Origin of the sequence: Paractinoplanes aksuensis, from assembly GCF_024137025.1 — a bacterium.
Lineage (GTDB): Bacteria > Actinomycetota > Actinomycetes > Mycobacteriales > Micromonosporaceae > Actinoplanes > Actinoplanes aksuensis.
The window spans coordinates 227,307-338,853 of record NZ_JAMYJR010000002.1 but is presented as its reverse complement, the minus strand read 5'-3'; the positions used below and the strand labels follow the sequence as shown (position 1 = coordinate 338,853).

Below are 111,547 nucleotides of genomic sequence, written 5' to 3'. Positions count from 1 at the left end.
CCCGGCGGCTCCCACATGGCCGTGGCGGCGCCACCCTGGATCGTCCAGACCGTGCGCCGATCGACGCGCTTGTCGAAGCAGGCGCCGAAGAACGCCTCCGCGTACCGCGGGTAGGTGTCGTCGTCGGGGAACACGTGACGCAACGCGGGATCTTTCACGAACGCCGCGACGAGAGCCTCGAGCACACCCCGGCGGTCGTCGGGCCCGGCAACAGTGATCACAGGGTGGCAGCCTATCGCGCGTAATCGCGTTGCGTGCCTGTCCCGGGCCGGGCTGACTGCACGCATGGCTCTCGACTTCGCCGCCGCGTACGACGAACTCAACCCGGCCGACCACGACTACCGCTTCTACACCGCGCTGGCCGTCGAGCTCGGCGCCACGAGCGCGCTGGATCTCGGCTGCGGCACCGGAACGCTCGCCCGGTTGCTGGCCGCCCGCGGTTTGCGCGTCGTCGGCATCGACCCCGATCCGGCCATGGTGCGGGAGGCCGGCCGCAGGTCCGGCGCCGTCGACTGGCGGCTCGGCTTCAGCGACTGCGCCGATCCCGGCTCGGCCGACTTCGCGGTGATGTCCGGGCATGTGGCCCAGGTGTTCCGCCACGATGCCGTCTGGTCGCGTACGCTGCGCGATCTGCACCGGGCGCTGGTTCCCGGCGGCACGCTGGCCTTCGAGTCGCGCAATCCGTCGGCCCGGTCCTGGGAGCGCTGGTCCCGGGAGGCGACGCTGCGCACCGTGGGCACCCCGGACGGCCCGGTCGAGTTCTGGCACGAGACGGCCGAGGTCACGCTGCCGCTGGTCGCCTACGACACGTTCACCCGCAACACGCGCACCGGCGAGCTGACCTCCACCCGCGACGTGCTCGCCTTCCGCGACGCCGAAACCCTGCGTCGGTCCGTCCAGGAGGCCGGGTTCCAGCTTTCTTTTTCGTACGGAGATTGGGACGGGAAGCCGGAGGCCGTCCTCGCGCACGAGGTCATCATCGGCGCGGTTTCACAAACATAGCTTTGCACAAGCGGTCGTTTGTATTATGGTCGTCCGCATGTTGGACGCCTCTTTCGCCGCCTTGGCCGACCCCGTGCGCCGGGCGCTGGTCAGCCGGCTCGCCCGGGGTGAGGCCACGGTGAGCGAGCTGGCCGAGCCCTTCGACCTGACCCAGCAGGCCATCTCGCACCATGTCGGCGTGCTGCGGCGCTGCGGCCTGGTCGAGCAGCGCCGCGACGGCACCCGCCGCCCGTGCCGCCTGCGCCCCGATCAGCTGGCGCTGGTCGGGGCCTGGGTCGACGAGCAGCGCCGCCTGTGGGACGACCGGCTCGACGCGCTCACCCAGCACCTCGAGGCCCGGTGACCGCCCGCCTGCGTGGCGACGAGCTCATCGCCGAGCGCCGTCTGCCGGCCCCGCCCGAGCGGGTCTGGGCCGCGTTCACCACGGCGGCCGGCATCGCCGCCTTCTGGGGTGGGTCGCACGCCACCGTCCCGGTCGACTCCGTGCGGGTCGACCTGCGCCCCGGGGGCACGTTCGCGCTCGACACGTACGCCCCCGGCAGCGCCGCCGCGGGCCGGCTGTCGTTCGTGTACGTGACCGTCGCGCCGCCGCGCGAGCTGGTCTTCGACGAGCCGCGCACCGGCCTGCGGACGACGGTGACCCTGCGCCCGGCCGTCGGCGGCACCGACCTCACCGTCCACCAGCACAGACTGCCGCCCGAACTGCGCACCGCCCAGGCCGCCGACGGCTTGAGCGGGATCCTCGACGCCCTGTCCACCTACCTTTTGGAGAGCACCCGATGACCGTTCAGCGCGACCTGGTCGCCCAGTACTTCGAGGGCTTCCGTACCAGCGACCACGCCCGCATCCTGGCCACCCTCACCGACGACGTCGAGTGGGTCATCCACGGCCACCGCATCACCCACGGCAAGCACGACTTCGACGGCGAGATCGAGAACCCGGCCTTCACCGGCAGTCCCGCGCTCGACGTGCAGCGCGTCTACGAGGACGGCGCCACCGTCGTCACGACCGGCGAGGGGCGGGGTGCGACCGTCGAGCACGGCCCGTTCCGCTTCGCCTTCAACGACCTGTTCACCTTCCGCGACGGCCTGATCGCCCGGGTCGACTCCTACGTGGTCCCGCTGCCCTGAACCCGGACGGCGGCCAGCTGGATCCCCTGCGCGACCAGGTTGTCGCCCGAGTCCCAGACGTCGACGGTCTCGTCCATGCGGCCCGAGGTGATCTCGCTGGCGTGCATGACCACCCGCACCGGCCCGGGCGCGGGCAGCCGCCGCACGTAAGCGGTCAGGGTCAGAGCCGGCGCCCAGCCCGTGATGCCCAGCGTCAGGGACACGGGCGGCGCCGGGTCGGTCGCGATCAGCAGGCTCAGCGGATCCCAGTCGGCCCCGTCGGCCAGCCGCAGCCACCCCGCGACCCGCCCCACCGGCGACGGCTCGCCGGCCGCGAACCCCAGGACCGCGGGGTCGAGCCGGTGTTCCACCAGATCGAGCAGCGGCACCGGGAACGGCTGGCCGGGCGCGGTGGCGGGCAGCCGGAAACAATCCTCCTCGGCGGGCAGGTCGGGCGCCTTGTCCCGCCGCCAGAACGGCTCGGCCGCGTCGAGCGCACCCTGCGTGACCAGCGCTTCCGCACACGGTTGCCCGTCCTGCACGAGCCGCGCCCGGTACTGCCCGGCCGTACGCCCGGCGCGCAGCGTCTCGACCTCGACCTGGGCCGGCCCCGGCGACGGCGGGCGCAGGAAGGTCGTGGTCATCGCCACCAGGTGGGGGAGCGGGGCGGTGGCGGCCACCGCGCGCCCGATCACGGCCATCAGGTAGCCGCCGTGCAGTTTGTCGCCGACCGCCCACTGCGCATCGAGCTCGGCCCGCAGGTTCTGATCGACGGCGGTCGCCTCGCGAAAGCTGGTCATCCCGCCACCTTACGATCTGCACCCACCCCACACGATCTTGCCGGATACTCCGTCCGCGCTGCCCTGTCGGCCGGCCGACGAAGCCGCCGCCTCGCTCGATGCTCATGCGTCGGGCGGCGCCACAACATTCCCAGCGGGCGCGCACTTGGCGGGCATCGGGACTGTGACGGTCGGGTTGGTGCGCCTGCCTCCACGACTACGGGCTGCGTCGACGAAACCCTAGTATCCTAGGATGCTTTAGGCGCAGAGACCGACACCACATCGGACGGTCGTCCCTTCGGGCCGCCCGCAACTCCGACCAAACCGCTCAGCCGGGGCTTTGACCGCAACGCGACGGAGAGCCTCGAACAACAGGGGCCACTCGGTCGTCATCGCTCAGACCGACGCGGTTCGTCTTGTTGAGTACACCGGGGTTTCGCCTGACGAGGGGAACTCTGGTCCGGCAAGCGTGCGGTACCACCACCCGTGAGACCGTCGCGACCCGCCCTCGTCGACGCGGCGTTTCTTGATCTGGCCGTTTGCGCGCTGGCTGGCCAGGAAGGATGGGCCTCATCAGGTTTCGGCCCGGCTGTGTCAGGGGGCGACCGTGAAGGTCCGTGTGTGGCGGGGTGGAATGAAGCAGTACGTCATCCCGCGGTTGCCCGGCGAATGGGAAGTCGCCAGCCGGTCGGGTGGGTTCCTCTGTCGTCGGCCGGTCGGCTGGCTGGCCTGCTGCGTAACGCTCGGAGGCAGCAACTTCTCGTCTGCTTTCGACGCCAAATACCTGGTGGTGTTCCTGGCCAAACCCGAGGACGGCGTCACTGGGCGCTGGCAGCACTTCCATCGTCAAGGCGAGATCGACCCCTACTGGCCGGCCCCGGCGCCCACGTCCGTGCCGGAGGCTGAGGGACCGATGCTGGAGATTCTCGACCTGATCCGGGACCAGGCCCTGCCGTACTTCGATCGTTCGGCACCCTGGCCACTTTTGCACCGCTGGTCGAAGCCGACGCTGCCGAGTGCCCGGAGAACGTCCATTTCCAGGAGGAACTCTTCTGTCTGCAGGTGATCCGGGGTGATCTTGAGGCGGCGATGAGGACTACTGACGTGGCCGAGAGCGCGGGTAGGGACGACGGCCGCGATTGGGCTGTCGCTGTCGGGCGGCGAGTGCGCGAGAACGCCGAGGCGATCCGGCGCGACCCGTCGTCCGGCCTCAAGATCATGCGGGTCCAGGCGGAGCTGACGCGGTCGAATCTCGGTATCGCTTCAGATTGATCCATCCTAGGACGGCTTACACGCGGAGATCAATAACACAAAGGACGGCCGACCCTACGGGCCGCCCGCACCTGGCGACCAAAACCATTTGGCTTGGGCTGTTCGTGGGCTGGACCATCGGGGGCATGCTGCGACCTGAGGTTCTGAACTACTACCTGCGCGGTGGTGAGCGGGATCGGCTGAGCTCCGGCGCGGGGCGGCTCGAGTTCCTGCGTACGTGGGATGTCTTGATCCGGACGTTGCCGGCGTCACCGGCCGTGGTGCTCGACGTCGGCGGTGCGACCGGTGTCTATGCGGCGCCGTTGGCGCAGGCGGGTTACGAGGTGACCGTCGTCGACCCGGTGCCTGAGCACGTGGCCGTGTCGCGTGGCCTGCCCGGCGTACGGGCAATGGTGGGGGACGCTCGCGAGTTGCCGGCCGGCGATGCGAGCGCGGATGCCGTACTGCTTCTGGGTCCTCTTTATCACCTGCAGGAGCGGTCGGATCGGCTGGCGGCGTGGCGTGAGGCGGGTCGGGTGGTGCGTCCGGGTGGGGTGGTGGTGGCGGCGACGATCAGCCGGTTCGCGTCGTTGTTCGACGGGTTCGTGAAGGGGTTCTTCGGTGATCCGGCGTTCGGGCCGTTGGTCGAGCGGGTGCTGGCCCAGGGTCGGCACGGTAATCCGGATGAGGTGCCGCGCTGGTTCACGAGCGCGTATTTCCACCGTCCGGAGGAGTTGGCGGGTGAGGTGGCTGACGCGGGTCTGGTGTTGCGGCGGGTGGTGTCGGTGGAGGGTCCGTTGTGGATGAGTCCGGCGGCGCTCGACGGTTTTCTCGGGGATCCGGCGTTGTTGCTGGACAGGCTTCGGGTCGTGGAGGAGGAGCCGAGTTTGCTGGGGGCGAGCAGTCATCTGCTGACGGTGGCGGTTCGGGAAAGTGTCGGGGGGTTGTGATTAACTGCCGCCCGTGGCTGACGACAAGGGTGGGCTGGAGGCTCGCGCGCTGACCGCTGCCGAGGGTGGCGGGTGGTCGGGTCTGCTGTTCGACAATCCGGTGGTCGGGTTGCCGCCGGCTCTGACGTGGACGTGTGCGGTTCCGTTGGCACCGGTCGAGGGTGAGCGGGCGGGTCTCGATCTGGATTGGTTGCCGTGGGCGGCGGCTGATTGGCGGGCGATGGCCGGGGTCGAGGTGTCGTGCGCGTCGTTCGCCGAGCCGGCCGAGGCGAGTGTCTATTTCCGGGGCCATCACCGGTACGACCGGGTGGTGGTGCGGGTGGCCGAGCAGGTCGGGGCGCGGATCCGGGTGGTGGCTTCGGTGTCGGGTGACATCGATCGTTTGGGGCCGGATGAGGTGGCGGTGGACACGTGGCTGGCTTTCCGGGGGTTCACGGTGCAGCTCAGTGGTGTGTCGTCGGCGTCGGCGGCGTTGGATCGGCTGGCCGGGTTCACCACGGTGGAGGGTCTGGTCGAGGTGGATGATCCGCGGGGCATCGCGTTCCGCTTTCAGCCCCGATAGCGTTTCGGCATGGCCGATGCGGTGGTGATTCCTGGAGCTAAGTTCGGGCCTGGTGCACCGCTTCCGATGTATGCGGGTGATGTGGCGTCTCATCGGGGGGCGGTGGTGCACCGGCATATGTGGTCTGAGGAGCCGCCGGGTCCGGGGCCCGAGCGGGAGTTGTGGGTGCAGGCGCAGGTGGCGCCGGTTCTCGACGGTTTGCCGGGTCAGCCGTTGCTGATCGGGAAATCGTTGGGGTGTTTCGCTGCGGGTCTGGCCGCGGATCGTAGTTTGCCGGCGGTGTGGCTGACTCCGGTGTTGACGGCGCCCTGGTTGACAGCTGCGTTGGAGCGGGCGACGGCGCCGTTTCTTCTGGTCGGGGGTTCGGCGGATCCGGTGTGGGACCGGGCGGCGGCGCGGCGGTTGTCCCCTTATGTCGTCGAGGTGCCGGCCGCGAATCACGGGATGTACGTGCCGGGGCCGTTGACGGACACGATCGCGGTGCTGGCGCGGATCGTGGTGGCGGTGGAGGAGTTCCTGGACGAGGTCGGGTGGCCGTAATCCGGTTTCGCGCCGGGGTGGTCTTTGGCAGGGTGGCGGCCATGGGTCGGACAGTGCGGGTGACGGTGCGGGGCAGCTTCGACGGTTTGAGCGAGGCGCAGGTGGCGGAGTTGCGGGCGGGTGCGGCGGCGCACGATTTCATGAACACGCAGTACACCGCCGAGGGTTATCTGGCCTATGACTTGGCGCGGCCGTTCTTCACGTTCCGGTTCGCCGAAGTGGTGGAGGGGCCGGACGAGGTGGCGGCGGCCGGTGTGCGGGCGCAGGTGAAGGCGGAGGCGTGGATGGCCGAGCACGGTTATCCGATCAAGGGTGTGTCGGTGCAGACGGTTGATATGGCCGAGGTGCCGTTGGGCAAGCGCGGTCGCCGCGAGGCCTCGCGTCAACCCTAGGTTGACGATTCGTCTGCCGTCAACCTAGGGTTGACGGCATGACTTTTCCTGTACGGTTGGATGATCTGATCTCCGCTATCACCGAGAACCGTCCGGACGGCGCGCTCGAGCGCTTGTCCGATGCCGTGCTGCTCAGCGACCGGCTGGGGGAGCTGGCCGACCATCTGATCGGTCACTTCGTCGACCAGGCGCGTCGTTCGGGCGCGTCGTGGACCGAGATCGGCCGCAGCATGGGCGTGTCGAAGCAGGCGGCCCAGAAACGTTTCGTGCCGGACGATCCGTCGAACGGTTTCAGCCGCTACTCGGCTCCGGCCCGCAGTGTCGTGGTCGCGTCGATGGCCGCGGCGAAAGAGACCGGCCACCACGAGATCCACCCCGGGCATCTGCTGCTCGGGCTGGTCGCGGCGACCGACACGATCGGCGTACGGGCCCTGGCCGCGTCGGGGGTGTCGGCCGACGCACTGCGGGCGGCTGTGATCACCGCGTTGCCGCCGGCAGCCGGCCCGGACGCCGAGGAGCCGGTGCTGTTGCCGTTCGACGCCCGCGCCCGCAAGGCGCTGGAGCTGACGTTCCGTGAGGCGCTTCGCCTCCAGCAGGATTCGGTGAGCACCGGGCACATCCTGCTCGCCCTGCTGGAGGAGGAGCCCACGGAGTCCGGCCTGCTGGCCCGCCTGGGCGTCACCAAGGCGGGCGTTGACGACTTCGTCCGCTCCGCGACACCCGAGAGCTGAACTCTGCTTGGTCCGGTGCCGGTGCGGGTCGAGAGGCGCTGCGTTCGGCCGGTTCCTCGGTCGCCTCCCATCGTGCGGCTACGGAACCCAAGGTGTGCTCGAGGGTTCCGCGGTCCAGCGCATCGTGGTTCCTTCCGTGAAGCTGCCCCGTCGTGGTGGGTGCCGTGGTCGACGGTTACGTCGTGGAACTCCGCGACGCCGTCGAGCCGTTGGCCCGGTTGCGGGCCCGTCACGGCACCTACTTCGTGACCGGCAACCACGAATACATCTCCGGCGCCGACCTGTGGATCGAGAAGGTTCGCCAGATGGGCCGGCGGCCGCTGGAGAACGCGCGGGCCCAGCTGCCGGGGTTCACGCTGGCCGGCGTCCGGCGGTCAGCTGTGGCCCCTCACCCATGTGGCCGAGGCGGCGAATCCCACCGTGGCCGGCCTGGAACGCTACGGCGACACCCAGCTGTATGTCAGCCGCGGCGCCGGCGCCTGGGGTCCGCCCACCCGGGTCGGCGCCCCGTCGGACGTCACGATCGTGGAACTGGCATCACGGCAAGCCTGAGGACAGGCGTCAGCGGTGCAGTGGGTGGTAGTCGAGGGAGAGGACGTCTTGGCGGCGCTGGCCGAGGTACCAGGTTCCGGTTTCGTCCAGGTCGATGGTGTGCCGCAGAATGCCGTCGCGGCCGGCGGGGAGTTCGCCGAGCACTTCGCCCCGCGGGGAGATCAGCATGCTGGGGCAGTGCTGGTGGGGGTGGGTGATGTTGGCGGAGGCCAGGAAGCGCTGGTTCTCGGCGGCCCGGCTGATCAGGTGGCTGCGCCAGACGCCTTCGGGTTCGCGGGTGTTGGCGGCGTTGGTGAGGTAGACGAACAGGTGGGCTCCGCTCGCGGCGAGGTGTTGCCACTGTTCCGGGAAGCGGATCTCGCGGCACAGCTGGACCCCGGCCGTGGCGGTTCCGTCCGGGTTCGGGACGTCGAAGGTCGGTAGGTGGTGGCCGGGGTGCAGCCGGTCGCGTTCGTTCATCGCGAGGTTGATCTTCCGGTAGACCTGGTGGCGGGGGCCGTCGGCGGGGAAGAACAGGGCGGCGTTGCACCATCCGCCCGGTTGCGGCAGGAGCGATCCGCAGAAGACGTGCACCTGCTTGCCGGTGGCCAGCCGCGCCACCTGCATGACGGCGTCGTCGATGGCGGCAGGATCCAGGGCGTCCAGCGGGGTCAGGTCCTCGTCGTAGCCGGACAGCATGCCTTCCGGCAGAACCACCACGTCGCCGGGGTGGGCCTGGTCGAGCACGTCCTTGACGGTGTTCAGGTTGGTGGTCACGTTCCAGACGGCGGGGACCTGGGCGATCATCACGGACATCCGCATCGGGTCATCCTGGTCGACAGGTGCGGGAAAATAATCTCGGGGTCGTGTCGATGGGGGCGGGTTCTGTTCGTCGTGGGGGTGTGCGGCGGGGTTGCCGCTCATGACAGAGGAGGAACTGCTGTGAAGTACATGCTGCTCATCAACGCGGGGTCGGTGGCCGAGGACGGGTCGGCGGACGGGTGTGACGTGCAGGACTGGGTGAACTTCGACAAGGCTGTGCAGGACGCGGGGATCTTCGTGTCCGGGGAGTCGCTGGCCGACCTGGTGACCGCGACCAGTGTGCGGGTGGCGGCCGACGGGACGCGGACCGTGGTGGACGGGCCGTTCGCGGAGACGCGGGAGGTGCTCGGGGGCTTCTACGTGATCGACGTGCCGGATCTGGATGTGGCACTGGAGTGGGCGGCCCGTTGTCCGGGGGCGCTGGGCGGTGGTTCCGTGGTGGTGCGGCCGGTTGCCGACTTCGCGTGAGTTCGTCTGAGACCGGCGCGGCCGTGGAGGCTGTGTTCCGGGAGGAGCACGGGCGGTTGCTGGCGGCGCTGGTGCGGCGGTTCGGGGACCTCGACCTGGCCGAGGAGGTGACCTCGGCCGCGTTGGAGGCGGCTCTGGTGCACTGGCCGGTCCAGGGGGTGCCTGCCAAGCCGGGGGCGTGGTTGATGGCGACCGCTCGGCGCAAGGCCGTGGATCGGCTGCGCCGGGATCAGGCGTACGCCGCGAAGTTGGCATTGATGCAGGTGGACGCGGTGACGGAGCCGGTCGAGGGGGCCGAGTTCCCGGACGACCGGTTGCTGTTGTTCTTCACGTGCGCGCATCCGGCGCTGCCGCCGGAGGTGCGGGGCGCGTTGACGTTGCGGTGCCTGGCCGGGTTGGGCACGCCGGAGGTGGCGCGGGCCTATCTGGTGCCGCCGGCGACGATGGCGCAGCGGATCGTGCGGGCCAAGAAGAAGATCCGGGAGGCGCGGATCCCGTTCCGGGTGCCGGGGGCCGACGAGTGGCCCGGGCGGTTGCCGGGTGTGCTGCAGGTGCTCTATTCGATCTTCACCGAGGGGTACGTGGCCAGTTCGGGGCCGAGCCTGCAGCGGGCCGATCTGGCGGCGGAGGCGATCCGGCTGGTCCGGATCCTGCGGTTGCTGCTGCCGGCCGAGCGGGAGGTGGCCGGGTTGCTGGCGTTGATGCTGCTCGTGCACGCCCGCCGGGACGCCCGGACAGCCGCCGACGGTTCGATCGTGCTGCTGCAGGAGCAGGATCGGGGGCGGTGGGACGGGCCGATGATCGCCGAGGGGCTCGCTCTGGTGCGGGTCGCGTTGACCGGTGGGCCGGCCGGGCCGTACGCGGTGCAGGCGGCGATCGCGGCCCTGCACGACGAGGCGGCGTCGGTCGCGACCACGGACTGGCCGCAGGTGGTGGCCCTGTACGACGTGTTGCTGGTGCTGACGCCGTCGCCGGTGGTGGCGGTGAACCGGGCGGCGGCGGTGGCCCTGCGCGACGGCCCGGCGGCCGGTCTGGTGCTGCTGGACGCGCTCCGCGATTCCGACAAGCTGCGCGATTACGGGCCGTTGCACGTCGCCCGCGGGGAGTTGCTCGAGCGGCTCGGCCGCCGCGGTGAGGCCGTCTCCGCGTACGGGAAAGCTCTGGACCTGGCCGGGACCGAGCCGGAACAGGCCCATCTGCGGCGGCGGCTCGCCGCGCTGAGCTCCTGATCGAACGGCGACAACACGTGCACGGCGGCCGGATCGGGTGCGGGCGGCACGGCGTCGTCGAGGCGTTGTGCCCGCAGCCAGATCCGTCGCGCTTGCTCGATCCCCAGGTCCACCCGGTGAGGATAGATCGTCATCTAGGATGGCCCGCTGTGGAAGCCCCCGTGATCTCGCGCCGCCGGCGCCGCGTCCTGATCGCCGTCATGACGGTGGTGTTCGTGGTGGCCGCGGTGTTCACCGCCTACCTGGCCGGCGTCTTCGACGACGAGGGCGACTTCCGCACCGAACCCGAGGCGTGCACGTCGCTGCAGTCGAGCATGCCCCGGCTGGGCGCCCCGTACGTCGCCAAGCCGGACGGCAAGAACAACTGTGACCTGTGGCTGCCGGACTCCGACGGCCCGAAGCTCACCGTCGCCTACGCGGTGATCTCGGCCAGCCGGGGTGACGCGCCGGACGCGGCCAGCACCAAGCTGCGGGAGTTCGCCCCGCTGGGCTTCGTGGAACTGCCGAACCTGGCCGACGAGGCCTACATCCGCGTCACCAGCCTGTACTTCCGGGTCAGCAACCTGCTGGTCGGCATCACGGTCTATCCCGAACCGGCCAGCACGCAGGCCGCCGTCCAGACCTTCGCCCGCGACCTGGCCGAGCAGCTGCGGGCCTGATTTTGTCGTACGCCCCCAGTAGCGTGGCCGCATGCCTATTGTGGACTCGGCCCGGGGACTGTCGCTGCAGGCCGACCGCCTGGGGCAGATCGTGCGGGGCGGGCGGCGCACCCTCGACGACGTCTCGCTGAGCGTGCGGGCCGGCGAGCTGGTGGCGATCATCGGGGCCAGTGGGGCCGGCAAGACGACACTGCTCGACGCGCTGTCCGGGGTGCAACCGGCCGCCGAGGGCCGGGTGCGCTTCGGCGGGGGCGGCGGCCCGGTCGGCTACGTGCCGCAAGACGACATCATCCACCAGCAACTTCCACTGCGGAAAACCCTTCAGTACGCGGCCCGGCTGCGCCTGCCCGCGGCCGATGCCGACCGGCGGGTGGCCGAGGTGCTCGACGGGCTGGGCCTGGCCGCCCGCGCCGGCACCCGCGTCGGTGACCTCAGCGGCGGTGAACGTAAACGGGCCAGCGTGGCCGTCGAGCTGCTGGCCCGGCCGGGCGCGTTGTTCCTGGACGAGCCGACCTCGGGGCTCGACCCGGCGGCGGCCGCGGAACTGCTCGCGGTGCTGCGCCGGCTGGCCGCCGACGGGGTGCCGGTGGTGCTGACCACCCACAACCCGGCCGACGTCGACCGCTGCGACACCGTGGTGGTGCTCGCCCCCGGCGGGCGGCTGGTGTTCGCGGGGCGGCCCGCCGATGCGCCCGGCCATTTCGGGGCGGACGACGTGGCCGGCATCTACGGGCGGCTGACCGACGCGCCGGCCTGGGAGCATGCGCCCGAACCGGCCCCGGCCGAACGCGCACCGGACGAGGCTTCGCAGGCTCCCGGCGTACTCAATCAGATCGCGCTCCTGACCCGCCGCAACGTCGCTCTGCTGCGGTCCGATCCGCTGACTCTGGCGATCCTGGCCGGGTCGCCGCTGGTCATCCTGGCCATGTTCCTGATGTTGTTCGAGGCCGGCGCGTTCGACCCGGCCCGGCCCGACCCCGCCACCACCGTGATGATCCTGTTCTGGATCGCGTTCGGCGTGTTCTTCTTCGGGCTCAGCTACGGCCTGCTGCAGATCTGCACCGAACTGGCCATCCTGCGCCGCGAAGTGTTCGCCGGGCTGCGCCGCGGGCCGTATCTGGCCGCGAAGATCCTGCTGCTCATGCCCATGCTGGCCGTGGTCGACCTGCTGCTGCTCGGGGTGCTGCGCGCCCTCGACCGGCTGCCCGCGTTCAGCGCCGGGCTCTACCTGACCACCCTGCTGGCGTCGGCGTGCGCGCTCACCCTCGGCCTGCTGTGCTCGGCCGCCGTGTCCGACGTGGCCCAGGTCGGGCTGCTGCTGCCCATGCTGTGTTTCCCGCAGGTGCTGTTCGTCGGGGCGATCCTGCCGGTGCCGGTGATGGCGCCGGTCGGCCGGTGGATCAGCTACGCCATGTCGAACCGGTGGTCGTTCGAAGCGCTCGGGCACTCCGCCGGCGTCGAACAGCTGTGGGCGTCGGGCGCGTCCCCGCTCGGGCCGCCGCTGCTGGCCACCTACGGCGACACGTTCAGCCGGGCGCTGTGGGTCGACTGGACCATCCTGGCCGCCATGACGCTGGTGTTCACCGCCGCCACGTGGGGGGTGCTGCGCCGCCGTGTCTGAGCAACTCCGGGCCACCGAATACGCCCATCTGGACGCCGGCGGTGAGGTCTACCTCGACTACACCGGGGCCGGGGTGTACTCGCAGTCGCAGCTGCGCCACCACCAGGAAAGGCTGGCCGCCCGCGCGTACGGCAACCCGCACTCGGAGAACCCCGCGTCGGCCGCGTCCACCGCCCTGGTCGACCAGGCCCGCCGCGACGTGCTGCGGTTCCTCAACGCCGACCCGGCCGAGTACGCGGCGATCTTCACCGCCAACGCGTCCGGCGCCTGCCGCCTGGTCGGCGAGGCCTACCCGTTCGGCCGTGCCCGCGACCTGGTGATGACCTTCGACAACCACAACTCGGTCAACGGGATCCGCGAGTTCGCCCGCCGCGCCCGGGCCCGCCGCCGCTATGTGCCCCTGACCCCGCCGTCGCTGCGGGTCGCCACCGACGACGTGCGCGCAGCCCTGCGCCGGCGGCGGGGGTTGTTCGCGTTCCCCGCGCAGAGCAACTTCACCGGGGTCCAGCATCCCCTCGACTGGGTCGCGCTCGCCCACGACGCCGGCTACGACGTGCTGCTCGACGTGGCCGCGTACCTGCCGACCAACCCGCTCGACCTCAGCGCCGTCAAACCCGACTTCGTGCCGATCAGCTGGTACAAGGTGATGGGGTTCCCCACCGGCGTCGGCTGCCTGGTCGCCCGGCGCGACGCCCTCGCGAGGCTGCGGCGGCCGTGGTTCGCGGGCGGCACGATCGCCGCGGTCAGCGTCGGCGCCGAATGGCACGAACTGGCCCCCGACGAAACCGCCTTCGAGGACGGCACCCTCAACTTCCTCGACATCCCCGACGTCTCGTACGGCCTGCGATGGCTCACCGACCTCGGCCGCGAAGCCGTCCGTACGCAGGTGGCCACACTGACCAGCACCGTGCTGACCGGTCTGTCAGCGCTGACCCACGGCAACGGGCAGCCACTCGTGCGCCTGTACGGCCCGGCCGACAACGCCGGGCGCGGCGCGACGGTGGCGTTCAACCTGCTCGACCCCTCCGGCGTGGTGGTCGACGAACGCCTGGTCGCCGCCGAAGCCCTGACCGACGGCCTGTCCCTGCGAACCGGCTGCTTCTGCAACCCGGGCGCCGGGGAGGGCGCCTTCGGGATCCGGCCGCGGGTGCTGCGCGGCATGCGCGGCTGGGGCGTACGCACCGTCGACGACTACCTGAAAGTCCTGGGCGTCCCCACCGGCGGCGCCATCCGTATCTCGTTCGGCGTGGCCTCCACCACCAGCGACATCACCCGCCTACTCGAGTTCGTAGCGAAGACTTACCGCGACCGCCCGGCATCGGCCGACGGACTCGCCCCCCGCCTGCGGTGCTGAACACTGAGACAATCACGCGGACTCGCATCCGATGTGGCCGAGCGGCACGCGGGCAGATTCGGTACGGGTGCCCCCGCGAGCCTCACCGACCGCCTGGGCGGACGCTCAGGTCGGCACCTCCGCAGCTGGCCTGACCTTTGGTCAGACATCGGGCAACAAGAGTTCTGTTACCGACAGTGTCTTTTCCGTGACACGGGCCGGAGCCCGGCTCGCAGAGCATTCCGGCATGGCTCACGTAGTCCTTGGTCGTGTGGTGCTAGGCGAGGCCGGCGGGCTGGCGGTAGAGGGCGTCACGGTCCAGTCGCATGCTTCCGGTTGGAACGAAGGCCCGGACGAGCAGGTGGTCACGACCGCGATGACAGCATCGGACGGCCGGTTCGTGCTGGTCTTCAACTTCGTCAATCTGAGCGAGTGGGCCGTACGGATCTTGTCGCCGGCCGGCGTGCTGGTCCGCGAGATCCCGATGGTGCCGCCGGGCGACATGCAGGAGACCTTTGACGACCTCGGTGAACTGATCATTCCGTTCGGGCAGGGCGGGTTGGAACTGCCCCGGCGGCCACGGGCGGCCCCACCGCGGCCCCGTGTCGGCGGGCGGGTTGTGGACAGCGGCGGCCGATGCAGCATCCACTGCCTGCAGGTCCTGATCGAGGCCACCACGGCCGGTCACGAGACGTTCCGGCCGCTGGCCGTCGGCCGCACCGACAAGTCAGGCCGGTTCTTCGTCGAGTATCCGAATGTCGCGATCACCACCGCCCGCGCCCTCATCCCCGGCGTTGCAGACCCGATCCCCCTGCCGACCGAGCTGGGTCTGATCGCGCCCGAACCGTTGATCGTCATCGACGTTGAGGCGGCCGAGCATGAGCACGAGACGTCCGGATGCACCTGTGGCTCCGCGACCGACGTTCCGCGACTGCCCGGTCAGGACGATCTGGCCGAGTCGTCGTCCACCTATTCGGCCGACCTGGGTGCGGGATGCGTCAACTTCACCGCGCCGAACCGGGCAATCGAGGAATTCGACTTCTGGACCGTCGTGCGAACCAGCCAACCCGCCGTCAGCGACGACGCTGATTTCGAGGCGGAGTCCCGGCGTGACTTCGGTGACCGGCAGGTGGTCTGGGACGGCGAGCCGGAACTCTTCCAGGCCGTGGCCGCCGCGCACGGCCACCTGCTGCATTTCCGTCAGACGTGGTTCGCCGACGGTTACTCCCTGGGCGACCTGCTCTACAGCCTGCCTCTCGCGCCGGGCCAGAAAAAGTTGATCTCCGTCGTCGACTGGCAGCGTGAGGAGTCCGCGACCCGGCGCGAGGACACCGTATTCAGCGAGTCGGTGAACGCCGACCTGCAGCGCAACCGCGACGTCACCGAGGTCATCAGCGCGGCCCTCGCCGAGCAGTCCCGAGGTGGGTCGACGTCGTCGGTATGGGGTGTGGGTGCCGGCACCGGCGGGGCCGGCAACGGCTCGTATCAGGGCTTCAACTTCGGCGCATTGTTCGGTATCTCGGGCGGCTTCAGCCGGGCCGACAGTGAGGCGTGGCAGAACTCGTCGCGCAACTTCGCCTCGACCTCGATGAACTCGCTCCGCGACCGGGTCATGCAAGCTGCCTCGGCAATCAGAGGCATCCGGAGCAGTGTCGTGTCGACCGTGGGGGAGAGTGAGGCGGTCCGGGCCGAGACCGATGTGGTCGCCAACCACAACCGTTGCCACGCCCTCACCATCCAGTATTTCGAGGTGCTCCGACATTTCCAGATGCGGCACGATCTGGTCGAAGTCAAGGAGTGCCTGTTCGTGCCGCTGCCCATGGGCCCGTTCGATCCGGACAAAGCACTACGCTGGCGGGACCAGATCGAGCCGTACCTGCTGCGGCCCGAACTGTCCGGAGCCATGGAGGCGTTGCGCCGCGTCCGGACCGATTGGCAGGACGAGACGACGCCGGAAAATCGCTACGCCGACGAGACCGTCACCGACATCAGCGGCGAGTTCGAGATCGAGTTTCTCGCGTACCCGCCGCCCTTGCCGGCCGTCACTGACACCAGCGCCGCAGCGACCGCTCTCGAGCAATCGGCCGGCGCGATCATCGCATCGATCTTCTTCCCGCCGCTCGCTGTGGCCGTCCCCGCAGCCATCACCAGTGCTGCCTCGAACGCTGTCAGTGCTCTCAAAGCCCAGGCCAACGAGGATCTTAAGTACCGCAAGTTCCACCGGGACTACATGCCACGGTTTGCCGCCCGCTTCGTCAACGGACTCACGCTGGGTGTGATCCGTAGCGATGGCTCACGGACCGCTGCGACCGGCGATTTCACGCTGGCGAGCCGGTATCAGGCGGACCGGCGGCTGTTGGTCAGCTTCCGGGCCACGGTCACCGGGGTGCGGCGCGCGGACATCGCATCGCTGACCGTGGAATCGAACAATGGTGTGCCCGACGCGGTGCGTTGCGTGGTCCGATCACTGCGGTGCGATTACGCGACCGACTCCTTCGGGCACCGGCTGGCGGCCGAGACACGCCTCAACGACGACCTCGACGGGCCGCGGCTGGTACCCACCGGCACCTTCCCGCTGATCACCTTCACGGCCGATGCGAGCACCGCCGATCCGGTCCGGGTGCGAACTGCGCTCGACTCCTGGGAGCGGCGCAGCCCTCGCAACGAGGACCGGCGCCGCGCCGACCGGCTGATGCAGCACCTCAACGCCAACATCGAGTACTACCACCATGCCATCTGGTGGTCGATGGACCCTAGCCGCCGCTACATGTTGCTTGACGGATATCACGCGCCGAACGGCGGAGGGCGGTCCGTCGCGCAGGTGGTCGAGAACAAGCTGATCGGGATCGTCGGCAACTCGCTCGTCCTGCCGGTGGCCCCGGGCAATCGCCTCGACCCGCTGATTCGCATGGCCGAGAACCAGCCGGAGACCACCGACGACGATCCGAGCGGATTGTTCGCCTACTACGCGCCGCCGACGCCGGTCCCACCGGCCCGGATCAGTCTGCCCACCAAGGGGGTCTTCGCCGAGGCGGTCATGGGGGCCTGCAATGCCTGTGAACGAATCGACGACTCGCGGTTCTGGCGGTGGGAGGACTATCCACTGGACGAACCGCCAGCTATCGGACCGACCAGCACCGATTCGCGATCCGATGCGCCACCGGACGCGACCCCGACGCCGTACCCGGCACCGATCGTGAACGTGCAGAACGCCCCGTCCGCCCCCGATCCCTCCAGCCTCAGCACCATTGCCCAGTTGCTCGGCCAGGAGTCGTTCCGCGACCTCACAGGGCTGACCGGGACGCAGGCCAACGCAGCGGCGGCGTACAAACAGAACCTCGAGAGCGCCTTGGCTTTCGGCAAGGAGGCGAGCGAACTCGCGAAGCAGGCCGGGATGCTGGCGGCCAAGGACCGCGCGTTCGCGGCGATCGACTCGGCCGAGGCCGACGGGAAGATCACCTCGGAGGAGGCCCACGGCCTCCGGATGAGTGCGTTGAAGAAGGTCGTTGGCGACACCTCCAGCGCGGACGCCGGAGTCGAGATCACCAAGAAGAAGCTCGGCGTGATCGACGACGCCGGCAAGGCCGGCGTCGTCGATCCGCAGAAGGCGATGCAGCTGTCAGGCTCGATCCTCGACGATTTCGCCGCCGGCGATCGTATCGCCGATCCGGAACGGAACGCGGCCGCTCGCAAGATTGCCGAGATGGCACCGGGTGACGTGTCGAGTGTGGAAATCCAGCGCAACGGAGACACCACCAAGGTGACCGGCCCTGCCGCTCCGGACGGTTCCCCGATCATCCGGGCCAGCACCAGTAGTGACTGGATCGCCTGGCGCGGTCTGCTCGATCATCGGGTGTCGTACCAGCTGGCGCAGAAGTTGCTCCAGCGACGGCTGTACGTAGTGCCGGTTACGGCCGGACGAGGTGACGTCAACCTCGACTACTACCCGGCACAGATCTCCAAGCTGCCGATCCTCGAAGGGGTGCAGACGACGCCGGAGTCGCTGCTGGATTACGTCCGCCGGCACTTCGACGAATTCTTCGACACCGACAATTCGAGCTTCCCGCCGCTCGACGCCGCGATCGACGGGCCGGTCTGGGAGTCCGACAATCCCGTTGGCACGGTCATCGACATCCAGGTGAACGTCCTCAGTCCGCTCCTCCCACCGTTCCCCATGACCATCGACCGGTCGCTGGTGGTGTGCTCCCATTTCGACGCCCGGCATTGGATCTTCAGCACGCTGGTCGGCCCGCCCGAGCATTCCGCCGGGCACCCGGTGAGCGGCAACCGGATGTGGGGCATCGATCCCTACGGTGACGGGTGGACGCTCTACACGATGGGGGCGGACCGGGTCACCACCGCGTTGGAGTCCGGCTTGAACTCGATCACCGGCGTGGCGTGGCGAGGTGCCGACCGGCTGTGGACGAGCTTCCAGATGAAAGTGGCGGCATTTGTGAACGCCAACCAAGGCGTCGCAACAGCGTCCTATAAGCGCTCCGAACGCTTCGACTGGGATGTCATCGCGCCTCAGCTGGCCGTACCACTGGGCGAAGTGGAGATCTAGTTCGACCGGCTGTGCATCGGGCGCGCGGCGGCCGCCCTCTTGCCGTCGTGATCAGAGTGCATGCAACCAAACTCCCACTGAGACAGTAGGGATACATCAAAACTGACACTATGGTGTAACCGGCATTATGTCCGTTTCTGGTTTAATGGATTGCCAGTATTAGTAATCCAATAATTCGAGACGAGGTGTGATGAGTGATTTCTGGCAGTGGAGCTGGGGCGGCTATGGCCGGGACGGTGTTCAGGTTGTGCGCGAAACGCTGAGAGGAAGCGTTCAGGAGAAGCATCGCGCGGGGACGTGACAGCGAGCCGGGCTTACCGAGCCCGCTCGGTGCGCCTTGGCTCAAGGCTGGTTGACGCTGTCTGGTGGCCACGGGGTCTTCTAGGTTGTCTAGAGGACCTGGAGGAGTCGCGTGGGCAAGGCGCCGTTGTATGTGCGGATCGAGCGTGAGCTGCGGGCCCGGCTGGACCGGGCGCGGCCCGGGGACGTGGTGCCGGCCGAGTCGGCGCTTGCTGAGGAGTTCGGCGTTGCCCGGATGACGGTCCGGGCGGCGCTCAACGCCCTGGAGTCCGACGGTCTGATCGAGCGGATCCAGGGGCGGGGCACGTTCGTGCGGCAGCGGCCCGAGCCGCGGGCGGCGGGAACGTTGATGAGTTTTCAGGATCAGGTGCGCCGTTGGGGGCGGATTCCGCGATCGCGTCTGGTGGCGGGTGAAGTCCGAGCGGCCTCAGCCGAGGAGGCGGCGGCGTTGCAGCTGACCGCGGCGGCGCCGCGGGTGGTCTCGATCTCGCTGGTCCGATTCGCCGACGACGTGCCGCTGGCGGTCGAGTACGCCTGCTTCCCGCCGCATCTGGACGCGCTGCTCGACCTCGACCTGGAGACCGGATCGCTGCACCGCGCCCTGCACGAGCGAGGACTTCGTCCCACGCTGGGTTCCTCCCGGCTGACCGCGCAACGCGCCGGCGCCGACAGCGACCTGTTGCGCGTCCCGGCTGACGAGCCGCTGCTGGTCGAGACCCGACGGCTGTGAGATCGCCGCCCGCCGTCAGGTCGCCTCGGTCTGCGTCCGTCCCTGCGACGTCGAGCTCGCCAGAACTCTGCTCGCGGGCAGCGGCGTGCTGGTCGGGACCGTGGCCGGTTTCCCGCACGGCGACACCCGCACCACGGTCAAGGCGGCCGAGACCCGCGAACTCGTCGAGGCCGGCGCCGACGAGATCGACATGGTCCTGCACATCGGCCGGCTCCGCAGCGGCGACACCGCTTACGTCCACGACATCGCCGCCGTGGTCGCCGCCGCCCAGGGCCACGTCGTCAAGGTGATCCTGGAGAACGCCTACCTGAGCGACGAGCAGAAGATCACCGGCTGCCGCCTCACCGAAAAGGCCGGCGCGCACTTCGTGAAGACCAGCACCGGTTTCGCCCCCGGCGGCGCCACCCTGACCGACATCCGGCTGATGCGCGCGGCGGTCTCCTCACATATCGAGGTCAAAGCAGCCGGCGGCGTCCACAGCCTCGACACCCTGCTCACCCTCCACCAGGCCGGCGCCACCCGTTTCGGCGCCACCGCCACCGCGGCCATCCTGGACGACTTCGCGGCCCGTGGGCGCGGCGAGCAGCCGCCCGCCAGGGCCACGGCTTCCGGCGAAGGCTACTGACCGACACTTGTCCTCGCGGCCGAGCCGTCCGCCGGCGTGCCGCGAGTACGACGCTGGACGCTGGGTTCCGTTGTTTCGTGCTCAGGCTGCAAGCTCCCTACCCCGCCGGACCGGCTTGGTGGCCGGCTGACAGGATCATCCCCGGCGGGGGATAGTTGCAGGCAGGCAAGTGATCAGGGGGCGGAGCGGTGACGGAGTGGACGGCGGCGCTGCACCGCCTGTGGCGGGCCGCGGTCGTCATCACTTCCCGTGAGCAGTTGGCCGAGCTCGTCCTGCCCCCGCTGCAGCAGCTACCGGGCGTCAGGGCGGTGTGGGGGCTGCGCCACGCCGGGCCCGGGGACACCGTCCTGGCGTACCGGTGGCAGGGTCTGCCCCTGGTCGGTGACCGGCGCAAACTGGTCGAGAACCTGGCGCCGGCGACCGCCGGGCCGGCCCGGGTGATCGAGGCCGGGCCCGAGCTGCGTGAACAGGGTGTGGCCCGGGTGGTCGCGGCCCGTTTCGACCAGCCGGGCGAGGCCGGGGGCACGATCCTGGTCGCGCTGGACGACAGCGCCGACCCGGAACCGGTCGCGGTGTGCCTGACCCAGGTCGTCGAGGTCACCCACGAGGCGGTGCGGCGGCTGTCCGAGGTGCGCAGCGACCAGGAGCAGCAGGTCCGCGACGCGCTGCTGGCCGAGGCGTCGCTGCAGATGGACGCGGTGCTCGACACCGAGCAGACCATGTACCGGGTGCCGCGCATGGCCGTGCCCGCCATCGCCGAGGGCTGCCTGGTCTATGTGTACGAGGACGGCAAGCCGGTGCTGCGCAGCGCCGTGCACGTCGACATGCGGCTGCTCGGCGACATGCTGCGCGACCCCGACGAGGTGCGGCGGATGGCCGAGCCGGGCGAGCACGCGCTGGTGCTGCGGGCCCGGGGCCGGGTCATCGGGTTACTGGTGTTCCTGTTCGACCGCCCGGCCGACCGGATCCCGCCGGCGGCGTTCCTGCGCGACCTGGCGGCCCGGGCCGCCCTGGCCATCGACAACGGCACCCTGTACGAGCAACGCCGCCAGGAGGTCACGCGGATGCAACAGCATCTGCTGCCGACCCGGCTGCCCTGGACCGAGGGGCTCGAACTGGCCGCGTCCTACACGGTCGGGGACCGGGAGCTGGAGGTCGGCGGGGACTTCTACGACGCCGTGGTGCGTGACGACGGCGCGGTGGCCGCGGTGATCGGCGACGTGTGCGGGCGCGGGGTCGACGCGGCCGCGCTGACCGGGATGGCCCGGCACACCCTGACCGCGCTGCTGCAGGAAGGCCTGTCGCCGCAGCGGGCCCTGACCCGGCTCAACGCGCGGCTGCGGCTGGACGGGTCGTGGCGGTTCATCACCGCGGCGGTGGCGCTGCTGCGGCCCGACGCCGACGGGTACGCCGTGGAGTGGATCTCGGCCGGGCATCCGGCGCCGGTCGTCATGCGCGCGGACGGCACGGCCGGGCGGGGTGCGGGTGGCGGCGTACCGCTGGGGGTTCTGGACGGCCCGCAGTTCGGGTCGTCGACGTTGCGGCTCGGGCCGGGTGACACGCTGGTGATGTTCACCGACGGGCTGACCGAGAGCCGCGACGGTGACGGCACCATGTTCGAGCAGGACGGCCTGGCCCGGGCCCTGGACCGGTTGCGCGGCGAACCGGTGCAGGCCCTGGTCGACGGGTTGAGCAGCAGCGCCGACGCGGCTGACGACATCGCGCTGCTGGCGCTGAGGGTGAGGCGGTCCGGTGACTGATCTGGTGCTGGTCGTGGAGGACTCCGACGAGGACATCGAGGCCATAGCCCGCGCGATCGGCCGCTCGCATCCCGACGTGGGGCTGGAGTTCCTGCGTTCGGGCACCGGGGTGCTGCCGCGGCTGGGTGACGCCGGGCGGCCGCGGCCCAAGCTGGTGCTGCTCGACCTGAACATGCCGGGCGAGGGCGGCCTCGACGTGATCCGGCAGGTGCGGGCGGACGCCGGGTTCGACGCGCTGCGGCTGGTGGTGTTCACGTCGTCGGAGAACCAGGCCGAGGCGGAGGCCTGCTACGCGGCGGGCGCCGACAGCTACATCTACAAGCCGGTCAACTTCGCGTTGTTCCAGAGTGTGCTGGCTCAGACGCTGGACTACTGGCGCTCGCGGGACGTGAACGTGACCCGCACCGTGGTGCCGCCGCTCGGGGACTCCTCGGCCCAGGCCTGACCGCCGTGGCGTTCGGCGATGCGCCGGACGATGGCCAGCCCGGCCCCGGACCCGTCGCGGGCGGCCTCCGGGTGCAGCCGGCGGAACAGCTGGAACGCTTGTTCGCGCAGGTGGGCGGGCATGCCGATGCCGTCGTCGGAGACGACCAGCGCGTCGCCGTCGACCCCGACCGCGACCGTGCCGCCGCCCGGGCGGGCGTACTTGCCCGCGTTGACCAGCAGGTTGACCAGCACCTGGTCGAGCAGCAGCGGATCGGCGTCGATCTTTCCGTCGCCCACCTCGACCCGGACACCGGCCTCGGTCAGCCGCGGCCCGGCGACCTCCAGCGCCCGGGCGACGGCCTCACCGACCGGGACCGAAGAGCGGTTCAACGCCGTACGACCGAGGCGGGCGTACGACAGCAACGCGTTCAGCAGCGTGTCCATCCGGGTGGCCAGCCGCTGGATCGACTCGAGCCGGCGCAGCGTCACGTCGTCGAGCTGCCCGGCCGCGTCCTCGGCGATGAACGTCGAGGTGTTGGCGATCCCGCGCAGCGGCTCCTTGAGGTCGTGCGCGGCGGCGTGCGCGAACGCGTCCAGGTCGACGTTGGCCTCGGCCAGCTGCCGGGCGTGGGCGACGGCGACGCCCATCACGGCCCGGCCCAGTTCGACCGTCATGGCCAGGTCGGTGGTGGTCCACGGCATGCTGCGCCCGCGCACCGAGGCCAGGAACACCGCGGTCGAACCGCGCGGGGTCAGGCGTTCGCCGTGCGGGCCCAGCACCACCGGCGTACGCGGATCGGCCGCCCAGCGGCGAGGCACCGTGCGCTCGCGGCGCAGCCACACGATGCAGTCACCGCCGGGACCGAACGGCAGCACCAGCGCGCCCGGGAACTCGCCGGGCAGCTGGTCGCTGTGCCACACCTCGCCCAGCGGCGGCACCGTCACCGCCTCGGGCAGCGCCTTCAGCTCGGGCGCGGTCGACACAACTGTGCCGTCGCTGCAGACCAGCACCGCGTCGCAGTCGACCACCTGTTCGAGCCCGGCCGGGTCGCTCGACCAGCGCATGGCCAGATCCAGCGAGTACCGCTCGAGCAGGCGGGCGATCACCGTCCGGGACCTTTCGCGGGCCGCGGCCTCGTCGCGTTCGCGCAGGGCGGCCAGGTGCAGCGACAGCGCGACGCCGAAGAACTCGCAGGCGGCCCGGGTCTGCGGGCTGAGCACTTTACGGCGGCGGCCGTGACAGGCGATCAGCCCCCACAGCCGGCCGTCGTCGAGCAGCGACACCGACATCGACGAGGTGACCCCGATGTTGCGCAGGTACTCCAGGTGGAACGGCGACACCGTGCGCAGCACCGACAGGGACAGGTCGAGCTCCTCACCGCCGGGCTCCAGCCGGGCCGTGGTGTCCTCGACGTCGGCGATGACCCGGATCCAGTTGCGCTCGTACAGCAGGCGGGCCTGCGGCGGGATGTCGGTGGCCGGGAACCACAGGCCCAGCCAGGGCTCCCAGTCGTCGGCGACCTGTTCGGCGATGACCTCGCCCGGGCCGTCGGTGTGCTCGAAGCGGTAGGCCACGACCCGGTCGTAGCCGGTCAGCTCGCGGATCTCGCGGACCGCGTCCTGGCACGCCTCGACCACGGTGGCGGCGCGTTGCAGCCGGTTGAGGGCCTGGCGGACCGGGGCGTACAGGGTGCCGAACTCCGGGGTGTCGGGGGCCGGTTCGAACTCGAGCACCACGTGCTCGCCGGAGCGGTGCACGGTGACGTCGAACCGGCGAGCACCCAGCTCCAGGGGCATCATCGCGGTCTGCCCGGCGTCGGTCTCGGCCAGCGACCACAGGGTGTCGCGCTGCTGCTCGTCGATGATGCGGCCGATCGGCGCCCCGGCCAGGTCGGCGACGCCCAGCACCGCCTCGGCGTTGTCGCTGGCCACGGCCACCCGCTCGCGGGTGACAGCGAGCAGGGCGCCGTACGACTGGACGCCGCCGAGGCGGTGGATGGGCTCGCGGACGCAGGCCGTCAGGTCGAAGCTGGTCCCGGACTCCCGTTCGGCCGCGGCGACACGTTCGGGCAGCCACTCGGTCATGGTCCGACCTTAAGGCCCAGGCTCAGGTGGCGTTCCGCCGGTCGAGCCACTCCAGGATCGCGCGGGTGGTCTCGGCCGGCTTCTCCTGCTGGATCCAGTGCCCGCAGTCCAGGTCGACCACCTCGACATCCGGCACGTACGCGGTCAGGTTCCGGGCCCGGGGCACCACGTCGCGGGCGCCGTAGATCATCAGGGCCGGCTTCTTGATGACGGGATCCACGTCGGCCAGCCGGTGCCAGTTGCGGTCGGCGTTGCGGTACCAGTTGATGCCACCGGTGAACCCGGACTTCTCGAACGCGGCGACGAAGACCGCCAGCTCGCTGTCACTCATGAGCGGCTCGCCCCCGGGCCCGTCGATCCGGGCCAGCTCGAGCATCTCCGCCGGAGGCATGTCCGTACGGAAAAGGTTGCCCAGGAACCGGGCCGTGTTCGCGGCGAACAGGGCATCGGCGACGCCCGGATGCCGGTTGAAGTGGACGTAGTAGAAATCGCTGCCGAGCATGTCCTCGATGAACTCGACCCACGGCTTCTCGCCGCGCTCGGGGTAGGGCACGCTCAGGTTGATCACCTTGTCGACCCGGTCGGGGTGCAGCAGGGCCAGGCCCCAGACGATCATGGCGCCCCAGTCGTGACCGGCGAAGGTGGCGTTCTCGTGGCCGTAGTGGTCGAGCAGACCAACAAGATCACCGGCCAGGTGTACGAGGTCGTAGTCGGTCACCCCGGCCGGGCGCGACGAGTTCCCGTAGCCGCGCTGGTTGGGCACGATGACGTGGTAGCCGGCCGCGGCCAGGGCGGGCACCTGGTGGCGCCACGAGAAGGCGAGCTCGGGCCAGCCGTGGCACAGCACGATCGCCCGGCCGTCGCGCGGGCCGGCTTCGAAGACTTCGAGTTCCACCCCGTTGACGGCGACGAGGGTGGGTTCGGGAAATGTCGTGGTTGAGGTCATGACGTCATGGTGCGGGCCGAAACCGGTCATCCCCTGACCGCTTTACCGAGGATCGTGGCCGGGGTGCGAGCCGACCGGCTGATGGCCGTCCTTTTCCTTCTGCAGCAGCGCGGGCAGGTGACCGCGACCGAGGTCGCCCGGGAGCTGGAGGTGTCCGAGCGCACCGCCCGCCGCGACCTCGACGCCCTGGCCGTGGCCGGGGTGCCCCTGTACTCCCAGCCCGGCCGCGGCGGTGGCTGGCGCCTGATCGGCGGCGCCCGCACCGACCTGTCCGGGTTGACCGCGGGCGAGGCGAGGGCCCTGTTCCTGGTGGCCGGCCCGGCCTCGGCGACCCCGGCCGTCAAAGCGGCGCTGCGCAAACTCGTCCGCGCCCTGCCCGAGCCGTTCCGTGGGCCGGCCGAGGCCGCCGCGTCGTCGCTGGTCACCGACCCGGACAAGTGGGGCTCGAGCCGGCCCGCCTATGAGTTGCCCCGGTTCCTCGGCCTGCTGCAGGACGCGGTGATCCAGGGCGTGCAGGTGCGGCTCGGCTACGTCGACAGCGCGGGCGTCACCACCGAGCGGACCGTGCACCCGCTGGGCGTGGTGGCCAAGGGTCCGTCGTGGTACCTGGTCGGCCACACCGAGGCCGGTCGGCGGACGTTCCGGATCGACCGGGTGTCGTCGGCCGAGCCGACCGGCGACCCGGTGCACCGGCCCGACGGCTTCGACCTGGCCCGCAGCTGGCGCGAGATCGCCGCCGAGATCGACCGCCGGCGGACACCGCTGGAGATCCAGGCGCTGTGCACCCCGGACGGCATGAGCCGGCTACGGATGATCATCGGCGACCGCCTCCTTACGGGCGCGGCCACCGCCGACGGCCGGATCGAGGTCACGATCCGCGGCTACAGCGAGTACGCGCTCGCCGGCGAGCTGGCCGGCCTGGTCGAGTGGGTCGAGGTGACCGGCCCGCCGGGCGTCCGCGAGCAGCTGGCCGCGATCGGTCACGCGCTCGTTGCCCGGTATCAGCCCCCGCTATCTGGCCAAATCCGAGGTGCGACGGGCGTTTCGCGAGGAACGTGAGGGTGTGGCGACCTTTCTCTACCGGCTGGGCCGGTACGCGTTCCGTAACCGCCGGACGGTGTTGCTGGCCTGGCTCGGGGTGCTGGTCGCGGCGCTGGCCGGGATGGTCGTGCTGCAGAAGCCGACGACGGCCTCGTTCAGCATCCCGGGCACCCCCGCCCAGCAGACGATCGACCTGCTGGCCGAGCGGTTCCCGCAGGCCCGGGCGCAGACCGCGGGGGCCGTGGCCAAGGTGGTGTTCGCCCAGCCCGGCGCCAACCCGCTCGACCAGGCCGCCGTGGGGCGGGCGGTGGCCTCGCTCAAGAGCGCCCCGCAGGTCGCGGCGGTCAGTGACCCGGCCCAGAACCCGGCCCGCACGGTCGCGTACGTGCAGGTCACCTATAGCGTGCCGCCGAGCGGACTGACCGGCGCGGCCCGGCAGGGCCTGGACGACGCGGTGATGTGGGCGCGGGCCGAGGGGCTGATCGCCGAGGTCGGCGGGGACGCCGTGCAGGCCTCCGGGCACGCCCCGATCGGTGAGGTGTTCGGGGTGGTGATCGCCGCCGTCGTCCTGCTCGTCACGTTCGGGTCACTGGTGGCGGCCGGGTTGCCGCTGCTGACCGCGATCATCGGGGTGGCGCTGGGGTTCGCCGGGATCGGCATCGCGACCCGGTTCACCGAGCTGTCGGGCACGACCTCGTCGCTGGCCATGATGCTGGGGCTGGCCGTGGCCATCGACTACGCGCTGTTCATCGTGTCGCGCTACCGCACCGAGCTGCGGGCGGGCCGGGACGCGCCCGAGGCGGCCGGGCGGGCGGTGGGTACGGCCGGCAACGCCGTGGTGTTCGCCGGGCTCACGGTGATCATCGCCTTGTCGGGGCTGGCCGTGGCCGGGATCCCGTTCCTGACCCAGATGGGGGTGGCGGCCGCGGGCACGGTGGCGGTGGCCGTCCTGATCGCTCTGACGCTGTTGCCGGCCCTGCTCGCGTACGCCGGTGAGCGGATCACCCCGGCCAAGCTGCGGGCCACCACCGCCCGCAAGTCGATGGGCGAGACGTGGGTGCGGGTGATCGCCCGCCGGCCGGCGCCGGCCCTGCTGGCCGCGGTGATCGGTCTCGGTGTGATCGCGATCCCGGCCGCCGACCTGCGGCTGGGGTTGCCGACCGACGGCAGCGCGGCCGCCGACACCAGCCCCCGGCGGGCGTACGACCAGCTGGCCGACGGTTTCGGGCCGGGTTTCAACGGGCCGCTGACCGTGGTCGCCACGCCCGGCACGAAGCTGGAGGGGATAGCCGGAGTCGCCGTGGTCAGCGCGCCCGCGACCAACGTCGCCGGGGACACGTCGATCATCACGGTCGTCCCGACCACCGGCCCGAGCGACCGGGCCACCGAGGACCTCGTGCACCGGCTGCGCGCGGTCCCCGGGGTGCTGGGTGTCACCGGCACCACCGCCGTCAATCTGGACATCAGCGAGAAATTGGCGGGCGCCCTGATCCCGTACCTGATTCTGGTTGTGGGTCTGGCTTTTGTGCTTCTGGCCCTGGTGTTCCGGTCGGTGCTGGTGCCGTTGACGGCGACCGCGGGGTTCCTGCTGTCGGTGGCGGCCACGTTCGGGGCGGTGGTCGCGGTGTTCCAGTGGGGCTGGCAGGCCGACCGGATCGGGCTGATCCAGAACGGGCCGATCATCAGCTTCCTGCCCATCCTGCTCATCGGCATCGTGTTCGGCCTGGCCATGGACTACCAGGTGTTCCTGGTGACCCGGATGCGCGAGGACTTCGTGCACGGTCTGAGCGCCCGTGACGCGGTGGTCAGCGGTTTCCGGCACGGGGCCCGGGTCGTCACCGCGGCCGCGTTGATCATGATGAGTGTGTTCTTCGGGTTCATGCTCGGCCCGGAAGCGGTGATCAAGTCGATCGGGTTCGGGCTGGGCATGGCCGTGCTGTTCGACGCCGTGGTGGTGCGGATGATCCTGGTGCCGGCGGTGATGGTGCTGCTGGGCAACGCCGCCTGGTGGTTGCCGCGCTGGCTGGACCGGGTGCTGCCCGACGTCGACGTGGAGGGCGAGAAGCTGACCCGCCTGCTCGACCGGCGGCCGGGGGCGACCCACGCCGAGCCGGAGGCCGACCCGGAGCCGGTGGTGGCCGACGGGTCGCCCTCAGCCGAGCGCGAACTCCTCCAGGGTTGACCAGGGTGTGCCCGGGCCGGGGATGCCGACGGCCAGGCGCATGCTGGTGACGCGGGCGTGGATCGGCAGGTGTTCGGCGATCGCGCCGGCGGCGGCCTTCAGGTCGGCCGGGGGATGGTCGTGCCCGATGGTCAGGTGGGGCACGACCTCGTCGTAGAGGCCGTCGTAGGGCCGGGCGGCCGGGAACCGGGCGGTGACGGCCGCGGTCAGCGCCTGGAACGGGTGGGCCGGGTCGGGGCCGAGCCACACGACCCGTTCGCCGAACCAGCCGATGTCGGCGAGCGTGCAGAAGAACGCGGGCACCCCGGACGCGGCCTGGCGCAGCCCGGCCAGCACGTGCTCGTCGATCGCGGCCGGCGGCAGGAACGGGTAGCAGACCGTGATGTGCGCGGGCACCCCCCACGAGGCGGCCAGGTCGAGGCGGTCGCGGTGGGCGGCCACGACGGGCTCGGCCTCGGCGACGGCGACGATCAGGGCGCTGTGCGTCGGGTCCATCGCCGCATTCTGGTGGTTCGGGCGGCCCGGCGCCAGAGGCTATCCGGCGTCGAGCCGGTCGCCCGGGCTGACCAGTGCCCGGGGTGCTGGGCGTGACCGGCACGACCGCCCTGAACTCCGACATCAGCGAGAAATCATCGTGTTCGGCCTGGCCATGGACTATCAGGTGTTCCTGGTGACCCGCATCCCGAGCCCCGGCGAGCGTGCCGAGGAACCGGTCGGGGCCGGTCGCCCCTGACGAATGTCACGGCCGGGTCGTGACGCGTGACAGCGCGTCCGGCCCGGCCGTCGGCCGACGATGAACGCATGACCCTCACCACCATCGCACTCGAGACCTCCGCGGTCGAGCTGTCCGGCGTCGTCAAGCGCTACGGCGCGGTGACGGCGGTCGACGGCGTCACCCTGACCATTCGCCCCGGCGAGGTGGTCGCCTTGCTCGGCCCCAACGGCGCCGGCAAGACCACCACCGTCGACATGCTGCTCGGCCTGCAGAAGCCCGACGAGGGCCGCGTCGAGGTGTACGGGCGGGCCCCGCACGACGCGGTCGCGCTCGGCCTGGTCTCGGCCGTCATGCAGACCGGCGGCCTGCTCAAGGACTACACCGTCGAGGAGACCGTGCGCCTGACGGCCGTGTTGTTCGGCCGCCCGCGTACGGCGGTCGACGAGACCATCGCGCGGGCCGGGCTCACCGACGTGGCGGGCCGGCTGGTCGGCAAGTGCTCGGGCGGTCAGCAGCAGCGGCTGCGGTTCGCGATGGCGTTGCTGCCCGACCCGGAACTGCTGATCCTGGACGAGCCGACGACCGGCATGGACGTGGCCGGCCGGCACGACTTCTGGTCGGCCATCCGCGACGACGCGCGCCGCGGCCGCACGGTCATCTTCGCCACCCATTACCTGGAGGAGGCCGACGCGTACGCCGACCGGGTCGTGTTCGTGCGGCGCGGGCGGATCGTCGCCGACGGCACCGCGGCCGAGGTCAAGGCCCTGGCCTCGGGCCGGACCGTGCGGGCGACCCTGCCCGGCGCGACCTCGTCCCTTCTTCAGTCGGTGCCGGGGGCCGACCGGTCCGAGATCCGCGGGGACACGGTGTTCCTGCACGGCAACGACTCCGACGAGATCGCCCGTTATCTGCTCACCCGCACCGCGGCCCGGGACCTGGAGGTCACCTCCCGCAACCTGGAGGACGCGTTCCTGGCCCTGACCGCCGACGAGGAGACCCCGCGATGACCACTTTTGCTGTCCCGCAGCGTTCGTTGCCGAAGCTCGGCGGGTTCACCCCGGGCATGATCCGGCTCGAGCTGCGCCGGATGCTGCGCAACCGCCGGACGGTCGTGTTCACCTTCATCATGCCGGCGGTGTTCTTCCTGCTGTTCGGCACGAGCAGCTCGTACAAGACCGAGCAGATCGGCGGGGGCAACCTCACCGGCTACATCCTGATCAGCATGGCCGTGTACGGGGCGATGCTGGCCACCACCTCGGGCGGCGCCATGGTGTCGGTCGAGCGGGCCGCCGGGTGGAGCCGGCAGCTGCGGCTGACCCCGCTGCGCCCGGCCGCCTACGTCGCCGTGAAACTGGTCCTCGCCATGATCATCGGTGCCGTGTCCGTGGCTGTCGCGTTTGTGGTCGGGGCCTTCTCGGGGGCGCAGCTGCCGGCGTACGCGTGGGTGCTCTGTGGTCTTCTGGCCTGGGTGTGCGCGCTCGTGTTCGCCGCGTTCGGCCTGTTCATGGGCTACCTGCTGCCCAGCGAGAACGTGATGCAGATCCTCGGGCCGGTGCTGGCCGTGCTCTCGTTCGCCGGTGGGCTTTTCGTGCCGCTGGACCAGTTCGGGCCGACCTTCGCCACGATCGCCAAGTTCACCCCGGTGTACGGGGTCGGGGAGATCGCCCGCTACCCGCTGACCCACGACGGCAACCTGTGGCTGGCCGTGCTCAACGTGGTCGTGTGGACGGCCCTGTTCGCGGCGGGCGCGATGTGGCGGTTCCGGCGGGACACCGCCCGCGTATGAGCCGTAAGTTCCTCGGTATGAAGGCGACGGCGACGGGCGGCCCACCGCGCTTGGGGTGGACGTTCGCCGCCGTCTGGCTGTTCTACCTCGGCGGCACGGTCGGGGCGCTGCGCGAGCAGCCGAACATGTACTGGCAGGTCACCGGCCTGACCGCGGTCGCCCTGTTCGCCGCCGGCTATCTGTTCCTGGTGGCCCGCGGGCGGCGTCTGTCGGCGGGACGCAACACCGTACGGGTGTGGCTGGGTATCACGCTGTTGCTGGCCCTGTTCGGGTTGCAGGTGCCGGGCGCGGGCGATCAGGCGCTGGCCTGCCTGGTCTACGTGGCCGCGCTGGCCATGATGAACCTGCCGGTGCCGCAGTCGGTGCCGCTGGCGGTGGTCCTGTTCGTGGGGGCCGAGGCCGCCCCCCGGTTCGTCGAGGGCTGGTCCGACCGTGGGTACGGGCTGGCCGTGGTGCTGGGTTCGCTGGCCACGTACGGGATCCGGGTGGCCGGGGAACGGCAGCGCCGGCTCATGGCGGCGCAGCGGGAACTCTCGGAGCGGGCGGTGGCCGACGAGCGTGCCCGGATCGCGGCCGACCTGCACGACATCCTCGGGCATTCGCTGACCGTGGTCACGGTGAAGGCCGAGCTGGCTCAGCGGCTGCTCGACGTCGATCTGGACCGGGCCCGCAAGGAGCTGGCCGATCTGGAGGCCCTGGCCCGCGACGCCCTGGCCGATGTGCGGACCACGGCGCTGGGGGTGCGGGGCATCTCGCTGCCGGGGGAGATCGCGGCCGCGCGGGAGGCCCTGGCGGCGGCCAACGTGGAGGCGGAGTTACCGGGGGCAGCCGACGAGGTGCCGACCCGCAACCGGGAGCTGTTCGCCTGGACGATCCGCGAGGCCGTCACCAACGTCGTGCGGCACAGCGGGGCCCGGCACGTACGCGTACAGATCACCCCGAGCTGTGTGGAGATCCTCGACGACGGGCCCTTCGCCCGCGAGCGTGTCATCGCGGGCCTCGATACCGATGGCGCGTCCGTGGCCGGGCTCCCGGCCGCCGTGCGGGGTCCGGGAGGGTCTTCGGTGAGCGGGTCTCGGGTCGGTGGGCAGGGGCTGGCGGGGCTTCGGCGGCGGGCCGAGGCGGTGGGCGGGCGGTTGGTGGCCGGCGCCCGCGAGGACGGGCCGGGTTTCCGGGTACGCGTGGAGGTTCCGACATGATCAAGCTGCTGCTGGCCGACGACCAGGCCCTGGTGCGCGGCGCGATGGCCGCGCTGCTCGACATGGAACCCGACCTCAAGGTCGTGGCCGAGGTGGGCCGCGGCGACGAGGTGGTGGCGGCCGCCCAGGCCACCGAACCGGACGTGGCGCTGCTCGACGTGGAGATGCCCGGCCTCGACGGCGTCGCGGCGGCCCGGGCCCTGCACAGAGCAATGCCTTCCGTACGGGTCCTGATGGTGACCACGTTCGGCCGGGCCGGTTACCTGCGGCAGGCCATGGCGGCCGGCGCCGGCGGGTTCATCGTCAAGGACACCCCGGCCCGGCAACTGGCCGACGCGGTGCGCCGCGTCCACGAGGGGCTGCGGGTGGTCGACCCCGGCCTGGCCGCGCAGTCCCTCGCGCAGGGCGACTCGCCGTTGACCGAACGCGAGACCGGGGTGCTGCGGGCGGCCCGCGACGGCGGGACGGTGGCCGACATCGCCCGCGAGCTGCACCTGTCCGAGGGAACCGTGCGCAACCACCTGTCGGCGGCCATCGGGAAGACCGGTGCCCGCACCCGCGCCGAGGCCGTACGCCTGGCCGTGGAGAACGGCTGGCTGCTCACTTGAGAACTTTTTCGCGGAGCAACTGAGCGGCAACCGTTCGTCACCGCCGGCTGCACCCGGCGACCACAAAAGTTCCTCCCTGTCAGCAACGACAAAGGGGGAACCACCATGAACGCCACCACGATCGAGACTCTCGTCCGCGACAACATGGCGCTGGTCGGTCACATGGTGCGCGAGATGCTGTTCAAGGTTCCGCCGCACGTGCACCGCGACGACCTGGCCTCGGCCGGCTACGCGGCGCTGGTCACCGCCGCCCGCGCGTTCGACCCGCAGCGGGGCATCCCGTTCGGCAAGTTCGCGGCCATGCGCGTCCGCGGCGCCCTGCTCGACGAGCTCCGCGGCCTCGACTGGGCCAGCCGGTCGGTGCGGGCCCGGGCCCGCCGCGCCGAGCAGGCCCGCCAGGAGCTGACCGCCCGGCTGGGCCGCACGCCCACCGAGACCGAGCTGGCCGAGCTCCTGGGGGTGGCCGTGTCCGAGCTGTCGACCGTGCAGGACGACGTGCAACGGGCCGCGGTGCTGTCGCTGCAGGGGTTCGCGGCCGGGACGGCCGAGGAGATGGTGGCCGAGACCGCGCTCAACCCGGAGGAGATGCTGCTGCACCGCGAGCGCATCGGCTACCTGCACGACGCGGTGGCCGTGCTGCCCGAGCGGCTGCGGTTCGTGGTCGAGGAGTCATATCTGCGGGAGCGGCCCCTGTCCGAGGTCGCGGCCCAGCTCGAGGTGACCGAGTCGCGGGTGTCGCAGCTGCGCACCGAGGCCCTCGCGCTGCTCAAGGACGGCCTGAGCACCCACCTGGAGCAGCAGAAGGCCGCCGGCGCGCCCGACGGTTGCGTGGCCCGGCGCCGCGCCGTCTACACCGCCAAGATCGCCGCCCGCACGACCATGGCCTCGCGCCTGGGCGTGACCGATACCCAGGGCCTGCTCGCCGCGGCCTGACGCACTCCCGGTGGGCGGTCGACCAGCGTCGGATACGCCGCGGCCGCCGACAGCCGGATGCGTTCGGCCTTTCCGTCGCGGCGTGGGCTGGGAAACTCCGCTGTGTGGGCCGGTCGCTTCGGCCTTTCGCCTCGGGGTGCCGGATAAAAGCCCCGCTGCAGTGCTGGCCGCTCCGGGGCTTTCATCTCGCGGTACGACCTTGGAAACTCCGGTGCGCGCGGGGCCGGACGCTGCAGGTTTCACGTCATGGCGCCGGCTTGGGAACCTCCGCTGCCCGGTTCTGTCGGGCGGCGGCCCAGGCGGCGTCGACCAGGTCCATGATCTCGTCGACGGCGGTGGCCGGGTCGGGGGCCTCGCGGGCCAGGGGGAAGACGCCGAGCACGTAGCGGGCCAGGGCCTTGTCGGTGGTGGCGGGCTCGGCCCGGCCGCGGTCGGCGGCGATGGCCAGGGCCAGGGCGTCGGCGTGGCGCTGCCACATGCGGGACTCGTACTCGCGCAGTTCGGGCGAGCCGTCGACCAGGCGCCAGAAGACGGCGGACTGCTCGCCGGTGAACTCGTGGACCATCACGTGCAGTTCGTCGCGCAGGGCCTGGGCCGCGCTCCACCGCCGGCCGCGGCCGGTGACGGCGTCGACCAGCCTGTCCTGCAGGCCCTGGTCACGGTCGAAGACGAGCGCTTCTTTCGACGGGAAGTGCGCGAACACGGTGGTGACGGCGACATCGGCCGCCTGCGCCACCTCGCGGATGCCGACGGCGTCGTAGCCGCGCTCGAGAAACATGGTCAGCGCCGTGTTGGCGATGGCCTGGCGGGTGGCCGCCTTCTTGCGTTCCCGGCGGCTCGTCTGCTCGCTCACGCCCGTGACACTACCAGTGTCGAACTCATATCCGTTGTGAAATCCTAACGGTTAGCGTTACTGTTCAGCGCATGAAGACGTCCCTGCGTTCGGCCTGGGTGGCCCTGGCCGGCCTGTCGGCGGTGTTCCTGTTCGAGATGCTCGACAACTCGATCCTCAACGTCGCGCTGCCCACCATCGGCCGCGAACTGCACGCGTCCACCGTCGCCCTGCAATGGGTGACCGGCGCCTACTCGGTCGTGTTCGGCGGTCTGATGCTGGTGTTCGGCGCGCTCGCCGACCGGGCCGGGCGCCGCCGCATGATGCTGATCGGCCTGGTGCTGCTCGGCGCCGCCTCGCTCGCCACCGTTCTGGTCTCGACGGCCGAGCAGCTGATCGCCGTGCGCGCGGTGATGGGAGTTGCCGCCGCGATGACCACTCCCGGTTCGATTGCGCTCGCTTTTCGGCTGTTCGATGACGACAACTTGCGCGTTCGCGCAATGACGCTCATTTCCACCGTCGGTCTGGTCGGTCTGGCCGTGGGCCCGACGGCCGGCGGGTTCGTCCTGGCGGTCGCCCCGTGGCAGGTGCTGCTGCTCGTCAACGTGCCGATCGCGGCCCTGGCCCTCGTGGGCATCCGGGCCGGCATCGAGCCCGACGACCCGGCCGGGCTGCACCGCGACCCGATCGACGTGCCGGGCGCGCTGCTCGGCACGGCCACGATCGTGCTCGCCCTGATCGCCCCGACCCTGTTCGTCGCCGGCAGCACCGGCTCGTGGTTCGCCGTCGCGGGCGCTGTCGCCGCCGGGGTGCTGTTCGTGGTGCGCGAACGTACGGCCCGGCATCCGCTGCTGGACCTCTCGCTCGTCGCGCGCCCGCTGGTGTCAGCCGGGCTGGCCTACAAGGCCGCCACCGGGCTGGCCGTGGCCGGGATGGGCTACCTGGTGACGTTGCAGTTCCAGCTCGACTGGGGCTGGCCACCCGCGCTGGCCGCAGCCGGGATGCTGCCCCAGGTCATCGTGCTGGTCTGCGCCGGCCCGTTCGTCAACCGCTTCGTCGAGCGGGTCGGCCTGGAACGCGCGGCCGCTCTCAGCTCCGCAGCCGTGGTCGGCGGGCTGGCGGTGTACGCGCTGCTGGGCCGCTTCGGCTACGTGTGGGTAGCCCTATCGCTCGCCCTGGTGGCGGCCGCGATCCGCGTGGTCGGCGCCGTGGCCGGCGTCAACGTCCTGCGCGGCCTGCCCGAGAACCGCACCTCGATCGGCGCCGCCCTGGTCGACACGGCCAGCGAGGTCACCTCCGGGGCGGGTATCGCGCTGAGCGGCACTGTGGTGGCCGCCCTGTTCACCGGCTCGATCGCCGTCTCGACCTGGTCGGCCCACCAGCACACCGAGTTCCACCAGGCCGTCACCCTCGCCGGCATCCTGCTCACCCTGCTGGCCGCCACCCTGGTCGGCTGGGCGATGCTGCGCACCCGCCGCGCCACTACAGCCGCGGCTGACGTGCCGGCCGCTGTCGGCTGACGCCCCCGGGCCGTTACTTCGGGCCCGAAATCGTGGTCGCCGCCGCTGCGGTTCGGCCTCCGAGGGCGGCGCATCCAGTCTGTCGAAGAGGTGGGCGCCCAAATTCTCGGCACTGCTCACCTATTCGCCGGGCTGAGGCGGCTCGAGTGTGGGCCAGCGGTCGACGGCCCATTCCCGCCAGCCCGGCCAGCCCGGTGGTGGGTCCGGAATGGCGGCGCCGCTCAGTTCCTCGCGGTCGGGGGCCTCGAACAGGTCTCGCCAGGCCACGAGGTCGGCGGCGGTCATCGGGAACGTCGTGTGGGGCGCGGTGGCCTGGCGGAGCGCGACCCGAGCCTGCTGGACGTCCGCAGTGACAGGCAGGTAGACCACGTGGCACGGTGATCCGGCCGCTTCGGCGAGCCAGCGCAGCGCGGAGCGTTCGTCGCGGCTCCACAACCCGAAGTCGAGCACCACGTTGGTGTTCAGCTGCAGCGCCCGCAGGGCAACGGTGATGAGCCGCCCCTCCACGAGGTCACGCTTGCCGTCGGGCTGCACCCCGTCGTACAGGGCGATCATCCACTCGTCCGGCGTGAAGCGCAGCGCCCGGTGTTCCTCGGCCAGTTCCTGGGCCCGCACGGTCTTGCCCGAGCCGGGCAGCCCGACCATCAGGATCAGCACGACAGGTCGGCCACGGTGAGGAACAGGCGGGCTTCCTCGTGGTCGCCGAGCCGCAGCACGTGCAGCCCGGTCGAGACCAGCTCGATGTGGGCCCACTGCCGGATGGCTTCCGGGTCGACCCCGGTGATCCGGCCCGCGTCGTGACAGGCCGCGGTCTCCGCGGCCAGGCCGGCCACCAGCTCGGGCAGCGAGGTCTCACCGGCCGGACCCAGCGCGCGCAGCGAGAGCGCCACCCGATCGGAAACGGTCACCGGCCGGTCAGGAACGGCAGCAACAGGTCGTTGAGGGCGGCCGGGTCCTCCAGGCTGGGCAGGTGGCCGGCCCAGTCGAGCGGCACGTGGGTCGCGTCCGGCAGGCGGGCGGCCAGGTCGGCGGCGACGGTGCGAAAGTCGGGCAGGTCGTGGGCGCCGGAGACGAGCAGCGCCGGGGCGGTGACGGCTTCCACCTCGTACGGGACCTCGAGCTCTTCGACCTCGGCCGCGGCCAGCTGCACCTCGAAGGCGTGGCGCTGCATCGTGCGGACGTGCGCGCGGGTCGCGTCGTCGGCGAGCGGGCCCAGCCACGTCGTCACCATGAGCTCGGTGGCGCCGGCCACGTCACCGGCTTCGAGCAGCGCGTTCTCCTGCGCCCAGACCTCGCGCAGCTGCGGCGACGGGTCGAGGTCGGGCCCGGCGGAGCACAGCAGGGCCAGCGCGCTCACCCGCCGCGGCCAGCGGGCGGCGATCTCGAGCGCGACCGCGCCGCCACCGGAGGAGCCGACGACCGCGAACTCGTCGACGCCGTCGAGCACCTCGATGACCATCTCGGCCGGGTTGTACGGCTGGGCCGGCACGGGGGAGTCACCGTACCCGGGAAGGTCGACCCGCAGCGCGCGCAGACCGGCCGAGGCCAGGGCGACCATCTGCGGATCCCACATGCGGCGGTCGCAGACCGTCGAATGCAGCAGCAGCACCGGCCGCCCGGTTCCGCCGGAGTCATGGGATAGCGTCATCGCAGCGCAGGTTATCGCCACCACGGCAGCGGAGGGAAACGACTTATGGTCACCTTGCAGGACGTCCGCGAGGCGGCCAAGCGGATCGAGGGCGTCGCCCACCACACTCCGGTCCTGCACTCGCGCACGCTCGACGAGCGGGTCGGGGCGCAGGTGTACCTGAAATGCGAGAATCTGCAGCGCATCGGCGCGTTCAAGTTCCGCGGCGCCTACAACGCGATCCGCCGGCTGAGCCCCGAGCAGCTGGCCCGGGGCATCGCCGCGTACTCGTCGGGCAATCACGCCCAGGCCGTCGCGCTCTCGGCGAAAGAGCTCGGCACGAGCGCCGTCATCGTGATGCCCGAGGACACGCCGCGTTCGAAGCTCGACGCGGTCGCCGGTTACGGGGCCGAGATCATCACGTACGACCGGTACACCGGCGACCGTGAGGCCATCGGCGCGCAGCTGGCCGCCGACCGCGGCGTGGCGCTCATCCCGCCCTACGACCACCCCGACGTGATCGCCGGGCAAGGTACCGCCGCCCTCGAGCTGCTCGAAGAAGTCGGTCACCTCGACGCGATCGTCGTGCCGGTGGGTGGCGGCGGCCTGATCGCCGGCAGTTCGATCGCGGCCAAGGGCGTGCAGCCCGGCATCCAGGTCGTCGGGGTCGAGCCCGAGGCCGGCAACGACACGCAGCTGTCGCTGGCCGCGGGTGAGCGCGTGCGCATCCCGGTGCCCCGCACGATTGCCGACGGGCAGGCCGCGCCGATCCCGGGCGAGCTCACCTTCTCGATCAACAAGGAGCTCGTCGACCGGATCGTGCTGGTCAGCGAGGACGAGATCCGCGACGCCCTGCGCTTCGCGGTCGACCGGCTCAAGCTCGTGACGGAGCCCAGCGGCGCCACCGGGGTGGCCGCGCTGCTGGCGGGCCGGCTCGACCCGGCCCCGGCCCGGATCGGTGTGATCATTTCCGGGGGCAACGTCGGCGCGGCCCGCCTGGCCGAGCTACTCGCCTAACACCTTCGCCTCCACCGCCGGGTCCACGCCCACGGCCGGGCGGTCGGCCCGCTGCGGCACGTCGCCGGGCAGGCTGGTCAGCCACGCCCACGTGTCCTCGATCGTCGCGCGCACGGGACGGCAGAGAAGACCCTCCCCGTACGCCTTGCTGACGTCCCCGCCGTGCAGGAAGACGTGCAGCTCGCCGGGCGGCAGCCAGATCGGCAGCTGCGTCCACGGCTCGATCCCGGCCGTCTCGATCACCGCCGGATCCGTCCAGCGCAGCTCGGCCCGCCCACCGGTCACCTCGTTCGCGATCTCCAGCAGCTCACCCATCGTGGTGTGGCCGGCCCGGCTGACCAGGTCGAACGGGCCGCCCACGCCGCGGGCGGCCGTGTCGAGCAGGAAAACGGCCAGGTCCCGAGCGTCGATGTACTGCAACGGGTTGTCGCGCGGGCCCGGGGCCAGGGTCGGGCCGCCCCGGGCGAGCCGGTTCAGCCACCACGGCAACCGGCCGATGTCCTCGTGCGGGCCCAGGATCAGCCCGGCCCGCGCCAGCAGCACCGACCCGTCGAAAGCGGCCGCGCCCCGCTCACCGCGCAGCTTGTCCCCGGCGTACCCCTCGTCACCGTCGTCGACCAGGGGCGCCGCCTCCGCCTTCTCGTTCTCCTGGCCCGAATAGACCGACCGGCTCGACACGTACGCGTAATGGGCTGCTCTTCCCCGCAGCAGCTCCGCCGTCCGCCGCACCGCCTCACCCTGCGCCGACCACGTGTCCACCACCGCGTCCCACGTGCCGCGCTCCAGCGCGCTCAGATCACCGAGCCGGTCCCCGGTCAGCACGGTCACCCCGGCCGGGGCGGCCCGCAGCCCCCGGTTGAACACGGTCACGTCGTAGCCGCGGCCCACAGCCTCGTCGGCGACAGCCCGGCCCACGAAGCCGGACCCGCCCAGGATCAGCAGTCTCATGCCCCCGACCCTGCCCGCTGCCCGGCCACGACCAGAAGCTTTTATTGCTACGAGCGAAACGCCCGCAACGCCTCCACCACCAGCGCGTGATCCTCGGCCTGCGGCAACCCCGACACGGTCACCACCGCGACCACGCCCACGTCCCGGATCCGGATCGGGAACGCCCCGCCGTGCGCGGCATAGTCGGCCGGGTTCACGCCCATACCCGCGTCCAGCTCCTGCCCCTTGGCCGCGAGCCGCCGCCCGACCAGGAACGACGACGCCCCGTAGCGCTCCACCACCCGCACCTTGCGCTCGATCCACCGGTCGTTGTCGGCCACACTGCCGGCCAGCCCCGCATGGAACAGCTGCTGCGCGCCCCGCCGGATGTCGATCGCCACCGGCAGCCCCCGCTCGGTCGCCAACTCCACCAGCAGGCTGCCCAGCCGCCACGCGTCGGCGTTGTCGAAACGGCCCAGCTCGAGCTCGCGCTCCTGCGACTCCAGCTCGGCGATCAGATCATCAGTCATGACAGGCATTATCGGCCGCGCCGGCGCTGAAACCAGATCCCGATGGCCGCCACTGCGATGAAGATCATCACTGAGCAGCAGAGCGCCTTGATGAACATCGGCTTCCCCTCGTTGGCTAGGGTCCATACTCGTGCGCCTGGCCACGTTCAACCTCTTGCACGGCAGATCGCTGTCCGACGGGACGGTACACGCCGACCGCGTCGCGGACGCCGTAGCCGACCTCGACGCCGACGTCCTCGGACTCCAGGAGGTCGACCGGGCCCAGCCCCGCAGCGGCCTGCTCGACCTCACCGCCATCGCCGCCGACGCGCTCGGCGCCCAGGTCCACCGCTTCGCCGCCGCCGTCGTCGGCACACCGGGGGAGAAGTGGCAGCCCTGGCGCAGCGACGACGACAACCAGCACCCCCTCTACGGCATCGCCCTGGTCAGCCGGTACCCGGTGAGCCGCTGGCAGATCACCGCCCTGCCCGGCGCGCCCATGCGCTCGCCCATCTACGACCCCGACAACGGCCTGCGGCTGCTCAAGGACGAGCCACGGGTGCTGCTGGCCGCCGTACTGGAAACACCCCGGGGCCCGATGACCGTCGCCACCACCCACCTGTCGTTCGTGCCGGGCTGGAACCTGCGGCAACTGCGTCATGCCGTACGGGCCCTGCGCGCGCTACCAGCACCCCGGGTGCTGCTGGGGGATCTCAACATGCCCTCGCGGCCCGTGCGCGCCGTCACCGGCTGGCGCACCCTGGCCCGGGCCGCCACCTTCCCCAGCCCCATGCCCCGCGCTCAGCTCGACCACATCCTGGCCGACCCCCGCGGCATCGAGCACCTCGGCCGCGTCGTGCAGGTCGCCACCAGCCGGCCCGCCTTCTCCGACCACCTGCCCCTGGTCGTTCAGCTCGACCGCTAGCCCTTCCGCGCGGCGCCGGCAGCCGGTCGCAGATAGACGTCCTCCAGACCGTCCTCGGGATCCCACTGCTCGCCGATCTTCCTGAACCCGAACCCGGCGATCGTGGCCCGCGACCCCACGTTGTCGGGCCGGATGCTCGCCCGCACCGCGCTCACCCGCGGATCCGCGTCGGCCCGTTCCAGCAGCGAGCGCAGCATCGCCTTGGCGTAGCCCTGACGGCGGTGCTCGGGCGCCACCGAGTACGCCACCTCGACCACCCCGTCCGCATCGGGCGGCCCGTGGAACCCTCCGTGACCGACCGTTACACCCTCCGGCTCGGCCACCGCAGCCCGCGCGATCCACTCCGCCGCGGCCGGATCAGCCCTGATGTCATCGAGGCGGACCTGCCACAACCAGGCCTCATCCACCAGGTACGGGCCCAGAGGAGTGCCCGCCGCCGCACTCGCGGCAGCCAGGTCACCGTCGATCAGCGCGGTCAGCGCCGCGGGGGAGAGCTGTACGAATCGGATGTCCGGCACGCGAGCGATGATCACACACCGTTGCGATCACCGCCACATACCCGTTGTGCACAACTCAATTGCGCGCTACGGTTCTGCCCATGGTCGAAAGCACCGGACTCGAGCAGATGGTCTGCTTCCAGCTCCACGCCGCCAGCCGCACCATGACCGCCATCTACCGGCCCGCCCTCGACCCCCACGGGCTCACCTACCCCCAATACCTCGCCCTACGCGTCCTCTGGCACCGCGGCCCCACCACCGTCCGCGACCTCGGCAAACTCCTCGACCTCGACAGCGGCACCCTCAGCCCGCTGCTCAAACGCCTCGAAACCGCCGGCCACGTCCGCCGCCAACGAGGCACCGCCGACGAACGCACCGTCGAGATCCACCTCACCGACAGCGGCCACCACCTCCGCCAAGAACTCGCCGACCTACCGCGCCGCGTCGCCTGCACCGTCGACCTCACCGAAGACGAATTCATCCAGCTCCACCACCTGCTGGGCCGCGTCCGCGGCTCGTCCTCCGGCCGCGTCCGCGGCTCCCGATGAAAGGACCCACCCCATGACGGCGATCTACACCGCCAGCGCCACCGCCTCCGGCGACGGCCGCAACGGCCACGTCCGCTCCAGCGACGGCGTCCTCGACTTCGACCTCGCCGTCCCCAAGGAAATGGGCGGCCCCGGCGGCGACCACAGCAACCCCGAGCAGCTCTTCGCCGCCGGCTACGCCGCCTGCTTCCACGGCGCGCTGAAGATGGTCGCCCGCAGCCAGAAGATCGACCTCACCGACACCGCCATCACCGTCGACGTCGGCATCGGCCCCAAGACCGACGGCACCCCCGGCTTCCAGCTCAACGCCACCATCGAAGCCGAACTCGGCGGCGTCGACCAGGCCACCGCCCAGCAACTCATCGAAGCCGCCCACCAGGTCTGCCCCTACAGCAACGCCACCCGCGGCAACATCGACGTCAAACTCAGCATCGCCTGACCCTCTCTCGACAGCGCGCGGCTCATTCGATGAGTCGCGCGCTGTCCCGCACCTGCTCAGGACGCCTTGAGGCGGACCGGCACGGACGGACAGGGCTCGGCCAGCAGTCCGCCGAAAGCACGCTGAACCGTGACAGAACCCTGGGCGAGCCAGCCCCGCCCGCACAACGGCCGGGCACGTCTATCGCCGGCTGACCGTAGCCAGCCTCCTCGTCACGACGCCCTCTCCGGCCTACGTGGCCTCACCGACCGGCCCGCGGAACACGACCCCGCCGCTCGACGAACACGGGCACACCCGCAGCAACGGGGGACTGGCGCACACCGGACCCCCGCAAGCCGCCCCCGGCCGCACGCCGACACTGCTCGGCACAGGTCACGAGGGGCGACGGTGACAGGCAGAGCGACCGGGCCGGGGTCGTTCGCACCCGCCGTGCGGGTAAGCCGCTCGCCGACACTGCGACGAGCGATGACCGGGGCAAGGGCAGGCGGCCCGCTTGATTACCCGCAACGGCGAAGGTGAAAGTGGCGACGCTCGGCCTGGCTCCCCATCGTGACCTCGGTCCACCCACCAGCGACGCAATCGTCTCGTTCCGGCCCGGTCGCGCTCACGGGAGCCACACCGCGGGCCAGCACCCCCGGGTCGCATCCAGCAGCCGACTCCGACGCGCGACCCTCGGGCTCAGCCGAGCTTGCCCAGCGCGCGGTTCGTACGATTAGCCCGCACGGCCGCCCGCTGCTGCTCCGCCGTCACCTCGATGTAGTTCTGCGACGTAGCCAGCGACGCATGCCCCAGCAACCGCATGATCTCGCTCGCATTGGCCCCGTCCTCAGCCAGCCGCGTAGCGAACGTATGACGCAAAGCATGCAACTGAGCACCCCGCGGAACCCGGTCATTGACCCCGGCCCGCCGATAACAAGAGCTCACCAAGTACTGCAGCCCACCACGCTGCAGGGGAGCACCCTTGCGATCCACCATCAACGCATCACTGGCCGACACCCGCCCGAACCGCAGCCGCCGGCTTTCCACATAGCGATCCACCACAGCATCCAACTCAGACTCAATGGGTACGGTCCGAGGCCGCCCGCCCTTGCCGGCCACCTCGACCCGCCGCTCACCCGGCCGCCCCAGGAACGACCCAACCCGCAGCGCCAGCAACTCCGACAACCGCAACCCCGCACACAGGGCCAGCGCCAGCACCGCGACATCCCGCTCCGGCCACGGATCCCGAACCCGATCATCCGCCCTGCTCACAGCGTCAAGAAGCAGCTCCGGAGTGTCCTCACCCCGCAACGGCTTAGGGGAGTGGAGCGCCTGCTTCGGCTTGTCCACGGCCGACATCGGATTTCCCGCCACCACCTGCTCGACCACTAGGAACGTGAAGAACGCGTTCCAGCTCGACCAGGCCCGAGCCACCGAGGCCGCAGCCCGAGTGCTGGCAAAAGCCGCAAAGGCCGCCCGCAACGAACGAGGGGAGAGGTCACTCAAAGTAACCTCGCCTTCGCCCATGTGCATGACGACCGAGTTCAGATCCCGCTCGTACGCCGCCAACGTGTGAACCGACGGCTTACGAACAGCCCGAGCCGCCAAAAAGTCCTCAATAAGCGTCCCGACCAGAATCTGACTGTTTTCATGCATACGTGCTATTATACAGCACTTTCGTACGTTTGTGCGCACACGTCCGGCCCGCGAAATCGTCCAGTCACGTGCCATCAGACGCAGCAAAGAGCGCACCGCGGCGAGGGGGTAGCGCTCAGACTCCCAACCCGGATCTCAGGTAGGCCGCGTGGCGCGGTTGGCAACTGCGCCCACCGCAAGTGAGCGAGGGCGCGGCTGCCCATAGGGCGACTTCACCGTCAACGGAACTCCTGCAGATCGCCTCAAGCCACGGCATTGATGCACCGTGAACAACCCGTGCCAGGTGGGCGAGGGCGGGCGCAAGCTCGCGTAGCTCGGGATGCCGCACCCCGAGCCGTTGTTGAAAGCCACGGAACAGCACACCTTCGGCTCGTAGCGCCTCTTAGATGGGTAGCGCCCGGCTGAACAACTCTGCGCCGTACGTCCGAACCCTCCAGGGAGCCGACTCGCAACGCACGATCAAACCTCCGTGAGGTCAGCCCGCCGGCGTGCATCCATGTCGGTCAGCCCGCAGGTAGCCATCGCGCTGCATGAAGTGGGCATCTCGTCCTGACCCCCTCCCGAGCTAAGTTGACATAACGTAGATTCTCGACCTGAAATATCGTCGATGGATTTCGGGCATGGAGGGCGTCTGGGGCATCAAAAGTCGTCGCCGCGGTCGTGTTCGACATCAGACAGTGTCCTCGCTGGGTATTTTGCCGAATCGGACAAACGCTGTGCCGCGCGGGGTCTCCTCGCGAGAAAGTCTCAGTCCCCCGCGGGAACTCACGGTCGGGAGCTGTCGGTTTCGACGCCCCGGCACGAGAAAGCGACGCGGAGGACAGCATGAAGTGCCTGGTGGTCCGAAGAAGCCATCCACCGAAGCCTCCGGGCGCGAGAAGAGGGCGCACGCCCCGGGGCGGCCCAGCGGCGTCACCAGCCGTCGGCGCGAAACAGCTGGCACAGGGATGACGCCATTGACCACCTGGGGCCCGACACCGGGCTTGGCGGCGGTCACGGGTGACGGTGAGTTCGCTTTGAGTCACCTCTCCCCCCGTTCGTTGCGGGCGACCTTCGCGGCTTTTGCCAGCATTCGTGCCGCCGCCTCGGTGGCTTGAGTGCTGGTCGAGAACGAGCCGGCCGCCGGCCGGTCGTTCCCCGGCTCCGGAGCGCCCGCCGTTGAATCGAGCCGGCCGCCGGCTGCCCTTGGGCCGGTCGTTCCTCGGCTCGGGAGCGCCGGCCGTGAGGCTATCGCTGTTTGCCGCCGCGCTCCTGGGACGCGAGCGGGTGCGGGCGCATGCGGTGTCGGTGTCGTTTCGCGTGTGCCCAGGCCGGTTCGACTCGGCCTGCGCGGGCGCATCGTCGCGTGGACGGTCTCGCTCTCGCGGGAGCATGGGCGCTGCGATTGCCCGTCGGCTGTGAGCGGGTCAACGTGTGCTGGAGGGGTTCATCCGGCGTCCGGGGTGATGGTCGAGCTGGTGTGCGGCCGGCGCTCTGAGCGGATTCGGTTGCTCGTGTCCACCAGTGGTGTGGCGTCGGGCCAGGCCATGCAGTATTTGGTGGGTTTGCCGTTCAGGAAGGCGGCGTTGCCGTGTGGGGCGGTGACGGTGCCGGTTTCCACGACGGTGCCGCCGCAGGCGACGTAGAACTTTTGGGCGCGGGTGTTCTGCTGGAGCACCCAGAGGTGCAGGGCTCGTGTCTTGCCGTGGGTGATGGCCGCTCGGGCGGCGTGGGTCATCAGTTGGGTGCCGACGCCGGTGCGGTGTTCTGTGTGGTGGACGTGGAGGTTGTCGATGAGGCTGCCCCAGTGTGGGTCGGCGTCGAGGAGCACGTGTACGAAGCCGGTCAGGTGGCCGGAGCGTTCGGCGATGATGGTGGCGGTGCCGGTGGGCGAGGCGAGGCGGGACGCCCAGACCGCGCTGCGTTCGCTGAGCAGGTCGCCGTCGAGGTAGGTGTCGGCGTAGGCGCCTCGGTAGTGCCGTCTCCAGCTGTCGGCGTGCAGGGCGGCGATGCGGGTGGAGTCTGCGGAGCCGGCAGCGCTGAAGGTGACTGGGGGCATGGTGGTGCACTCCTCGGCCGGCGGCTTGCCGGGCGGGTTCGCGCCGGCCTGGTCGTCACCCGGAGCACCCCGCCCGCGAGCGGAGGGTTGCCGGCCAGCAAGCCGGGGCTGTGCGCTGGCACTCATGACCTTCGTGGTGCAACTTAGCATCGGCTCCTCTCCCCCGGCGTTTCGGATCTGGCTGGGTTACCAGTCGAGTTGGGATTCGGGGACGCCGGCGGCGCGGGCGTAGGTCTCGGCTTCGGCGCGGGCCTGGGTGTCGCCGGTGCGGTAGTGGAAGACCTGGCCGGGGAAGATGACGAAGGTTTCGTCGTCGGTGTCGTAGCTGGTGTACCAGCCTCGTCCGGTGAGGGATCGGGCGAAGTGGTGGGCCAGTTCGGTGGGGTCGGCGGTGCTGGTGAATTCGAGGACGGTCCAGACCTGTGGTTGCTCGGGCGTGTTGTCGTCGATCGCGTATCGGGTGAGTTTGTGCAGCTGGACGTGGGTGTCGTCGAGTACGGTCCCGGGGGCGAGGCTTTCGAGTATGACGGCGCCGGTGAGCATGGGTCAGGTCCTTTCCAGCCAGACGGTGTCGGGCCAGCCGGGGTGGTCGGCGGGTTCGCGGCGTAGTTCGGTGAAGCCGTGGGCGGCGTAGAAGCGGGCGGCCCGGGTGTTGCCGTCGGGGTGTTCGAGGCGTACGGGTGTTCCGCCGGCGCGGTGGACGAGTTCTTGGAGCAGGGCTGAGCCGGCGCCTGTCCCCTGGGCGGCCGGGGTGACGTACAGCTTCCAGATGATGGCGGTCGGGCCGCGGAGGTCGATGTTTCCGGTGCCGAGGGGGCCGTGGTCGTTCTCGGCCATGAGGACCGTCGTGTTGTCGAGGCTTCGGTGGATGGCTTCCTCGGACCACCAGGTGACCAGGCCGTGGGTGATGTAGTCGGGTCCGGCGAAGGCGTAGGTCGGGGGCCAGGTCTGGTGGCCGATGCTGATGATCGCGGGGATGTCGGCGGGGGTGGCGTCGCGGATGTTCATGGTTCAGTGGCTGCCGAGTTCTACGAGAAGGACGCCGATGATGACCAGGATGATGCCGGCGCTCATTTTGCGGGTGAGGGGGTCGTGGAAGGCCAGTTTGGCGATGATGGCGGTGCCGGCGATGCCGATGGCCGACCAGATGCCGTAGGCGATGCCGATGGACATGCCTTCTTGCAGAGCCAGGGACAGCAGCGTGAACGAGACGGTGTAGCCGAGCAGGATCGGGGCGATCCATTTCTTGACGCGTAGTCCGTCGGAGACGCGCAGGGCCATGGTGGCGCTGATCTCCAGGGTGATGGCCAAGGCGAGGTAGAGGTAGCTCACGCGGTTTCCTCGGGGCGCGAGCCCATCTCGATGAGCAGGACCCCGCCGATGATGGCGGCGAAGCCGACGGTCATGAGCCAGGTGAGCGGGTCGCCGAAGATGACGGCGGCGGCGAGGGCGGTGAGGGCGACGCCGCTGGCGGCCCAGATGCCGTAGGCGACGCCGATGGGCATGCCTTGGCGTAGCAGCAGGGACATGAGGATGAAGGCGGCGATGTAGCCGGCGACGACCAGGGTGTACCAGGCGGGGTGGTCGACGGCGGCGCGCAGGGCGAGGCTGGCGCTGACCTCTGAGATGATCGCGCTGCCGAGGGTTGTCCACTTCATCGGGTTGCTCCTTCGAGGTGGATGAATTTTGACAGGGGGCGATCTTGTGGAGGTCCGGTGGGTCACCGGGTTCGTGGATTCGCCGTCGCGGGCGGTCGAGGGGTTCTGGCTGGCGGTGACGGGCACGTCGTTGTCGGCGCGGCGGGGGGATTTCGCGACGTTGGTGCCCGCTGACGGGGACGCGTATCTGCGGGTGCAGGTTTTAGCGGCCTCTCCCCCGCGTACGCATCTGGATCTGCATGTGACGTCCGTGCCGGCCGCGGCTCGGGAGGCGGTGGGGCTGGGTGCGGTGGTGCTGCTCGACGACGGTGAGCTGGTGGTGTTGCGTTCCCCCGCCGGTGCGGTGTTCTGCCTGGTGCCGTGGGCGGGTGAGGTGACGCGGCCGGCGCCGGTGGCGTGGCCGGGCGGGTCGGTCAGCCTGGTCGATCAGGTGTGTGTCGACGTACCGGAAGAGGATTTTGATCGTGAGGCGGGGTTCTGGTCGGCGTTGACCGGGTGGGTGCGGCGGCCGTCCGACCGGCCGGAGTTCGAGCATCTCGAGCGGGGTACGGGCCTGCCGTTGAAGCTGCTGCTGCAGCGGGTCGGGGCGTCGCGGGCGGGGATGCATCTGGATTTCGCGTGTGACGACGTCGATCGGGAGGTGGCGCGGCACGTTGCTCTGGGGGCGGTTGTCGTGCGGCGGGTCGAGGGTGATTGGACGACGTTGCGTGACCCGTCTGGCCGGGAGTATTGCGTCACTGGCCGGTCGCCGTGTGTTTGCTAACGTGGGTTTTGGTACCGCAGCAGCGGCTATCCCGGACGAGGACGTGTCGTACCCGGCAGGCAAAGACGACCGCATGAGGGTGGTGTGTCGTCGTGGCCTGGATCGTTCTGGTGGTCTCTGGTGTTCTCGAGTCGGTGTGGGCGGTCGCGCTCGGTCGTTCGCAGGGCTTCACCCGTCTCACGCCCAGCGTGATCTTCGTGGTGGCGCTGGTGGCGTCGATGATCGGGCTCGGTTACAGCCTGCGGAGCATTCCCATCGGCACGGGCTATGCGGTGTGGGTGGGTATCGGCGCGGTGGGCACGGCGCTGGCCGGGATGGTGTTCCTGGGCGAGTCGGCCAATATTCTGCGGATCCTGTCGCTTTTGCTGGTCGTGGCGGGGGTCGTCGGGCTCAAGCTGTTCCACTGATCAGTCTTTGCCCGTGATCAGTCTTTGCCCGTGATCAGTCTTTGCCCGTGATCAGGGCGGCCACCTCGGCGGGGCGTTCGAGGTGGACCTGGTGCCCGGAGTCGAGCTCGACCAGGCGGAAGTCTTTATTCAGCGCGTCACGGCACATGCCGGCGTAGCCGGGTGGAACTGCTTTGGAGCGTAGCGCTACGACCAGGGTCGTATCGGTGCCGGCCGGTGGGGTGACCGCCGGCCGGGCCAGTTCGGAGTAGGTCGCGGCGACCATGGGGACGCTGAACCGGAACCGCCAGCGGCCGTCGATCTGCTGGACCAGATGGTCGCGGATCTCGGCGTCGACCAGCCCGGATGCTTCCGGGGGCCAGTGGCGGGCGGTCTGTTCCGAAGCTTGTTCCGGCGTGTCGAACGTGGGCGGGTCGAGGACGCCGTCGGCGCGTTGCTCGGCGACGGCCGGGGGCAGGCCGATGCCGGGGTCGAGCAGGACGAGCCGTTCGACGCGGCCGGGGGCGAGCCGGGCCAGGTGTACGGCGATGGTGGCGCCCAGGGAATGGCCGACGATCACGGCTCGGGGCAGTTCGAGGTGGTCGAGGACATCGAGGATGTCGGCTGCGTGCTGTTCGAGGGTCCAGGGCGGGTGGGTCGTGGACTGTCCGTGGCCCCGCAGGTCGGGCGCGTGGACCCGTACGCCTGGTAGGTGGTTCTCGGTCAGGGTGCGGAACCGGCCGCCGTGGCCGGTGAGCCCGTGCAGGGCGATCACCGGTGTGCCGTGTTCGTCGCCGAAGTGGTGGATGTGCAGCATCTCGCCGATGCTGCCGGAACGGGGCGGGTGTCCGCTGCCCCGTGCTCGGAACTGTCGGGGGCACCTGGTAGAAGTGTCATACAAACGTTCGAAGGCGTGTGGAGGGCTGGGGCGATGGCTGGGCTGAGCACCGACGAGTTGCAGACGATCCGTGACGGGCTGGCCGCCGGGCGCAAGCCCCGGGTCCTGTTCACCGAGGCCGCGGGGCAGATGGCGGGGCAGCTCGGCCAGGTGATCGGGCTGGGTGATCCGGCCGAGTCCGACGAGTGGGTGGTGGTGAAGTTCGGGCGCGACGAGTTGCCCTTCTCCCCCGGTGATCTGCAGATCGCGCCCCGGGGCGCGGTGGCCCGCAAGGCCGCGCCGGCTCCCGCCCCGGCCGAGCCGGTGGCCCCACCGGGGCCGGCGTTCGTGCTCGACCAGCCCGCGCCGGCGGCGAAGAAGGCGGCCAAGGTGAACGGCGCGCCGGTCGCCGGCGAGGACAAGCCGGGCGCGCCCGCGCCGCGCAAGGGTGGCGATGACGTGACGGCGGCTCCTGGGCCTCGGAAGGCGGCGGGCCGGTCGGCCAAGCCGAAACCTCCGCCCGCTCTGACGGTGACGCTGGCCTACGGCGAGGGCGAGTGGACGGTGGCGGCTTCGCAGGGCTCGAAGGTGCTGGCCAAGCCCTACATGATCCGCCCGGCCGAGGCGTTGCGGATGGTGGCGCTGGTCGACGTGCCCGGCGTGCACGAGGCGGTGGAGCAGATCCTGTCGGCCGAGCGGTCCGAGGCCGAGGAGCAGGCGCGGCGGTTGCGGGCCGAGTTGGCCGAGGTCGAGGCGCGGCTGGCCGAGCTGACCGAGAAGCCTTAGCGCGGTCGAGCACCGGCGGGACGGGTCATCGCTGGGAGACGCGGCGGCGCAGGCGCAGCCGGTGCCGCGCGGCGGGGATCGGCGCCGCCGGCTGGTCGGGGGCGGGGCGGCGGGGGCGGACCCGAGCCATGTCCACGGCGCGGGTCACGTCGACGAAATGCGGGGTCTCCAGCTCGCCGGGGCGCAGCGGGATCAGGGTGTCGTGGATGCCGTCCATGATCAGGCGGGTCGCCTGCATGGCCTGGGCGCCGGCCGTCCCGGACAGCCCGGTCAGGTCGACCGGGGTGCCGAAGCGGACGTGCACGACCGGGCGGCGCCGGATGGCCCGGAGCACGGACCGCAGCATGTGCTTCGGGGTCTCGTACGGAAGGACGGCGTGTGCGCCCCACTGCGCGACCGGCAGCACCGGGGCGCCCGAGGTGGCGGCCATGCGGGCGACGCCGGTCTTGCCGCGCTCGGGCCACATCCACGGGTCGAGGCCGATGCGGCCTTCCGGATAGACCAGCACCAGCGCCCTGTCCTGCAGGGCCTGGGCGGCGGCGGGCAGGGCGTCGGCGACGTGGGCGGTGTTGCGGTCGACGCGGATGTGCCCGGCCTTGCGCATCGCCGCCCCGACGATCGGCGCGGTGAACAGGCCGCCGGTGGCCAGGATGCGCGGGGCGATGCCGGCTTTGTGGCAGGCCGCGGTCATCACGACCGGGTCGAACGGGCTGACGTGGTTGGCCGCCAGGATGAGCGGGCCGGCGCGCAGCTCGGCCGGGATGTCGCCGGAGACATGCAGGCGGCACAGCGGGAACACGACCACGCGCGAGAGCGCGAGCATGAAACGCCACATGAGCGGGGCGGGGGTGCTGGTCATCAGGCCGACAATGATCGCACGGCTCAGCTCGGCCGCCGATCTCCGTCCAGGCCTGATTCGGCGACGGTCAGCCAGTGCTCCACCGCCGGTTCGTCGTGGTGGCGGATGGACCAGTCGACCATGCGCAGGCTGATGTGCGCCCAGTAGGCGTCCCGGCGGCGCCGGGAGATGCCGGCCAGGCGCTGGTCGATCGGGGCGAGCAGCTCGTCGGGCCGGCCGGTGAGCCAGAACCGTAGCGTGACCAGGTCGAAGTGGCGGTCGCCGCGGGTCGCGCCGTCCCAGTCGATCAGCCCGGTCACCCGTCCGTCGTCGACGAGCACGTTGCCGGGGTGGAAGTCGAAGTGCACCAGGTCGTCGCCGACCATCGCCGACCCGTTCGCGGCGCCGACAGCGTGGATGCGTTCGAGCAGGGCCGCCGTGCGGGCGGAGTGTTCGGCCAGGGGCTGGTGCAGGCAGAACCCGGGCCCGTCGGAGGTCAGGTAGAGCTCGCTGGGTTTCGGCGCGGGCACATCCAGCAGCAGCCCGGCCAGCCGGTCGTTGAGAGCGACCAATTGGCGTACGAGGTGCTGGTCGACAGTTTCTGGCGGGGCCCCCGGCAGCCGCTGCTGGACGATGACACGCGACCCGTCGACGTGCGCGGCCAGTTCGTGGCGGGCGGTCGGCACCCCGGCCCGGCGGGCGCGGTCGACGAGCGGGCCACTGCGCGAACGCCCCTCGGTCAGCACGGAACGCCGCCCGTCGGGCCACCGGACGAAGGCCGCGCCGACCTCACCGCCGGGCGCCGGACCCTCCAGGATCAACCGGACACCGGTGATGTCGGCGATCCGGTCGATGATCTGCGGGGCGTCCAGCCGGGCGGTTCGAGGCCACACACGGCCGACCGCTTCGGTCACTTCGGCCCCCGCCCGGGTGACGTCATACGCATAGCGGGGGAACCTTATCGTCCCCCGGCGATCCGTGCTGTCCGGCACCCGACTCTCACAGGCCGAGCGCGTCCTCGACCAGCGCGGTCAGCTCGTCCTCGGTCAGGCCGGGCTCGACATCGATCGCCTTCAGGCCCCGGGCCCGGATTTGCGCGCGCAGGCGTTCGGTGAACAGTTCGTCGCGTTCGAGCAGCCCGGCCAGCGCCCGCTCGGGGTCGCTGGTGCGGGCGGCGATCTGCCAGGTCGAGCCCCGCGTGTCGAACGCGGCCCGCCGGAACTGCGGGGTCGGCAGCAGCCACACCGCCCGAGCCCCCTGTGGTACGAGTTCGGGCAGCAGCCGGAAACCTTCGGCGACCACCGGCGGTCCGTCGGGCAGGGCGGCCAGGTCGTCGAGGATCAGGTCGAAGCTCTCCCCGCGGAACCAGTGGAACGTGTCCAGCATGACCGCCGGCGGGCGCAGCCACCGCTCGTCCATGCTCATCGCCATGAACGCGGCCAGCTGCGGGCTGCTCGCCGGATCGCTGCGGCGGGCGTGCCCGGCCATGACGGCGTCGGTGTCGTACAGTCGCAGTCCGTGCCGGGCGGCCAGCCGCCGCGCGATGGTGCTCTTGCCGGCGCCGCTACCCCCGCCGATCCAGTAGACGTCCATCGCGGAATTGTCGTACCCGGCGAGCAGGAACGCCGTCCCCGCGCGCCGACGACGACGGAGCCGCAAGGTGACGCCGACCGCGACGAGGGGGTGGGGTGAGCCGCGAGTTCCCCGTCACGGCCGGCCGACGGTGACGATGTCGGGGAAGGCGAGGCCGGCCCAGAACGCGCCGGGCGCGCCGGCGATCAGCCGGCGGTCGGCGAGCCAGGTGGTCAGCGCCATGCCGTGGGTGCCGACCACGAGCGGGTGAGCGCCGGCCCGGGCCGCGTGACGCGCGACGGCGGCGGTGAACCGGGCGGCTACCTCACTCTGAGGTTCCCAGCCGGGGTGCAACGCTCCCTGCACGTACGCGTGGGCGCGCTCCTGATGGTCGTCGCGCCACTCGTGGGGGCGGCGCACCTCGTCGAAACCTGCGTCCTGCCCGACGTGGCCGCCGGGGACAGCTGCCCGCAGCGTCTCGGCGGCCTTGGACTCGGTGCTGGCCACCAGGTACGCGTCCGGTGGCAGATCGAGGGCGCGCGCGGCCGCCACACCGTCCGCGCCGAGACGCCAGGCCTCCGGCGGCACGGCCGGGTCGACTTCCGGCATGGCGTGCCGCACCAGGAACATCCGCATCTCAGCCAGTATCCGGGTCGGCCGGCCCTCGACAACGGGCAGAGGGGTTTGGCCGACCCGAGACGGTCGGCCGATCGCCAAGGTTCTAGGTGCTCGGGTCCCAGGCGATGATCCGGTCGAAGACGCGCCGGTCGCCGCCGGTCGTCAGCGTCTCGAGCGGCAGGCGGCCGTAGAAGACCAGCACCAGGTCACTGGCCGAGCCCGAGGCAGTGGCGGTGGCATCGGGGGCGGGCACCCGTTCGATGCGGGCCCCGGCGGTGGACAGGTCGACCCGCCAGGACCGGCCCTCGGTGACGTCGTAGCCGATGGTGGCGGGCTCGTGCGGCCACGGGGAGGTCGTCGAGCAGCAGGTCAGCAGGAAGTCGTCGACCCCGTCCACGGCCACCTCGACCGGCAGGGGCTGGGCGGCCCCAGCGGTGAGCTGGGCGTCGTACGTGTGGACCGCGATCTCCTGCAACTGGTGCCGGGCCACCGCGGCGACGGTCGGCGGCGACTGCGCGTCGTCCCACCACGTCCAGCAACCCCGGTCGGGGCCGGCCTGCGCCAGCGCGTCCAGCAACTGCTGGGTCGAGGTGGCCAGCCACGCGTCCAGCGCGTCGCGGTCGTCCGGCACGGCCGGGCCCCGCGGAACGGCCTTCGTGGTCGCGGACGCTCCGGCGGCGACGGTGGCGGCCCAGGCCTGACGGCCCTCCCCCAGGTGGCGCACCAGATCGAGCAGCGTCCACTCGGGGCACGACGGCACTGTCGCGTCGAGACTGGGCGCGGCGGCCACGGCCGTACGGAAAGCCTGCGAACGCTCGTCGATCAGCTTCACCACATCGGGGAAACTCAGTGTTGTCTGCACCCGGGGTGTCTACCATCGTGGCCCGGCAGCCGCCCGCCCATTTATCGCGTGAGGAGTCTCCCGATGACGACCGGTCCGTACACGGGGTTGGCCACGACGTTCGACACCGCCGCCGATATCTACGAACAGGCCCGGCCACGATATCCGGCACGACTGTTCGACGACCTCGCCGTCACCACCGGGCTCGACAGCTCAACCGCCCGGGTGCTCGAGATCGGCGCCGGGACCGGTAAGGCCACCCGTGGGCTGCTCGCGCGCGGCTGGTCCGTGGTGGCACTCGAGCCGGGCCGGGAGCTGGCGGCGGTGGCCCGGCGGGTGCTGGCCGGTCTGGGCGAGGTCGAGGTCGTAGAGTCGCCGTTCGAGCAGTGGGACGCCGACGGTGCGGAACCGTTCGACCTGGTCGTGGCGGCGACGTCGTGGCACTGGCTCGACCACCAGGTCGCCTACCGCCGGGCCGCGCAACTGCTGCGCCCCGGCGGGCACCTCGCCATTGTCGCCACCACCCACGTGTGCCCGACAGGCGCCGACGACTTCTTCAACCAGGTGCAACCCGTGTACGAACGGCTCGGCCTCGGCGACGGCAGCGACGGCCCGGAACCGCCCGGGAAGTTCACCGACCCTGACGTCGAGGCGATCCGGGCCAGCGGGTGCTTCGAGGAACCGGTCGTGCACCGCTACGTCTGGGGCCAGGACTACACGGCCGAGCAATACCTGACACTGCTGTCGACCTACTCCGGGCACATCGCCATGCCCGCCGCGCAACGGCAGGCGTTGTTCGCCGAGATCCGCCGCATGATCGCCGCCCGGCCCGCGGGGACGGTCCGCAAGTACTACCTCAACATGGTCCAGACGGCCCGGCGAGCCGGCTGACATGGACGCCTACCTGCGCCGGCTCGGGGTGAAGGCAGCACCGCCCAGCGCCGACGCCCTGCGCACGCTGCATCGGGCCCACACCGACCGGATCCCGTACGAGTGCCTGGACATCTGGCTCGGGCGGGCCACCACCGTGGACCCGGCGGAGTCGGTCGAGCGGATCGTGCGCGGGCGCGGCGGCTACTGCTACCACCTCAACGGGGCGTTCGCGTTGCTGCTCGACAGCCTCGGCTACCGGGTCACCCGGCACGCCGGCGGGGTGCAACGCCACGGCACGCCCAACGCCGGGGCCAACGGCAACCACCTGGCGCTGACCGTCGAGCTGCCGCAAGGACAGTGGTTGGTGGACGTCGGTCTCGGCGACGGGCCGTCCGAACCGGTCCCGCTGACCGAGGGTGAACATCGACAGGGACCGTTCACGTACGGTCTGAGGCCCTCCGATGCGGAGCGTGGTGGCTGGCGGTTCGACCACGACCCGCGAGGCGGGTTCGCCGGCATTGATTTCCGGCCCGCGGCCGTACCGATGGAGGCCTTCGCGGCCCGGCACGAGCAGTTGTGGAACTCGCCGGACTCGCCTTTCGCGCGGACGGCGACCGTGCAACGCCGCGACTCCGGCGGCGCCGACGTGCTGCGCGGGCTGACCCTGACCCGGGTCGGAGAGACGGTCACCCGGACGGTTCTGGCCGAGCCGCAGCAGTACTTCGCTGCTCTGGGTGATCTGTTCGGGCTCACTCTCGGCGACGTGACCGGGGCCGAGCGGGCCGCGCTGTGGCGGCGCCTGGTGACTGCCCACGAACAATGGTCGAGCGGGACGTGACGGGCTCGTTGGCGGCCGAGCCGTCGCGGTCTAGTGCTGACGCGGTGGGGCGCCGCGCTGGCGCAGATACGCCAGGACGGCCTCGCGGGTGGTGCGGACCCCGAACATGGCCCGGGCCTCGGCGATCCGGCGGTTGGCCGTACGCAGCGACAGGAACTCGGCGGCGGCCGCGGCCGCGATCGTGTCCCCCGCGGCCAGCCGGTCGAGCAGGGCCCGCTGCTCGGGCACCAGATCGGCCACCGAATGGTCGTTGACCGGCTCGGCGATGCCCTGGTTGACCGGGCCCAGGCGGCCCAGGTCGTCGATCAGGGCCCGGCCCAGCTGCGACTCGGCGTCGCACACGGCGACGATGCCGGCGCCGCGGGCCGCGGCCAGCACCGCCAGCTGCAGGGTGTCGGGATCACCGACCCGGCCGTGCAGGACCAGGCGGCTGCCCGTGACGTCCCACGCCGGGTCGGGCAGGGCGAACCCGTCGCGCGGCACCCACCCGTCCCGGGTCAGGCGGCGTATCACGGTGTCGGCGTCGCCGTGATTGGCGACGACGTGGCGTGGAGCGTCGGGCTGTCTGGTCACCGGCCATCCTTGTGCGTCTCATTCGTATCGGTTTCTGATGGGTGGGTGGCGAAGGCCAGGGCGGCTGCTTCGGTACGGGTGCGGGCGCCGAGCTTGCGCATGCCGGCGCGGATGTGGGTGTCGACCGTCTCGGCCGAGATGCCGAGCTGGCCCGCGATGCGGCGGGTCGGCTCACCGGCGGCGACCAGCCGCAGGACGTCGGTCTCGCGGCGGGTCAACTGGTCACCCGAGCGGGGACTGCGGGTGTCGCGGTGCACGTGGTGGCGGCGCAACCCGCGGCGGGCCCGGCCGGCCAGCACGGTCAGCCCGGCCGCGTCGGCCAGTTGCTCCGCGGACAGCAGCGCGGCCACGGCCCGCGCCGGGTCGGTGTCGGTCACCCCGGCCGCGAGCAGGCATCGGATCCGCTCGCGCAGGGCGACCGGACGCCAGCTGTCCGCCGCGGCCGTGAAGCCGGTGCCGGTGGCCCAGGCGGTCAGCGTACGCCGCGCCGCGCCCGGAAGCCCGCCCGGAACCGGCGCCGCGGAAAGTTCCCCCAGATCGTGCGCGGCCCACTGCGCGGTGATCGCGTGCAACCCGGCCAGCAGACCGGCCGCCCCCGGCGCCGGGCTGTGCGCGGCCCGCTCCGGTTGCCCGTCGAGCCAGGCCGTCTCCTGCGCCACCCACGCCGTGGCCGGATGCTCGACCCCGGCCGCGTCCAGATGCGCCCGCGCCGCCGCCAGCAACCCGGTGTCGGCCTCGATCAGGGCCGCCGCCGCCGTGGCATACCCGCGCGCCTCGTCCGGCAGCGCCCGATCAGTCAGGTTCGAAGCCCGCTTCAGTACGCCGTCAGCCCCGTCCCACATCCGAGCCGCCACCACCGACCCGGCCGCCACAGCCCCGCCCCCGGCGCCCGGCCCGCGCATGCCCGGTGGGGAGGTGGCGTCGGACGCGTGGGCGCGATCCGGCCCGGTCGCGAAACCGGGCGCAGTTTGCGGTCCGGCTGCGCGGGACAGCTCCGGCCCTCCCGTTGTGTAGACCCCGGACTGGCTCGTCCCCGCGTCGGCGCGCGCACCCGGTTCGATGCCGGGTACAGCGGGCGCGGCCTGTCGAGTGCCAGGTGCAGTGGGTGCGGCCGTGTGGGCGACCAGTTCACCCGGGAGGGAGCCGTGCAGGGCCAGGGCCCAGTCGGCGGCGGCGGTGAAGCGGGTCTGCCAGCCGTAGGCCAGTTCGGCCGCGCTGTCGCGGGCGGCGGCCAGCGCCGCGTCGGCGGCGTCGGTGAGGCGGCCGTCGGCGCCCAGTTGTTCCACGAGCAGCCACGCCGACCAGCGGGCGATCAGGGGATCGCCGCTGCGGGCGGCCGCGGCCAGCGCGACGTCCCAGCCGGGGGCGCGGAAGTGGGCCTGGACCGCGGCCAGCGCGGCCGCCACGCCCGGCGACGGCTGGGGATGGCGGGCGTTGACCTTGCCGGCCAGGTCCTGGGCGCCGGACGGGTCGGTGGCCAGTTCGGCCAGCAGCAGCACCCGGTCGCGGGCGGCCAGCACCGGGCCGGTCGCGGCGTCGGGCACCGACCGCACGGCAGTTCGGGCCCCGGCCGGGTCGCCCGCTTGCAGCAGGGCTTCGCCGCGCAGCACGTCGGCTTCCGGCCCGAGCGGTTCGCCGGTCTGCAGCACCCGGGCCGCGGCCGACGGGCGGCCGGCGGTCAGGGCCGCGTCGGCCGCGGCCAGCCGGACCCGCGGGTCGATCGGCACGTCCAGTTCGCAGGCGAACAGCAGCAGCGCCGCCCGGTCACCCCCGGTGGCATGGTCGGCGGCCACCAGGGCCCGCCGGTGCGCAGCCACCAGGTCGCCGGCCGCCGCGAGGTGGCGGGCCGCCTCGGCCGGTGGGGTCAGCTCGGCCAGCCGGGTGTGCAACTCGACCCGGGCCGGCCCGTCGAGCAGCCCCGCCGCCGTTTCGGCCACATAGGACGACACCGGCAACAAAAGCTCGTCCCCCTGGGCGCCCTGCGCGGGTGCTGAGCCCAGCAGGACTGCGGCCGGGACGACCAGGCCGGCCGCGAGCAGGTCGGTGGCGCCGGGGCCGAGCAGGCCCGCCGGAGCGGGCCGCCCGAGCAGTCCGAGGGCGGCCAGCGCCGTACGAGCCGGCCGCGGCAGATCAGCCAGAGCAGTGGCGATCGCATACGCCACCTGGTCGATGCCGGGCCCGGAAGCCGCCCGGCCCGCCGCTGCCTGGCGGGCCAGCGCCGTGATGGCGAGGGGATTGCCCCCGGCCCGATCGACGACGGCGGTCAGGGTGGCCTCGTCGAGGTTTCCGGCGTTGCGGCGGGCCAGCTCGAGCGCGCCCGCCCGGTCCAGCGGCGGCACCTCGATCCACCCCGCCGCCGCCTGTCGCAGCGCTTCGACGGCCCCCGCGGGCAGCCGGTGCGGCGTACGCACCGCGGCCAGCACCCGGCAGCGGGCGGCCAGCAACGGCAGCGCGGCCAGCGTGGCCGGATCCGCGTAGTGCAGGTCGTCGAGCACCAGCAGCCCGCCGCGCACGCGGGAGCGCACGGCCTCGGCCAGCAGGTGCACGTCGTCGGCGGGCAGCCGGGCCCGCACGGCCCGCGACAGGGCGAGGGCGGGCACGGTCTGCAGCATCGCGAGCCCGCCCCCGGCGTGGACCGGGCCGGGCACCGCGGCGGTGATCTCGCGCAGGGCCGTGGTCCGGCCGCAGCCGGGCGGGCCGGTCAGCACGACGAGACCTGGGCGTTGCAGCATGGCGGCGGCCTGACGCAGCGCTTCCGCCACCTGACCCCCTCCCCCCGAATAGTTCTGGCGTGGCACGAACACGGGATCCCCTGCACCTGCCCCATCCGTAGGCTGTCCCTGCGGCGGGTGAGCTTCGCCCGCCCCTGGACGCGAGGGAGGGCCGGCCGTGACACCCGCCGTGGTCTGCACATTCTCCCCGACAGTGTGCCCGGCTGACGAGTCGTGGTGAGCGGCCCGCTGAGCGCCAGCGTAGCGACGCTCTGTGACGAAATGGCCGCTCGAGTCGGGAAAGAGGCCGCTGGGCAGCTCATACAGATCCGCGACCGGCTCGGTGAGCCGCTACGCGTTGCTATCGCGGGTCGTCTGAAAGCCGGAAAGTCGACACTCGTCAACGCGTTGATCGGGCGCCGGGTGGCCCCGACGGCGGTCGGTGAGTGCACGCGGGTGGTCACCCGGTTCCGGTACGGGCCGGCCGACCGGGTCGATGTGGTGGGCCGCGACGGCGTCCGCAAGAGCCTGCCGCTGGACGACGACGGCATGATCCCGCAGCGGCTGGGCATGCCCGCCTCCCGGGTCGCCTACGTGGATGTCACCCTCACCAGTGAGAAGCTGCGCGACCTGACCGTGGTCGACACGCCGGGCCTGGCGTCGACCGACACGGTCGTCAGCGCCCGGGCCGAGCAGGCCGTCGGCGTGTCCACGGCCCCGTTCGACGCCGACATCGACGCCGACTCGGCCGGTGAGGTCGCCGCGGCCGAGGCCGTCGTCTACGTGTTCACCCAGGCCGTGCGGGCCGACGACGTGCGCGCGCTGGAGGCGTTCCGCGACGCGTCGGCGCGGCTGGCGTCGAGCCCCATCAACGCGCTGGGGGTGTTCGGCAAGGCCGACACGCTGGTCGGCGGGGCCGGTGACCCGTGGCCGGTGGCCGCGCCGCTGGCCGAGCAGCAGGCGGCGCTGCTGTCGCGCACGGTGTCCGACGTCGTGCCGGTGGTGGGTCTGCTGGCCGAGACGGGCGAGTCGGGCCGGCTGACCGCCGCCGACCGGGAGGCGTTGCAGCGGCTGGCCGAGCTGCCCGCGGCCGAGTTGCGGCTGCTGACCGCGTCGGTCGACCTTTTCCGTACGCGCCGGGCCCCGGTCGGCGCCGAGCAGCGGGAGCGGCTGCTGACGCTGCTCGACCTCTACGGCATCGGTTTCGCCCTGGCCCAGCTGGCGGCCGAGCCGGGCGTGTCCACCGGGGAGCTGGTGCGCCGCCTGGTCGCCGCGTCGGGTTTCCCGCGGCTGCAGCACACGTTGCAAGAGACGTTCCGGTGGCGGTCCGACGCGATCAAGGCCGGGTGGGCGTTGTCGCGGCTCGAGCGTCTGGCCGGGCACACCCGCGACGAGGACGACCGGGAACGGCTGCGCGACGGGGTCGAGCGGCTGCTGCGTGATCCCGCCTACCACCGGCTGCGGCTGCTCGACGCGGCGCAGCGGGTGGCGACCGGTTCGGTGCCGATGCCCGCCGAGTGGGAGCAGGAACTGACCCGCCTGGCCACCTCGCAGGACCCGCGCTGGATCCTGCGGCTGCCCGAGGCCGGCCCCGACGAGCTGGCGGCGGCGGCGGTGTCGGCGGCGAACCGGTGGCGGGTGTACGCCGTGGCCGGGGCCGGGCCCGCCCAGTCGCGGGTCGCGCAGATCGCCCAGCGCGGTTTCCACATCCTGTCCCAGCAGCTCCGCAGCCCGCAGGTGCACCGATGACCGATCTGACCACGGCCCTGGACACGGCGGTCAAGGACACCCTGGCCTTCGTACGCACCCACGACCCCGACGCGGGGGCCGAGCTGGCCGAGCTGCGCCGCCGCCGGCTGACCCGCCCCGAGGTGGTGATCGTCGGCGAGACCAAACGCGGCAAGAGCTCACTGATCAACGCCCTGCTCGGGGTGCCCGGCCTGTCCCCGGTCGACGCGGCCGTGGCCACCGCCACCTACCTGCAGTTCGTGCCCGGAACACCCGGCGCGCGGGCGTGGCTGCCCGGCTCGGCCGAGCCGATCACCATCGACGGGCTGCGCGACTGGGCCACCGGTGAGCAGCGGGCCCGCCGCATCGAGGTCAGCCACCCGGCGCCGCTGCTGCGCTACGTCAGCCTGCTCGACACGCCGGGCGTGGGCGGGCTCGACCCGGCCCACACGGCGGTCGCGCTGGCCGCCGTGGAGCGGGCCACCGCGCTGATGTTCGTGGCCGACGCGTCGGCGCCGCTGTCGCGACCCGAGCTCGACTTCCTGGTCGCCGCGAGCGAACGGGTCGACGCCGTCGTCTTCGCCCTCACCAAGATCGACGCGTTCGCGGGGTGGCGGCGCATCCTCGACGACAACAAGGCGCTGCTGCAGGCGCATGCGCCCCGGTTCGCCGAGGCGGCCTGGTTCGCGGTGTCGTCCACGCTGGCCGAACTGGCCGTCGACGCCGGAGCTGACGACCAGGCCGCGCTGGTCGAGGCGTCACGGATCGCCGAGCTCCAGCACGCCCTGGTCGAACTGGCCGGCCGCGGCCACCAGCTGCAACTGGCCAACGTGCTGCGCGCCGCCCGCGGGGATCTGCTGCGGCTGGAAGCGGCCGCCCGCGACCGGGTCACCGCGGCCGACGCCGACCCGGCCCGCACCGCGCAGCTGCGGGCCGAACGGGCCGCGCTGGCCGCCCGCAAACGCACCGAGTCGCGGCAGTGGACGTTGCTGCTGAGCACCGAGACCCAGCGGGCCCGGGTCGAGACGGTCGGACAGCTGCGCACCCGCATCGCCGCCGTTCAGCAGGAGTTCTCCGAGCGCATCGACGCGGGCCGCGGCGAAGCGCTGGCCAAACTTCCGGAACAGCTCGACGCCGAGTTGCAGGCGGTGGCCGTGCAGCTCTCCGAACGCCTCGAAGAGACGTTCGCGCTGGTCGGAGAGAAGGTGCTGGCGTCGGTGTTCGACGACACCGAACGGGCCGAGATGCTGGGCCGGCTCAACGCCACCCTGCGCCACGCCATGGACGCCACCCCGCCGCGCGACGGCTCGGCCGACAACCTGCTGATCGCGTTGTCGGCGGGCGGGATCGCGTTCATGGCCGGGCGCGGCGCGATGCTCGGCGCGTCCGTCCTCGCGGTCGGCGGGGGGCTGCTCATCCCGGTCGCCGGGATCGGCCTGGGCCTGGCCGCCGGCGGGTACGTGCTGTACCGGCGGCGGGTGCAGACCGACCGGCAGCAGGCCCGCATCTGGCTGCGCGACGTGCTCGGCGAGGCCCGCGCCGCCCTGGCCGACGAGATCGCCAACCGCTTCACCGACCTGCAGTACGCCCTGAGCGTGGCCGTCGACGACGCCGTCGAGAAACGCCTGAAGGACCTGGACGCCCACATCGCCGAGATCGACGCGGCCGCCGCCGAGGACGCGGCCGGCCGTAGCAAACGCCGCGCCGCCGCCCAGCAGGAACTCGACGGGGTCCGCGCGAGGCTGCGCGCCGCCGACGCGGCACTGTCCAAGGCCCGGGCGCTGACGCCCGTGCCCCACGAGGAGGACCGATGACCGACCATCATCACGACTTCGGCGACCACGACGACTTCCCGCACTTCGAGGAGCCGCTCGCCGAACCGTACGAACCGCCCCCGTTCGATGATCATCACGAGTTGTACGACACGGACGACGACCACGGCGCGGCCGCTCCGCCTCTCGAGCATCACGACGATGGCGCGTACTCGGAAACGGTTGTCGACGACCACCCGGCCGAACTGACCGATGTGGCGGCGGTCGAGGACCCGCTCGACGTGTTCCCGCCCGCCGTCGACGTCGGTGAGCTGCCCGAACCGGTCGACGGCTTCCCGTGGATCGACACCGGCAGCCTCGGCGTCGTGCCCGCCGCCGCCCTGGACGAGACCCCCGAAGCCGTACGCCCGGAGGAGCTCGCCGAGTACGCCGGCGTCGACCTGGGCGAGGCGCAGGACCCGTGGGCCGCCCTGGCCGAGTCCGACGACCCGGCCACCAGCACCCTCGCCAAGTGGTGGAGCGAAAACTGAGTACGCGGCCTCTCCCCTTCGGTCGCACCCGGGTGACATAGTTTCGGCGCTGACGATCGACTTCTGGAGCCGAAACTCATGGCCGCACCCGGCACCGACACCACCCCGCCGACCGCCGGTCGGCGGGAACGCACCGGCTGGTACTTCTACGACTGGGCCAACTCGGCCTTCTCGACGACCGTCCTGACCGTCTTCCTCGGCCCGTTCCTGACCACGGTCACCGAGATCGCGGCCGGCTGCCCGCTGGGCACCGACGACTGCACCGGCCGGGTCCACCCGTTCGGGATCACCGTCGCCGCCGGCTCCTTCTACCCGTACGTGGTCTCCCTGTCGGTGTTGCTCACCGTGTTCGTGCTGCCCGTCATGGGGGCGATCGCCGACCGCGCCCCGCGCAAGAAGCCGCTGCTGGCCGGGGCCGCTTTCCTGGGCGCCGCCGCCACCATCTCCATGGTGTTCGTGACCGGCGACCGCTACCTGCTCGGCGGGCTGCTGTTCCTGATCGCCAACATCGCGTTCGGCGCGGCCGTGGTCGTCTACAACTCGTTCCTGCCGCAACTGGCGTCCCCCGACGACCGCGACAAGGTCTCGAGCCGAGGCTGGGCGCTGGGCTACCTGGGCGGCGGCCTGCTCCTGCTGGCCAACCTGATCGCCGTCATGCTGCTCTCGATCGACGGCGACGACCAGCGCACCCTCGACATCGCCCGGTTCTGCATCGTCTCCGCCGGCATCTGGTGGGCCGTGTTCACCCTCGTGCCGCTGCGCTGGCTCAAGGAACACCCGGCGGCCGGGGCCAGCACCGAGCGCGGCAACCTGCTGACCGACGGCTTCAAGCAGCTCGGCCACACGCTGCGCAGCCTCAAGGCGTACCCGTTGACGTTGTTCTTCCTGCTCGCGTTCCTGATCTACAACGACGGGATCCAGACCGTCATCGCGCTGGCCGCCCAGTTCGGCAGCGAGGAGCTCGACCTCACCCAGTCCACGCTGATCGTGACGATCCTGATCGTGCAGTTCCTCGCGTTCGGCGGCGCCCTGGCCCTGGGCGCGCTGGCCACCAAGATCGGCGCCCGTAAGACGGTGCTGCTGAGCCTGGCCCTGTGGCTGGTCGTCATCGTCGCCGCGTACTGGCTGCCGGCCGGTGAGCCGCTGCCGTTCATGCTGCTCGGCGCGGGCATCGGCATCGTCCTCGGTGGCAGCCAGGCGCTGAGCCGCAGTCTGTTCTCGCAGCTGATCCCCGAGGGCAAGGAGGGCGAGTACTACGGCTTCTACGAGATCAGCGACAAGGGCACCAGCTGGCTCGGCCCGCTGCTGTTCGGCCTGATCTTCCAGCTCACCGACAGCTACCGGCTCGGCATCATCTCGCTGATCGTGTTCTTCGTGGTCGGCGGCATCCTGCTGGCGTTCGTGCCGATCCGCCGCGCCATCACCGCCGTCGGCAACACACCCCCCAGACTGCTCTGATGGACATCACCATCGACGCCGGGTCGGCGACCCCGCCCTACGAGCAGGTGCGGTTGCGCATCGCCGCCCTGGCCGCCGCGGGTTCGCTGGCCGCGGGGGAAAAGCTTCCTCCCGTACGGGCCCTGGCCGCCGAACTGGGTCTGGCCGCGAACACGGTGGCCCGGGCCTACCGCGAGCTCGAACTGGCCGGCCTGGTCGAGACCCGGGGCCGGCTGGGGACGGTCGTCACCGCCCGCGCGGCCGGCACCTCGGCCCAGGCCCAGAAGGCCGCCCAGGCGTACGCGGACGAGGTGACCGGCCTCGGCGTCCCACCCGAACGGGCCCTCGACCTGGTGCGGGCCGCCCTGGGCCTCTGACCCGGTTGACTTGTCGCAAGTCTTGTCTCACTCTATTGGGACAAGACTTGCGACAAGTTGGGGAGGGGCCATGCGTCCTGCGGAGCTCGAGATCGCCCGCCAGTGGCTGGCCGCGCGCGGCCTGGCCGGCGTCACACCGACACCGGCGCTGGCCGCGCGCCTGACGGTCCGGCGCCGGGCCCGGCTGGGCGCGGCCATCCTCCCGGCCCTGTTCCTCGTCGGCACCGCCCTGGTCTACGTGTCGGTCCTGCCGATCCGGTCCGGCCCGCAGGAACGCTGGTCCTTCGTGGTGCTGACCGCCCTGGTGGCCGGGCTCGTGCTCGGCCTGTCCCTGCTCGACCGCTGGGTGCGGCGCGTCGACCAGCACGCCGGGGCGCAGCTGCCGCGGCGCGCGGCCCACTCCGTGCGCCCCGGCTGGCGCACCGTGCTCGGCGTCCCCCGGGCGGTCCTGCTGGCGAGCATCTACGCGGGCGCGGCCGTGCTGGCCGTCGCGGCCCTGGCCGTCCGCGACGGCGCCGCGAGATACCCGGCGGTCATCCTGCTCATCGGGCTCGGCGGCGTCGCGATCGGCACGGCTGTCCAGCTGCGCCACGTGCTCACCCACCCGGTGGTGGCCGCCGACGAGGGCACACTCCGAGCCGACTTCCTCATGCGCGTCGAGGACGCCCGCGAGGTCGCCCTGCCCACCGTGGTGTGGTCGCTGCCGGTCGTGTCGGTCTTCGACACCGGCCTCGACCCGTGGAACACCGGCTGGCTCGTGTTCATCGTCCTGAGCGCCACCGCGCTCGCCCTGATCACCTTCCGCGACGCGCGCAAAGCCCTGGCCGCCGCCGCATGATCGTCATCGACCCGGCGTCGCCGGTGCCCCCGTACGAGCAGCTCCGCGCCCAGCTCGCCGCCCAGATCCACGACCGGGCACTGGCCGTGGGCACCCGCCTGCCGACCATCCGCCGCCTGGCCGCCGACCTCGGCCTGGCCGTCAACACGGTCGGCCGCGCCTACCGGCAACTGGAGGAAGCCGGCCTGATCGAGACCCGCGGGGCGGCCGGCTCGTTCGTGACCGCCGCCGGCGAGCAGAGCCGCGAACAGGCCCACCAGGCCGCCGCCGACTACGCGGCCGTCATCACCCGCCTCGGCATCGACTCGGCCGAGGCCGTCCGCATCGTCCAGGCTGCGCTTCAGAGCCCCTGAGTCCGGCCGAACGCCTCGTGCGACTCGCCGGGCCGCGCGTACCAGGCCGGGGCGTCCGGGTCGGCCGTGGTGGCGATCCGCAGCCTGGTCAGAGCGCCGACCGGGGGCATCTCGTCCTCGGCGAACCAGCCCACCTCCAGGGACTCGTCGCCGTCGGGGCGGGGCTCGCCGCTCACGGCCCGGCACCGGAACCAGACGGCCAGATACGAGCAGTGGTCACCGTTCGGGTACTCGGTCTCGTGGACCGCGACCCCGGCCAGCTTCTCGATCTCGGCCACGATCCCGGTCTCCTCGGTGATCTCCCGCAGGATCGCCTCGGCCGGCTGCTCCCCGGGCTCGATCATCCCGGCCGGCAGCGACCACTGACCGTTGTCGGAGCGCTTCAGCAGCAGGACACGACCCTGGTCGTCGCGGACGACAGCGCCCGCGCCGGGCAGCAGGAGCAGGTCGTGTCCGACGTGCTTACGCATCCGCGTGATGTACTCGGGAACTGGCATGGGGCAGACGCTAGTGGATCACCGCAAACCGGCTCACCCCATCGGGCGATGGTGGCGCATCCCCGGGCGTCGATAGGCTGCCGCGCGTGCTTCGCCTGATCACCGCCGCGGCCGCCGTCGTCGCCACCGTCGCCCTCGCCCCGGCCCCGGCTCAGGCCCGGGCCGCCGCGCCCGTCGCCGGCTACAGCCTGTCCGCGCCCGACATCGGCTTCTCGAGCACCGGCGCCTTCCTGCCGGTCGTGCTCAGCGCCAACCACGTCGCGCCGCAGAAGATCACCAACGTGCGGATGATCCTCGACGCGACCGGGATCGCCGGTCTCGGCACGGTCGCCGTGCCCGAGGTGTGCGGCACCACCGGCCGGCCCGTCGCCTGCGAGGTGGGCACGATCGACGCCGCCCATGGGTACGCCCTGCCGCAGATCCTGCTGCAGGCCACCCCGGGCGCCACCGTGGGCCGGTCGGGCCGGCTGAAGATCACGGTCACCGGGGACGGGCTGGGCACCCTGGTCGTCACCCCGACGGTCACCGTCGACGAGGTCCGGCTGATCGTGCGGGGCAACACCCGCAGCACCGAGAAGCCCGGCGCGACGATCAACGCCGGGATGCGGATCTCCAACGCCGGCCCCGGCGCGGCCCGCGGCGCCCTCGTGCGGTTCGACGCCGACCCGGCCGCCCTGTCGTGGCTGCTCGACTACGAGAACTGCTGGCCCCGGCCGGGCGGCACCGTCGTGTGCGACCTGCCCGACGCCAACCTCGTCTCGATCCCCTACAACGAACTCGCCGGACCGGCCCTGAAAGTCGCCGACGACGCCCGCAACGGCCGCTACCTGGCCCGCACCACCTGGTGGGCCGGGCCCAGCGCCGACGCCGTGGCCCGGGTGCTGATCCCGGACGCCCAGCCCCGGCCCGGCCGACCGACACTGAAGCTGACGACGCCCACGCAGGACGACTGCTGCGGCACACCGACCTCACCGCCGACGGCCGGCATGCCGTGGACGTCCAGCGCCGACCGCTGGGTCGAGGTCGAGGGCGGCGCTGAAGGCCCGGGCACACCCACCGTTTCGCCCCCGACGACCGAGCCGACCCCGCCCGGCCTCCCCGGCGAGGACGTCGGCGGCGAGACCCCGGGCGCGCAGCCCCCCGGCCAGGGTGGAGGCGACGGTGGGCTGCCGATCACCGGCACCGACACCGTCCTCGCGGGCGTGGCCGGCGGTGTGCTGCTGGCCGCCGGAGTGCTGGCGTTCGCCCTGGCCCGGCGCCGCCGGACGCGGTTCACCGCCTGACGGGAGAGCTCGAACCGGCGCCGACACTTTCCGGACAGGCGAGCTTGACCCGGCGGCGTGACAGCCGGTTCACTGCCTGGCGTGGACGAATCACCGGCGTACGCGGTCATCCGGGAGGGGATGGCGCTGCGTGAGCAGGGCCGCCCCGCCGAGGCGAGAGCGCTCCTGGAGGGCCTGCTGGCCGAGGTGGAGGGCGGCGACGACGCGTACGCCAAGGTCTTTCTCGCCCATTCGCTGGCCGACGTGCAGCCCCGGCCCGAGGACGAGCTCGCCTGGGACCTGCGGGCGCTGGCCTTCATGGACGAGCTGACCGATGAACTGGCGGTCGAGCGGGGCAATCCCGGGGGCCGCGCAGCGCTGCTGCCGTCGCTGCACCTGAACCTGGCCGTCAGCTACCGGCGGCTCGGCGACGACGACAACGCCCGCCGTCACTACGACCTGGGGCACGCCCACCTGGGGGCGCTGGCCGACGACAAGTACGGCGACAGCATCCGGCACGCCTTCGCCACGGAGTTGGCCTAGCCGCGGATGACCAGGATGTGCCACACGTACTTGAGCAGTTGCAGCACCTCGGCCGGGGTGCCGAACGCGGCCCACGTGTGCGGCTCGTGAGTGGCCCGGCCGACCACGGCGGCGTCGAGGACCTCACGGTCGTAGTGGTCGGCCACCGCGCGGGCCAGGGGCGGAACCTCCGGGCCTTTCAGGTCGGCCGGGAACTCGTCGGCGGGCAGCGCGAAGCCGGGGGCCCACCGCAACTCGGGGCCCAGGCTGCGCAGCTGCGCCTCCACCGGCGTACCGCGGAAACAAGGGTCGGCCACGACGGCCGTGACGTCACCGCTGAGGGTGAGCCCGCCGTGGATCTGGGCCTCCACGTAGTGGTCCATCGCCCGGCCCGGCGCCACGCGGTCGACAGCCAGGGCGGCCATCCACTCGGCCGGGGACGCCGCCGGCAGGTTCAGCGCGCCGCCCGTACGGGAAACCTCGTCCAGCAAGGCCGCCCACACCGCACCGAACGTGGTCGCCGTGCCGAACACGGACGGTTCGGTGAAGCTGTCGCCATGACTGAACGTGGCCCGCTGCGCGACGTCCGGGGCCAGCACCAGGTGACAGCTGCCGAACCGTGGGGACGCGCCGTCCGGGTAGCCGGCCAGGTTCAAGGCGCCATACACCGGGCGACCCGCGTCACCCACGTATACGCCGGGGAACATGCGCTGCTCCCACACGTCCCGGTCCCCACCCGCGTACGCGGTCAGACCGCCGTTCGAGATCCGCGTCTCGAACTGGGACCGGTAGACACCGTCGGCCGCCAGATGCTCGGCCACCGTACGCCCGTCGGCCAGCAACCGGTCCGGGTGGAAGTTCACCGTGATCGGCGCCGCGAACGCCGGCCCCGCCTCGGGAAACAAATCCCGCACGTAGGCCAGGGCCCGCTGCGCCGACGAGGTCACTTCGGCTCGATCGTGTTCGTCGCCAGCAGCACCATCAGAATCACACCGAGGGCCACCCGGTAGTAGATGAAGATGCTGTACGAATGCCGCGACACGAACCGCAGCAGCCAGTTCACCGAGAAGTAGGCCACCACGAAACTCACCGCCGTCGCGATCAGCGTGTTCGTCCAGCCCACCCCGTCCGAGATGTTCCCGAACTCCTGATAGCCCTGCAGGACCGACGCGCCCAGCAACGCCGGGATCGACAGGAAGAACGACAACTTCGTCACCGTCACCCGGTCGAAGTCGCGCAGCAGACCGGCCGACATCGTCGCCCCCGACCGCGACACACCCGGGATCAGGGCCAGACACTGCACGAACCCGATGATCAACGAGTCCTTCCAGGTGACGTCCTCCTGATGACGGACCTGGGTGGCCGCATGATCGGCGAACGCCATCACCCCCGACCACAGGATCAGCGCCCCCGCCACGAACCACAGGCTGCGCAGCGTCGTCTCGACCTGATCCTTGAACAACAACGCCACGAAGACGATCGGGAGCGCGCCCAGCAGCACCGCCCACCCGAACCGGAAATCCGGGTTGTCCCGCTTGCTCTTGTTGAACATGCCGGCCAGGAAAGCCGGAACCACCCGCGCGATGTCCTTGCGCAGGAAGATGATCGTCGCCAGCACCGCACCCGACTGGATGATCACCGTGAACGCCGTGATCGCCGGATCGTCGATCCGGTACCCCAGCAGCTTCTCGAGAATCGTCAGGTGGCCGGTGCTCGACACGGGCAGGAACTCGGTAAAGCCCTCAACGGCGCCGAGCAGCACCGCTTCGAAGATGTTCAAACCCCGACCGCCTCTTTCATCCGCTTTTTACCGCGGCCGAGCATAGGCGGCGCCGTCATCCCCCAGCACGGCGGGCACGCGCCGCGGCGATCATGTAGGACGGATCACGGTCCAGATTGTGCCGGTCCCGGTCGTAGCGGCGCGTCGTCCGCGGATCGGCGTGACCCATCGCATCCTGCACATCCTCCAGCGGCACACCCTCGGAACGCGCCGTGGTCGCGAACGCGTGCCGCAACGAGTGCGGCGACAACCGGTCCGCCTCCGGAATGCCCGCCTCCGCGGCCAGGCGCCGCATCAGACGGAACACCGCGTGCCGGTCCAGCCGGCCCCCGGTCGACGTCCGGAACACCGGCCCGTCGTCCAGGCCCCGCACCGCCAGATACGCGTCCAGCGCCTGCGACGCCGACTCGGTCAACGCACGCCGCCGCTGCTTGCCGCCCTTGCCGACGAACCGCACCGTCCGGTGCCCGCGCTCCCGGCTCAGATCCTGCATGTCCAGGCCGACCAGCTCACCGACCCGCAGGCCGAGGTCGGCCAGGATCGTCATGACGGCGTGATGGCGTACGCCGGCCAGCCGCGCCCTTTCCAGCAGAGCGTCCACCTCTTCGGGCAGCAGACCCAGGGTCGCCGAATGATCCCGCGACACGATCGGGCGGTCGGCGCCCGCCACCGGATTCCCGTCGATCGCCCGGATCTTCACCAGGAAGTCGTACCAACTCGACACACCCGACAATTTGCGTGCCACCGTCGACGGGGCCAGATCACGAGCCTCCAAACCCCGGGCGTACGCGTTCACGTCGAGGAACGACACCTTCAGCGGATCCGCCCCACGCTCCGCGCACCACGCCAGCCACACCTGCACGTCCCGCCGATACGCGGCCCGGGTGTGCTCCGACAACCGCCGGTTCGCCAGCCACGCCTCCGTGACCTGCTCGGCCGGCCCACCGACCGACAGCTCCCCACCCTGCCTCGGAACCAGCTGCATGCCCCCATCGTGTCAGCTCTCGATCACCGAACCGTCCGCGACATGCCAGCGCCGGCCGAACCCGACCGACTCCGCGAAATACCGGTCATGGGTCACCACCAGCAAAGTCCCCTTGTAACGGCGCAACGCCTCCTCGACGACATCCAGCGCGTCCAGATCGAGGAAGTTCGTCGGCTCGTCCAGCAGCAGCACCCGGGCCGGGCTGTTGACCAGCACCGCCAGCAGCAACCGGCGCAACTCCCCCGCCGACAGACTGCTCATCCGCGCATCCCACTGATCCGGGCCGAACTGATGCCCCGCCAGGAGCTTCTCGGCATCGTCGAGATACACCGGCACCCGCGACCGGAAGAACTCCATCACCGTCGCCTTCGACCGCAACCCATCGGTCGTCTGGGGCAGCACCGCGGTGTCATCACTCTCGAGCGCGCGCAGCAACGTCGTCTTCCCGGCCCCGTTACGCCCGGTGATCAGAACGCGGTCACCGCGCCGCACCTCAACATTGATCCGGTCGAGCAGCCTCCGCGGACCCGCCGACATGGACAAATCGCGCGCCTTCAGCACCACCTCACCCGGATCCGCCTGATCAGCCGGGAAAGCCAAAGACAGAGGCGGACGCTTACGGGGCTCGGCGATCCACTGCACCGACTCCATCTGCCGGCGCAACCGCCGCTCCCGCACCTTCGCCTTCCGCGCCACCAACCGCGCCACCCGCCGCAGATGCGGACCGGCCACCCCCAGCCCGGAGGCGTTCTCGACACCGCGCGAATACTCCTTCGTCCGCTCGATGTCCGCCTCCCACCGCCGGCGGTCCTTCTCCTGCGCCTCGAAATCCAGCAACAGCCGCTCCCACCGCCGCTGCTTCTCCGCCCGGTACGCCGAATAACCGCCACCCGGATAGTCCTGCACCTCGGTGTCGATGCCGTCCAACTCCAGCACCCGAGAAACCACCGCATCCAGAAACGCCCGGTCGTGACTCACCGTCAGAACCCCACCGGCGTACGCCCGAAGCCAGCCCTGCAACCAGGCCACGCCCTCGGCATCCAGGTGATTCGTCGGCTCGTCCAGCAGCAGCACATCCGGCTCGTCCAGCAGAGCCCGCGCCAACAGCAGACGAGCCTGCTCACCCCCGCTGACCTGAGACAACCGCAAGTCGTCGGGCAGGGCGGCAATGTCGAGCCGCTGCCGGATCTCCGTGATCCGCGCCTCCGCCGACCAGCCCTCCAGAGCCGTCCACCGCTCCTGGGCCACCCCGAACTCGGCCAGCACGTCCTCACCGCCGGCCAGACGCCGCTCGAGCTCGCGCATCGTCCGCGTCACCACGGCCAGCTCACCCAGCCCCGCCGTCAGGAACTCGCCGACCGTGCCCTCCGGATCAGGCATCTGCTGAGCGACATAACCGACCCGGCTGCCCGGCGCGTAGGTGACACTGCCGGCCTGCGGCCGCAACTCGCCGGCCAGCACCCGCAACAACGTCGACTTGCCGGCCCCGTTCGGCCCCACCACCCCGACCCGGTCACCGTCCCCGACCACCAGATCGAACCCGGAGAACAACGGATCACCGTCGTACGAACAACTGAGATTGACAGCCTTCAACAAAAAGCCCTCCAAGAGCCGGACACCGACAGGGACACACCACCCACACAGGGCGGTTCACAAGGTCGGGTCGCTCTCACATGAAGAAGGGCACTCCCATCAGACGGCAACAGAACCGACGCCAACAATGCCCCGCCGGTGGCAACGCCGCAACCGGAATACGGCATGAGATGCTGACCGCTTGTCGAGCACCCCGGGGATCCACCTCAGCGCCCACCCGGCTACGGCGGTGCGGTCATGAACGTGGGCATCCTCGGCCAGGCCGCGGGCCTGTTCGCCGTCACCAACATCGACGACATCCTGATCCTGGCGCTGTTCTTCGCCCAAGGCGCCGGACACCACCACACCACCCGCAACATCTTCGCCGGGCAGTACCTCGGCTTCGCCGCCATCCTCGCCGTGGCCGTGGCGGCCGCCTTCGGCGCGACGTTCCTGCCCGACGACGCTGTGCCCTACCTCGGTCTTCTCCCGCTCGCCCTGGGCATCAAAGCCGCCGTCCAAGCCGGGCGACACCGCAACGACGCCGACGACGACCAGCCCGATTCCAGCGCCGACGCACCCGACATCCTCGCCGTGGCCGCAGTGACCTTCGCCAACGGCGGCGACAACATCGGCGTCTACGTACCTGTCCTCGCCACCGCAGGCACCGGCGGGATGACCGTCTACGTGCTCGTGTTCCTCGCCCTGGTCGCGGTCTGGGTCGCCGCCGGCCGCTTCTTCGCCACCCGGCCGGTCATCGCCCAAGCACTCAGCCGCTGGGGCCACATCCTGCTCCCCGTAGTCCTCATCGGCATCGGCCTGCTCATCCTCATCGGAGGCGGCGCCTTCGGCCTGTAGAGCCCCCCACCTTCCACCTCGCCGCTCCCCACGCCTCGAGCCCAGGTCCTCAGCTTTCATCCGGGGGGATCCGGGCGTCGGACGGCCCGCGTGGGGTGCTCGGCGATTCGCCCGGCGGCGCGCCGGGCTGACGAGGTCCGGGTCGGTCACCGCTACCCCGGCCGGACCGCACCGCCGACGGCCCCGGGTGACGCCGCCAGAAGCGCGGTGACCACCCCCGCACCGAGAAGCGTTCCTGCTGGGATCACGGCCTGACCCCATGACACCGTGGAGGCGTTCCCAGCCCGGGCTACCGGTGGTCAGCTGGGCGGGCAGTTCAGGGTGACGTCGCCACTGCCCTCCGGGCTGCCGCCGAGCAGGACGCCGTCCACGTACACGTCGACGGGCGCACCGGCCGAGATCCCCCGTTGCGGCTCACCCTCGTCGGCGCCGCACGCGACCACGCCCGTCAGCAGACTCGCCGCCACGAACCCGCTCGCCATCCCCGCCCGCACGCCATCACTCAAGCACGTGGAGTCCACTGCCACGAGGCGCTGTTCCCTTCGCTACGTTCCCCGCCGCTGAGGTCACCGACTCGGGTGCCCGCCCGTCGAGCACATCGGTCACCCGCGGGCAGCCGCAACCGGTCTGGGCAAGACCCGAAAAGGAGGCAGGGATGTCGTTGATTCCTTTTGGTTTTGGGGTGTTTGGAGGGTGTCGGGTGCGCCGGTTCCGAGGCGCACACCCTGCAAGCCGTCCTAGGATGATGATTTGGTAACTGCGTTCTCGCTCACGACGGGCCGCCCCGCGGAGATCCTGCCGGGACGGTGCGGAGAATTGAGGATGTGCCGCGATCCTCGGGAAGCGCCTCGCCGCACCGGCACACCGCCGGTCCCCTTCGGACCCGTGAGGACCTCGCCGTCCTCCGGCCCGATCTGGTCGCGCGCTACGACGCCGAACTGCCCGGCGCGCAAGCCTCCGTCCTGGCCCGGCTGCTCGGCGCGATCGACCGCGAGCCCCTCCCCGGCCTGACCGACCGCCAACCGGGCCAGGCCACGTTCACCCTCGCCGCCGGCGCTCATGGTCCGGGCGACTCCCGTGCCGGCCACGGAACAGCCGTTGTCATGGCGACCGTGCGCTACCCCGCCGAAGCCGCTCGTCCGTTCGCCGTCGCGGAAGCCGGTCTCACCGTCGTCTTCTCCACGAGCGAACCCCGCACCCGCCCGGATCTGGCCGCCGGCGGCCCGTACGCGGCGCCCACCACACCCGGATCCCCCGGCCTCCCCACAGGCACACCCCACACGCACGCTGGTCCCGCCTACGGCATCTCCAACGGCGAGCCCGACGCGGGTCACGCCGCTGGCCTCCTCGCGGGCGAGGCCGGCGCGGCCGCTCGCGCCGGGCAGGACTCGCCGAGCGAGCCCCACTCGGGCCCCACCCCGGGGCTCTCCCAGCGCGAGCCCCACGCACCCGCCCGCCACCCGGGCGGGTCGCACCGGTCGGTTGTCGAGCCGGCGGAACTCGTACGGCTGCTCTGGGGTGACGTCCCGCTGGCCGCTGAGATCGACAACAGCGTGGCCAACCTCGCGCTGGCCCGGGCGGCCCGGGGCGACCAGCGCCGGCCCGACCCGGGCGACCCCGACGCGCTCGGGCGCATCGAGCAGCTGGTCACCGACGGCCACCCCCTGCACCCGTGCTGCCGCACCCGGGGCGGCATGAGCGTGGCCGACGTCCTCGCGTACGCCCCGGAGCACTCCCCCGTCATCCGCCTGCGCCGCCTGCGGGTGCCGCGGGACCGCTGGTACGGCACCGCCGCGCCCATCCTGTTCGCGCACCCGTGGCAGGCCGACCGGCTCGTCGACCGTTACCCCTGGCTCACCCCCGACGGCGAGTCCGACCCGGTGCGGCCGTTGATGTCGCTGCGTACCGTCGCCCCCGTGGACGGTGGACCCCACATCAAGACCGCGGTGGACGTGCAGATGACCAGTGCCGTCCGCACCGTGTCGCCGGCGGCCGTGCACAACGGCCCGATCCTGTCGCGCCTGCTGCGCCGGCTCACCGCCGACCAGCCGATCGAGATCCTGGCCGAGATCGCCGCCGGCGCGGTGGTCGTCGACGGCGTCCCGCAGCGCCACCTGGCCCACGTCATCCGGGAAGCGCCGCAGCTCGGGCCGGGCGAGCTGGCCGTGCCGATGGCCGCGCTGGCGGCCCTCGGCGTGCCGGTCGTGGATCCGTACGCCTGGTGGGAAAGGTTTTCCGATCTGTTCTTCGGGCCGGTGACGCGGGTGCTGGCCCGCGGGGTGGCGCTGGAGGCGCACGGCCAGAACACGCTGGTCGTACTGGACCAGCAGCAGCAGCCGATCCGCATCCTGTACCGCGACCTGGGCGGGGTGCGGGTCAGCGCGTCCCGGCTGCGTGCCTCCGGGCTGGAACCGCCGGCGCTGCTGGGCGACCTGCCCAGCGACGACCCGGCCGAGCTGCGCACCAAGCTGGCCGCGGCCGCGTTCGGCACCGTCGCGGCCGAGCTGATCGCCATGTTCACCCACACGCGGGACACCGATCCGGACCGGCTGTGGGGCATTGTTGCCCGGGCTGTCCGCGCGACCGGCAGCGAGGACGTCCCGCACCTGCTCCGCGAGCCCCTGCCCGTGAAGGCCACGACCGCGATGCGGCTGGCCACCGACCCGCTCGACGACCGATGGGCCCTGCTCCCCAACCCGATGGCGGCACACGCATGAACAAGACCCTGCGCCCGGAACGGATCGCGCACACCGAGGCCGCGCTGGCCGTCCACTCCCCGCACCTGGTGCCCGGTTTCCTGGCCGCGCTGCCCGAGGCGGCCGACACGGTGGGCCGGCGGCTGCGCGGCGCCCTGGTCCGGGAGGGGCTGCGCGACATGGGCCCCGGCGTGCGGCACGGTTTCGGGCGGGTCGAGTATCCGAGCGCCGGCGCCGGCGACCCGGTCGAGCTGCTGGGCGACATCGACGCCCCCGGCTTCGCGGCCGAGCTGCGCAACGCCGTGATGAATCTGGCCATCGCGATGGCCCGCCCGCTCCCGCCGGTCGGCGACGACCCCGACGAGCAGGCGATCGGCCTGGAACGGCTGGCCGTGGCCGGGCACAACCTGCACCCCTGCGGCCGCACCCGGCTCGGCTGGGACACCGGCGACGTCCTGGCCCACGACCTCGAGACCGAGAAGACCCGCATCGGTTTCGTGGCCGTCCGCGAACGGCTGCTGCTCGGCGACGACGTCTTCCCCGAGATCAGCAAACCTTCCGGGTACGCCGTGCAGCCCGTCCACGCCTGGCAGCGGGACAACGTCCTGACCGAACGGTACGGCGACCTGCTGCGCGACAAAGACCTGATCATCCTGGACGACGAGCGCGACGCCATCCCGACCGCGGCCCTGCGCACGCTGCTGCTGCCCGGCACCGGCCAGTACCTGAAGGTGTCGCTCGACATCCAGGTCACCTCGACCCGGCGCAGCATCAGCGTGGCCAGCACCCGCAACGGCCCGGCCGTGTCGACCCTGCTGCACCGGCTCACCGCCGACGAGCCCCGGCTGATGCTGATGGCCGAGACCGCGGGCGCAGCCGTGCCGGTCGGGTCCGGGCGCGACCTGTCGGCCATCCGCCGCGACGGGCTGACCGGCCGGCTGCAGCCGGGCGAGCGCGCGATCCCCGGCGGAGCGCTGCCCCTGCTGCTCGACGAGCTGGTCACCGGGGATCCGGGCGAGTGGCTCCGGTCGTACGCGGAACTGGTCGTGCCCCCGCTGATGCGGCTGACCGCGCAGGGCGTCGCGCTCGAGGCCCACCTGCAGAACTGCCTGCCCACGTTCCTCGGCGGGCGCCCGCACCGGCTGGCCCTGCGCGACTTCGCCGGCCTGCGCCTGCACCAGCCCCGGCTGGCCGCGGCCGGCCACGAGATCGACCTGTGGCCGGGCTCGGTGGTCGGCACCGACGACCTCGACGTGTTCCGCGCCAAGATCGGGTACACGCTGTTCCAGGCCCACCTGGGCGAACTCGTGCTGCGCCTCGACCTCGACGAGGACAAGGCATGGCGGATCATCCGGTCCGTCGTCGACGAGCACACGACCGGCGACGACCACGCCGCGTTCACCGCGCCCACCGCCCTGCACAAGGCGCTGGTGCGGATGCGGCTGGCCGGCGAGGGCGACATCTACGTCCGGGTGCGGAACCCGCTGCATGCGCCCGCCTGAGCACGTCGTCCGGGCCCTGCTCGAGCTGCCCCGCCCGGTCTGCGCCTACGTCTACGACACGGCCGCGCTGCGCGCGAGAGCAGCGATGGTCCGGCCGAGCCTCCCGGTTCCCGCTTCCCTTCTGTACGCGGTGAAAGCCAACGGGAACCCGTCCGTGCTCGCGACCATGGCCGAAGTGTGCGACGGTCTCGAAGTGGCCTCCGGCGGCGAACTGGCCCTGGCCCGGGCCGCGGGCGCCCGCCGCATCGTCTTCGGCGGCCCGGCCAAGACCGACGCCGAACTGGCGGCCGCCCTCGACGCCGGCGCCCAGATCAACGCCGAGAGCATCCACGAACTGCACCGCATCGCCGCCCTGCGCCCCGGCGCCGAGGTCGTGCTGCGCGTCAACCGAGCCGGAAGTGCCCTGACCGGCAGCCACACGATGACCGGCACTCCCACCCCGTTCGGCATCGACGAGGCCCAGCTGCCGGCGGCGCTGGCCGTCCCCGGCGTACGCGTCATCGGCTTCCACCTGCACGCCGTGTCCAACAACCTGGACGGCGAGGCCCACGCCGAGTTCGTCCGCGAGGCCCTGCGCTGGTCGCCGGCCACCGGCATCAACCCACGCGTGGTCAACGTGGGCGGCGGCTTCGGCGTCGACTACCTCTCCGACCAGTCGATGGACCTGTCACCGCTGCGCTCCGTCTCTGTCCCGCCGGGCGTGGACCTGATTTTCGAACCCGGCCGCTACCTGGCCGCCGACGCCGGCTGGTACGCGGCCGAGGTCATCGACGTGAAAACCACCCACGGCCGCACCTTCGCCGTGCTGCGCGGCGGCACCCACCACTTCCGGCTGCCCGCCGCCTGGGGCTACAACCACTCGTTCACCGTCATCCCGGCCGACGACTGGCCCCACCCCTACCCGCGCCCCACCGCCACCGACACGCCCGTCGACGCCGTGGGCGAACTCTGCACCCCCCGCGACGTCCTGTGCCGGAACCAGCACGTCACCTCGGTACGCGCCGGCGACCTGCTCGTCTTCGGCCGCACCGGCGCCTACGGCTGGGACATCTCCCACCACGACTTCCTCCGCCACGACCCCCCACAGTTCGTCATCCTGTAACGGCCCGGCCCGGCCCCGGTCCGGCCCGGCCCGGCACACCCGAACCGGCTCGGCCTGTACGGCACCACTTGCATTGCCTGGCCCGGCCCGGCCCGGCCCCGGTCCGGCACACTCAACCCGGCTCGGCCTGTACGGCACCATTTGCACTGCCTGGCCTGGCCTGGCCGGGCCCCGGTCCGGCTCGGCCGGGCCCCGGTCCGGCTCGGCCCGCCCGGCCGGCTCGGTCAGTAAGCACGGCTCGGCCCGCCCGGCACGGCTCGGCCTGTACGGCCCGCCCGCTCGGCTCGGTCGGAGCTGCACGGCACGGCCGCGCGGCACGGGCCGTCCGGGGTCTTCGCGCTTTGCGTCGCTCAACAGCCGCCGGGGGCCGACGCACGCTCTGGCGAGTTTCTCAACCGGGTGAGCGCCACCGCAGTAGGCCGCGCCGCGCCCCTATCCCGTGAGCGTTTCTGCCCACCGGCGGAAACCTGACTCGGGGGCACGCTCGCAGTACAGGCGGAACTGGCCCCGCACCTCGTCGCGCCGCAACCCGCCCACGATGACCGGCGGGCGGTACCAGGGCATGTCCGGGCTCACCGGCCAGCGTGCGGCGACGGCGGCGCCGCCGTCGCCGGGCGATTCCAGCCCGTAGTAGACCTCGTCGACCTTGAGCGCCATAGCGGCGCCCAGGCACATCAGGCACGGCTCCAGGTTCACGGCCAGCCGCACCGGATGCGCCCGCGGCCGCCAGCCCAGCTGCTCGTCGGCCGCCGTCATCGCCAGCAGGTCGGCGTGCACGAGCCGCCGCCCCAGTGACACGTCCCGGGTGAACGCGCTCGCGATGATCTCGCCACCCGTCTCGACCACCGCCCCGATCGGCAACTCCCCGGCCGCCATACCCGCCTCGGCCACCTCGATCGCGGCCGCCACCAACTCGCTCGGCCCTAAAGTGGACGCCATGGCTCTCCAACTCCCTCAGGTCAACTTCAAGGCCCGGGACAACATCACCCTCGGCCAATTCTGGGCCGACGCCCTCGGATGGGTCACCGCCCAGGATGAAGGACCCGGCGTCACCAACGTCACCCCCGCCGACTTCGACGGGCCGAACCCCGGCGCCGTCTGCATCGACTTCGTGATCGTCGAGGACCCGGAGCCCGTGCGTCACCGCGTGCACCTCGACCTGGCCACCCGCTCCGAGGCCCACCAGACCGAACTGGTCGCCCACCTGCAGCGCCTGGGCGCGACCCCGGCCGACATCGGCCAGGGCGACGTCCCGTGGGTGGTCCTGGCCGACCCCGAGGGCAACCAGTTCTGCGTCCTGGAACCCCGCGAGAACTACCCCTTCGACCAGACCGGCCCGATCGCCGCGGTGGTCGTCAACTGCGCCGACCCCCGAGCCCAGGCGCACTTCTGGGGCACCGCCACAGCCTGGACGCCCCATGTCAGCAACGACAACTTCGCATCACTGCGCTCCCCCCAGAACGTAGGCCCCTACCTCGAATTCATCCGCACCGACGGCTGTCCCGGCCGCGTCCACATCGACCTGCTCCCCCACCGCGCCGAAGACCGCCCGGCCGAACTCGACCGCCTGATCGCCCTCGGCGCCCAACCGGCCGACATCGGCCAGGGCGACGTGCCCTGGACCGTCCTCACCGACCCCGAAGGCAACCCCTTCTGCCTCCTGCGCCACCGCTGACCCAGCTCGATCCGCCAGGGCAGGATCAGACCAGCCCAAGGCTTCCTCGGCGCGCAACTTTCAGATCGTTGCGCAGTTAGGGATGCCGCGCCTTGAAGGGTTGCTGGAAAGCCACGGGACAGCACCTTTGGCTCGTGGTGCCGCTGGGACGGATAACGCCAGACAGAAAGCCGTCAGGGCTCCCCGCGCGCCACGCCGCCCTCGACACTCTCGGCATTGCAGATGCCGGGGTCGGTGCCATCCGCCGCGCCACACCGCCCTCGACAAAGCAGACGCCGGAGTCGGTGCCATCCGCGCGTCACACCACCGCCGGCCTCCTCGGTGTAGTCGCGGTAGGGCAGGTCGTGGGCGAGCAGCCACTTGCCGCCCACTTCGACGTTCCGGCCCACGCCGGTGCGGCCGACGCGGATGTGGAGTGGGCCCGGATTACAGCCGGCCGGTGACCGATCGTCGCGGATGACTCGTCGGCAAGCGGTGGACGGCAGCCCCGGCGCTGGTCCCTGACACCGCAAACGGACGCCTGCCGCCTACTTACGTTGGCTCGGGGGCCTGCCGAATTCGCCGCGCTCCCCGAACCGGCGAGTGTCGGCCGGAGATCGCGACAGTGCCGATGCCTGCGACGGCCGTGGCCCGAGGCGTCACAGCGCCCTCGACGATCCCGGAGTGGCTGAGGCCGCGAACAACTTCGTTGTGGTGGCCCACAGCCGGCGTTCCCGATCGACGTCGTGGGCGATCGGCTGGACCGCGATGACGCGGTCTTTCAGCACGAAGGCGCCGTCGCGCAGGCCGGCCCACTTGTCGTCCAAGGCGACCGAAGCCAGCGCGGGCCCTGAACGCTGCGGCGTGGACACGCCTGGGATGCGGCCCAGGGCCCGGCTGATCGCGCGTAGCGCCGGTGGCGCACCGCGGCCCAGGTCGGTGCCGGGCATCCAGCCGGGCTCGAACACCGAGACGGCGACGCCCGGGCCGGCCTGGCGCTGCAACTCGTGGGCGTAATAGAGGATCGCCAGCTTCGCATTCGAATATGCGACGCCGGCTGCCTTAATCCCCGGATTTGTTGCCCCGGTCGCCGGGCGGGCCAGCTCGGCCGGGTCGCGCCACTGCGCCTCGGGCACGCCGAGCAGGCGCCGCCACACGTTCGCGTAGTAAGTGTTCGAGCCGAGCAGCACGACCCGGGCCGGCGTCGGCAATGCGCTGATCAGCTGCGCGTGGGCCAGATAGTTGACGGCGAACGTCAGCTCGAAACCGTCGGCCGATGTATGGCGCGTGTCCGACGACATCGCACCCGCGTTCGCTATCAGCGCGTGCAACGGTTGATCGCCCACCATTTCCCGTACGGTGCCGGCCGCCGCCCGCACATCGGCCAGGCGCGACAGGTCGGCGACGACTTCGTGCACGCGGGCGCCGAGCGTCCGCGCCTCGGCCGCCACCGCGGACAGCGCGCGGCCGACAAGAATCAGATCGGGGCGTAAGCCCGCCGGGCGACCCGCCATGGCCAGGACAGCGGCCCGGCCCAACCCGCGGGTGGGCCCGGTGATGAGAACGGTTCGAGTCATGCCCCGAGCTTGGCCCGGTTCGCGCCCGGCCGGCAGAGACCGCTTGTCGTAGGACTGGCAGGGCCACGACAACCCGGCGCCGGACGAGGAGACTGGACTCCGTGGAAGCATGGGAGTTCGGCCGGACAGTACGTCGGTGGCGCGACCGGGTCGCCCCCGACACGGTCGGGGTGCCCACCGGCCGCCGACGCCGCGCTGCCGGCCTGCGCCGCGAAGAACTGGCCCAGCTCGCGGGCATCTCCACCGACTATCTCACCCGCCTCGAGCAGGGCCGCGCCACCGCCCCGTCGGCCCAGGTCGTCGAGGCCCTCGCCCGCGCCCTGCGATTGCCTGCCACCGAACGCGACCAGCTCCACCGCCTGGCCGGCCACGCCGCCCCCGGCCTCGACGTCGTCCCCTCGCGCGTCACCGCCAGCGTGCAGCGACTGCTCGACCGCCTGGAGGGCACCCCGGCCGTCGTGTACGACGCCACCTGGACCCTGGTGACAGCCAATGCTCCCTACGACGCGCTGATGGGCGACACCACCGCGTGGCGCGGCCTGGAACGCAACGCCATCTGGCGCAACCTGTGCGGGCCGGCCAACCGCGTCGTCCACACCGAGCGTGAACAGGCCGAGCACGAAGCCCGCTTGGTGACCGATCTGCGCCTCACCGCGTCCCGCTACCCGGCCGACCAGTCCCTGCGGCGGCTCATCGCCGACCTGCGCGCCGCCACGCCCCGTTTCGCCGAGCTCTGGGACGGCGAAGCCCTTCCACCACTGCCCGACCCGTCCCGCCACAAGGTGATCGACCACCCGGCCGTGGGCCGCGTGACACTCGACTGCGACACCCTGGTCGTGGCCTTCGACGACCTGCGCATCACCGTCTACACCGCCGAGCCCGGAACCGAGGACGCCGACCGCCTGGCCCTGGCCGTCGTGATCGGCAACCAGATCCTGGTCGACCGCTCCTGAACCACGATCCGGCCGCTTGGGCCCCGAGATGGCGCTACGCGGAGCTGAATCGGAATGCGGAGCGCTGCGGATGCCCAGAACTCACGGTTCGCGAACGGCCCAGACCTCAAAGCACGGTTGGCAGACGTTGAGCCCTCCGCGCGGTTGGCGGACGTCGAACACGGGCCGGCGGTGCCTCGCCTCCAGAGGTGTCCAAGGCACGGGTGGTGGGTGAGGAACCCGGGTGCCCGAGGAACGGGTGGTGGGTGAGGAAACTGGGCGCCCGAGGAACGGGTGGTGGGTGAGGAAACTGGGCGCACGAGCGCGGGGTGCGGAGTGCGGGCAGGTCGAACGCACCTGCAACAGATGGTGCCGGCGCGACGATGGCTTTCTGTTCTTGATCTGGTGCTGCGAGCGGCCCGTAGGGTCGCTCTTCCGCTGTGCCGTTGATCTCTGCGTGTAAAGCATCCTAGGATGATGGCGTTGCCCCCTGGCGTTGCCCCCTGGCGTTGCCCCCTGGCGGTTTTTCGAGTCCCTGGGAGACTCGGTGACATCACCATCGGCCGGCAGCGTGAAACGGTTGCGTCAATGGGGATTCAGTTCCTGGGGCGGCGCCTGCCGTGGATGGGCGTGGCTGCTCAACTTCAGGAGGGGTGGAGTTCGTACTCCCAGCCCTCGCGCCAGGCGAAGTCGGCAGCCATCAGGGCTTCCAGCGGGATGCTGTTGACCAGGTGGTCCAGGGCCCAGCGTGTTGCGACGTGGCCGATCAGCAGGATGCGCTGGTTTGCCCAGCGGGTCGGTATGTCGTTCACGAATCCGCCTACTCGTTCGATTGCCTGGCGCCAGCTTTCGCCGGAGGGGTAGGGCTCGTCGAGGTGGCGGTCGCGGTGTTCGTGCAGTTCGGCTGCGGGCATGCCGTTGCTGGTGCCGTAGTCGCATTCGCGGAGGCGCCAGTCGAGCAGGATGGGGATGTTGCTGTCCTGGAAAGCGATCTCGGCTGTTTCGGCGGCTCGGCGCAGGTCGGAGGTGAAGACCGCGGTGATGCCGTCGTTGCGGCGGCGTTCGCCGAGTTCCGCGGCCAGGTGACGGCCTCGCTCCGACAGGCGGCCGGGGAGCCAGCCCGTTGCTACGCCGCGGTCGTTGTCCTCGCTCCAGGAGTGGGTTTCGAAAACGATCGCGGTCGGCATCGGTCTAGGCTAGCCAGAGCACGCGCCGGGGTGGCGGGCTGGCACACTCCTCGGATGGATCCGATCAAGATCGTTGAGACTTCGCCCGGGAACTTCAGCCTGCTTCTGATTGCGGGCACCACCGATGTGGACGGGGTCATCGAGGAGTTGGGGCACGAGCCCAACGGCTACTTCTGGGAGGGGGTGGCCGGCTGGGTGGTGCAGACGGAGGCCCCGGCGCTGACGGATCGGTTCAAGTACGACCCTGAGGGCGGCATGTTCGTCGCCTACGGCACCGACCGGCCTGCGCTCGAGGAGCTGTCCGTACGGCTGACGGCCGTCGCGTCCGACGCCGACCGGGCCCGGCAACTGGTCGCCGCGGCCAAGGAGAGCGGCTTCGAGTTCGACGACTGAGGTCCACCGCTGCCGACCCAGCGCACGGCCGACCGGGAGGATCGGAGCCGTTCGCGGTGGTGCGTCGGTGTCAGGAGGCTCAGCTGACAGCCGAAGCGTCGTTCGGGACCAGAGGTCGAAGCCGCCCGGCATCGAGCACCAACGACAAGAAGCCGGCTGCCGTTCCGGACCGGAGGTCGGAGACGCCCCGCGACGAGGCAGTGCCGGGCCGGGCCGGGCGATCGTGAGCGTCAGCTTGTGGTCAGGGCGCCGTTCAGGAAGAGGTCGACGACCTGCTCGGGCGGTAATGGCGTGTGGGCCTCGGTCGGCATGCGCGACCCGGCCTGGCAAAGGGTCAGGAAGGCGGCCGCGAGCGCTTCCACCGGCAGGCGCAGACGCGATCGGTCCGGCTCCAGCAGCCTGGCGACGGCGTCGCGTACCTCGGGCAGGTCGCTCATGATGCGCCGATCCTGGCGCTCGGTCGGACGCGGAGCGGTGACATCGGTCGAGGGGGTACTGGCGCCCGTGCGTGAGCCGTCGAGCATGGCCTGCTCGTAGGCGGCGAATGCGGTGCGTACGCGACGGTGGTGGGCGTCGAAGATGGTGAGCGCGTCGGCCAGGCGTGACTCGAGCGGCTGGTCCCGCCGGACCGCGTCCAGGGCGGCCACCTCGCGGGTGGCGTCCATCATCGCGACCATGTCGGCCTGGATCGTGGTGGCGCAGGCCCGCACCACCGCGTCCTTGTCGGGGAAGACGGCCAGCAGCTCGGCCTCCCCGACCCCGGCCGCGTCCGCGAGCCGGGCCATGGGCAGGGTGTCGATCTCGCCGAGGAGCGGGATGGCGGCCCGCACGACGAGCTCACGCAGCCGTACCGAATCGGGGGTGTCCATCGGACCGAAGAGTACGAGACCGGCGCCGGCCGTTCAGGGCCGAGCGGGGCGGAGCCGGCGGATCTCGCGCAGCGCCTGGCGGCGTACGTCGCCGGTGAGGGTGTCGATGTAGAGGGTGCCGTTCAGGTGGTCCGTCTCGTGTTGCAGGGCCCGGGCCAGGAAACCCGTGCCGTGGATGGTCAGCGGCTCGCCGTTGCGGTCGAATCCCGCCGCGGTCACCGACATCGCCCGCTTGGTCGGGAAGTACAGGCCGGGGATCGACAGGCAGCCCTCGTCGTCGTCCTGTTCGCCCTCGAAGTCGGTCAGCGTGGGGTTGATCAGGTGGCCGACGGTGCCGTCGACGTTGTACGAGAACGCGCGCAGGCTCACGCCGATCTGGGGCGCGGCCACGCCGGCCCGGCCGGGCTCGCGGACGGTGTCCTCGAGGTCGTCGATCAGCGCCCGCAACTCGGCGTCGAACGAGGTGACCGGGTCGGCCTCGGTGCGCAGGACCGGGTCGCCGATGATTCTGATGGGCCGCACTGACATGCCGAAAAGGCTATCCGGCCCCCGGTCTCAGCCCGCCAACAGGGCCAGCTGGTCGGCGGCCAGCAGCTCGCGCAGCTTGACCAGCGAACGGCGGGTCTGGCTCTTGACCACGCTCACCGGCAGTTCGAGCACGTCGGCGACCCGATCGACGCTGTAGTCCTCGAAATAGCGCAGCACGACTATCGCCCGATCGCGTTCGGGCAGGCGGGCCAGCGCGTCGAGCATCGTCAGACGCAGTTCGGGGCTTTCGCGATACGCCGGCTCGTGCATGACGGCGGCGGCCGACTCGCTCGACGAACGACGGCGGCGGTGATCCAGGAAGACCCGGAGCAGAATCTTTTGCGCGTACGCGATGAGGTTGTCGGACTGCACGGCCCGGCGCCAGCTGAGGAACAGTTTGGTCAGCGCGGTCTGGGTCAGATCCTGGGCCAGGTGCCAGTCGCGGCACAGCATGAACGCGGTGGTGCGCAGGCGTTCGGCGTGAGCGTGGGCGAACTCGGCGAACTGCTCGTCGTCGGTCATGAGACGAACACCGGGACCTGGCCGTAGCGGGCCTCGCCGACCTTCACCAGGTCGCCGTCCATGGTCACGCCCCAGCGCGGGTCGGCGGCGATCTCGACGGCCTCGTCGACGGTCAGGGCGACCTGGCCGGGCGGGTTGGTGCGGCCGTTGCCGGCCAGGCAGGACGCGACGTCGAGCTGCACGGCCGTGCCGTCGGGCCAGCGCGAGACGACCACCGTGTCCTGCAGGCAGTTGTCCGGGACGTGTTCGATCGACACCGTCGCCGTGCCGCCGCGGGGCGGCGGCGCGGCCTTGGCCGGGAGCTGCCCGACGATCAGGCGCACCATGCCGGGCCCGTCGCCGCGGTCGAGGTAGATCTGCACGTACCGCTCGCCGGTGCCGGAGACGGCCGCGTTGCTCGTCCGCCCCGCCGGCAACAGCTGCGTCAAGAGATGAAGCATGGCCCCCGTTGTCGCTTTCTCGCGCGGTCCCGCGGCCCGGTCGACGCCGCTGTGGATCGCCAACGTACGCCCGGGGGCGACACTCGTGGGGGCGGTCCGGCCGGTTGGCACAGATCCGGGAGACGCGGTGATCTTTCGTGCAGCCGAATCCGGAGGAACAGGAACAGCGCTCACGGACGGCGACGAAAGCACCACGGAATCGGCCGCCTGCATCGATTTACGGGGCTCGGAGTTGGCCGCCACGCCACCGGCCAGCACGACGGCGAACACGCCGACCGAACCGGCGGCCACCGACAGCGCCCGGCGGCGGCGCCGTTGCACCCGGTGGCCCTCGCGCAGCGCGGCACCCACCACATCGCCCAGCGGCGGCGGCCGTTCGTTGTTCAGTTCGGCCCGCAGCTGTGCTCGCAGGTCTTCGGTCACCAGCTCAACCCTCTCCGCACCCGTCTGGAAAGCAAGACGTGCCGACCGGGCCGTTCGGTGACCGTGGCGGCAGACCTCGAACGGAGGATTCCCCATGGTGCCCGCTACGACCCGATACGGCCAAATCCTCGGCGGCGGTTCTGTCGTACCCGGGTGGCATCGTTCCGGGCATGCCGAAGACGCAGTACTACACCGCCACTTCCATCGACGGCTACATCGCCGACGAGCACAACTCGCTCGACTGGCTGTTCGAGACCGGCGACGGCCGCGAGGACGAGCAGGGCACCTCGCCGTTCGCCGCGTTCTTCGCCGATGTCGGCGCGTTCGCGATGGGCGCGACGACGTACGAGTGGGTCCACGACCACGACAAACTCGGCGACCATCCGCAGAAGTGGCGGGAGTACTACGGCGACGTCCCGTCGTGGGTCTTCACCCATCGCCGGCTGCCGTCGCCGGCCGGCTCGACGGTGAACTTCGTGCAGGGCGACGTCCGCCCCGTGCACGCCGCGATGACCGAGGCCGCCGCCGGCCGCAACATCTGGATCGTCGGCGGGGGCGAACTGGCCGCCGCGTTCGCCGACGCCGGCCTGCTCGACGAGGTCATCCTCGGCGTCGCCCCGGTGACCCTCGGCGCGGGCGCCCCACTGCTCCCCCGCCGCCTCACGTCCGCCCGCCTGACGCTCACCGGCTTGGAACGCCGCGGCCCGTTCGCCTACCTGACGTACTCGGTGGGGGCGCCCCACTGACCAATGCCTGACAAACGCCCGTGGCGCTCGTGGTGAGAACGGCGAAAGCGGCCGTCCACCAACCGCGCGGGCTCGCACGCCAACGAGGGACTGATGCGCGCCCGGCGTGGTCGGGGTCGGCACAGCGAACTGGCAGCGGGCGTCGAGGCGCTGGTGCGCCGGCCGGTTCCGTGGCGGCCGCGGGCTTGGCGCGACGTCCGGCACGGGCGTCGGCGGTGGTGGTCAGGTGGTGGGAGCGGGTGGGCCGGCCAGCGCGGCTTTGATCGGGGCCAGTTTGGCGGCGGCCTCGGCGACCTCGGCTTCGGGGTCGCTGTCCCAGACGATGCCGCCGCCGGCCCAGGCGTGCACGTGGGTGCCGTCGACGGCGACGGTGCGGATGGTCAGGCCCAGGTCGACGTGGTCGGGGCCGATCCAGCCGACGGCGGCCATGCTCACGCCGCGGCCGACCGGTTCGAGGCGGGCGATCTCGGCCAGCGCGGCGATCTTCGGCGCGCCGGTGACCGAGCCGCCGGGCACCAGGGTGCGCAGCAGCGACGCCAGGTCGAGCTCGCCGGTGATCGGGGCCGACACGACCGACTCGGCCTGCCACAGACCGGACCACTGGCGTACGGCGAACAGCTCCTCGACCTCGACCGGGCCCACCCCGGGCAGCCGGGCCAGGTCGTTGCGGGACAGGTCGACGATCATGACGTGCTCCGAGCGCTCCTTGGTCGAGGCGAGCAGCTCACGGCGGCCCTCGGCGGTGGCGGGCCGGGTGCCCTTGATCGGCCGCGTGACGACCCGGCCGTCGCGCACCTCGACCAGCGTCTCGGGTGACGCGGTGGCCAGCGCCCACCCGTCGCCCACCAGCACGCCGCCGTAGCGCGCCCCGGGCAGCGTGGCCACCCGGTGCAGGGCCGGGACCGGATCACCCGTGTACGGCGCGCTGGTGTGTCCCACGACGTTGACCTGGTACACGTCACCGCGCCCGATGGCCTCCCGCACCCGCGACACCGCAGCCGCGTGCTCCGCGGGCGTCCAGCTCGGCGTCCACTCCCCCAACGCCCACGCCTCATTGCCCGGCGCAGAGCAGCCCGGCGCAGAGCCGCCCTCTGCCACCCAGGCCCTCGACGAGCCCGAACCATCCGGCCCGGTCGTGCCGTCCCGCGCAGTGCAGGAGCCGGCGGAACCGGAGACGTCCGCGGCCGACGGGTCGGGGTGTCCGGGAGCCCGATCCGGCGACTGACGCCGGGCTGGTGTCGCGTCGGGTGGGGGCGATGAAGGGTCCTGCTCGGAGGCGTCCCCGTCGGCTGCGGCGCCGGCCATGCCGGGTGAGGCCTCACCCCGCTGCCACCAGGGGGTGACCGGTTGCGACGGGGGCGCACTATCGGAGGGGAGATGTTCGTAGATGACTGCGTAGACGTCGGGGATCGCCGGGGTCGGGGATGAGGCGGCAAGGGGGCCGCCGGCCATTACGGAACCGGTGTCGGCGGACACGTAGAGTGCCGCTCCGCAGATCGAGCCAGCGCCGATCGGGCGAACGTGGGTAACCGTTCGGCCAATGTTTCGCACGCGCAGTCCGTTGCCGGCGAGGAAGTCGGCGACAAGCTCTGCGGGGTCACCGCCGTCGGACCTGCGCCACTCGAACCATGTTGACGCACGGTGACGGCCCTGGCAGGACGCCGGTGCGCCCGGCGGAGCGACGAAGGGAGGTGTCGGGAAGTGGCCGATCGACCGGCTTCCGTGGAGCATGGAAGGCGAGGATTCTGTCAATGGCGACACCGTCACCGGCTCGAACCGTCGTCGTTCGATTTGAGGTAACGTCCGTCACCGTCGTTGTGAGTCATCACACAAGCCCCCCGACCGGAGAAACACCTGATGTGCCAGCACACGAACCCCTGCCCCACCGCCGAAGCCGTCGATCGCGAGGCCGCGAGGACCGTCGCGACGTGTCGCGAGCAGGGCTGGAGCCTGCTCTGCAACGGCGTCATCGTCTTCGAGGACACCGGTGAGATCCTGCCCGACGGCACGATGATCGAACCGCACCGCGGACCGGCCCGCCACGCCCTCGCGGCGTGACTGAAAAGTAGCTGAAAGCCGACGCTACTCGCGAGTTCACTTCGCTACGCAGAGTAGCGAATGCGAGTAGCGCAGCGCGCCCCCCGACGACGAAGGGCGCGTCCGCCGCGAGGTCGCGGCTGAGCCGAGCCGAAGCTGAAGCAACAGCCCGAATCGGGCCGCGGCGACGATGTCGCCGCCACGGCCGCGGAGCCCGCGGGCTCAGTCCTCGAACGCCTCGGGCGACGGGCACGAGCAGACCAGGTTCCGGTCGCCGTAGGCCCCGTCGATGCGCCGCACCGGCGGCCAGTACTTCGCCGTCCGGTCCACACCCGCCGGGAAACCGGCCACCGACCGCGGGTACGCGTGCTCCCACTCGTCGGCCGTCACCGCCGACGCGGTGTGCGGGGCGTTCCGCAGCGGGTTGTCGTCCTTGGGCCACGCCCCCGCCGCCACCTGGTCGATCTCGCCCTTGATGGCGATCATCGCGGCCACGAAGCGGTCGAGCTCGGCCAGGTCCTCGCTCTCGGTCGGCTCCACCATCAGGGTGCCGGCCACCGGGAACGACATCGTCGGCGCGTGGAAGCCGTAGTCGATGAGCCGCTTGGCCACGTCGTCGACCGTGACGCCGGTCGCCTTGGTGATCGGCCGCAGGTCGAGGATGCACTCGTGGGCGACCAGGCCGCCGCTGCCCGTGTAGAGCACCGGGTAGTGCTCGCGCAGCCGCGAGGCCACGTAGTTCGCCGCCAGCACGGCCGTGCCGGTCGCCGCGACCAGCCCGTCCGGGCCCATCATCCGCAGGTAGGCCCACGAGATAGGCAGGATCCCGGCCGAGCCGTGGGCCGCCGCCGACACCGCGTGGTGGTCGCCCGGCTGCAGCGGGTCGCCCGGCAGGAACTCGGCCAGGTGCGACCGCACAGCGACCGGGCCCACACCGGGGCCGCCGCCGCCGTGCGGGATGCAGAAGGTCTTGTGCAGGTTGAGGTGCGACACGTCGGCGCCGAACTTGCCGGGCCGGGCGAAGCCGACCAGCGCGTTCAGGTTGGCCCCGTCCACGTAGACCTGGCCACCGGCCTCGTGCACCGCGGCGCACAGATCGGCGATCGAGGTCTCGTACACGCCGTGGGTCGACGGGTAGGTCACCATGATCGCCGCCAGCGACTCCGAAAAACGAGCGATCTTGGCGTGCAGGTCGTCCAGGTCCACGTTGCCGGCGTCGTCGCAGGCCACCACGACCACGCGCATGCCGGCCATGACCGCGCTGGCCGCGTTCGTGCCGTGCGCGCTCGACGGGATCAGGCAGACGTCACGGTGCTCGTCGCCGCGCGAGCGGTGGTAGCCGCGGATGGCCAGCAGCCCGGCCAGCTCACCCTGCGACCCGGCGTTGGGCTGCACGCTCACCGCGTCGTACCCGGTGATCTCGGCCAGCCAGCCCTCGAGCGTCGACACCAGCTCCTCGTACCCGGCCGTGTTGCCGGCGGGCGCGTACGGGTGGATGTCGGCGAACTCGGGCCAGGTCACCGGCTCCATCTCGGTGGTGGCGTTGAGCTTCATCGTGCACGAGCCCAGCGGGATCATGCCGCGGTCGAGCGCGTAGTCCCGGTCCGACAGCTTGCGCAGGTAACGCAGCATGCTGGTCTCGGAGTGGTGCGACGAGAACACCGGGTGGGTCAGGTATTCAGTGGTCCGCCCCAAAGCCTTCGCCCCGCACGCAGCGGGCGCCGCGACCGGCACACCGAACGCGGCAAGCACGGCGTCGACGTGCGCATCGGTGGTTGTCTCGTCGGTGGAGATCGACACGCGGTCGGCGTCCACGAGCCGCAGGTCGATGCCCGACTTGGCCGCGGCGGCGACCACAGCGGCCGCGCGGCCCGGAACGACAGCGGTCACGGTGTCGAAGAACGCGTCACTGGCGACCGAGACACCGCCCGAGGTGAGGCTGCCGGCGAGCGTCAACGCATGGGAGTGGACCCGCGACGCGATCGCCTTCAGGCCGGCCGGACCGTGGTAGACCGCATACATGCTCGCCATCACCGCGAGAAGGACCTGGGCCGTACAGATGTTGCTCGTCGCCTTCTCACGACGAATGTGCTGCTCCCGCGTCTGCAGGGCCAGCCGGTAGGCCGGCGCTCCGTCCGCGTCCTTCGACACACCGACCAGGCGACCCGGCAGCGACCGCTCGAGCCCGGCCCGCACGGCCAGGTAGCCGGCGTGCGGCCCGCCGAAGCCCAGCGGCACCCCGAACCGCTGCGTCGTGCCGGCCGCGATGTCGGCGCCGATCTCTCCCGGCGCCCGCAGCAGCGTCAGCGCCAGCAGGTCGGCCGCCACCGTCACCAGCGCGCCCTGGCTGTGCGCGGCTTCGATCAAAGACTTGTGATCCCGTACGGCGCCCGACGCCCCCGGGTATTGCAGGTGCAGCCCGAAGAAGTCATCGGGCAGCGCGGCGCCCGCGTCGAGATCCACCAGCACCAGCGAGATACCGAGCGGCTCGGCCCGGGTCCGCAGCACGGCGAGAGTCTGCGGCAACGTGTCCGCGTCGACCACGTACACCTGGGACTTGGACTTGGAGGCCCGCTTGGCCAGCGTCATGGCCTCGGCGACGGCGGTGCCCTCGTCCAGCATCGAGGCGTTGGCCGTGGTCAGCCCGGTGAGGTCGGTCACCATCGTCTGGAAGTTCAGCAGCGCCTCGAGCCGGCCCTGGCTGATCTCCGGCTGGTACGGCGTGTAGGCCGTGTACCAGGCCGGGTTCTCCAGGACGTTGCGCCTGATCACGGCTGGGGTGAACGTGCCGTAGTAGCCGAGCCCGATCATCGAGGTCGTCACCCGGTTACGGCCCGCGATGGCCCGCAGCTCGGCGATCGTCTCTTCCTCGGACGCCGCGTCCGGCAGGTTCAGCGTGCCCGACCAGCGGATCGCCTCGGGGATGGCGGCCTCCATCAGGGCGTCCAGCGACGCGTACCCGATGGTCTTGAGCATGTGGGTCTGCTCGTCGCTGTCCGGACCGATATGCCGGGATGCGAACGTCATGACGGGCTCCTGAGAGAGAGGTCGACAAGCGGCCTCCCCCTCTGTCACACCCCGGGGATGAGGGGATGCTTCAGAGTCGCCTGCCCACGCGGTCCTTTTGCCTGAGAGGTTCCGGGGAGGATTTGCCCCTTCGGCGCCGAGGTGAACCCTCGGTCTCTCCCGCATGGCTGGCCTCCAACCTACCAGCGATCATGGTCGGAGCCCCTATGCCTAGGGTGGGGTTGTGACCTACACCCCCGCGGGCGACCGCTACGACACCATGCCCTACCGGCGGACCGGACGAAGCGGGCTGAAGCTGCCCGTCATCTCGCTCGGGCTGTGGCACAACTTCGGCCACGAACGCCCCTGGCAGCGCCAGCGCGACATCGTGCGCCGCGCGTTCGACCTCGGCGTGACCCACTTCGACCTGGCCAACAACTACGGGCCGCCGTACGGCAGCGCCGAGGAGAACTTCGGCCGCATCCTGGCCACCGACCTCAAGCCGTACCGCGACGAGATCGTCGTCTCGACCAAGGCCGGCTACGACATGTGGCCCGGCCCGTACGGCGACTTCGGGTCCAGGAAGTACCTGGTCAGCTCGCTCGACCAGTCGCTGCAGCGGCTCGGGCTCGACTACGTGGACATCTTCTACCACCACCGGCCCGACCCGGAGACTCCGCTCGAGGAGACCATGGGCGCGCTCGACGCCGTGGTCCGCGCGGGCAAGGCCCAGTACGTCGGCCTGTCGAACTACAACTCGGCCCAGACGGCCGATGCGGCCGCCATCCTGAAGCAGCTGGGCACGCCGCTGCTGATCCACCAGCCGTCGTACTCGATCCTCAACCGCTGGATCGAGAAGGACAACCTGCTCGACACCCTGCAGGAGGTCGGCGCGGGCGCCATCGGCTTCAGCCCGCTCCAGCAGGGCCTGCTCACCGACCGCTACCTGGGCGGCATCCCGGACGACTCGCGGGTGCGGACCAGCCGCTTCCTCAACGAGGACGCCCTGACCAGCCAGACGCTGGGTCGCATCCACGCGCTCAACGACATCGCCCAGCGGCGCGGCCAGTCGCTGGCCCAGATGGCCCTGGCCTGGGCGCTGCGCGACGAGCGGATGACCAGCCTCATCATCGGCGCCAGCAGCGTCGAGCAGCTCGAGAACAACGTGGCGACGATCGACAACCTCGCGCTCGACGAGTCCGAGATCGGCGACATCGACGGGACCGTGCTCGACCTGTGATTCAGCACACGATCCTCGGCGTCGTGGTCGGGTCCCGGGCCTACGGACTCGACGGGCCCGGCTCCGACCACGACCGCCGGGGCGTGTACGCGGCCCCGACCCGGGCCTTCTGGACGCTCGACAAGCCGCCGACCCACTTCGACGGGCCGCTGGACGAGCAGTTCACGTGGGAGATCGAACGCTTCTGCACGCTGGCCCTGCAGGCCAACCCGACCGTGCTCGAGGTGCTCTGGTCCCCCATCGTCGAGACGATCACGCCGGACGGTTCCGCGTTACGGGCAGCCCGGCATGCGTTCCTGTCGCGCCGGGTGGCGGCGACCTACGGCGACTACGCGCGCGACCAGCTCAACCGGGTCACCGCCCGTCGCGAGCGCACCGGCGAGACCAACTGGAAACAGGCCATGCACATGATCCGGCTGCTGCTGGCCGGCGCCCACGTGCTGCGCACCGGTGACGTCCTGGTGGAAGTCCGGTCGTTGCGGCCCCGGCTGCTCGCCGTCAGGAGCGGGTCGGTGCCGTGGAATTCGGTCGTGGACTGGGCCCGCGACCTGCAAGATGATCTCGCGTCGGCCCGGGAGTCGACGGAACTGCCCGAGGCGCCCGATCGCGGCGCGATAGATCAACTGCTTGTCGGCGTACGGGAAAGGGGGTTGCAGTGACGACCGAAGTGCCCGAGTGGTCGGCCGAGGTGGTGGCGCAACTGCCGTACCCGGTGATCTTCGCGACGGTCAGCGGGGCCCACCTGTACGGGTTCGCGTCCGTCGACTCCGACCTCGACCTGCGCGCCGCCCACCTGCTGCCGGTCACCGAGGTCATCGGCCTGCGCCCCGGCCCCGAGACCATCTCGACCGACAGCTGGCGCGACGGCGTCGAACTCGACGTCGTCAGCCACGACCTGCGCAAATTCGCCCGGCTGCTCAACAGCCGCAACGGTTACGTGCTCGAACAACTGCTGTCGCCGCTGATCGTGGCGACCGGGCCGCTGCACGCACAGCTGGTCGAGCTCGCGCCCGCGTTCATCACCTCCGGGCACGCCCAGCACTACCTCGGGTTCGCCGCCTCGCAGCAGAAGCTGTTCGACAAGACCGGCACGCTCAAGTCGGCCCTGTACTGGCTGCGGGTGCTGCTGACCGGGCAGCACCTGATGCGCACCGGCGAGCTCGAGACCGACCTGGCCGTCCTCGGAACCGCTTTGCCGTACGTGCCGGAGTTGATCGCGATGAAGCGGTCGGCCGAGAAGGGACCGTTCCCGGCCGCCCTCGAGGAGCGGCTGCGGGCCGACACCGCGACGCTGCGAGTCGCGCTGGAAGAGGCCCGCGACAACTCTCCCCTGCCCGGCTACCCGGACCCGGCGGCGGTGGACGCGCTGGACGAAATCGTGGTGACGGCCCGCCTGAGCCCGCGATAGCCAGTGCGCCGAACTGCCGACGGCTGTCTACTACCGACAGCTCTGATCACCACTCGCGGGGCGGTGTGGGTCGTCGCCGAAGGCGTCGTTCAGTGGTCGGCGGCTCTGCCGCTAGAGCATCCTAGGAGGCTAGGAACTCGGTTTGGGTGGCGTGTCGGTTTACGCTGATCGCATGCCGACCGCTGCTCCCGCCGCCGTCCACCTCTCCCGGCCCCATCGGCCGGTGCTGGTGGCGGGCACCCTGGGCGAGCTCCGTGGGCCTACCGTGGGCCTGGTCGAGCTCCCGCTGCGGTTGTGGTGGGGTCCGCAGCGGGCGTTCGACCTGGCCGAGCCGACCATGCTGGCCTGGATGTACGAGAACGTCCTGCGCGAGGCCATCCGCGTCGAAGAGCTGCGCGCCTACCTGCACGGCCCGACCCTCGTGCGGGTGTGGCCCGACCTGAACCTCCCCCGCGGCGTCCGCGCCGCCTGGGAGGCCCGCCACGTCCACCTGCGTCATGCCGCCGCCCGGCTGATCACGGCCACTCGCTGACGGACCGTCCGATCGCTCGGGGCGCGCGAGCTACGCCTTCGGGTCAGGCGCAGATTCACGCCCGAGGCAGGCGACGACGACGGAACGGGCGAAAACGGCGGGCGCGACCAGCAGCCAGAGGCCGGCGAGCATAGCCACCGCCTCGGCCCGTGCTCCAGGCCGGAGGGTCCCTCGAGAACGGCGCCGACCGCGGAGACGACCACGGCCGCCCCGAAGACGACCACCGCCGGGTTGAGGGTGCGCATCTCCGCCGAGTCTTCCAGCCGGTCCCGCCGCACGGCCGCGAATCGCGCGGGACGACCGATACCCTGGCGCGATGACGAGCGTGGACGACTTCTACTCCGACGTCGCCCGCATCGCGCTCGCGGTGGCCACCGAGCACGGCTTCGTGCTCGGCGGCGGCTTCGCCTGGCTGGTCAACGGGCTCGTTCAGCGCCCGACCGAGGACGTCGACCTGTTCACCGACACGGCCGGCGGCGTTGCGGCGGCGGCCGACGGCGTGGCCACGGCCTTGCGAGGGGCCGGCTACCGGGTCGTACGGGAAGAGGGTGACGAGCTCTTCGCGGGCATGGACGAGGACTTGCAGGAGTTCCTGGTCGCCACCGACTCCCGGGCCTTGCGGCTGACGTTGTGCCGGCTCGACCGGTCGCAGAAGCCCGTCGTGATGGAGTTGGGGCCGGTCATGCACCTCGACGACCTGGTCGCGACCAAGGTGGCGGCGCTCGTGAACCGGCGCGAGGTGCGTGACTACATCGATGTCGCGGCCGCGTTGGAACGCTACCCCCTCGACGTCCTGCTGGAACTGGCCCGCAACGCCGACCCGGCGCTCGACCCGGAAGACGTGGCCGACGCCGGGCGTTATCTGGATCGGCTGCACGACGCGCGGTTCGCGCTCTACGGCCTCACCACTCGACAGATCGGCGAACTGCGGCAACGCCTCGCGCAGTGGCCGAGAGACTGATCCATAGAATGAACCCCGTCCGACCGCCCCGCCCACCGCCCAAGACCGGACTGAAGACGACCATATGACGCTGACCGACCGCCTCCCGGGCACCAACGATCCCGACGCCGTGTTCGACGCCTTTCAGAAGTGGGCGACCGAGCAGGGGCTGGCCCTCTACACCCATCAGGAAGAGGCGCTCATCGAGATCGCCACGGGGGCCAACGTCATCCTGAACACCCCGACCGGCTCGGGGAAGAGCCTCGTGGCGACGGGTGCGCACTTCATGGCGCTGGCCGACGGGCGCACCACGTTCTACACCGCGCCGATCAAGGCGCTGGTCAGTGAGAAGTTCTTCGCCCTGGTCGCGACGTTCGGCGCGCACAACGTGGGCATGCTGACCGGCGACGCCAGCGTCAACGCGGACGCGCCGATCATCTGCTGCACGGCCGAGGTGCTGGCCAACCTGGCGTTGCGCGAGGGCAAGGACGCCGACGTCGGCCAGGTCGTCATGGACGAGTTCCACTTCTATGCCGAGCCCGACCGCGGGTGGGCCTGGCAGGTGCCGATCATCGAGCTGCCGCAGGCCCAGTTCATCCTCATGTCGGCCACGCTCGGCGACACCTCGCGCTTCGTCGACGACCTCTCCCGGCGTACGGGGCGGGCCACCGCCGTCGTGGCCAGTGTCGAGCGGCCGGTCCCGCTGCTCTTCTCGTACGCCATGACGCCGTTGCACGAGACGATCGAGGAGCTGCTGCAGACCAAGCAGGCGCCGGTCTACATCGTCCACTTCACCCAGGCGGCCGCCCTTGAGCGGGCACAGTCGCTGATGAGCATCAACATGGCCACCCGCGAGGAGAAGGACAAGATCGCGGCGGCCATCGGGAACTTCCGGTTCACCGCGGGCTTCGGCAAGGCGCTGTCCCGGCTCGTGCGGCACGGCATCGGCGTGCACCACGCGGGCATGCTCCCCAAGTACCGCCGGCTGGTCGAGACCCTGGCCCAGGCCGGGCTGCTGAAGGTCATCTGCGGGACCGACACGCTCGGCGTGGGGATCAACGTCCCCATCCGTACGGTGTTGTTCACCGGCCTGTCCAAGTACGACGGCGTGAAGACCCGGCTGCTCAAGGCGCGCGAGTTCCACCAGATCGCCGGGCGCGCGGGCCGGGCCGGGTTCGACACCCTGGGCACGGTCATCGTGCAGGCGCCCGAGCACGTGATCGACAACGAGCGGGCCCTGGCCAAGGCGGGCGACGACCCCAAGAAGCGCCGCAAGGTCGTGCGCAAGAAGCCGCCGGAGGGCACGATCGGCTGGGGCCAGCCCACGTTCGACCGGCTCGTGGCGGCCGACCCCGAGCCGCTGACCTCGTCGTTCGGCGTGTCGCACGCGATGCTGCTGAACGTGCTGTCGCGCGGCGGCGACCCGTTCCAGGCGATGCGTCACCTGCTGACCGACAACCACGAGGAGCCGGCGGCCCAGCGGCGGCACATCCGCCGGGCCATCGCCATCGCCCGCGCGCTGGTGGCGGGCGGGGTCATCGAGCGTACGGAGGACGGGGTCTACCGGCTCACCGAGGACCTGCAGCTCGACTTCGCGCTCAACCAGGCGCTGTCGCCGTTCGCCCTGGCCAGCCTGGAGCTGCTCGACCGCGAGGCGCCCGACTACCCGCTCGACGTCGTGTCGGTGATCGAGTCGACGCTGGAGGACCCGCGGCAGGTGCTCTCCGCGCAGCGTCAGAAGGCTCGCGGCGAGGCCGTCAACGCCATGAAGGCCGAGGGCATCGAGTACGAGGAACGGATGGTGCTGCTCGAGGACGTGACGCACCCCCGGCCGCTGCTGGAGCTGCTCGAGGGCGCGTACGAGACTTACCGTCAGGGTCACCCGTGGGTCGCCGACTACGAGCTCAAGCCCAAGTCGGTCGTCCGCGACATGTACGAGCGGGCGATGACCTTCACCGAGTACGTGTCGTTCTACGGCCTGTCCCGCTCCGAGGGCCTGGTGCTGCGCTACCTGGCCGACGCGTTCCGCGCGCTGCGCCAGACCGTGCCCGAGGACGCCCGCACGGAGGAGCTGACCGACCTCATCGAGTGGCTGGGCGAGCTGGTGCGCCAGGTCGACTCCAGCCTGCTCGACGAGTGGGAGCGGCTGCGCAACCCCGGGGCCGAGGTCGAAGAGGTCCGCATCGACGACAAGCCGCCCGCGGTCACCCGCAACACCCGGGCGTTCCGGGTGCTGGTGCGCAACGCCATGTTCCGCCGGGTCGAGCTGGCCGCGCTGCGCCGCTGGGACCTGCTGGGCGAGCTCGACGCCGAGTCGGGCTGGACGGCCGAACGCTGGCAGGACGCGATCCTCGACTACTTCGACGAGTACGCGACGCTGGGCACCGGCCCGGCCGCCCGCGGCCCCGCGTTCCTCAACATCGAAGTCACCCCCACCGCGTGGATCGTCCGCCAGATCTTCGAGGACCCCGAGGAGGACCACGACTGGGGCATCGAGGCCACCGTCGACCTGGCCGCCTCCGACGAGATCGGCGCGGCGGCGATCGTCGTGACCTCGGTCGGCCCTCACGAATGAGCCGCCGGCGCGTCGCCGCCGCCTTCGCCGTCACTCTGCTCGGGCTGCCGGCTCTGACAGCGGCGACCCACGCGGCCGGGCTCGAACTCGCCGACGGGGTTCTGCTGTTCCTGGGCGCCGTGGTCGGGGTGGCGCTGCTGGGCGGGCTGTGGCCGGCACTGCTGGCCGCGGTGGGCGGGTTCCTGCTGCTGAACTACTTCTTCACAGCGCCCGTACGCAGCCTGGACATCAATACGCGGCAGGGCGCTCTGGCCCTCGCCGTCTTCGTGCTGGTCGCGCTGGCGGTGTCGTGGATCGTGGATCTGGCCGCGCGGCGGGCCCGGGAAGCGGTGGCCGCTACCGCTGATGCGCGGGTGCTCGGGGCAGTGGCCGGGGCTGTGCTGGCCACGCCGGATCCGATGCGCGGGCTGCTCGGGCAGTTGCGGGAGCTGTTCGGTCTGACGTCGGTTTCGCTGCTCGAGCAGGCAGCTGAGGGGTGGCGCGTCGTCGCCGTATCGGACAAGTCCGGCTTTTCGGATTCACGTGAAACATCTTTTTCGCGAAGCAGTCGGGCCGCCGCCTCCCCCACCCTCGTGGGTGGGCCGAACAGTAGCGCCCCCGAACCGGACGAAACGACTTATCCACAGGCGGCCGAGCGTGAGATTCGCGTCCCGGCCGACGACGGACTGGTCCTGGCCCTGCGAGGTCGCGACCTCGACGACAACGAGCTGCGCATAGCCCGGGCGTTCGGCGCCCAGGCCGCCGTAGCCCTGCGCCAGCAACGCCTGACCACCGCCGCCGAGGGCGACCGCGTCCGCTCCGCCCTGCTCGCCGCGGTGAGCCACGACCTCCGTACGCCCCTGGCCTCGGCCAAAGCCGCCGTGGCCGGCCTCCGCAGCGACGAGGTCCACTTCGACGAGCACGACCGCCGCGAGCTGCTGGAAACCGCCGACGAGTCCCTCGACCGCCTCGCCGCCCTGCTGGCCAACCTGCTCGACCTCAGTCGCCTGCAGGCCGGCGCCCTGGCCGTGCACCTGACCGACGTCGGGTTCGACGACGTCGTCCCCGTCGCTCTCGACGAGCTCGGCCCGGGCGGGCGCCGGATCACCGTACGGCTGCCCGAGGATCTGCCGGCCGTCCTGGCCGACCCCGGCCTGCTCGACCGGGTGCTGGTCAACGTCGTCGGCAACGCCCTGCGTTACAGCCCGGCCGACTGCCCGCCCGAGATCACCGGGCGCGCGATCGACGGCGACCGGGTCGAGCTGCGGGTGGCCGACCGCGGCCCGGGCATCGCCCCCGGCGACCGGGAGCGGGTCTTCCGGGCCTTCCAGCGGCTGGGCGACCGCGACAACCACACCGGGGTCGGCCTGGGTCTGGCCCTGTCCCGCGGACTGACCGAGGCCATGGACGGCACACTGGTTCCCGAGGACACCCCGGGAGGAGGGCTCACCATGGTCCTGACGCTGCCGGCGGCCGCGCCGTGACCCGCATCCTGGTCGTCGACGACGACCCGCAGATCCTGCGGGCGCTGCGGATCAACCTGCGCGCCCGCGAGTACGACGTGGAGGTGGCGGCCGACGGCGCCGGCGCGCTCAAGGCGGCCGCGGCCCACGCCCCCGATCTGGTCGTGCTCGACCTGGGGCTGCCCGACCTGGACGGCACCGAGGTGATCCGCGGGCTGCGGGGCTGGACCAGCGTGCCGATCATCGTGCTGTCCGGGCGGGCCGAGGGCGCCGACAAGGTGGCCGCGCTCGACGCCGGGGCCGACGACTACGTGACCAAGCCGTTCGGGGTGGACGAGTTGCTGGCCCGCATCCGCGCGGTGACCCGGCGCGCGCACCCGTCGGACGCGGCGCCGGGGCCGGTGACTGTCGGGAAGTACACGGTCGACCTGGCCGGGCACACGATCACCCCGGACCAGCGGCTCACCCCGACCGAGTGGCAGCTGCTGGAACAACTGCTGCGCAACCCGGGCAAGCTGATCACCCAGCGGAGCCTGCTGCACGACGTGTGGGGTCCGCAATACGGCACCGAGACGAACTATCTGCGTCAGTACATGGCGCGCCTGCGGCGTAAGCTCGAGGAAGACCCGACCCGGCCCCGCCACCTGATCACCGAACCCGGCATGGGCTACCGTTTTCAGCCGTAAGGGGTCCTGTCAGCTACTGGCCCCGGCCCGCCAAGGTCAGTACCGTGACGGCACGACCGACGCGCAGGAGTGGCCAGTGTCCCACAGCGACGTGTTCACGACCGGCGGTCGCCGGTTGCGCTACGAGGTGTCCGGCGCCCGTGACGGTGTCCCCGTGTTCCTGTTGCACGGCACGCCCGGCAGCCGCATCGGCCCCCGGCCCCGGGCCGGCGTGCTCTATCGCCTCGGCGTCCGGCTGATCAGCTACGACCGGCCGGGCTACGGCGGTTCCGACCGGCACCGCGACCGGACTGTGGCCGACTGCGCATCCGATGTGGCGGCGATCGCCGACGACCTCGGGCTCGACACGTTCACTGTGGTCGGCCGGTCCGGCGGCGGGCCGCACGCGCTGGCCTGCGCCGCCCGGCTGCCCGAGCGCGTCACCCGGGCCGCCGTGCTGGTCAGCCTGGCCCCGCACGACGCCGAGATCGACTGGTTCGGCGGCATGATGCCGTCCAACGTGGAAGAGTTCGGCGCCGCCTCCCACGACGAGCCCCGCCTGGTCGAGAGCCTGCGGCTGCAGGCCGACCGCACCCGGCGCAGCCCGGTCAGCCTGCTCGACTCGCTGCGCCGCGAGATCGCCGGCCCCGACCTCAAGGTCGTGCGCGATTTGATGATCCAGCAACGGCTGGTCGAGGCGTACGCCGAGGCGACCCGCGGCGGGCCGTACGGGTGGATCGACGACGTGCTGGCCACCCGCCGCGACTGGGGGTTCGACCTGGTCGACATCAAGCAGCGGGTGCGGGTGTGGCACGGCGCCGAGGACAACTGCGTCCCGCCCGCGCACGCGCGCTGGCTGGCCGAGCGCATCCCCGGCGCCGAGCTGACCGTGCAGACCGGCACCGCTCACTTCGGGGCCATGGAGATCCTGCCCGAGATCCTGTCCTGGCTGGCCGAGCCCGCGCTGGTGGCCTGACCGGGCACCCCGCATGCCCCCGGGTCCACCTCGTGACCCTGGAGCAGATCCTCGAAGACCTTTTCGTACGCCGGGTCGCCCGGGTACCCGCTGTGGCCGCGCGCGGCCCGCCGCGCCTCGAACGCGGAGTCCTCGATGGTCGCCGGGTCCCGCAGACGCAGGTCGGGCCCGACCGCCCAGTACTTCGGGTAGGGACATTCGTCGGGCGCGCAGCCACCCGGGCAACCGCAGCGCTGTTTCGAGGTGTGGCCGGGGCAGTCGTCGGGGCAGCCGATCCGGTGCCAGCGGTCGATGTCGGGCCCGAAGCTCGCCGCCGACGACGGCGCGGCCCAGGCCAGCACCGGGCCGCCGAGCGGGTCGGTCCACCGGTAGACGCTGCGCCACCGCCCGCCCAGACCGCGGTACACCCCGCACAAGCGGTCGTAGCCGAAGTACGAGGGGAAGAACCGCGCGTACAGGAACTGCAGCTGCGACCCGTACGTGATCATCGAGAGCCGGCCGAGGGCCGTGCGGGCCCGGTCGGACCGCAGGTCGCCGTCGTGCCCGCTCCGCGTCGCCTCCTCGGCCAGCACCGCACAGGCGGCGGCCGTGATGACGCTGCCCTGGCTGTGCCCGGAGAGCACGATGCGGCCGGCCGGCCCGTCGCCGACCAGCGGCTGGTTGGCCAGCTGCGAGGCCCGCCCGGCCACGGCAAGGACGGCCTTTCCTCCGTACGGCGGCGGACACAGCGGGTGCCCCGTGCGGGGCCAGAACGACAGCAGGTCCCAGACGATCCCCACGCCCGTCCGCAGTCCCGCCCGGCGCCACGTGCCCAGCCCGAGCACGACCAGCCCGGTCGCGCCGAACGACACCACGGCCACGCCGAGCTGCCCCAGGGGCCCGGTGGCGCTGGCGGTCAACGGGGACGACCCGTCCTCGACGAAGATCAGCCACACGCCGGCCAGCGCGGCCGCGATCACGGCCAGACCGCCGAGCAGGGCGATGAGCCCGAGCACGTGGTGGTAGCGGTAGCGGATCAGCGCGAGCCGCCACTTCGCGGCCACCCGGGCCCGGGCCCGTTCCAGCCCGTGCCGCTCGCTGTAGTCACCGCACAGCTGGTCGGGGTAGCTGTCCCGGTCGAGCAGGAAGACCAGAAACGACAGTCCGACCACCAGCACGATGCCGCCGGTGATCCATTCCGCCTGGCGGCCCGCCCCGGCCCAGGACACCTCGTCGCCCACCAGGGCCGTCCCGCCCACCCCGACCGCGACCACCAGCGCCAGGAACAGCACCCACCACCATTCGCGGCGCAGGAGCCAGGCCGCCATCGGCAGCAACGAGACGGCGAGCAACAGGGCCAGCCCGCCCCACACCGCGGCCAGGACCCAGTAGACGCTGGCCACCTCGATCCCGTCGCCGGCGCCCTCGAGAACGGGCTTGCCCAGGGCGCGGGCGGTCCAGAACACCGCGGCCGCGCTCATGCCCATGCCGGCGACCGCGCCCAGCGCGGCCCCGATCCAGCCGGCCATGCCGCCGAAGAACGGCCGGAACGGTTTGGGCACGGCCCGCATCTCGCGGCCGTCGGCGCAGCAGGCCAGCCACGCGCACACGACCAGGAAGACGAGCAGGGTCAGCCCGAGCAGCGCGCTCACCCCGTTGGCGACACCCGCGAACAGACCACCGACACCTTGCGGGCGCACCCGGCCGCGAAGCACGTGGTCGAGGCCGTGGGCGCTCAGGACCACCGCCGCCAGGGCCGCGGCCGCCGTGACGTAGCGGGCGACACGCATCCGGCGCGACAGCGCGGTCGTGTCGTGCCCGTCGGAGGTGAGCACGGCCGGCGCCGGGTTGGCGATCACGACGTACAGGTTGGCCAGCAGGCCCGCCCCCAGCAGCCCGGCCACGACGGCGCAGGCGGCGGTGAACGCCGGCTCGTAGCCGGCCCACCGGCCCGGGAGACCCAGCATGGCCAGGGCGAGCAGCCCGGCGACGGCACAGCCGACCGTGACGTGGGCCGCGCGCTGCGACGACGTCTGCAGCGGGCCGCGCCAGAAGCCGGGGTCACCGGGGTCGCCGTTGCTGTGCGGACGTTCCCGGCGCGGGCGGCCGGGCGGGTCGTGCGGGAAACCGAGCCGGTCGAACTGCCACAGCACGGCCAGCAGGACGATCGGCAGCAGCGCCGTGACCAGCGTGCGGATCCCGTCCGAGCGGTCGCTGAACCGGGCCAGCAGCCAGAAGCCGCGCCCGCAGTCGTCGTCCGGCCCGCACTGCCGGGCCAGCACACCCCAGGCCAGGTAGCAGGCGGCCACGACCATCGTCACCGTCGACAACAGACCCAGCAGCCGCAGCACGCCGTCGGCCAACCGGTCGCGCCGGCGCCGGCGGGCGGGCATCAGCAGCGCGAACCGGGCCACGTTGACCAGCGCGAACGGCAGCAGCAGAAGCCACAGGGCCCGGGACGGCGAGCCCGCGGTGTAACGGCCCCAGTGGTAGCCCTCGACCACCCGGTCGGGCGGGGTGGCGTGCGTACGCCGGAAGATGCGCCCGTCGTCGTCCCCCGCCACCTGCGTCGGCCACGGATCGTCCAGCATCGACTCGATCGGCGTTCCGCTGACGCCGTGCACCCGCAGTTCCGCGGCCTGTTCCATGGCGCTCACTATCCGCAGCGGCGCGCCGCGCGCAGTCAGGTGCCTTACTCCTCACTCGGACGGGTATAGGAATGGCTCATGACCACGTTTGTTCTCGTCCCCGGGGCCTGGCACGGCGGCTGGTGGTACGAACCCTTGGCCGCCGAACTCGAGAAGGCCGGGCATCAGGCGGAATGCGTGACCCTGGCCGGGCTCTGGCCCGACGACGACCTCGCCCACCGCCCGGTCAACCTCACGACACATGTCGACCAGCTCGACGCGCTGGTCGAGGATCTGACAGCCGGCGGCGACCCGGTCGTGCTGGTCGGCCACAGCTACGGCGGCCAGGTGATCAACGAGGTCGCCGACCGCGGGCAGGCCCGGATCAGCGCGCTGATCCACCTCGACAGCGACATCCTGCTCGACGGCGAGTCGTGCTGGGACGTCACCACCGAGGAGAACCGCCGGTACTTCCTGGATTCGGTCGGCGCCGACGGCCTCGGCCTGGCCCCGATGCCGTTCTTCGACGACCGGGCCCGGCCCCACCCGTTCGCCACGCTGCTGCAGAAGACCCGCCTCAGCGGCGCCTGGAAGTCGGTCCCGATCAAGCGGTACGCGGCCGCGACCGACACCCCGGGCGGTCCGCAGGCCCCGGTGTCGATGGAGCGCGTACGCCATGACCCGGACTGGCACTACGAGGAGTGGCCCACCACCCACAACGTGCTGCGCGACGGCCCCGACCGCGTGCTCGGACTGCTCAGCGACTTGTAGGGTTCGCACGTGCCACCCGAGACGATCGAGCAGCGGTCCACGCTGGTGTACTTCGGCGACGACGCGTTCGCCTACGCCGGGCGGCACCAGCACTACGGCGAGATGCGGGTGCACACGCACAGCTTCGTCGAGATCGCGATCGTGTCCCGGGGCGACGCCGTGCACCACAGCCTCAACGGCCGCCAGCAGCTGCGGGTGGGTGACGCCGTGCTGCTGCGGCCGGGCGTGTGGCACGGCTACGAGGAGTGCCGCGACCTCGAGGTGTACAACTTCTGCTTCTCGGCCGAGCTGCTGCGCCAAGAGCTGGGCTGGACGCGTGACGACCCGCTGCTGGGCCACTTGCTGTCGACCGGCCCGTACAGCGAACGCCGCCGGGGCATCCTCACCACCCACCTCGAACCGGCCGAGCGCACCCAGTGCTTCGGGCACCTCGACGCCCTGGCCGAGCTGCGCACCCATCCGGCCCACCTGCACCGCACCGACATGATCGCCCGCGTCGTGCTGGCCCTGGGCTGCGTGGCCCGGGCCGTCGGCGACGGGGTCCGGGCCGAGCCGGTGCACCCCGCCGTCCTCGAGGTGATGCGGCGCATCGAGGACGTACGGTCCGGGCCATCGCGGAAAAGGTCGGCTGGCCCGACCAGAACTACTTCGCCCGGCGCTTCCGGGCCCACTACGGGCTCACCGCCACCGAGTACCGCACCCGCTTCACCCGCGGGATCGACCTGGGCTCGGTCCGGCGGCCGCCTCCGCCCGCAGCAACACACTGACCGCGTACGGGTCGCCGTCGCTGACGATCTCGCCGGCCGGCCGCATCCCGAGGCGCGCCATGACGGCGCGTGAGCTCGCGTTGTCGCGCCGGGTGCACGAGGCCACAGCCTGGGCGTCCAGCTCTCCGAAGGCGTACGCGAGACCGGCCCGCCCGATCTCGGTGGCGTAACCCCGTCCCCGGCAGTTACCTCGCAGTGCCCAGCCGAGCTCGTACCAGCCGGAGTGGTCCCGCGCCCACGACTCGTCGGGCAGGAACGCGCGCAGCTGACCCCAGTCGTCGTCCAGCGGCGGCCGGGACAGGCCACCACGCCCGACGAGCTCGCCGCTCCCCCGGTCGTACGCGATCCACTTGTGCACGCCGTCCCGCCGCCAGCCCTCGCCGATCGCCCGGGCCGACCCCTCGACCTGATCGTACGTGGGTTTCTCGCGGTGGTACCAGGGCCACACCGCGTCGTCGGACAGAACCGACCACAGATCCCGTACGAGGTCGGGTCCGCCCGGCACGAGGCGGAGCCGCTCGGTCAGGAGCTCCACGCCGCCCGCAACCGCTCCGCGTAGGGCCGGCGCTGCTCGGCCGACACGAACTCCGGGTACGGCTGGGTGCCGTAGAGGTCGTCGCCGGCGTACCGGGGGAAGACGTGGACGTGGTAGTGCCAGGCGTCCTGGTTGCCGCTCGGCTCGTTGTGCTGGCGGACCGACGTGCCGTCGCAGTCGTACGTCTCGCGGACGGCCACGGCCACCTCGCGCACCAGGTCGTGCACGGCGTGGCCGTAGCGGGCAGGCAGGTCGTACAGGTTCTCGTGGTGCGCGTCCGGCACGACCAGCACGTGCCCGTGGTTGCGGGGCCACCACCGCGGCGCGATGAACGCGGTGGCCAGGCCGGTGCGCCGCACGACGTCCTGCTGGGTGTTGATCCGCCACTCGTCCTCGCCGCCCGCCACGAGCCGGCAGAACGGGCACGAGTAGCCGTCGGGCTCGTGATTGAACATCGTCGAAGCTTAGGGCCTGTCTTGCCGATCACGTGGGTGCGAGGCGAGGTCCAGGTGGTAGCTGGGCCACGCCGCAGCCCCGCGTGATCGGCAGGACAGGCCCTCAGGCCTCGGCACCCTCGAGCACGGCCTCGGCCCGCTCCGGGCTGCCCTCGGCCAGGCCGCGGTCGATCGAGGCGCGGGCGGCCAGCCACATACCGACGCCGATCAGGAAGACCAGGCCCTCGGTGACGGTCAGGGCCCAGATGATGCCGGGCAGGCCGAACAGGCTGTTGCCGAGCAGCACGATCGGGATGAACAGGACGCCCTGGGCCATCGACATGACGATCGCGGGCCGGGCCCGGCCGGTGGCCTGGAACAGCGAGGTGATCAGGCCGGCGAACCCGTTGGCCACCGTCGCCACCAGCTGGGCGACCAGGATCGTGACGCCGATGGCCAGCACCGCCTGGTCACCGGAGAACGCAGTCAGCACCTGCTCGCGGAACACGAAGACCGAGCCGCCGAGGACCAGCATCACGCCGCCGACGGTGATCGCCGACGCCCGCAGGGCCGCGTTGAGACGAGCCCGATCCCCCTTCCCGTACGCATAGGCGAGCAACGGGAGCACGCCGAGCGTCACGCCCATGATCAGGAACTCGGGAACCTGGGCGATCCGCACCGCGACGCCCATGGCCGCCAGCGGCCCGTCGCCGTACCCGGCGGCCAGGTTGTTCAGCACCAGGACCGTGACGATCATGAACGCGAACTGCAGCAGCTCGCCCACACCGACGCCGAACACCGGCTTGAGCACGTCCGCGCGCAGCGTGAACCAGCGCGGGGCCAGGCTCACGTGCTCGCTGTTGCGCTGCAACCAGTACGCGAAGTAGGCCACCGTGATCAGGTTGGCCAGCCCCGTGCCGAGCGCGGCGCCGGCCACACCCCAGTGGAAGAACAGGATGAGAACAACGTCGAACACTACGTTGGCGATCGTGGACAGGATCAGCCCGTTCATGGCCTGCCGCGCCGCGCCCTCGGCCCGCACGATCTGCTCGAGACAGAACGCCGCGGCCAGCACCGGCACGAAGGCCAGCATGACGGCGACGTACTCCCGGGTGGCCGTCACGGCGGCGGTGTCGGCGCCGAGCAGGGTGACCAGCGGGTGCAACAGGGCCAGACCGGCGCCGCCGACCACGACCCCGGCGATGACCGAGCCCCAGACGGCGAACGACGAGACGTGCTTGATCCCGGCCGCCTGCCCCGGGTCGTGCTCGGCCGCGCCGAACAGCCGCGAGATGAGCGCCCCGCCGCCGACCCCGAACACCCCGCCGATGGCCATGACCAGGCCGAGCAGCGGCGTGCCGAAGGTGATCGCGGCCAGCAGTGCGGTGTCGTGCTGCGAGCCGATGAACCCGGCATTGATGACGTTGTAGACCGCACCCACGATCATCGCGGCCGCCATCGGCACACAGAGGTGCACGAGGGCGCGCAGGATCGGCGCGGTGGAGAGATACCAGCGGTTGGAGCGGGACGCGCTCATGACTGCCTCTTTCATCAGATTTCGGGCACCACAGAGCGCGCCGGGGCGCAGCTCGGGCCTTTTACGCAGGCGGGAGCGCGCGACGGCGGACCGGCGCGGTGCGGGTGAGGTGCGGGGGTGTTCTAGCGGGTCGGCTGCGGCAGTTCCGCGGTGATCTTCTGGAGCAGGGCCTGCAGGGTGGCCCGCTCGTCGTCGTCGAGCGGAGCCAGGATGCTCTCGTCGGCGGCGGCCATGGCGACGTCGAACCCGGCGATCAACTGCTGCCCGGCCGGCGTGGTGAAGACGCGCTTGACGCGCTCGTTGCCCGGCTCGGACCGCCGCTCGACGAGCCCGCGCCGCTCCAGCCCTTGCAGCAGGCTGGACACACTGGCCGCACTGGTCCGGGTGACCTCGGCCAGCTCACGCTGGATCGCCCCCGGCTGCTGGGTGAGGTAGCCGAGCACGAAGCTCTGCTCGAAGCTGAGCCCGCGCTCGCGAACCCAGTCCTCGGCCGCCTTGCGCTGCGCCCACCCGATCCAGCGGACCAGCTGAAGCGACGTGGTGAGATCCGGTGCGTCCATACTCAGAACTCTAACCGTTAGAGCCCTAACCGTCAACGCCCTAACAGTAGGGCTCACCGAGTCACCCTCAGAACGGGTGGGGATCCAGGGTGCGGTGGACATAACGCCCTTCCCGCAGCGCCTCCACAGCCGGGTGGGTGTCGCCCAGCAGGTCGCGCAGGCGGCGGACGGCCTCGCGTTCCAGGGTCGGGTCGTGGCCCTCGACATCGGCCCGCATCAGCGACAGGTTGGCCTCGGCCCGGGCCGTGTCCGGGTGGTTGTGGCCCAGCAGGCGTTCGATGCCGGCCACGACCGGCACGATCATGTCGTAGGCCTCCGGCACCGCGCCCCACTCGGCCGTGAAGATGGCCAGGTTCATGCGGGCCGCCTGGGTGTACGGGTGGTCCGGCCCCAGCCGCCGGTCGAAGCCCTCGGCCGCCTCCCGGGCCAGCCGCCGCGCGGTGCCCAGGTCGCCCAGGGCGCGGGCCACCGTCGACCGGTTGCTCACGCAGGTCAGCGTGTGCGGGTGCGACGCCCCGAGCCGGGCCCGGTAGGACCGTTCGACCCGGGCCATCTCGTCCCCGGCCGTGTCCGGCTCCCCCGTGGCCAGCAGGTTGACCGCCCGCGAGAGCCGGCAGGCCAGCGTTTCCGGCCCGTCCGGACCGAGCAGCCGGTTCAGGTTGTCGTAGGCCAGGTCGAGCCGGTTGGCCGCCTCCCGCGACCGGCCC

Annotated in this window: 115 protein-coding genes, 1 pseudogene and 2 riboswitches (2 of these 118 only partly in view); of the genes and pseudogenes, 68 read left to right on the top strand and 48 right to left on the bottom strand. The window is 71.5% G+C overall.

What is annotated here, in order from left to right:
* On the bottom strand, positions 1–221 hold the beginning of the coding sequence (locus M1L60_RS03585) for a GNAT family N-acetyltransferase (RefSeq protein WP_253235803.1). The gene continues 325 nt to the left of window position 1, outside the view; the window shows 221 of its 546 coding nt (coding positions 1–221); it begins with the start codon at positions 219–221; the stop codon falls past the left edge of the window.
* Between the two features lie 64 nt (positions 222–285).
* Between M1L60_RS03585 and M1L60_RS03580 the strand changes: the two genes are divergently transcribed.
* From M1L60_RS03580 to M1L60_RS03565, 4 genes are read left to right on the top strand one after another with little or no spacing between them, the layout of a single operon-like run.
* The gene (locus M1L60_RS03580) at positions 286–1,002 is read left to right on the top strand and encodes a class I SAM-dependent DNA methyltransferase (RefSeq protein WP_253235802.1); all 717 of its coding nucleotides are present in this window, start codon (positions 286–288) and stop codon (positions 1,000–1,002) included.
* A gap of 37 nt (positions 1,003–1,039) precedes the next feature.
* On the top strand, positions 1,040–1,345 hold the full coding sequence (locus M1L60_RS03575) for an ArsR/SmtB family transcription factor (protein ID WP_253235801.1): 306 nt from the start codon (positions 1,040–1,042) through the stop codon (positions 1,343–1,345).
* Complete coding sequence (locus M1L60_RS03570; protein ID WP_253235800.1) at positions 1,342–1,785, top strand: SRPBCC family protein; 444 nt, start codon at positions 1,342–1,344, stop codon at positions 1,783–1,785. Before M1L60_RS03575 ends, M1L60_RS03570 begins: the two co-directional genes overlap by 4 nt.
* A complete protein-coding gene (locus M1L60_RS03565; RefSeq protein WP_253235799.1) occupies positions 1,782–2,132 on the top strand; it encodes a nuclear transport factor 2 family protein in 351 nt (116 codons plus the stop codon). The genes M1L60_RS03570 and M1L60_RS03565 overlap by 4 nt, the downstream gene beginning before the upstream one ends.
* On the opposite strand, the gene M1L60_RS03560 is transcribed toward M1L60_RS03565, so the two are convergent.
* Positions 2,111–2,911 carry a thioesterase family protein gene (locus tag M1L60_RS03560; protein ID WP_253235798.1) on the bottom strand — a complete coding sequence of 267 codons (801 nt, stop codon included), beginning with the start codon at positions 2,909–2,911 and terminating at the stop codon, positions 2,111–2,113. The genes M1L60_RS03565 and M1L60_RS03560 overlap by 22 nt on opposite strands.
* A 613-nt stretch (positions 2,912–3,524) precedes the next feature.
* Between M1L60_RS03560 and M1L60_RS03555 the strand changes: the two genes are divergently transcribed.
* The 7 genes from M1L60_RS03555 to M1L60_RS46820 all read left to right on the top strand — a co-directional run bounded on the left by M1L60_RS03555 (position 3,525) and on the right by M1L60_RS46820 (position 7,868).
* Positions 3,525–3,956 (top strand): hypothetical protein, encoded by a 432-nt coding sequence (locus tag M1L60_RS03555; RefSeq protein WP_253235797.1) that lies wholly within the window; start codon positions 3,525–3,527, stop codon positions 3,954–3,956.
* Between the two features lie 331 nt (positions 3,957–4,287).
* Entirely contained in the window at positions 4,288–5,091 is an 804-nt protein-coding gene (locus M1L60_RS03550) for a class I SAM-dependent methyltransferase (protein ID WP_253235796.1), read from the top strand.
* Positions 5,092–5,104: 13 nt separating this feature from the next.
* Positions 5,105–5,653: a hypothetical protein gene (locus M1L60_RS03545; RefSeq protein ID WP_253235795.1), complete on the top strand. Its 549-nt coding sequence runs from the start codon at positions 5,105–5,107 to the stop codon at positions 5,651–5,653.
* 9 nt (positions 5,654–5,662) lie between these two features.
* Positions 5,663–6,193, top strand: a complete 531-nt coding sequence (locus M1L60_RS03540) for an alpha/beta hydrolase (protein WP_253235794.1) — start codon at positions 5,663–5,665, stop codon at positions 6,191–6,193.
* Positions 6,194–6,234: 41 nt separating this feature from the next.
* Positions 6,235–6,585 carry a DUF6204 family protein gene (locus M1L60_RS03530; RefSeq protein WP_253235793.1) on the top strand — a complete coding sequence of 117 codons (351 nt, stop codon included), beginning with the start codon at positions 6,235–6,237 and terminating at the stop codon, positions 6,583–6,585.
* Between the two features lie 38 nt (positions 6,586–6,623).
* Complete coding sequence (locus M1L60_RS03525) at positions 6,624–7,316, top strand: Clp protease N-terminal domain-containing protein (protein WP_253235792.1); 693 nt, start codon at positions 6,624–6,626, stop codon at positions 7,314–7,316.
* Positions 7,317–7,736: 420 nt separating this feature from the next.
* Positions 7,737–7,868, top strand: a complete 132-nt coding sequence (locus M1L60_RS46820) for a hypothetical protein (protein WP_256515904.1) — start codon at positions 7,737–7,739, stop codon at positions 7,866–7,868.
* A 9-nt stretch (positions 7,869–7,877) separates the two neighbouring features.
* On the opposite strand, the gene M1L60_RS03520 is transcribed toward M1L60_RS46820, so the two are convergent.
* Positions 7,878–8,669 carry a carbon-nitrogen hydrolase family protein gene (locus tag M1L60_RS03520; protein WP_253235791.1) on the bottom strand — a complete coding sequence of 264 codons (792 nt, stop codon included), beginning with the start codon at positions 8,667–8,669 and terminating at the stop codon, positions 7,878–7,880.
* Positions 8,670–8,798: 129 nt separating this feature from the next.
* Here M1L60_RS03520 and M1L60_RS03515 point away from each other — a divergent pair, with 129 nt between their 5' ends.
* The 10 genes from M1L60_RS03515 to M1L60_RS03470 all read left to right on the top strand — a co-directional run bounded on the left by M1L60_RS03515 (position 8,799) and on the right by M1L60_RS03470 (position 22,403).
* Positions 8,799–9,137 carry a YciI family protein gene (locus tag M1L60_RS03515; protein ID WP_253235955.1) on the top strand — a complete coding sequence of 113 codons (339 nt, stop codon included), beginning with the start codon at positions 8,799–8,801 and terminating at the stop codon, positions 9,135–9,137.
* Positions 9,134–10,366 carry an RNA polymerase sigma factor gene (locus M1L60_RS03510; protein WP_253235790.1) on the top strand — a complete coding sequence of 411 codons (1,233 nt, stop codon included), beginning with the start codon at positions 9,134–9,136 and terminating at the stop codon, positions 10,364–10,366. The genes M1L60_RS03515 and M1L60_RS03510 overlap by 4 nt, the downstream gene beginning before the upstream one ends.
* A 149-nt stretch (positions 10,367–10,515) precedes the next feature.
* Positions 10,516–11,025, top strand: a complete 510-nt coding sequence (locus tag M1L60_RS03505) for a hypothetical protein (RefSeq protein WP_253235789.1) — start codon at positions 10,516–10,518, stop codon at positions 11,023–11,025.
* A 31-nt stretch (positions 11,026–11,056) separates the two neighbouring features.
* Positions 11,057–12,646, top strand: coding sequence for an ATP-binding cassette domain-containing protein (locus M1L60_RS03500; protein WP_253235788.1), 1,590 nt, complete (start codon positions 11,057–11,059; stop codon positions 12,644–12,646).
* Positions 12,639–14,000, top strand: coding sequence for an aminotransferase class V-fold PLP-dependent enzyme (locus tag M1L60_RS03495; RefSeq protein WP_253235787.1), 1,362 nt, complete (start codon positions 12,639–12,641; stop codon positions 13,998–14,000). Before M1L60_RS03500 ends, M1L60_RS03495 begins: the two co-directional genes overlap by 8 nt.
* A gap of 67 nt (positions 14,001–14,067) precedes the next feature.
* Positions 14,068–18,543 carry a hypothetical protein gene (locus M1L60_RS03490; RefSeq protein ID WP_253235786.1) on the top strand — a complete coding sequence of 1,492 codons (4,476 nt, stop codon included), beginning with the start codon at positions 14,068–14,070 and terminating at the stop codon, positions 18,541–18,543.
* 412 nt (positions 18,544–18,955) lie between these two features.
* Positions 18,956–19,573: a GntR family transcriptional regulator gene (locus M1L60_RS03485; RefSeq protein WP_253235785.1), complete on the top strand. Its 618-nt coding sequence runs from the start codon at positions 18,956–18,958 to the stop codon at positions 19,571–19,573.
* Positions 19,536–20,198, top strand: a complete 663-nt coding sequence (deoC, locus tag M1L60_RS03480) for a deoxyribose-phosphate aldolase (protein ID WP_256515969.1) — start codon at positions 19,536–19,538, stop codon at positions 20,196–20,198. The genes M1L60_RS03485 and deoC overlap by 38 nt, the downstream gene beginning before the upstream one ends.
* Positions 20,199–20,386: 188 nt before the next feature.
* On the top strand, positions 20,387–21,958 hold the full coding sequence (locus M1L60_RS47695) for a PP2C family protein-serine/threonine phosphatase (RefSeq protein ID WP_253235784.1): 1,572 nt from the start codon (positions 20,387–20,389) through the stop codon (positions 21,956–21,958).
* Positions 21,951–22,403 (top strand): response regulator, encoded by a 453-nt coding sequence (locus M1L60_RS03470; RefSeq protein ID WP_253235783.1) that lies wholly within the window; start codon positions 21,951–21,953, stop codon positions 22,401–22,403. The genes M1L60_RS47695 and M1L60_RS03470 overlap by 8 nt, the downstream gene beginning before the upstream one ends.
* On the opposite strand, the gene M1L60_RS03465 is transcribed toward M1L60_RS03470, so the two are convergent.
* Together M1L60_RS03465 and M1L60_RS03460 are read right to left on the bottom strand one after the other, a co-directional pair.
* Complete coding sequence (locus M1L60_RS03465) at positions 22,328–24,469, bottom strand: ATP-binding protein (RefSeq protein ID WP_253235782.1); 2,142 nt, start codon at positions 24,467–24,469, stop codon at positions 22,328–22,330. The two genes, M1L60_RS03470 and M1L60_RS03465, sit on opposite strands and share 76 nt — an antisense overlap.
* A 22-nt stretch (positions 24,470–24,491) precedes the next feature.
* Positions 24,492–25,415 (bottom strand): alpha/beta fold hydrolase, encoded by a 924-nt coding sequence (locus M1L60_RS03460; protein ID WP_253235781.1) that lies wholly within the window; start codon positions 25,413–25,415, stop codon positions 24,492–24,494.
* A gap of 6 nt (positions 25,416–25,421) precedes the next feature.
* Between M1L60_RS03460 and M1L60_RS03455 the strand changes: the two genes are divergently transcribed.
* Together M1L60_RS03455 and M1L60_RS03450 are read left to right on the top strand one after the other, a co-directional pair.
* Complete coding sequence (locus M1L60_RS03455) at positions 25,422–26,474, top strand: helix-turn-helix transcriptional regulator (protein WP_253235780.1); 1,053 nt, start codon at positions 25,422–25,424, stop codon at positions 26,472–26,474.
* 4 nt (positions 26,475–26,478) lie between these two features.
* The gene (locus M1L60_RS03450; RefSeq protein ID WP_253235779.1) at positions 26,479–28,638 is read left to right on the top strand and encodes an MMPL family transporter; all 2,160 of its coding nucleotides are present in this window, start codon (positions 26,479–26,481) and stop codon (positions 28,636–28,638) included.
* Here M1L60_RS03450 and M1L60_RS03445 read toward each other — a convergent pair.
* A complete protein-coding gene (locus M1L60_RS03445) occupies positions 28,609–29,133 on the bottom strand; it encodes a 2'-5' RNA ligase family protein (RefSeq protein WP_253235778.1) in 525 nt (174 codons plus the stop codon). The two genes, M1L60_RS03450 and M1L60_RS03445, sit on opposite strands and share 30 nt — an antisense overlap.
* A 306-nt stretch (positions 29,134–29,439) precedes the next feature.
* On the opposite strand from M1L60_RS03445, the gene M1L60_RS03440 reads away from it, so the two are divergent.
* The 5 genes from M1L60_RS03440 to M1L60_RS03420 all read left to right on the top strand — a co-directional run bounded on the left by M1L60_RS03440 (position 29,440) and on the right by M1L60_RS03420 (position 33,879).
* The gene (locus tag M1L60_RS03440) at positions 29,440–30,360 is read left to right on the top strand and encodes an ABC transporter ATP-binding protein (RefSeq protein WP_253235777.1); all 921 of its coding nucleotides are present in this window, start codon (positions 29,440–29,442) and stop codon (positions 30,358–30,360) included.
* Positions 30,357–31,139 carry an ABC transporter permease gene (locus M1L60_RS03435; protein WP_253235776.1) on the top strand — a complete coding sequence of 261 codons (783 nt, stop codon included), beginning with the start codon at positions 30,357–30,359 and terminating at the stop codon, positions 31,137–31,139. Before M1L60_RS03440 ends, M1L60_RS03435 begins: the two co-directional genes overlap by 4 nt.
* A complete protein-coding gene (locus M1L60_RS03430) occupies positions 31,136–32,338 on the top strand; it encodes a sensor histidine kinase (RefSeq protein WP_253235775.1) in 1,203 nt (400 codons plus the stop codon). Before M1L60_RS03435 ends, M1L60_RS03430 begins: the two co-directional genes overlap by 4 nt.
* Positions 32,335–32,946 carry a response regulator transcription factor gene (locus M1L60_RS03425; protein WP_253235774.1) on the top strand — a complete coding sequence of 204 codons (612 nt, stop codon included), beginning with the start codon at positions 32,335–32,337 and terminating at the stop codon, positions 32,944–32,946. The genes M1L60_RS03430 and M1L60_RS03425 overlap by 4 nt, the downstream gene beginning before the upstream one ends.
* A gap of 105 nt (positions 32,947–33,051) precedes the next feature.
* Complete coding sequence (locus tag M1L60_RS03420) at positions 33,052–33,879, top strand: sigma-70 family RNA polymerase sigma factor (protein ID WP_253235773.1); 828 nt, start codon at positions 33,052–33,054, stop codon at positions 33,877–33,879.
* A 244-nt stretch (positions 33,880–34,123) separates the two neighbouring features.
* Here M1L60_RS03420 and M1L60_RS03415 read toward each other — a convergent pair whose 3' ends face one another.
* On the bottom strand, positions 34,124–34,732 hold the full coding sequence (locus M1L60_RS03415) for a TetR/AcrR family transcriptional regulator (RefSeq protein WP_253235772.1): 609 nt from the start codon (positions 34,730–34,732) through the stop codon (positions 34,124–34,126).
* A 71-nt stretch (positions 34,733–34,803) separates the two neighbouring features.
* Between M1L60_RS03415 and M1L60_RS03410 the strand changes: the two genes are divergently transcribed.
* Positions 34,804–36,231 (top strand): MFS transporter, encoded by a 1,428-nt coding sequence (locus M1L60_RS03410; RefSeq protein ID WP_253235771.1) that lies wholly within the window; start codon positions 34,804–34,806, stop codon positions 36,229–36,231.
* Between the two features lie 120 nt (positions 36,232–36,351).
* Here M1L60_RS03410 and M1L60_RS03405 read toward each other — a convergent pair whose 3' ends face one another.
* The 3 genes from M1L60_RS03405 to M1L60_RS03395 are packed head-to-tail and all read right to left on the bottom strand — an operon-like array spanning position 36,352 to position 37,879.
* Positions 36,352–36,888, bottom strand: a complete 537-nt coding sequence (locus tag M1L60_RS03405) for a P-loop nucleotide/nucleoside kinase family protein (RefSeq protein WP_253235770.1) — start codon at positions 36,886–36,888, stop codon at positions 36,352–36,354.
* Complete coding sequence (locus M1L60_RS03400; protein WP_253235769.1) at positions 36,882–37,139, bottom strand: hypothetical protein; 258 nt, start codon at positions 37,137–37,139, stop codon at positions 36,882–36,884. The genes M1L60_RS03405 and M1L60_RS03400 overlap by 7 nt, the downstream gene beginning before the upstream one ends.
* Complete coding sequence (locus tag M1L60_RS03395; protein ID WP_253235768.1) at positions 37,136–37,879, bottom strand: alpha/beta fold hydrolase; 744 nt, start codon at positions 37,877–37,879, stop codon at positions 37,136–37,138. The genes M1L60_RS03400 and M1L60_RS03395 overlap by 4 nt, the downstream gene beginning before the upstream one ends.
* Before the next feature lie 45 nt (positions 37,880–37,924).
* Between M1L60_RS03395 and M1L60_RS03390 the strand changes: the two genes are divergently transcribed.
* Complete coding sequence (locus M1L60_RS03390) at positions 37,925–38,875, top strand: pyridoxal-phosphate dependent enzyme (RefSeq protein ID WP_253235767.1); 951 nt, start codon at positions 37,925–37,927, stop codon at positions 38,873–38,875.
* Here M1L60_RS03390 and M1L60_RS03385 read toward each other — a convergent pair.
* Together M1L60_RS03385 and M1L60_RS03380 are read right to left on the bottom strand one after the other, a co-directional pair.
* Entirely contained in the window at positions 38,864–39,823 is a 960-nt protein-coding gene (locus M1L60_RS03385; protein WP_253235766.1) for an NAD-dependent epimerase/dehydratase family protein, read from the bottom strand. The two genes, M1L60_RS03390 and M1L60_RS03385, sit on opposite strands and share 12 nt — an antisense overlap.
* A 47-nt stretch (positions 39,824–39,870) precedes the next feature.
* The gene (locus M1L60_RS03380) at positions 39,871–40,332 is read right to left on the bottom strand and encodes a heme-degrading domain-containing protein (RefSeq protein WP_253235765.1); all 462 of its coding nucleotides are present in this window, start codon (positions 40,330–40,332) and stop codon (positions 39,871–39,873) included.
* A gap of 130 nt (positions 40,333–40,462) precedes the next feature.
* Here M1L60_RS03380 and M1L60_RS03375 point away from each other — a divergent pair, with 130 nt between their 5' ends.
* Positions 40,463–41,236 carry an endonuclease/exonuclease/phosphatase family protein gene (locus M1L60_RS03375; protein ID WP_253235764.1) on the top strand — a complete coding sequence of 258 codons (774 nt, stop codon included), beginning with the start codon at positions 40,463–40,465 and terminating at the stop codon, positions 41,234–41,236.
* Here the strand turns inward: M1L60_RS03375 and M1L60_RS03370 are convergent.
* Positions 41,233–41,754 (bottom strand): GNAT family N-acetyltransferase, encoded by a 522-nt coding sequence (locus tag M1L60_RS03370; RefSeq protein WP_253235763.1) that lies wholly within the window; start codon positions 41,752–41,754, stop codon positions 41,233–41,235. The genes M1L60_RS03375 and M1L60_RS03370 overlap by 4 nt on opposite strands.
* A gap of 80 nt (positions 41,755–41,834) precedes the next feature.
* On the opposite strand from M1L60_RS03370, the gene M1L60_RS03365 reads away from it, so the two are divergent.
* Positions 41,835–42,281 (top strand): MarR family winged helix-turn-helix transcriptional regulator, encoded by a 447-nt coding sequence (locus tag M1L60_RS03365; RefSeq protein ID WP_253235762.1) that lies wholly within the window; start codon positions 41,835–41,837, stop codon positions 42,279–42,281.
* 13 nt (positions 42,282–42,294) lie between these two features.
* Positions 42,295–42,720, top strand: a complete 426-nt coding sequence (locus tag M1L60_RS03360; RefSeq protein WP_253235761.1) for an organic hydroperoxide resistance protein — start codon at positions 42,295–42,297, stop codon at positions 42,718–42,720.
* Positions 42,721–43,398: 678 nt separating this feature from the next.
* On the opposite strand, the gene M1L60_RS03355 is transcribed toward M1L60_RS03360, so the two are convergent.
* The 6 genes from M1L60_RS03355 to M1L60_RS03330 all read right to left on the bottom strand — a co-directional run bounded on the left by M1L60_RS03355 (position 43,399) and on the right by M1L60_RS03330 (position 48,051).
* Complete coding sequence (locus tag M1L60_RS03355) at positions 43,399–44,355, bottom strand: tyrosine-type recombinase/integrase (RefSeq protein ID WP_253235760.1); 957 nt, start codon at positions 44,353–44,355, stop codon at positions 43,399–43,401.
* A gap of 1,426 nt (positions 44,356–45,781) precedes the next feature.
* Positions 45,782–46,393, bottom strand: a complete 612-nt coding sequence (locus M1L60_RS03350; RefSeq protein WP_253235759.1) for a GNAT family N-acetyltransferase — start codon at positions 46,391–46,393, stop codon at positions 45,782–45,784.
* Positions 46,394–46,409: 16 nt separating this feature from the next.
* A riboswitch (SAM riboswitch) is annotated at positions 46,410–46,523 on the bottom strand.
* A gap of 56 nt (positions 46,524–46,579) precedes the next feature.
* Positions 46,580–46,936: a hypothetical protein gene (locus M1L60_RS03345; RefSeq protein ID WP_253235758.1), complete on the bottom strand. Its 357-nt coding sequence runs from the start codon at positions 46,934–46,936 to the stop codon at positions 46,580–46,582.
* Between the two features lie 3 nt (positions 46,937–46,939).
* Positions 46,940–47,401, bottom strand: a complete 462-nt coding sequence (locus M1L60_RS03340) for a GNAT family N-acetyltransferase (protein WP_253235757.1) — start codon at positions 47,399–47,401, stop codon at positions 46,940–46,942.
* Between the two features lie 3 nt (positions 47,402–47,404).
* Positions 47,405–47,725, bottom strand: a complete 321-nt coding sequence (locus M1L60_RS03335) for a DMT family transporter (RefSeq protein ID WP_253235756.1) — start codon at positions 47,723–47,725, stop codon at positions 47,405–47,407.
* Positions 47,722–48,051, bottom strand: coding sequence for a DMT family transporter (locus M1L60_RS03330; protein ID WP_253235755.1), 330 nt, complete (start codon positions 48,049–48,051; stop codon positions 47,722–47,724). The genes M1L60_RS03335 and M1L60_RS03330 overlap by 4 nt, the downstream gene beginning before the upstream one ends.
* A gap of 46 nt (positions 48,052–48,097) precedes the next feature.
* On the opposite strand from M1L60_RS03330, the gene M1L60_RS03325 reads away from it, so the two are divergent.
* A complete protein-coding gene (locus M1L60_RS03325; protein ID WP_253235754.1) occupies positions 48,098–48,814 on the top strand; it encodes a VOC family protein in 717 nt (238 codons plus the stop codon).
* Positions 48,815–48,906: 92 nt separating this feature from the next.
* Entirely contained in the window at positions 48,907–49,221 is a 315-nt protein-coding gene (gene sugE / locus M1L60_RS03320; protein ID WP_253235753.1) for a quaternary ammonium compound efflux SMR transporter SugE, read from the top strand.
* Positions 49,222–49,255: 34 nt separating this feature from the next.
* On the opposite strand, the gene M1L60_RS03315 is transcribed toward sugE, so the two are convergent.
* On the bottom strand, positions 49,256–50,017 hold the full coding sequence (locus tag M1L60_RS03315) for an alpha/beta fold hydrolase (protein ID WP_253235752.1): 762 nt from the start codon (positions 50,015–50,017) through the stop codon (positions 49,256–49,258).
* 114 nt (positions 50,018–50,131) lie between these two features.
* Between M1L60_RS03315 and M1L60_RS03310 the strand changes: the two genes are divergently transcribed.
* A complete protein-coding gene (locus M1L60_RS03310; protein ID WP_253235751.1) occupies positions 50,132–50,863 on the top strand; it encodes a hypothetical protein in 732 nt (243 codons plus the stop codon).
* A 25-nt stretch (positions 50,864–50,888) separates the two neighbouring features.
* Here M1L60_RS03310 and M1L60_RS03305 read toward each other — a convergent pair whose 3' ends face one another.
* The 5 genes from M1L60_RS03305 to M1L60_RS03285 all read right to left on the bottom strand — a co-directional run bounded on the left by M1L60_RS03305 (position 50,889) and on the right by M1L60_RS03285 (position 54,753).
* Complete coding sequence (locus tag M1L60_RS03305) at positions 50,889–51,722, bottom strand: lysophospholipid acyltransferase family protein (RefSeq protein ID WP_253235750.1); 834 nt, start codon at positions 51,720–51,722, stop codon at positions 50,889–50,891.
* Positions 51,723–51,745: 23 nt separating this feature from the next.
* Complete coding sequence (locus M1L60_RS03300) at positions 51,746–52,594, bottom strand: phosphotransferase enzyme family protein (protein WP_253235749.1); 849 nt, start codon at positions 52,592–52,594, stop codon at positions 51,746–51,748.
* Positions 52,595–52,700: 106 nt separating this feature from the next.
* Complete coding sequence (locus M1L60_RS03295; RefSeq protein WP_253235748.1) at positions 52,701–53,294, bottom strand: shikimate kinase; 594 nt, start codon at positions 53,292–53,294, stop codon at positions 52,701–52,703.
* Positions 53,295–53,408: 114 nt separating this feature from the next.
* A complete protein-coding gene (locus tag M1L60_RS03290) occupies positions 53,409–53,909 on the bottom strand; it encodes a histidine phosphatase family protein (RefSeq protein ID WP_253235747.1) in 501 nt (166 codons plus the stop codon).
* 85 nt (positions 53,910–53,994) lie between these two features.
* Complete coding sequence (locus M1L60_RS03285; protein WP_253235746.1) at positions 53,995–54,753, bottom strand: maleylpyruvate isomerase family mycothiol-dependent enzyme; 759 nt, start codon at positions 54,751–54,753, stop codon at positions 53,995–53,997.
* A gap of 63 nt (positions 54,754–54,816) precedes the next feature.
* On the opposite strand from M1L60_RS03285, the gene M1L60_RS03280 reads away from it, so the two are divergent.
* Together M1L60_RS03280 and M1L60_RS03275 are read left to right on the top strand one after the other, a co-directional pair.
* Positions 54,817–55,623, top strand: coding sequence for a class I SAM-dependent methyltransferase (locus tag M1L60_RS03280; RefSeq protein WP_253235745.1), 807 nt, complete (start codon positions 54,817–54,819; stop codon positions 55,621–55,623).
* A gap of 1 nt (position 55,624) precedes the next feature.
* Positions 55,625–56,443: an arylamine N-acetyltransferase family protein gene (locus M1L60_RS03275; protein WP_253235744.1), complete on the top strand. Its 819-nt coding sequence runs from the start codon at positions 55,625–55,627 to the stop codon at positions 56,441–56,443.
* A gap of 30 nt (positions 56,444–56,473) precedes the next feature.
* On the opposite strand, the gene M1L60_RS03270 is transcribed toward M1L60_RS03275, so the two are convergent.
* Entirely contained in the window at positions 56,474–57,016 is a 543-nt protein-coding gene (locus M1L60_RS03270) for a LuxR family transcriptional regulator (protein WP_253235743.1), read from the bottom strand.
* A complete protein-coding gene (locus M1L60_RS03265) occupies positions 57,013–59,778 on the bottom strand; it encodes a LuxR C-terminal-related transcriptional regulator (RefSeq protein ID WP_253235742.1) in 2,766 nt (921 codons plus the stop codon). Before M1L60_RS03265 ends, M1L60_RS03270 begins: the two co-directional genes overlap by 4 nt.
* Before the next feature lie 231 nt (positions 59,779–60,009).
* Between M1L60_RS03265 and M1L60_RS03260 the strand changes: the two genes are divergently transcribed.
* From M1L60_RS03260 to M1L60_RS03230, 7 genes are all read left to right on the top strand, one after another.
* A complete protein-coding gene (locus tag M1L60_RS03260) occupies positions 60,010–61,476 on the top strand; it encodes a dynamin family protein (protein WP_253235741.1) in 1,467 nt (488 codons plus the stop codon).
* On the top strand, positions 61,473–63,269 hold the full coding sequence (locus M1L60_RS03255) for a dynamin family protein (RefSeq protein WP_253235740.1): 1,797 nt from the start codon (positions 61,473–61,475) through the stop codon (positions 63,267–63,269). The genes M1L60_RS03260 and M1L60_RS03255 overlap by 4 nt, the downstream gene beginning before the upstream one ends.
* A complete protein-coding gene (locus tag M1L60_RS03250) occupies positions 63,266–63,757 on the top strand; it encodes a hypothetical protein (RefSeq protein WP_253235739.1) in 492 nt (163 codons plus the stop codon). Before M1L60_RS03255 ends, M1L60_RS03250 begins: the two co-directional genes overlap by 4 nt.
* A 78-nt stretch (positions 63,758–63,835) precedes the next feature.
* Entirely contained in the window at positions 63,836–65,215 is a 1,380-nt protein-coding gene (locus tag M1L60_RS03245; RefSeq protein ID WP_253235738.1) for an MFS transporter, read from the top strand.
* Positions 65,215–65,571, top strand: a complete 357-nt coding sequence (locus M1L60_RS03240; protein WP_253235737.1) for a GntR family transcriptional regulator — start codon at positions 65,215–65,217, stop codon at positions 65,569–65,571. Before M1L60_RS03245 ends, M1L60_RS03240 begins: the two co-directional genes overlap by 1 nt.
* 70 nt (positions 65,572–65,641) lie before the next feature.
* On the top strand, positions 65,642–66,409 hold the full coding sequence (locus M1L60_RS03235; protein ID WP_253235736.1) for a hypothetical protein: 768 nt from the start codon (positions 65,642–65,644) through the stop codon (positions 66,407–66,409).
* Positions 66,406–66,762: a GntR family transcriptional regulator gene (locus M1L60_RS03230; RefSeq protein WP_253235735.1), complete on the top strand. Its 357-nt coding sequence runs from the start codon at positions 66,406–66,408 to the stop codon at positions 66,760–66,762. The genes M1L60_RS03235 and M1L60_RS03230 overlap by 4 nt, the downstream gene beginning before the upstream one ends.
* Here the strand turns inward: M1L60_RS03230 and M1L60_RS03225 are convergent.
* Positions 66,750–67,259 (bottom strand): NUDIX hydrolase, encoded by a 510-nt coding sequence (locus tag M1L60_RS03225; RefSeq protein WP_253235734.1) that lies wholly within the window; start codon positions 67,257–67,259, stop codon positions 66,750–66,752. The two genes, M1L60_RS03230 and M1L60_RS03225, sit on opposite strands and share 13 nt — an antisense overlap.
* An 86-nt stretch (positions 67,260–67,345) precedes the next feature.
* On the opposite strand from M1L60_RS03225, the gene M1L60_RS03220 reads away from it, so the two are divergent.
* Together M1L60_RS03220 and M1L60_RS03215 are read left to right on the top strand one after the other, a co-directional pair.
* Positions 67,346–68,542 carry an LPXTG cell wall anchor domain-containing protein gene (locus tag M1L60_RS03220; RefSeq protein ID WP_253235733.1) on the top strand — a complete coding sequence of 399 codons (1,197 nt, stop codon included), beginning with the start codon at positions 67,346–67,348 and terminating at the stop codon, positions 68,540–68,542.
* Between the two features lie 81 nt (positions 68,543–68,623).
* The gene (locus M1L60_RS03215; protein ID WP_253235732.1) at positions 68,624–69,064 is read left to right on the top strand and encodes a tetratricopeptide repeat protein; all 441 of its coding nucleotides are present in this window, start codon (positions 68,624–68,626) and stop codon (positions 69,062–69,064) included.
* On the opposite strand, the gene M1L60_RS03210 is transcribed toward M1L60_RS03215, so the two are convergent.
* The 4 genes from M1L60_RS03210 to M1L60_RS03195 are packed head-to-tail and all read right to left on the bottom strand — an operon-like array spanning position 69,061 to position 73,359.
* Complete coding sequence (locus M1L60_RS03210) at positions 69,061–69,990, bottom strand: DUF3626 domain-containing protein (protein ID WP_253235731.1); 930 nt, start codon at positions 69,988–69,990, stop codon at positions 69,061–69,063. The genes M1L60_RS03215 and M1L60_RS03210 overlap by 4 nt on opposite strands.
* Complete coding sequence (locus M1L60_RS03205; RefSeq protein WP_253235730.1) at positions 69,987–70,823, bottom strand: undecaprenyl-diphosphate phosphatase; 837 nt, start codon at positions 70,821–70,823, stop codon at positions 69,987–69,989. The genes M1L60_RS03210 and M1L60_RS03205 overlap by 4 nt, the downstream gene beginning before the upstream one ends.
* Positions 70,824–70,878: 55 nt before the next feature.
* Entirely contained in the window at positions 70,879–71,808 is a 930-nt protein-coding gene (locus tag M1L60_RS03200) for a tyrosine-type recombinase/integrase (RefSeq protein ID WP_253235729.1), read from the bottom strand.
* Between the two features lie 12 nt (positions 71,809–71,820).
* Positions 71,821–73,359, bottom strand: coding sequence for an ABC-F family ATP-binding cassette domain-containing protein (locus tag M1L60_RS03195; protein ID WP_253235728.1), 1,539 nt, complete (start codon positions 73,357–73,359; stop codon positions 71,821–71,823).
* 279 nt (positions 73,360–73,638) lie between these two features.
* Between M1L60_RS03195 and M1L60_RS03190 the strand changes: the two genes are divergently transcribed.
* Entirely contained in the window at positions 73,639–74,238 is a 600-nt protein-coding gene (locus M1L60_RS03190; protein WP_253235727.1) for a cadmium resistance transporter, read from the top strand.
* Between the two features lie 299 nt (positions 74,239–74,537).
* Here M1L60_RS03190 and M1L60_RS03185 read toward each other — a convergent pair whose 3' ends face one another.
* A complete protein-coding gene (locus M1L60_RS03185) occupies positions 74,538–74,732 on the bottom strand; it encodes a hypothetical protein (protein WP_253235726.1) in 195 nt (64 codons plus the stop codon).
* Positions 74,733–75,062: 330 nt separating this feature from the next.
* Between M1L60_RS03185 and M1L60_RS03180 the strand changes: the two genes are divergently transcribed.
* From M1L60_RS03180 to M1L60_RS03170, 3 genes are read left to right on the top strand one after another with little or no spacing between them, the layout of a single operon-like run.
* On the top strand, positions 75,063–76,955 hold the full coding sequence (locus M1L60_RS03180; protein WP_253235725.1) for an IucA/IucC family protein: 1,893 nt from the start codon (positions 75,063–75,065) through the stop codon (positions 76,953–76,955).
* A complete protein-coding gene (locus tag M1L60_RS03175) occupies positions 76,952–78,436 on the top strand; it encodes an IucA/IucC family protein (protein WP_253235724.1) in 1,485 nt (494 codons plus the stop codon). The genes M1L60_RS03180 and M1L60_RS03175 overlap by 4 nt, the downstream gene beginning before the upstream one ends.
* Positions 78,423–79,538, top strand: coding sequence for an alanine racemase (locus tag M1L60_RS03170; protein ID WP_253235723.1), 1,116 nt, complete (start codon positions 78,423–78,425; stop codon positions 79,536–79,538). Before M1L60_RS03175 ends, M1L60_RS03170 begins: the two co-directional genes overlap by 14 nt.
* A gap of 432 nt (positions 79,539–79,970) precedes the next feature.
* Here the strand turns inward: M1L60_RS03170 and M1L60_RS03165 are convergent, their stop codons facing one another.
* Positions 79,971–80,477 (bottom strand): deaminase, encoded by a 507-nt coding sequence (locus M1L60_RS03165; protein WP_253235722.1) that lies wholly within the window; start codon positions 80,475–80,477, stop codon positions 79,971–79,973.
* On the opposite strand from M1L60_RS03165, the gene M1L60_RS03160 reads away from it, so the two are divergent.
* A complete protein-coding gene (locus M1L60_RS03160; protein ID WP_253235721.1) occupies positions 80,476–81,213 on the top strand; it encodes a VOC family protein in 738 nt (245 codons plus the stop codon). The genes M1L60_RS03165 and M1L60_RS03160 overlap by 2 nt on opposite strands.
* Positions 81,214–81,851: 638 nt before the next feature.
* Here M1L60_RS03160 and M1L60_RS03155 read toward each other — a convergent pair.
* Positions 81,852–82,769: an SDR family NAD(P)-dependent oxidoreductase gene (locus M1L60_RS03155; protein WP_253235720.1), complete on the bottom strand. Its 918-nt coding sequence runs from the start codon at positions 82,767–82,769 to the stop codon at positions 81,852–81,854.
* 101 nt (positions 82,770–82,870) lie between these two features.
* Between M1L60_RS03155 and M1L60_RS03150 the strand changes: the two genes are divergently transcribed.
* The gene (locus M1L60_RS03150; RefSeq protein WP_253235719.1) at positions 82,871–83,722 is read left to right on the top strand and encodes a helix-turn-helix transcriptional regulator; all 852 of its coding nucleotides are present in this window, start codon (positions 82,871–82,873) and stop codon (positions 83,720–83,722) included.
* A gap of 623 nt (positions 83,723–84,345) precedes the next feature.
* Here M1L60_RS03150 and M1L60_RS03145 read toward each other — a convergent pair.
* Positions 84,346–84,888: a histidine phosphatase family protein gene (locus M1L60_RS03145; protein WP_253235718.1), complete on the bottom strand. Its 543-nt coding sequence runs from the start codon at positions 84,886–84,888 to the stop codon at positions 84,346–84,348.
* A gap of 54 nt (positions 84,889–84,942) precedes the next feature.
* On the opposite strand from M1L60_RS03145, the gene M1L60_RS03140 reads away from it, so the two are divergent.
* Positions 84,943–85,281 (top strand): Imm51 family immunity protein, encoded by a 339-nt coding sequence (locus tag M1L60_RS03140; RefSeq protein WP_253235717.1) that lies wholly within the window; start codon positions 84,943–84,945, stop codon positions 85,279–85,281.
* Between the two features lie 230 nt (positions 85,282–85,511).
* On the opposite strand, the gene M1L60_RS03135 is transcribed toward M1L60_RS03140, so the two are convergent.
* The 4 genes from M1L60_RS03135 to M1L60_RS03120 are packed head-to-tail and all read right to left on the bottom strand — an operon-like array spanning position 85,512 to position 88,063.
* Positions 85,512–86,150, bottom strand: a complete 639-nt coding sequence (locus M1L60_RS03135) for a hypothetical protein (RefSeq protein WP_253235716.1) — start codon at positions 86,148–86,150, stop codon at positions 85,512–85,514.
* 33 nt (positions 86,151–86,183) lie between these two features.
* A complete protein-coding gene (gene def / locus M1L60_RS03130) occupies positions 86,184–86,678 on the bottom strand; it encodes a peptide deformylase (protein ID WP_253235715.1) in 495 nt (164 codons plus the stop codon).
* Between the two features lie 27 nt (positions 86,679–86,705).
* Positions 86,706–87,200 carry a sigma-70 family RNA polymerase sigma factor gene (locus tag M1L60_RS03125; protein ID WP_253235714.1) on the bottom strand — a complete coding sequence of 165 codons (495 nt, stop codon included), beginning with the start codon at positions 87,198–87,200 and terminating at the stop codon, positions 86,706–86,708.
* Positions 87,197–88,063 (bottom strand): hypothetical protein, encoded by an 867-nt coding sequence (locus tag M1L60_RS03120; RefSeq protein WP_253235713.1) that lies wholly within the window; start codon positions 88,061–88,063, stop codon positions 87,197–87,199. Before M1L60_RS03120 ends, M1L60_RS03125 begins: the two co-directional genes overlap by 4 nt.
* Before the next feature lie 170 nt (positions 88,064–88,233).
* Between M1L60_RS03120 and M1L60_RS03115 the strand changes: the two genes are divergently transcribed.
* Entirely contained in the window at positions 88,234–88,809 is a 576-nt protein-coding gene (locus M1L60_RS03115) for a dihydrofolate reductase family protein (protein ID WP_253235712.1), read from the top strand.
* 222 nt (positions 88,810–89,031) lie between these two features.
* Here M1L60_RS03115 and M1L60_RS03110 read toward each other — a convergent pair whose 3' ends face one another.
* A complete protein-coding gene (locus tag M1L60_RS03110) occupies positions 89,032–90,261 on the bottom strand; it encodes a chorismate-binding protein (RefSeq protein ID WP_438862068.1) in 1,230 nt (409 codons plus the stop codon).
* 405 nt (positions 90,262–90,666) lie between these two features.
* Here M1L60_RS03110 and M1L60_RS03105 point away from each other — a divergent pair, with 405 nt between their 5' ends.
* Positions 90,667–90,867 (top strand): DUF5999 family protein, encoded by a 201-nt coding sequence (locus M1L60_RS03105; RefSeq protein ID WP_251799955.1) that lies wholly within the window; start codon positions 90,667–90,669, stop codon positions 90,865–90,867.
* 201 nt (positions 90,868–91,068) lie between these two features.
* On the opposite strand, the gene gcvP is transcribed toward M1L60_RS03105, so the two are convergent.
* Positions 91,069–93,873: an aminomethyl-transferring glycine dehydrogenase gene (gcvP, locus tag M1L60_RS03100; protein ID WP_253235710.1), complete on the bottom strand. Its 2,805-nt coding sequence runs from the start codon at positions 93,871–93,873 to the stop codon at positions 91,069–91,071.
* Positions 93,874–93,952: 79 nt separating this feature from the next.
* Positions 93,953–94,045: riboswitch (glycine riboswitch) on the bottom strand.
* Between the two features lie 51 nt (positions 94,046–94,096).
* Here gcvP and mgrA point away from each other — a divergent pair.
* The 9 genes from mgrA (at position 94,097) to M1L60_RS03055 (ending at position 103,630) form a co-directional block, all read left to right on the top strand.
* Entirely contained in the window at positions 94,097–95,092 is a 996-nt protein-coding gene (gene mgrA, locus M1L60_RS03095) for an L-glyceraldehyde 3-phosphate reductase (RefSeq protein ID WP_308208417.1), read from the top strand.
* Complete coding sequence (locus tag M1L60_RS03090; protein ID WP_253235709.1) at positions 95,089–95,751, top strand: nucleotidyltransferase domain-containing protein; 663 nt, start codon at positions 95,089–95,091, stop codon at positions 95,749–95,751. Before mgrA ends, M1L60_RS03090 begins: the two co-directional genes overlap by 4 nt.
* A complete protein-coding gene (locus M1L60_RS03085; RefSeq protein WP_253235708.1) occupies positions 95,748–96,500 on the top strand; it encodes a nucleotidyltransferase domain-containing protein in 753 nt (250 codons plus the stop codon). Before M1L60_RS03090 ends, M1L60_RS03085 begins: the two co-directional genes overlap by 4 nt.
* Before the next feature lie 172 nt (positions 96,501–96,672).
* The gene (locus M1L60_RS03080) at positions 96,673–97,032 is read left to right on the top strand and encodes a hypothetical protein (RefSeq protein WP_253235707.1); all 360 of its coding nucleotides are present in this window, start codon (positions 96,673–96,675) and stop codon (positions 97,030–97,032) included.
* Positions 97,033–97,348: 316 nt separating this feature from the next.
* Positions 97,349–97,993, top strand: coding sequence for a nucleotidyl transferase AbiEii/AbiGii toxin family protein (locus M1L60_RS03075; protein WP_253235706.1), 645 nt, complete (start codon positions 97,349–97,351; stop codon positions 97,991–97,993).
* A 64-nt stretch (positions 97,994–98,057) separates the two neighbouring features.
* Positions 98,058–100,547 (top strand): DEAD/DEAH box helicase, encoded by a 2,490-nt coding sequence (locus tag M1L60_RS03070; RefSeq protein ID WP_253235705.1) that lies wholly within the window; start codon positions 98,058–98,060, stop codon positions 100,545–100,547.
* Complete coding sequence (locus tag M1L60_RS03065) at positions 100,544–102,010, top strand: sensor histidine kinase (protein ID WP_308208416.1); 1,467 nt, start codon at positions 100,544–100,546, stop codon at positions 102,008–102,010. Before M1L60_RS03070 ends, M1L60_RS03065 begins: the two co-directional genes overlap by 4 nt.
* Complete coding sequence (locus M1L60_RS03060; RefSeq protein WP_253235704.1) at positions 102,007–102,675, top strand: response regulator; 669 nt, start codon at positions 102,007–102,009, stop codon at positions 102,673–102,675. The genes M1L60_RS03065 and M1L60_RS03060 overlap by 4 nt, the downstream gene beginning before the upstream one ends.
* A 76-nt stretch (positions 102,676–102,751) precedes the next feature.
* The gene (locus M1L60_RS03055; protein WP_253235703.1) at positions 102,752–103,630 is read left to right on the top strand and encodes an alpha/beta fold hydrolase; all 879 of its coding nucleotides are present in this window, start codon (positions 102,752–102,754) and stop codon (positions 103,628–103,630) included.
* On the opposite strand, the gene M1L60_RS03050 is transcribed toward M1L60_RS03055, so the two are convergent.
* Positions 103,561–106,257 carry a hypothetical protein gene (locus tag M1L60_RS03050; protein WP_253235702.1) on the bottom strand — a complete coding sequence of 899 codons (2,697 nt, stop codon included), beginning with the start codon at positions 106,255–106,257 and terminating at the stop codon, positions 103,561–103,563. The genes M1L60_RS03055 and M1L60_RS03050 overlap by 70 nt on opposite strands.
* A gap of 78 nt (positions 106,258–106,335) precedes the next feature.
* On the opposite strand from M1L60_RS03050, the gene M1L60_RS03045 reads away from it, so the two are divergent.
* The 3 genes and pseudogenes from M1L60_RS03045 to M1L60_RS03035 all read left to right on the top strand — a co-directional run bounded on the left by M1L60_RS03045 (position 106,336) and on the right by M1L60_RS03035 (position 107,774).
* Complete coding sequence (locus M1L60_RS03045) at positions 106,336–107,007, top strand: alpha/beta hydrolase (protein WP_253235701.1); 672 nt, start codon at positions 106,336–106,338, stop codon at positions 107,005–107,007.
* A gap of 102 nt (positions 107,008–107,109) precedes the next feature.
* Positions 107,110–107,271: pseudogene (locus M1L60_RS03040) on the top strand (AraC family ligand binding domain-containing protein); the annotation flags it as partial.
* 152 nt (positions 107,272–107,423) lie between these two features.
* Positions 107,424–107,774 (top strand): AraC family transcriptional regulator, encoded by a 351-nt coding sequence (locus tag M1L60_RS03035; RefSeq protein WP_253235952.1) that lies wholly within the window; start codon positions 107,424–107,426, stop codon positions 107,772–107,774.
* Here the strand turns inward: M1L60_RS03035 and M1L60_RS03030 are convergent.
* From M1L60_RS03030 to fxsT, 5 genes are all read right to left on the bottom strand, one after another.
* Positions 107,713–108,309: a GNAT family N-acetyltransferase gene (locus tag M1L60_RS03030; RefSeq protein WP_253235700.1), complete on the bottom strand. Its 597-nt coding sequence runs from the start codon at positions 108,307–108,309 to the stop codon at positions 107,713–107,715. The two genes, M1L60_RS03035 and M1L60_RS03030, sit on opposite strands and share 62 nt — an antisense overlap.
* Positions 108,297–108,764, bottom strand: coding sequence for an HIT family protein (locus M1L60_RS03025; protein ID WP_253235699.1), 468 nt, complete (start codon positions 108,762–108,764; stop codon positions 108,297–108,299). The genes M1L60_RS03030 and M1L60_RS03025 overlap by 13 nt, the downstream gene beginning before the upstream one ends.
* Before the next feature lie 103 nt (positions 108,765–108,867).
* Positions 108,868–110,280 (bottom strand): MATE family efflux transporter, encoded by a 1,413-nt coding sequence (locus M1L60_RS03020; protein ID WP_253235698.1) that lies wholly within the window; start codon positions 110,278–110,280, stop codon positions 108,868–108,870.
* Between the two features lie 122 nt (positions 110,281–110,402).
* Positions 110,403–110,840, bottom strand: coding sequence for a MarR family winged helix-turn-helix transcriptional regulator (locus tag M1L60_RS03015; RefSeq protein ID WP_253235697.1), 438 nt, complete (start codon positions 110,838–110,840; stop codon positions 110,403–110,405).
* 67 nt (positions 110,841–110,907) lie between these two features.
* Positions 110,908–111,547 carry the final stretch of an FxSxx-COOH system tetratricopeptide repeat protein gene (gene fxsT / locus M1L60_RS03010; protein WP_253235696.1) on the bottom strand. It continues 3,230 nt past the right edge of the window, so only the last 640 of its 3,870 coding nucleotides appear in the window; its start codon lies off the right edge, out of view; its stop codon occupies positions 110,908–110,910.

Coding starts and splice junctions, on each gene's coding strand:
- M1L60_RS03190 (WP_253235727.1), top strand. CDS start 73,639: ATGAACGTGGGCATCCTCGGCCAGGCCGCGGGCCTGTTCGCCGTCACC.
- M1L60_RS03135 (WP_253235716.1), bottom strand. CDS start 86,150: ATGGACACCCCCGATTCGGTACGGCTGCGTGAGCTCGTCGTGCGGGCC.
- M1L60_RS03025 (WP_253235699.1), bottom strand. CDS start 108,764: ATGTTCAATCACGAGCCCGACGGCTACTCGTGCCCGTTCTGCCGGCTC.
- M1L60_RS03295 (WP_253235748.1), bottom strand. CDS start 53,294: ATGGACGTCTACTGGATCGGCGGGGGTAGCGGCGCCGGCAAGAGCACC.
- M1L60_RS03425 (WP_253235774.1), top strand. CDS start 32,335: ATGATCAAGCTGCTGCTGGCCGACGACCAGGCCCTGGTGCGCGGCGCG.
- M1L60_RS03345 (WP_253235758.1), bottom strand. CDS start 46,936: ATGCTCACCGGCGCCGTCATACTCGAAAGCCTCGCCCCCGGGACCGTA.
- M1L60_RS03015 (WP_253235697.1), bottom strand. CDS start 110,840: ATGGACGCACCGGATCTCACCACGTCGCTTCAGCTGGTCCGCTGGATC.
- M1L60_RS03315 (WP_253235752.1), bottom strand. CDS start 50,017: ATGCTGCACATCCACCACTTCGGCGACGAACACGGCACACCGGTGATC.
- M1L60_RS03560 (WP_253235798.1), bottom strand. CDS start 2,911: ATGACCAGCTTTCGCGAGGCGACCGCCGTCGATCAGAACCTGCGGGCC.
- M1L60_RS03395 (WP_253235768.1), bottom strand. CDS start 37,879: ATGACGCTATCCCATGACTCCGGCGGAACCGGGCGGCCGGTGCTGCTG.
- M1L60_RS03420 (WP_253235773.1), top strand. CDS start 33,052: ATGAACGCCACCACGATCGAGACTCTCGTCCGCGACAACATGGCGCTG.
- M1L60_RS03455 (WP_253235780.1), top strand. CDS start 25,422: ATGGTGCGGGCCGAAACCGGTCATCCCCTGACCGCTTTACCGAGGATC.
- M1L60_RS03280 (WP_253235745.1), top strand. CDS start 54,817: ATGACGACCGGTCCGTACACGGGGTTGGCCACGACGTTCGACACCGCC.
- M1L60_RS03580 (WP_253235802.1), top strand. CDS start 286: ATGGCTCTCGACTTCGCCGCCGCGTACGACGAACTCAACCCGGCCGAC.
- M1L60_RS03250 (WP_253235739.1), top strand. CDS start 63,266: ATGACCGACCATCATCACGACTTCGGCGACCACGACGACTTCCCGCAC.
- M1L60_RS03555 (WP_253235797.1), top strand. CDS start 3,525: ATGAAGCAGTACGTCATCCCGCGGTTGCCCGGCGAATGGGAAGTCGCC.
- M1L60_RS03520 (WP_253235791.1), bottom strand. CDS start 8,669: ATGCGGATGTCCGTGATGATCGCCCAGGTCCCCGCCGTCTGGAACGTG.
- M1L60_RS03115 (WP_253235712.1), top strand. CDS start 88,234: ATGCCGAAGACGCAGTACTACACCGCCACTTCCATCGACGGCTACATC.
- M1L60_RS03020 (WP_253235698.1), bottom strand. CDS start 110,280: ATGAGCGCGTCCCGCTCCAACCGCTGGTATCTCTCCACCGCGCCGATC.
- M1L60_RS03440 (WP_253235777.1), top strand. CDS start 29,440: ATGACCCTCACCACCATCGCACTCGAGACCTCCGCGGTCGAGCTGTCC.
- M1L60_RS03515 (WP_253235955.1), top strand. CDS start 8,799: ATGCTGCTCATCAACGCGGGGTCGGTGGCCGAGGACGGGTCGGCGGAC.
- M1L60_RS03125 (WP_253235714.1), bottom strand. CDS start 87,200: ATGACCGACGACGAGCAGTTCGCCGAGTTCGCCCACGCTCACGCCGAA.
- def (WP_253235715.1), bottom strand. CDS start 86,678: ATGTCAGTGCGGCCCATCAGAATCATCGGCGACCCGGTCCTGCGCACC.
- M1L60_RS03155 (WP_253235720.1), bottom strand. CDS start 82,769: ATGACTCGAACCGTTCTCATCACCGGGCCCACCCGCGGGTTGGGCCGG.
- M1L60_RS03160 (WP_253235721.1), top strand. CDS start 80,476: ATGGCTCTCCAACTCCCTCAGGTCAACTTCAAGGCCCGGGACAACATC.
- M1L60_RS03070 (WP_253235705.1), top strand. CDS start 98,058: ATGACGCTGACCGACCGCCTCCCGGGCACCAACGATCCCGACGCCGTG.
- M1L60_RS03540 (WP_253235794.1), top strand. CDS start 5,663: ATGGCCGATGCGGTGGTGATTCCTGGAGCTAAGTTCGGGCCTGGTGCA.
- M1L60_RS03080 (WP_253235707.1), top strand. CDS start 96,673: ATGCCGACCGCTGCTCCCGCCGCCGTCCACCTCTCCCGGCCCCATCGG.
- M1L60_RS03305 (WP_253235750.1), bottom strand. CDS start 51,722: ATGACCAGCACCCCCGCCCCGCTCATGTGGCGTTTCATGCTCGCGCTC.
- M1L60_RS03140 (WP_253235717.1), top strand. CDS start 84,943: ATGGATCCGATCAAGATCGTTGAGACTTCGCCCGGGAACTTCAGCCTG.
- M1L60_RS03175 (WP_253235724.1), top strand. CDS start 76,952: ATGAACAAGACCCTGCGCCCGGAACGGATCGCGCACACCGAGGCCGCG.
- M1L60_RS03355 (WP_253235760.1), bottom strand. CDS start 44,355: ATGCATGAAAACAGTCAGATTCTGGTCGGGACGCTTATTGAGGACTTT.
- M1L60_RS03410 (WP_253235771.1), top strand. CDS start 34,804: ATGAAGACGTCCCTGCGTTCGGCCTGGGTGGCCCTGGCCGGCCTGTCG.
- M1L60_RS03230 (WP_253235735.1), top strand. CDS start 66,406: ATGATCGTCATCGACCCGGCGTCGCCGGTGCCCCCGTACGAGCAGCTC.
- M1L60_RS03500 (WP_253235788.1), top strand. CDS start 11,057: ATGCCTATTGTGGACTCGGCCCGGGGACTGTCGCTGCAGGCCGACCGC.
- M1L60_RS03330 (WP_253235755.1), bottom strand. CDS start 48,051: ATGAAGTGGACAACCCTCGGCAGCGCGATCATCTCAGAGGTCAGCGCC.
- M1L60_RS03110 (WP_438862068.1), bottom strand. CDS start 90,261: ATGGCCGGCGGCCCCCTTGCCGCCTCATCCCCGACCCCGGCGATCCCC.
- M1L60_RS03525 (WP_253235792.1), top strand. CDS start 6,624: ATGACTTTTCCTGTACGGTTGGATGATCTGATCTCCGCTATCACCGAG.
- M1L60_RS03550 (WP_253235796.1), top strand. CDS start 4,288: ATGCTGCGACCTGAGGTTCTGAACTACTACCTGCGCGGTGGTGAGCGG.
- M1L60_RS03565 (WP_253235799.1), top strand. CDS start 1,782: ATGACCGTTCAGCGCGACCTGGTCGCCCAGTACTTCGAGGGCTTCCGT.
- M1L60_RS03465 (WP_253235782.1), bottom strand. CDS start 24,469: ATGACCGAGTGGCTGCCCGAACGTGTCGCCGCGGCCGAACGGGAGTCC.
- M1L60_RS03245 (WP_253235738.1), top strand. CDS start 63,836: ATGGCCGCACCCGGCACCGACACCACCCCGCCGACCGCCGGTCGGCGG.
- M1L60_RS03385 (WP_253235766.1), bottom strand. CDS start 39,823: ATGAGACTGCTGATCCTGGGCGGGTCCGGCTTCGTGGGCCGGGCTGTC.
- M1L60_RS03050 (WP_253235702.1), bottom strand. CDS start 106,257: ATGGAACAGGCCGCGGAACTGCGGGTGCACGGCGTCAGCGGAACGCCG.
- gcvP (WP_253235710.1), bottom strand. CDS start 93,873: ATGACGTTCGCATCCCGGCATATCGGTCCGGACAGCGACGAGCAGACC.
- M1L60_RS03530 (WP_253235793.1), top strand. CDS start 6,235: ATGGGTCGGACAGTGCGGGTGACGGTGCGGGGCAGCTTCGACGGTTTG.
- M1L60_RS03255 (WP_253235740.1), top strand. CDS start 61,473: ATGACCGATCTGACCACGGCCCTGGACACGGCGGTCAAGGACACCCTG.
- M1L60_RS03065 (WP_308208416.1), top strand. CDS start 100,544: ATGAGCCGCCGGCGCGTCGCCGCCGCCTTCGCCGTCACTCTGCTCGGG.
- M1L60_RS03105 (WP_251799955.1), top strand. CDS start 90,667: ATGTGCCAGCACACGAACCCCTGCCCCACCGCCGAAGCCGTCGATCGC.
- M1L60_RS03445 (WP_253235778.1), bottom strand. CDS start 29,133: ATGGACCCGACGCACAGCGCCCTGATCGTCGCCGTCGCCGAGGCCGAG.
- M1L60_RS03365 (WP_253235762.1), top strand. CDS start 41,835: ATGGTCGAAAGCACCGGACTCGAGCAGATGGTCTGCTTCCAGCTCCAC.
- M1L60_RS03200 (WP_253235729.1), bottom strand. CDS start 71,808: ATGCAGCTGGTTCCGAGGCAGGGTGGGGAGCTGTCGGTCGGTGGGCCG.
- M1L60_RS03575 (WP_253235801.1), top strand. CDS start 1,040: ATGTTGGACGCCTCTTTCGCCGCCTTGGCCGACCCCGTGCGCCGGGCG.
- M1L60_RS03235 (WP_253235736.1), top strand. CDS start 65,642: ATGCGTCCTGCGGAGCTCGAGATCGCCCGCCAGTGGCTGGCCGCGCGC.
- M1L60_RS03430 (WP_253235775.1), top strand. CDS start 31,136: ATGAGCCGTAAGTTCCTCGGTATGAAGGCGACGGCGACGGGCGGCCCA.
- M1L60_RS03145 (WP_253235718.1), bottom strand. CDS start 84,888: ATGCCGACCGCGATCGTTTTCGAAACCCACTCCTGGAGCGAGGACAAC.
- M1L60_RS03435 (WP_253235776.1), top strand. CDS start 30,357: ATGACCACTTTTGCTGTCCCGCAGCGTTCGTTGCCGAAGCTCGGCGGG.
- M1L60_RS03290 (WP_253235747.1), bottom strand. CDS start 53,909: ATGCGGATGTTCCTGGTGCGGCACGCCATGCCGGAAGTCGACCCGGCC.
- M1L60_RS03225 (WP_253235734.1), bottom strand. CDS start 67,259: ATGCCAGTTCCCGAGTACATCACGCGGATGCGTAAGCACGTCGGACAC.
- M1L60_RS03075 (WP_253235706.1), top strand. CDS start 97,349: ATGACGAGCGTGGACGACTTCTACTCCGACGTCGCCCGCATCGCGCTC.
- M1L60_RS03390 (WP_253235767.1), top strand. CDS start 37,925: ATGGTCACCTTGCAGGACGTCCGCGAGGCGGCCAAGCGGATCGAGGGC.
- M1L60_RS03350 (WP_253235759.1), bottom strand. CDS start 46,393: ATGCCCCCAGTCACCTTCAGCGCTGCCGGCTCCGCAGACTCCACCCGC.
- M1L60_RS03340 (WP_253235757.1), bottom strand. CDS start 47,401: ATGAACATCCGCGACGCCACCCCCGCCGACATCCCCGCGATCATCAGC.
- M1L60_RS03360 (WP_253235761.1), top strand. CDS start 42,295: ATGACGGCGATCTACACCGCCAGCGCCACCGCCTCCGGCGACGGCCGC.
- M1L60_RS03460 (WP_253235781.1), bottom strand. CDS start 25,415: ATGACCTCAACCACGACATTTCCCGAACCCACCCTCGTCGCCGTCAAC.
- M1L60_RS03310 (WP_253235751.1), top strand. CDS start 50,132: ATGGCTGGGCTGAGCACCGACGAGTTGCAGACGATCCGTGACGGGCTG.
- M1L60_RS03165 (WP_253235722.1), bottom strand. CDS start 80,477: ATGGCGTCCACTTTAGGGCCGAGCGAGTTGGTGGCGGCCGCGATCGAG.
- M1L60_RS03275 (WP_253235744.1), top strand. CDS start 55,625: ATGGACGCCTACCTGCGCCGGCTCGGGGTGAAGGCAGCACCGCCCAGC.
- M1L60_RS03240 (WP_253235737.1), top strand. CDS start 65,215: ATGGACATCACCATCGACGCCGGGTCGGCGACCCCGCCCTACGAGCAG.
- M1L60_RS03260 (WP_253235741.1), top strand. CDS start 60,010: ATGGCCGCTCGAGTCGGGAAAGAGGCCGCTGGGCAGCTCATACAGATC.
- M1L60_RS03045 (WP_253235701.1), top strand. CDS start 106,336: ATGACCACGTTTGTTCTCGTCCCCGGGGCCTGGCACGGCGGCTGGTGG.
- M1L60_RS03170 (WP_253235723.1), top strand. CDS start 78,423: ATGCGCCCGCCTGAGCACGTCGTCCGGGCCCTGCTCGAGCTGCCCCGC.
- M1L60_RS03380 (WP_253235765.1), bottom strand. CDS start 40,332: ATGACTGATGATCTGATCGCCGAGCTGGAGTCGCAGGAGCGCGAGCTC.